This is a genomic window from uncultured Altererythrobacter sp., assembly GCF_913057185.1.
GTDB classification, from domain to species: domain Bacteria; phylum Pseudomonadota; class Alphaproteobacteria; order Sphingomonadales; family Sphingomonadaceae; genus Erythrobacter; species Erythrobacter rubellus.
Genome location: NZ_CAJXNK010000001.1, coordinates 1,357,800 through 1,470,129, shown reverse-complemented (window position 1 = coordinate 1,470,129; position 112,330 = coordinate 1,357,800). Strand labels below are relative to the sequence as shown.

The following is a 112,330-nucleotide window of genomic DNA, read 5'->3' as shown; positions in this document are numbered from 1 at the left end:
GGGGCCTACGCCGCGGCCTTCGCGCATTTCCAGCGCCATCGAACGGCTGACAACGTCGCGCGATGCAAGGTCCTTAGCACTTGGAGCGTAACGCTCCATGAAGCGCTCGCCTTCGCTGTTTGTGAGGTAACCACCCTCGCCGCGCGCGCCCTCTGTGATCAGCACGCCCGCGCCGTAAATACCGGTCGGGTGGAACTGTACAAACTCCATATCCTGCAGCGGCAAGCCGGCGCGGAGGACCATGCCGCCACCATCGCCAGTGCAGGTGTGCGCAGACGTCGCGGTGAAATAGCAGCGGCCATAACCACCGGTTGCCAGCACTACGGACTGCGCGCGGAAACGATGGATCGTGCCATCATCGAGGCGCATTGCGGTCACGCCGACGCATTTCCGATCAGCGCCCTCGCCCGCCATAATCAGGTCAAGCGCGAAATATTCGATGAAGAAGTCCGCATCATACTTCAGGCTCTGCTGATACAGCGCGTGAAGCATGGCGTGGCCGGTACGGTCAGCCGCAGCGCAAGTACGCTGCACCGGCGGGCCTTCACCCATATTCTGCATGTGGCCGCCAAACGGGCGCTGGTAAATCGTGCCATCTTCGTTGCGGCTGAAGGGCACGCCTGCATGCTCCAGCTCGTAAACCGCTGCTGGCGCTTCACGAGCGAGATATTCAATCGCGTCCTGATCACCCAGCCAGTCTGCCCCCTTCACTGTGTCATACATATGCCATGACCAGTGATCAGGCGTGTTGTTACCCAGCGAAGCGGCGATGCCGCCCTGGGCCGCCACAGTGTGACTACGGGTCGGGAACACCTTGGTGATGTTGGCGGTTCGCAAGCCCGCTTCGGCAGCGCCCATGGTCGCACGCAGGCCAGAGCCGCCTGCTCCCACAACAACAACGTCATAGGTGTGATCGATAATCTTGTAAGCTGAGGTGTCGGCCATCAGGCGGCTCCTCCAAAGGCAAGGCTGGCAACAGAGAAAATGGCGAAGGCACCGCCGCCAATGACGGTGAGGTTTAGCGCGGCGAGCGCAGCGAACTTGGTGCCGGAGTTGTGGAGATAATCTTCGATCAGAACTTGCAGGCCAAGGCGCGCGTGCCAGAACGTGCTGATAACGAGCAAGATCATGGCCGTCGCGGATACTGGCTGAGCCAGCCATTTGCTGACCGTTGCGTAGCTCAGATCAGGCAAACCGATAATGCTGGCGATCAGCCAGATGCTGAGCACCAGATTGCCGATGGCGGTAAAGCGTTGTACCAGCCAGTGATGCGCGCCGTGATGCGCCGAGCCCAGCCCGCGCACGCGCTTGATAGGAGTATCGTGAGCCATTTCTAGCTGCCTTACTTGTTTAGGATGAGGGCCCAAAAGCCCGCTGTCAGGAGGATGGCGATCAGCGGCGAGGCAATCGACCACACCTTGTTCGTGTTGAGCTCATAGCCCGCGCCGATATCGAGCACAAAGTGGCGAAGCCCGCTCATCAAATGTGTGAAAAAGGCCCAGCTCAGGCCGACAAGAACGACGAAACCTGGAATGCTCGCCATCAACCCGCTGAAAGTCTCGTAATAGGCAGGCCCACTTGCCAGCGCGCCAAGCCACCAAACCAGCACAAACAACCCGACCAGCGCCATTCCATCTCCACTAACCCGGTGAAGGATGGAAACCAGCATATGCGGGCCCCATTTCCAGATCTGGAGGTGCGGTGAGAGCGGTCTGTTGTTCGACATATTCAATTCGTCCGGTAAACACTGTTGCAACTCCACTTAGCGTCCACAGCGCGTGTGACAACCCGCCTTTCAACCAGTTCCGCTCGACTTGGGCTGCAAAGTTTCAGATAGGTGTTCGAATGAGTGCAATTCTCCTTACCGGATCAAGCCGCGGAATCGGTGCTGCAGCGCGTGAAGCGTTGGAAAAGCGCGGGGCAAAGGTGATCGGCCACGCGACCAGCGCGGCTGACGAAAACACAATTCCAGCAGACTTCTCTCAACCTTCTGCCCCACAAATATTGTGGGAAGAAGCTTTAGACCGGGCGAACGGACATATCGATGTGCTGGTCAACAATGCCGGGCTGTTCAAGGCGACCGCTCTCGATTCTTCCGATATTGAATGGCTGGATGGGTGGGAAGAGACGCTGCGGATCAACTTGACCGCTGCGGCACAGCTAAGTCGCTTTGCCGTAAATCACTGGCTGGATCGCGGAGTTCCTGGCCGGATCGTGCATGTCGCAAGCCGCGCGGGATATCGCGGCGATTCGCCGGCACATTGGCACTATGCAGCGGCGAAAGGCGGGATGCTGGCCATGCACAAGACGATTGCGCGCGGTTACGCGGCGCAGCGGATTGTGAGTTTTGCAATCACACCGGGATTTACCGACACCGCAATGGCGGGCGATTATCTGGAGAGCCGCGGGGGCGAACAGCTGTTGCGCGATATCCCGCTGGGACGTGTGGCAGAACCCGCTGAAATTGCACGTATTATCGAATTCTGCTCGCTTGATGCCCCGGAAAGCATGACTGGCGCGGTGATCGACGCCAATGGAGCCAGTTATGTACGTTAAATCACTTCCCTTATGTCTTCTCGCAGCGAGTTGTCTGGCTTTGCCCACCCAAGCGGAAGAGACTGCCACGCTTCAACCGGCAGAGGGGGTCGGTAAGAACGCATTCCTTCAAAGCTGCGAGACATGGGACGAGTGGGACAAGACAGCGCCTCCATTCCAGATACATGGCAACACATATTACGTGGGAACCTGCGGAATCTATGCCATTCTGGTCACCGGAGACGACGGTTATATCCTTTTGGACAGCGGTGTAGAGGGTGCCGCGCCATCGGTCCTGGAAAACATCCGCAAGCTTGGCTTTGACCCGACCGACATCGGCTATATCCTGATGAGCCACGAACATTTTGACCATGTCGCGGGCAACGCAGAGTGAGCGAGAGCTGGAAACTCTCTGCCTTTGCAGCAAAGCCTGTCATACAGGCGGCTCTGCTTTATCATGAAGAGATCGACGATTGGGACCCGGAAGTTGTCATTTCAGGCAGCGAAGTGGTGGAGGATCGCCCGCAAGAATGGGTGTTGGAGGCATGGTATTCGCACGAGCCGAGCGAAGCGCAACAGGCAGACATAGCCGGTCTATTTGACGGGGACGTGCCGGTTTTCACTGTCGAGAAATTGCCTGAACAGGACTGGATCACTTTGAGCCAGCAAGGGGCCGAACCGATCCGCGCAGGCCGCTTTTACGTCCATACATCCGATTATCCACCGGCTGATGGCGCAATGAACATAGAGATCCCAGCCAGCCAGGCGTTCGGCACCGGCCACCACGAGACGACCGCCGGTTGCCTGGAGATGCTGGACGCAATGAAGGAACGCGGCGTAGTCAGCCGCAATATCGCCGATATTGGCACGGGCACAGGCCTGCTTGCGATCGCTGCCATGCGCTTGTGGCCGAGAGCGCTCTGTACCGCATCCGACATCGATGATGTGTGTGTAGGCGTGGTGGCCGACAACGCGGAGCTGAACAGCCTGCCAATCGGCGCAGATCGCGGTCAGCTGACCATGGTGATCGCTGACGGGATGGCGGACCCGCTCCTCGAAGCGCGCGGGCCATACGATCTCCTGATCGCGAACATACTGGCTGCGCCTTTGGTGGAACTCGCACCAGATTTTGAAGCCGCTGTAACGCCTGGCGCCAGTATCCTGCTGGCCGGTTTGCTGGAACGACAGGAACCCGCGGTTCGCAGAGCCTATCGCCAAGCGGGCTTCCGTCTCGCCGAGCGCCGCGTCAATGGAAACTGGTCCATTCTATGGCTGCGCAAACGACGCTAAAGCGCTTGCTCCTCTGGCCGCTCGCTGTGTTGGCGGCGTTTGCACTTGTTTTCCTGCTGACCGCGTGGATCGGTTCCTCCATTGCCCGCAATGATGATTGGGAACAACCCGCAGCCGGGGTCCAGATCATGATCGAAACCAATGGCGTGCACACCGCTATCGTTATGCCTGCAGTCTCTGCTCAAAAGGATTGGCGCGCGGATTTTCCCGCGGATGATGTGCTCGCGCCGAACCGTCCCTACACGCATGTCTCGGTGAGTTGGGGTGAACGCGAAGTGTTCCTTAACACGCCAACCTGGTGGGACCTGTCTCTGCCAACAGTTTTTGGCGCAGCAACGGGCGGTGAAGGCTTGCTGCATGTCAGCCACTACATCCGCCCTGCCCCCTCGCCCGATCATCGTCAGCTGACGATCAGCCATGCAGAATATGCGCGTCTGATCGCGATTATCGAGCGCGAGATTTTGCATGCGTCTGAACGCACGGTCTATCGTGGCTATTCAGATTATGACGTGTTTTATGATGCGCCCGGCACCTATCACCTTGGCAATACCTGCAACCAATGGGTCAGCAACGCGCTCGCCGCTGCCGGAATCAAAACCGGATGGTGGACCCCGATGGTAGGCGGCGTCATGAAATGGGTGCCTGAGTCCAAAGGCGATTAGCGAACCCGCGCTGGCGCAACGATCACCGCATTGGCCAGCAACAGATCCAGCCCGTCCAGGTAAGCGCGTTCAGCCGGATCATGGGCAAAACCTATCGCCATGCCGCGGCCAGTCGGTTGCGCCATCAGATAGGGTTTGAAAGCCATTTGGCGGCGGTTTTCTTCCCACACATATCCGCTGGCCACCAAATCATCTGCGGCTGCGAAGCGCAGCACATTCACCCCGTCCGCTCGGTCAAGCGGAGTGTATATGCGTGAACCCGTTGCCAGCACGATTGCGCCGCCATCATATCCAGCCGACAGGAAGTGATTGCAGTCTGCGACAGTGTTCACCAACGCGCCGGGCATCGTGTCTGGCAATGCATTCTCGTCACGAATGGCGGTGCGATATTCGGCTTCGCTAGTGATCTCGACCGCTTCAGCCAGACTGCTGCCTGCATCTGCATCTTCGCCCGGCTCCAGCCCTAGCGCTGCTTCGCGTTTGACCGCCAGCATAGGACTGTCACCACTTGCCAGCATGTCCAGACTATCGCCAATCACGACCACTACGCCGCCTTCGCCCGCGAATTCGCGGATGGTGCTTGCGCCGCTTTCGCCCAGCGCACCTGCCGGCGAGCCGTCGGGGATCAGCAGAACATCATAGTCAGATAGATCCGCATTCCTCAGCTGCGCTGTGCGGATCGGAGTCACCGGCACGCCCAAGCGTTGCTCCAATACATAACGCAGCGCGCCTGCGCTCAGCGGTGAGACGCCATCATCCCAGGCGATGGCAACCTTGGGCGGGTCCAGCCGCACAAAGGCGTCGCTGCCGAAATTGGGGCCATCCTCGACCCAGCTCGATTCAAGCGCTACAGTATGCGCGCCGACTTCCTGCGCGAGTTCCGCAAAACGCGCCATCTTGTCCGCGCCATTTGCGGCATTGCTAAATACCACGGTGCCGCGCGGGAAGGTGCGCGAACCCATGGTGAAAGCTTCATCGGTTGCGCGCCCGACAACTCCTTCGCGCAGCGCCAGCGCTACCAGGCGGGCCTGCCCGCTATCGCTCCAGGGCACAGCAACGCCAAAGCTGCCGCTGCCTTCTGCCACTGGCGCAATCGAAGACGTTGCCGACAACGGATCACCGCCAACCGCAGAGCCGCAAAGTTGCACTTGCGTTCCAGCCATCATGCCAACCGACCAAGCGGTGACGTCATAAAATTCATGCGGCAAATCATCGCTGCGGCGGCGTTCCTGCTCGATCACGAATTCACGCGGCAATGGCGTGTCTGCATCCAGCAGGCTGCGCACGAGACGCGCAGCGGGTTGAGAACGCGGCACAGCCAGATAGCCCTGCGGATAGCTCTTGCCGCATACCGTCGCTGCACCATCGCGGCGCAGCACATTGATCCCTTGCGCGGCCAGCCTGCGGCCCAGCGCCTCTGCATTCCACCGGCGCTCGGCAAGATCGATCAGGTACGCACCGCGCCCTGCCGCACCATTCGCATTTTCCGCACGGTAAGCCGCATAATCACTCATGAAACGATCAGCATTGCTGGCCACTGCTTCAGCAGTGGATAGGCTGGCCACGAAGTGATTACGAACACCGTCTGCATATGTCAGTTCCGTGCCATCGCGTCGTTCCCATACCAGCCCGCGCGGCGATCCTTGCTCGTATGTACTCCCAATTGCGCCCTGATGCGCATTCCATGTGTCCCCATAGCCGGGGTAGAACAGATCAAAGACCTCGCGCGTGAAGTAGGGTTCACCCATGCGGTCAAACCAGGCGGCATTGTTGCGGCCAATCAGCTCGTACAGGCGGATCTGCGCGGGTGTGAGATTAGGGTTCAACGGATCAGCTGCGGGGCTGAAGAAATAGCTGTCATCGCCGCTCATTTCGTGGATGTCCTTGACCACCACTGGACTCCACTCGAGCATGGCCGCGATCTTGCCACGCGTTTCCGGTTGGCTCAGCGTGAACCAGTCACGGTTCAGATCGAACAGATAGTGGTTGAAACGGCCGCTCGGCCATGGTTCATCATGCTCGGCCGCCTGCCGATCGCCAAAAGGCGTCAGGCCCAGCGCGGCGCGAAAGTTGTGCACGAAGCGCGCGCGGCCATCGGGGTTTTGCGATGGGTCGATGATCACAATGCTTTCGCGCATGATCTGGTCCACCCGCGCATCGCCCTGTGAAGCGAGCAAATGATAAGCCATCATCAGCGCCGCATCGGTGGAAGTCACTTCGTTGCCATGCACACCATAGGCAAGCCACGTGACCGGCAATGCGTCGCCATTGCTTGGGCGGCCGGCCGCGACATTGGCCAAATCCGCTTTGATTGCGTTGATCCGCGCCATGTTTTCAGCAGCGGTGATCACAACGTATACCAGCGGGCGCCCTTCCCAACTGGTCGCATATTGCACCAGCCGGGCGCGATCAGGCGCGGCTTCCACCAGGGCTTCAAGATAGGTCAGGCTTTCGCTGGGGGAGGTAATCCGTGTGCCCGGCGCATGGCCAACCTTTTCAGACAATGTCGGAACAGACGCATCGAAATCGCCATCGAGATAGGACTGCGCCATGGCAGGCGGGGCCGTGAAAGCGAAGGCGGCCAACACAATTGCGATCCGACTTAAAAATCGACCTGTCATTGGAGTGTCCCTGTTGGTATCTGAAAGCATTGGTTTTGGTAACACGCAGATCAAGACGAAGTGCCTGGCAAGGTCAATGTTGCTTGTCGAATTGAACACTCTAAGAAAGATGAAGCTGTCATGCCAGGCAATCTTCCAAAGCGCCCAGAGCGGCGCGCGTAAAAGCCTCCATATTGGCGATCCGCGCGTCGCTTTGCGTTTCAGTGATACGCGTAACTTCGAACCCGTCCGGCCCTACAATGGCAACACAGCTTCGCCCCCCCGGTGCGCCGCTGGGGTGTGATGAACCGCCAACCGATCCGCTTTCGGCAATGCCCCATTCCGCACCGAAATTATCACGGATAGAGCGGGCCTGAAGCAACGCGTAATCCTCGCTCGCGCCGCGCATCCCCTTGTAGGCTTCACGCGGTTGATTAAACAGCACATCGCGCGCGCGCAGCGAATAGACCACCCCGCCCCCTACGAAGAAGTCCAGCGCACCCGGCACGGTAAGCAAGCTCGCCGCGATCAGGCCGCCTGTCGCGCCATCAGCGACGGCGATCTTTTCGCCGCGTACCTTGAGTAGTTCGGCAATCCGTGCAGCTTGCGGGTAGAGTTCATTCAGCAGACTCATCCAGCCGCCGCCACGATTTCGGCCCAACCCGCCTCATCAATCACTTCGATGCCAAGCTCTGCCGCTTTCTTCAGTTTGCTCCCCGCGCCCGGTCCCGCGACCAGCAGGTCGGTCTTTGCGCTTACACTGCCGGCTGCCTTTGCACCAAGCCTTTCAGCCTGCGCCTTGGCCTCGTCGCGGCTCATGGTTTCCAGCTTGCCAGTAAAGACCACGGTCTTGCCCGCCACCGGGCTATCGAGCGTCTCTACGATGTAAGGTGGCGGGCTGACCAGGCTCAGCAGGTCTTCCCACACCTCAACATTGTGCGGCTCGTGAAAGAAGTCACCCAAGGCTTCGACCACCGCGCCGCCTACACCATCAATCGAGGTGATTTCGGACAGTGCATCTTCATCGCCTGCGCGCGCTTGCTCGGCTGCCTGGCGAAGCGCCGGAAGTTCGTGGAAATTCTTCATCAGATCGCGCGCGGTGACTTCGCCAACATGACGAATGCCCAGTCCGAACAGCAGCCGCGCCGCATCGGGCTCGCGCTTGTTCTCCACAGAAGCCAACAGATTATCCACAGACTTATCCTGCCACCCTTCGAGCGCCAAAATCGCGTCCTTTCGATCCTTTAGGCGGAAAATATCTGCCGGACTCTCGAGCCAGCCCAACGCAAAGAATTGATCGATGGTCTTCTCGCCAAGCCCGTCAATATCGAGCGCCTTGCGACTGACGAAGTGCTTTAGGCGTTCGGTGCGTTGTGCCGGGCAAATCAGCCCCCCGGTGCAGCGCACATCGACTTCGCTCTCTTCGGCCACCGCTTCGCTGCCACATTCGGGGCACGCATCGGGGAAGAGATAAGCTTCGCGTTCAACCTCTGGCGTCAGATTGCGGACAACCTGCGGGATCACGTCGCCCGCCCGCTGCACGACCACGCGATCCCCTGGCCGCACGCCGAGGCGCGCGATCTCGTCACGATTGTGCAGCGTGACATTGGTGACCGTGACCCCGCCAACCATGACCGGAGCGAGCCGCCCAACCGGCGTCAGCTTGCCAGTGCGGCCAACCTGAATGTCGATGGCCTCAAGTGTCGTCTCGGCTTGTTCGGCTGGAAACTTGTGCGCCAGCGCCCAGCGCGGAGCCTTTGCCACAAAACCCAATCGTTGCTGCCAGTCGAGCCGATCCACCTTGTAGACGACCCCGTCAATCTCATAGGGCAGATCAGGACGCTGGCGGCCAATCTCTGCATAGTGGGCCAGCATGTCCTCAACGCTATTAGTGACAGTCAGAAAAGGCGAAACGGGGAAACCCCATGCCTCGATCTGCAACATCACAGCATGCTGGGTATCCCCCGGAACCTCGCTCGCCGCGCCCCAGCCATAGGCCCAGAAGCGCAAGGGCCGCCGCGCGGTCACGCTCGCATCCTTCTGCCGCAAGGATCCCGCCGCGGCATTGCGCGGGTTCGCGAACAGCTTGCCGCCCGCTTCATGCTGCGCAGCATTGAGCGCAGCAAAGTCCTGCTTCGACATGTAAACTTCGCCGCGAACTTCGAAAAGGTCTGGCACATTATCGCCGCTCAGTTCCTGCGGAATGTCAGCGATATATGCGACGTTCGCGGTGACATCTTCGCCAACCTGCCCGTCTCCGCGCGTCGCCGCACGCACCAGCTTTCCGCTCTCGTAACGGAGTGAGCAGGACAGCCCGTCAATCTTGTCTTCAGCCGTTATCGCAACCGGCTCGTCGTCAGGCAGCGACAGGAAACGCCGCACCCGTGCAACCCATTCATGGATCTCCTCGTCGGAAAATCCGTTGTCGAGGCTCATCATGCGGACTTCATGCGTCACTTTGCCTAGAGGAGACGACGAGACCGCATGCCCCACTTTCTTCGACGGGCTGTCATCGCGAACGAGATGCGGGAATTGCGTTTCCAACTCGGCATTGCGCCGCACCAGCGCGTCATATTCCTGATCGCTGATCTCCGGATCGTCCTCGGCATGATACAGCCGATCATGCTTAGCGATCTGCCGCGCCAACCGCATCAGCTCATTGGCGGCATCTGCTTCGGAAATACCCATTACAGCCAAGCGGTCCAAATTACCGGGCTAACAACCAAAATTGCTAATGATAACGCTGTAACCTTGCCAATCGCTCTCCAATTTGGATCTCGAAACGCAGTCAACGACCAAACAAAGTTAGCCGCAGCAGCTGTTACCCCGCAAAATATCCAGATGAAAGTCCATACGCCGACGAACGTTACTGGCTCTGGATTGAACAGAAAATCACCCAAACTCACAATCGCAATAAGCGTGACAATTGTGAGCAGAAACAGCGCGAGGCCCGCTGCTAGTTTATGTATTCCCGCAAGCAGCCTAATCAGACTGTTCTCAAGCGTCCACGGCTCCATCACGCACCCTCCAGCAAACGATCCGCTTGTGCACGCGCTTCAGGCGTAACTTCAGTGCCGCTAAGCATCCGCGCGATCTCTTCCTGCCGCCCAGCCTCATTGAGCAGCGCGACGCTGGTCTTGGTAACCGTGCCGGATGAAGATTTGGCGATCAGATAGTGCGTGCCTCCACGCGCCGCGACTTGTGGTGAGTGTGTCACAGCGAGCAGTTGTCCGCCATCCGCCAGCCGTGCCAGCCGCTCGCCAATCGCGCTCGCGACTGCACCACCCACGCCGCGGTCAATCTCGTCAAAAATCACCGTTGCGGCCCCGCCCTGCTCTGCCAACGCGACTTTTAGCGCTAGGATAAAGCGCGACAGCTCGCCGCCAGAGGCGATCTTGTTCAACGGTGCAAAGTCCGCCCCCGGATTGGTCGCGATCAGGAATTCGGCGCTGTCGATCCCACCTGCTCCCCATTTCTCTTCCGGCAATTTGCCCACCGCGGTCAGGAAACGCGCGGCATCCAGTTTCAATGGCGCAAGTTCAGCCGCGACTGCCTTGTCCAGCTTCTTCGCGGCTGCCAATCGCGCCTTGTGAACGGCCTCTGCCTTCGTGGCATAAGCTTCGCTCGCTTTACGCGCGGCATCTTCCAGCGCGTCCAGCTCAGCCTCGCCGCCTTCGATCGCATTCAGGAAGCTGCGCATTTCGCCCATCTTTTCAGGTAATTCGTCAACCTCGCAGCGATGCTTGCGGGCCAGCGCGCGCAATTCGAACAGCCGGGTTTCGGCCTCATCCAAAGCTTGCGGATCGTGAACCAGTGCTTCAGCTGCCGCAGCCAATTTGTCTTCCGCCTCGCCGGCCTCGATTACAGCGCGATCGAGTGCCGCCAAGGCTTCGGCCAGCAAGGGATGCTCTCCGCCAATCCGGTCAAGCTTGCGCGCCGCAACCCGCAAACTTGCAAGCGGCGAATCCGATCCTTCCAAGATGTGCCGCAGCTCCTCCAGATCGCCGGAAAGCTTCTCACCCTTTTGCATGGTTGCGCGTGTTTCCGCGAGCCGCGCCTCTTCGCCAGCCTGCGGCTCTAGCGACGTGAGCTCGGCCAGATGCGCGATCAACAGATCCTGATCGAGCTTCGCCTGCTCAACCTGGCCGCGTGCAGCCTCCAACCGCTCTTCAGCTGCGCGCCACTCTCGCCATTTGGTAGCAAGGCCATCGACGTCGGTCCCGGCATAGCGATCGAGCAAAGCCCGATGACCGCGCGGATTGACCAATCCGCGATCGTCATGCTGGCCGTGCAATTCCACCAATGCCCCCGCAATCTCACGCAGCAGCGCCACACCAACCGACTGGTCATTGACGAACGCCTTGCTCCCGCCATCTGCTTTCAACTGACGACGAATGATCAACGGCTCGCCCGGTTCCAATTCGATATCCGCATCGTCGAGCGTTTCGGCAATAGAAGCCGGCAATTTGGCGAATTCAAAGCTGGCGGTCGCGCTGGCCTTGTCTGCCCCTGCGCGCACGAGGCCACTATCTGCGCGGTCGCCCAGAACCAGGCCCAACGCATCAAGCAGGATTGACTTGCCCGCGCCTGTCTCTCCGGTCAGCACGCCCAGCCCGCTCCCGAAATCCAGATCGAGCGCTTCGATAAGAACAATGTTTCTGATGGATAATCGCGTGAGCATTGCGCCTATCTCTAGCGCAGCAAAAGGGGCGCGTCACCGCTTGGCGCGCGCCCCTCTTGTGGATTTTTCCTTGTTGACTAGAGACCGGCCTTATTCGGCGGGTTCCGCCTTGGCTTCCGGGTCTGCCATGGCTTGCGCTTCTTCCGCTGTCGGCAGCGCCGAACGTAACAGGAAGAAACCGGCAATCCGATGCGGTCCGACATCACAAGATCAATTGGGTGATCTTGCCAGAGCGGCCCGGCCCGCACCCGTATAATGCAGAACGCAGCGCAGGGTTTCCAAAAATCGGATGAAATCGGTCAGATTTCTTGAAGCGGCCTTTTCGGCCTAGCTCGCGGTGGCGTGCGGCGCATATTCCTGCACCAGATCAAATGCCTTTTCATACCACTTGCTACCCGGATAGTTCGTGCCCAGCACCGCGGCATATTTCACCGCTTCGCTCGGCACACCCAACGCCAGGCTGCTTTCAGTCAGACGATAGAGCGCTTCGGGCGTGTGGCTGGTCGTCTCATATTCGTTGACCACGTTCTGGAAACGCAATGTCGCCGCCAGCCATTGCCCGTTGCGCTGGTAATGGCGGCCGATCTCCATATCCTTGCCCGCAAGGTGATCGTTGACGAGGTCCAGCTTCAACCGCGCATCGGCGGCATATTCGCTGGTCGGGAAACGGCGGTCCACTTCGCGCAGCGCAACCCGCGCCTGCTCTGTGATTGACTGGTCACGCGACACGTCACTGATCTGCTCGTAATAGGACAGCGCGATCAGGTAATAGGCGTAAGGCGCATCCTTGTTGCCCGGGTGGATCGAGAGGAACCGCTGCGCGCTGGAGATTGCCGCGTTGTAATCCTGCGCCACGTAATAGCTGAACGCACTCATCAACTGCGCGCGGCGCGCCCAGGGCGAATAGGGGTGCTGACGCTCGGTTTCGTCAAACAGCGCCGCTGCAAGCCGCGTGTTGCCGTTATCCAGCCGCGACTTCGCCTCTGAATAAAGCGTTTCCACATCGCGCGCGACATAGGCCACGTCTTCATTGGTCGATCCGCCAGAGCCCGCGCAAGCAGCGGTCAGCAAGGTTGCGCCAGCCATCGCGGCAGCAAGAACGGGTTTGAATGTCACGCGTTTCTCTCTTTTCATAAGAGATGGCCTATAACCAGCGCGCCCCTGAACGCCAAGTGAAGTTGAGAGGGTTTGTGTAGATAGGTGTGACGAATTCTCCTCTTGGTCACGGCAGTCAAAGCCCGACTGGGCGCCCGCAGCGCTTGCGCGAGGATATTGCGCGCCGGATGGCGCGCGGAACACAAAGCCTCCCCTCCCCAAATCCAACAGGATGGAACACATGGAGCACTGTCCAAGCGCCAAAATCCAATTGATCACAGATGCACTGTTTGATCGAGCAAGGCGCACAAGGCGCTCGATCAGGCGGTGGACCGGCTCTACCGCCGCGCGCCCTTCGACAGCGACCGTGACCGGGTCGAGCACCTCTTCGGCCTCTACGAAAAGCTGTTGAACCCGCTTTCCGATGCCGAAAAGCAGAACAAGCGCACCGCCCGGAACCGGAAGCGGAAGGGCGAGTAGCTACTCTTCACCCATCCGCAACGCTGCAATAAAGGCCTCCTGCGGAATACTAACATTTCCGTACTCGCGCATGCGGGCCTTGCCCTTCTTCTGCTTCTCGAGCAGTTTCTTCTTACGCGTAATGTCGCCGCCATAGCATTTCGCGGTCACATCCTTGCGCAGCGCGGCGATCGTCTCGCGCGCGATGATCTTGCCCCCTATGGCTGCCTGGATCGGGATCTTGAACAGGTGGCGCGGGATCAGGTCTTTCAACCGTTCACACATGCCGCGCCCGCGCTCTTCCGCTACGTTGCGGTGCACGATCAGCGATAGAGCATCGACCGGCTCTGCATTCACCAGAATGTTCATCTTCACCAGATCGCCTTCGCGCAGGCCAATCTGTTCATAGTCAAAGCTGGCATACCCTCTAGAGATGCTTTTCAGCCGGTCATAGAAATCGAACACCACTTCATTCAGCGGCAGCTCGTAAGTCACCTGCGCACGGCCGCCCACGTAGGTTAGGTCAGTCTGGATGCCGCGCCGGTCCTGACACAGTTTCAGGATCGCGCCGAGATATTCATCGGGCGTGTAGATCACCGCCTTGATCCACGGCTCCTCGATCATGTCGATCCGGTTGACGTCGGGCCAGTCGGCGGGGTTGTGAATGTCGATCACCTTGGCGTCTTCATTCTTCGATTTTGACAGGTGCACGCGGTACACCACCGAAGGCGCGGTGGTGATGAGATCGAGGTCGTATTCGCGGCTCAGGCGCTCCTGAATGATCTCAAGGTGCAACAGGCCAAGGAAACCCGCGCGGAAGCCGAAGCCGAGCGCCGCGCTGCTTTCCATCTCATAGCTGAAGCTGGCGTCGTTGAGGCGCAGCTTGCCGATGCTCTCGCGCAGTTTCTCGAACTCGGCCGCATCCACCGGGAACAGGCCGCAGAACACCACCGGCTGCACTTCCTTGTATCCGGGCAGCGCTTCGTTCGCCCCGCCCTTCACCGTGGTGATGGTGTCACCCACGCGGGCTTGCTCCACCTCTTTGATTTGCGCGGTGATAAAGCCGATTTCGCCGGGGCCGATTTCGGGCAGGTCTGTGCGCTTGGGGGTGAAGCAGCCGACCCGGTCGATCAGGTGCTGTGTGCCGCCCTGCATGAATTTGACGTTCAGCCCCTTGGTGATGACACCGTCGATCACGCGGACCAGGATCACCACGCCGAGGTAAGGGTCATACCAGCTGTCGACGAGGCTGGCCTTGAGCGGCGCATTGCGATCGCCCGATGGTGCGGGGATCTTGGCGACGACCGCTTCCAGCACGTCCTCGATGCCGATGCCCGATTTGGCGCTGGTGAGCACGGCTTCTGACGCGTCGAGGCCGATGATATCCTCGATCTCGGCGCGGACTTTCTCCGGCTCGGCCGCGGGCAGGTCAATCTTGTTGATCACAGGCACGATTTCATGGTCATGCTCGATCGATTGATAGACGTTGGCGAGCGTTTGCGCTTCCACGCCTTGCGCCGCGTCCACGATCAGCAGCGCGCCCTCGCAAGCGGCCAAGCTACGCGAAACCTCATAGGCAAAGTCGACGTGGCCCGGCGTGTCCATCAAGTTGAGCTCATACGTCTCGCCATCCTTGGCGGTGTAATTGAGCCGCACGGTCTGCGCCTTGATCGTGATGCCGCGCTCTTTCTCGATGTCCATATTATCAAGCACTTGCTCGGACATTTCACGTTCGGTCAAACCGCCGCAATGCTGAATCATGCGGTCCGCCAGCGTGGATTTGCCATGATCGATGTGAGCAATGATCGAGAAATTGCGTATTTTGGAGAGGTCAGTCATTTTTGTCGCTAATTGTTCGCGCGAAATAGCGCTTTGCGACGCCTTTAGCCGCCCTTGTCCGGCATGTCAGCCCGCCGAATGCATGCAATGCGGTAAATCAGGCTGCTTCGTAGGAACCGACAGGGGCATAAGAGAACTTCGGCACGCTCGCCCCATTGCCCAATCCGCCGCCTGGCCCAGTGTTTCGTTGACCTGCTTGAAACGATCGAGATTGATCATCAGCACAGCACAGGATTACTTTGTGTTTCGAAATACACGCAAGTTGTGGGAGAGAGAGCGCTTGATCTGGGTCTTGTTTGCAAGGCCCGTCAACGTATCAACCTGTGTGCGACGGTCATTCGCAGCCGCCTCCGTGCGGCTATGCCTGATATCTTTGGCGCTACCGCGATAGCCCGTGAATTCGCCAAACGAATTGAATTGCGGCTTGCCGACGATTGGCGATTATTTCTCTCAAAGCTGAAAGCGGCCTCGCCAACTTAACTTTGCTCTTGCCTGATCATTTGGTGGATGACCGTGTTTCTGGTTATCGCAGGTAAAGGAAATTTCTTGCCAAACCGATAACTATGGCGGTCGCGACAAGTTGATCCGGTTTCCCTGCTATTTTGAGAACTTGCCAATTTGCTTCCGTAGCGTCATCTAGGACGCTCAAATTTGACGTCTTTTTGCATTTGCCGGGATACAGCATGTCGCAGAGTAGCAAACTCGAAAAGGAAGCCGCACAGTCAACCAATGCTTTGGGGCCGCTCATCGGCGTTGCAAGAGAAGATTTTGTAGGTGCCGTCGCGGTATTGCTGCGCGAAAGTGCGTCTGACCCCAAGCGCCTGATGAAACACGCCCAAACCATGGGCGAAGACATGGTCAAGATCATGACCGGCAAATCCGATCTCGCACCCGATCCCAAAGACAAGCGCTTCATGGACCCGGCCTGGCAGTACAACCCGTTTTTCCGGGCCGGCGCGCAATATTATCTTGCCGTGCAAAAGGGTATGTCGAACTGGCTTCAGGAACTGGAGCTGGATGATCTCGAGCGAGACCGCGCGAACTTCATCTCCAACATCATCATCGATAGCCTGGCCCCCACCAACACACTGGTTGGCAACCCGGTTGCACAAAAGCAGGTGATCAACAGTGGTGGCCTTTCGCTGATCAAGGGTTTGCAAAACGCATACAAGGACATCACCGAAAACAAGGGAATGGTCAGCCAGGTCGACAAGCGGCCATTCAAGCTGGGCGAGAATATAGCGACATCAAAGGGCTCTGTCGTACACCGCACCGAGATGTTCGAGCTGGTGCATTACGCGCCGACCACGGATGAAGTGCACGAGATCCCTCAGCTGACAATCCCGCCGCAGATCAACAAGATGTATATCAATGACCTTTCTCCGGAGAAGTCAGTAATCAAATATCAGGTCGATCACGGTATTCAGACCTTCGTTATCTCCTGGCGCAACCCGTCCAAGGAACAGGGCTTCTGGGGCATGGATGATTACATCCGCTCTTGCGAAGAAGCGATACAAGCGGTCAGCGACATTACAGGCTCGAAGAAGGTCAATGTATCCGCGGGCTGTTCTGGCGGCCAAACCGCCAGCGTGCTCGCGTCCAAACTGGCCGCCCAAAAGAATGACATCCTCGGCTCGCTGACGCTGATGGTTTGCGTGCTCCACCCGAAAGAGCGCGATATCGAAGCCGGTTCTCTGGTATCTGAGAATGGCATGAAGCTAGCTAAACAGCGCGCAGCGAAAAAAGGCATCATAAAAGCCGATGATCTGGCGCGCGGTTTCGCATGGCTGCGGCCCAATGATCTGATCTGGAACTATGTTATCAACAACTATCTGCTGGGGCAAGATCCACCCGCGTTTGACGTTCTGTACTGGAATTCTGACGCGACAAATCTGTCCGCCAGCCTGATGGGCGATTTCCTGACCCTGTTCGAAACGCTCGCCTTCACGAAGAAGGGCGAGGTCGAGATGGCCGGCCACAAGATTGATCTCAGCAAGGCCACCTCTGACATGTTCATTCTGGGCGGCGTGACGGATCACATCACCCCATGGAAGGCGACCTATCGCTCGACCAATCTGTTTGGCTCCAAGGACGTCACCTATGTGCTTTCGCAGTCAGGTCACATGCAGGCGATCCTGAACCCTCCGGGCAATCCCAAGGCCAAATACTTCGTTCAGAAGAAGAAAGGCAAGCTGCCTGAAACCGCTGACGAATGGCTGCAAGGCACGGAGGAAGTGGCCGGTAGCTGGTGGCCGTACTGGATGGAATGGATGAAAAAGCGCTCCGGCAAAATGAAATCCGCTCCAACAGAACTGGGGAACGAAGAGTATAAACCTCTGGATCCGGCCCCCGGTCTCTACGTAGTGGAAGAAAGATAACCAAAAGTCCCCTGTAGGGGTCGCAGGACAGGACGGAAATTTGGCGGACAAACGCGAAAAAGTGCTGGATGAGGCGCTCGACGAAGCGATGCGCGATGCAACCATCACGATGGAAAGCGTTGGCGGGCGAACGCTGCGTGTTGCGACTTGGCGACTGGATCAGCCAAGCGAGCACTTGCCGATCCTGTTCTTCAACGGCATTGGCGCCAATATCGAAGCGGTCGCACCATTGGCTGAGGCGCTGCCTGATCGCGCTTTCATCATGTTCGATATGCCGGGCATTGGTGGCTCACCCGAGCCGGTTGTCCCTTACAACACCGTCACTATGGCTTGGACGACCACGCAGCTTCTCGACAAGCTGGGCCTCAACAAGGTCGATGTGATGGGTGTCAGCTGGGGCGGCGCCATGGCACAGCATTTCGCCATCCAGCACCCCGGCCGCACGCGCCGCCTTATCCTGGCCGCCACAACAGCGGGCATGATCATGATGCCAGGAAATCCCGCTTCGCTCAGCAAGATGGCGGATCCGCGCCGCTATATCGATTCTGCTTTTATGGAAGAGCACTTCCAGACGCTGTACGGCGGGGCATTGGGCAAGGCGATGAACAAGATGGAGCACATCCATCGGCTAAAGCCCCCTTCCCCGCGCGGATATTTCTACCAATTGATGGCAATGCTTGGTTGGACCAGCGTGCCCGCTTTACCGTTCATGCGCAAGAAGACGTTGATTATGATGGGCGACGAAGACCACATCGTGCCGCTCACTAATGGCTGGTTCCTCGACAAACTCATTCCGAACAGTGAATTGCTGGTTCTGCGTGGTGGCGGGCATCTGTTCCTGCTCAGCCACAGTGATGAATGCGTCGAAGCTATTCACCGCTTCCTTGACGAGCCGGAGCAGCAAGAGAAAGCAAAAGCGGCCTAAGTCATTGAGCCGCATGGGGGGAGAGAGTTCATCATGCGGCACATTGCGATAATCGGTTCAGGTCCGGCAGGTTATTACACCGCAGAAGCGGCGCAGAAGCTTTGGGGTGATGACGTGCAAGTCGACATTTTCGACATGCTGCCCGTACCTTATGGCCTGATCCGCTTTGGCGTTGCACCGGATCACCAATCGATCAAAGGCGTCTCGCGCCGTTACGAGAAGACTGCACTCAACGAGAATGTGCGTTTCATCGGTAACGTCAAAGTCGGCGAGCATGTTACCGTGCCCGAATTGATGCAGTTGTATGATGCCGTCATTCTCGCAACAGGTGCGCCCAATGATCGCGAACTGGATCTACCCGGCAAGGATCTGAGCAACATTTTCGACAGCGCTGCTTTTGTCGGCTGGTATAACGGCCATCCGCAATTTAACGACCTCAACCCGGATCTCTCCGGCCAGCATGCGGTCGTGATCGGAATGGGCAATGTGGCGCTCGACGTCGCACGGATATTGTCCAAGACCGAAGCGGAATTTGAAGGCGCAGACATCGTTACGTACGCATTGCAAAGCCTTATAGCCTCAAACGTCAAGGCCATTACAATCCTGGGCCGCCGCGGCCCGCATCAGATCATGATGACGCCTAAGGAGTTGGGTGAGCTGGCGGCGCTCGAACGTGCCTCGCCGCGGGTTGATCGCGATGACTTGCCCGAAGAAGAGGAAGACATGCTCCTGGAACCGGGCCTGCGAAAATCGGTCAATCATTTGCGCAGCTTCGCAGCCATTCCTGAAAGTGTGCATGCCGAAAAACCGATCGAAATCCATTTCGATATGTTCGCCAGCCCGCAAGGCTTTGAAGGTGATGGCAAGGTTCAGCGGGTAAAGGTTGAACGAACCGAAGTGCATCAAGGCCGCGCGACAGGAACGGGCGAAATGTACACCGTGCCGGCCGATATCGTGGTCAGCTGCATCGGCTATCGCTCCTCCCCCATTCCCGACGTGCCGTTTGACGAACGCGCGGGCAAGTTTGCCAATGACGAAGGGCGCATCCTGCGCGGAATCTATTGCGTTGGCTGGGCCAGGCGCGGTCCATCCGGCACCATCGGCACCAATCGCCCCGACGGCTACAGCGTCGTCGAGAAGATCGCAGAGGATATCGATGCGGGCACGCTTGGGCGGGCGGACAAGAAGGGGCGCGAGGGGTTTGATGCCATCGCTGCAGAGCGCGGATTGGATGTGGTTACATTCCGCGACTGGAAAAAGATCGAAGAGGCCGAAGAACGCGCCGCGCGCGAAGGCGCCCCGCGCGAGAAATTCGTCGATGTCGAAGCGATGATCCGCGCAAAGAACTAGGCCGGCGGCAACCAGTCTTTCAGCGCCGCATTCACCTCATCCGGAATGTCCTGCTGCACCCAGTGTGATGCATGCGGATAGCGGCGCACGGTCAGATCATCGACATAGTCCCCCGTGCCATCGAGGCAGGCAATGTCGATCGCCACGTCCTGTTCGCCCCAGATGACCAGCGTCGGCACATGCACCTTGCCATCGCCGATCTGGCGCGCGTCGGGCGTCTGCAGCAGCGCGCGGTAATAATTGAACATGGCAGTCAACGCACCGGGCTTGGCCGCCGCCTTGCGATAGGGCTCGCTTTCCTCTCGGGTAAAGCGCTCCCTGTTGACCGAAGTCTCACGAAAAAGTCGGCCGATCGCCGCGGCTTCGTTCTGGCCCAGCCGTATCTCGGGCAGCTTGGGCAACTGGAAAAAGAATATGTACCAGCTCTTCTTCAGCTGCTTCCAGGTCTTGAGTTCGCGCCGCGCACACAGCGGATGCGGCACGTTCATGATCACAAGCCGGGTCAGCGGGCGAAGCTTCTGTATCGCAAACTGCCAAGCAACGATCGCGCCCCAGTCATGCGCTATCAGCGTCACTTCCTTCGCGCCGCTGGCATCGATCAGCGCTGCAACGTCAGCAGTCAGGTTGTCGAGCCGATAGTCCTTCTTGTTCGGCGGGCGTGTCGTCTCGCCATAACCGCGCATATTGGGTGCCCACACGCAGTACCCCATCTCCGCCAGCAAAGGCATCTGGTGTCGCCAGCTAAAGTGCAGCTCAGGGAAGCCATGCAGGCACAGCGCGAGCTTGTCGCCCTGCCCTGCCTCAGCGACCTCAAAGGTCAGCCCGTTCGCCTCGAGCCACTTGATCGCAATCCCGCTATCCGGCGCGGGCTCCCAGCTTGTTTGCCTGTCCATTGTGCGAGCTTAGCATCAGGCGTTTCGCTGTGCTATGTAAGTTTCAAACAGAAATTGGAGAGAGTTTCGATGGCCATGTTCGATCTGATTATTCGCGGCGGCACCATTGTCGATGGTACGGGCGAGGAGCGCTTTACAGGCGATGTCGCCGTCAAAGATGGCTTGATCGCGCAAGTCGGCGATGTGACTGGCAATGCAGCAGAAGAAATCGACGCGACCGGCATGGTTGTGACCCCGGGCTTCGTCGATATCCATACCCACTATGACGGCCAAGCCACCTGGGACCCGGAAATGGCCCCTTCCAGCTGGCATGGAGTGACAACCGTCGTGATGGGCAATTGCGGCGTAGGCTTCGCGCCTGCCAAGCCAGACCGGCACGAATGGCTGATCAGCCTGATGGAAGGGGTGGAGGACATTCCCGGAACCGCGCTTGCCGAAGGCATTACATGGGACTGGGAAACCTTCCCTGAGTATCTCGACGCTCTGGAGAAAATGCCGCGCGCGGTCGATGTGGGCACGCATGTGCCGCATGGTGCCGTGCGTGCTTACGTGTTGGGTGACCGCGAACAACCCGGCGCCGTTCCGACAAATGAAGACATCGCAGAGATGAGCCGGATCGTAGAGGAAGGGGTTCGCGCGGGCGCGCTTGGCTTCTCCACCAGCCGTACAGTGCTGCACAAATCGGTCGATGGAGAACTCGTACCCGGTACGACTGCGACGAAGGAAGAACTGATCGAGATCGGCCGTGCTATGGGCCGCGCAGGCCATGGCGTGTTCGAAATGGCGAGCGATCTCAACCGCGATTGGAACGAGTTCGAATGGATGGGCAATCTCAGCCGCGAGACCGGCCTGCCCGTCACCTTCGCTGCGCTGGAATCCATCGCCAAGGAAATGCCGCTCAAAGAGCAGATCGAAACCATGCGTGCAGAAAATGACAATGGCGCCAACATCGTCGCGCAGATTGCGCTGCGCGGCAACGGCATCATCATGGCATGGCAAGGTACTGTGAACCCCTTCGTGTATCGCCCCAGCTGGCAAGCGATCAGCGAACTTCCGTGGGAGGAACAAAAAGCTAGGCTGCTCGACCCGGCGTTCAAAGCGCGATTGCTGAGCGAGTCCAATGATTATTCCGAAGCGCCAATGGACATTATCGGCGTGGTTATGGTGATCACCCAAGGTTGGGCGCTCCAGTACGAAATGGACCCCGATTTTGATTACGAACCGGATGCGTCAGCCAGCGTGAATGCCCGCGCTCAAGCGGCCGGGATCGACCCTCAGGAATATGCCTATGACATGCTGTGCGCGGACGATGGCAAGGGTTTCATCTACCTGCCGATCCTGAACTATGCGGATGGCAATCTCGATTTCCTCCACCCGCTGCAACACGCCGATGACACAGTGAATTCGCTGTCCGATGGCGGCGCGCATTGCGGCACGATTTGCGATGCCGCTTCACCCACATTCATGCTTGAGCACTGGGTCCGCGATCGCAAGCGCGGGGATAAGATCAGCCTGGAGAATGCGATCAAGCGCCAGTGCTGGGACACCGCCCGGCTCTATGGGCTGGAAGATCGCGGGATCATCGCGCCGGGCTATCTGGCGGATCTCAACGTAATTGATATGAATCGGCTGAAGCTGGGCAAACCGTGGCTGGCATTTGACCTACCCGCCGGCGGCAAGCGCTTGCTGCAAAAGGCGGATGGCTATGTCTGCACGATCAAGAACGGCCACGTAACCTTCCGCGACGGCAAATGGACCGGCGAGACACCCGGCGGCCTTATCCGCGGACCACAACGAGCGGAAATGGCTGAAGCGGCTGAATAGATTGAAAAGGGGGACGAAAGCGGACAGACCGCTAACGACCCAATTGCGGACATTTCTGGCCAGCAGCCAACTAACTTTGGCTAGTTTGGCCTTGATCCTCCAGGTGGTCTTGGAAGACTAACATCGTGCCGATGGTTCCAGATTTCGGTGATCTTGCCGAAACTATGAAAGCGATCTGCTATCTCTTTCTGAGTAACAGCGGGCTCGGTCGGCATCGCACCTTTGGTATCCCCGATGTCATGGATAACATATTCATCGGCTACATAGTCTGCGAAGACTTCGGTGTTTTGCTCAAACCATAGGTTCTCGTAGAACTCCCGCGCTAGGCGTTTGTTACGTTCTGTGTTGTCTTCAACTGCCCCTGAGCTTTCTGTTTCTGATGCAACATCAGTGCAGCCAGTCAATTAAATGCATGCCGCTGCAGCGACAATCAATAGCGTCCGCATTCGCTCCTCCTTAGTCGACAAAGCCTAAGACTAGGATTGGAACATGGCAATGTCCGCTTTCCACCCCAAAAGCAGACATTCACGAGCCAACGAAACTGGCCAACGGGAGACGCGGCACGCGCACCTAAGGTTCGATCACGATCCCTTGTGAGGGATCGACCTTGCCGCCGACCATCTCCAGATAGGTCTGACGCGCGGCTTCCAGCCCTGAGTGCTTCTCGATCGTTACACTGTCACCAACATCGGCAAGGAAGCCTTTCCACGCCTTGGCCATCATAGCGCCGGCATCCTGCGGACTGTGCTCCTTGAACAGGGCAACCGCATGGTCAGGTGCAAAGAACAGCGTAGGTGTCGGTCCAGGAAGTCCACCCGCTTCACCCGCTGGCCCGCGGCGCTGCTCGATATGCGTAACACCCACAAGACATGAGTATTTCAGATTCTTTCCGAAGTGTTCGTGAATGTTCGCCAGCACTTTGCCATTCCCGGCGAAATCGACCGACACCGCTGGGCCAAGCGACATCCGCCCGACCTCTTTATAAGCGAACACCTGATCATAGAGACCCGTCGCCTCGACAAAATCGACATTGCCTTCCGATGTCAGTCCAATGCGCTTTATATGCGGCGAATTCTGCTTGGCGACGCTGGCGAGGCCCATCGCGGTCTTGGAAGAGGCGCTGGTCATGATAACCCGGTCTGCCTCGAACCAACCTTCGCTGCGCATGAAATAGTCGATCAGGAAACCGGTTTTGAACAGCGGCCCGAAGATCATACGTTCGCCTTCGCGGGCCAGATCATGTTCGGGATCGGCATTGAGGCGCGAATACTGGTTGTAAATCGGCGGCAGCGGCTGACGATAGTCAGTCATATCCACGAAGCCACTGGCCGAGACTTTGCCGGGCACCACGTCGAGATGCGACGCCATTGGCAGATAGCCATAGACACGCTCACCCACGGCAATTTCATCCGAGTTGCTCTCGATCACTTTGGCGTGACCCCACATGGGTACGATGCCGAAGCCATCCGGCGCAGGGAAAAACTTCCAATAGCCGATTTGCTCGCCCACCACTGCGTAAGTGATATTGTTGGATGTGACCGAGAAGCTTTCGACCTCCAGCCGCACCGCGCCATCTGCAAGCTTGGTCGAGGGCCCTTCGACCAGTGTGGCGGAGTTCAGATCATCGCGGCCTACATGGACTTGAGTCGGCATATTCGGGTCTCCTCTTGAACCCTGCCTAACCTATTCCGGCTCGGTTTCCCAGCGTGTTGGACGGATTGATTCGCGTTGCTGAGTCACGGCCATCCACGCTGACAAATGCGGGCATTGCGCGATCCCGACCTTGCCCTGCGGGGTCAGCTGGACGCCGCGCTAAACGCAGTAGAGGAAGAAATCTGCCAGGTCGAAACTGCCTGTTGCCCAGGCGCCATCCTTTGCGATTTCGGCATCCAGAAATGCCAATGCGCGGGACATATAGGGCAGCGCTTGTTCAATCTTTTCGCGATCCAGCGATCCATCACCGCGCGTGCCGCAGGGTCGCGTGGCTGCAATGCGCCGGAGCTATGAGCGTTGTCGAGATACTGGGTGATGCTGACGCTTTCGATCAGTTCGAGCCCGTCAAATTCCACCACCGGAACCTTGCCGAATGGATGGCGGTTTTGCGGCGAATGCGCGGGAGTGGGGACCGTCTCGTGGCTAAGGCCCGCCTCTTCGCAGGTGATCTGAACGATGCGGGTATAGGTCGAAATGACGGTGCCAAAGATACGGACTTCGGCGGTCACCATTTATTCGCCCGAAGAATCTGCGTTATCGAGTTCGCTCTGCAAGCCCTTAAAGGCATCGCCGAACTCATTCAGTCTTACCGAGAACGCTTCCATCCGGGAAATGCAGTCATCGCTCTCAGCAATGATCTCTGCCAGGCTCGCAAGCTCCAGATGTTCAGCAGCGGCGGTACTGAAATCGATCTCCGACACTACTTCAAAGCGTCCGATAAAATAAGACATAGCCGCAATGACTCCAGCTTGCCGGCTTCCCTCTGACTTACCACCGACCAACGCGAAAAATATTGCGCAGTCGAGGTCCTGTTCGGGGCTGGCATCCTGAATGGGATCTTGAGCGGTGGAAGCTTCCTCAGCATGAAGTGAAGCGGGCAATAGGCCCAAGGCGATCGCAAGAATGATATGTTTCATGCAAGCGCCCTAAAGCCCTTGGCCTTAATAAATCACTTTATTCCAATGCTATACCCGCATTGGCATCAGAACATAGAGCGCCGGGCTCTTGTCATCCTTGCGGATCAGCGTTGGCGCGCCGGCATCGGCAAGGTGTAACTCCACCGTGTCGCTGTCGATCTGGCTCAGAATATCCTTCAGGTAATTGGCGTTGAAGCCAATCTCGATCGGGTCCGCGCTGTAATCCGCCGCCAGCTCTTCCGCTGCAGTGCCATTGTCAGGCGAAGTGACGGAAAGAGTGACCTTGTCTGCATCCAGGCTCATCTTGACCGCGCGGGTTTTCTCCGTGGCAATTGTTGCCACACGATCGACGCCTTGGAAAAAGCTTTTTGGATCGACTTTCAGCAGCTTATCATTGCCTGTCGGAATAACACGGCTGTAATCAGGGAAAGTCCCGTCGATCAGTTTGCTGGTCAGAACAACACCGCCTTCACCGCCCAGCGTGAAGCGGATCTTGCTGGCAGACAGATCGATCTGGACGTTACCGTCCATGGATTCTTCCAGCAGTTTGCGCAATTCGGCCACGGCTTTACGAGGCACGATAACGTCAGGCATGCCTTCCGCGCCATCGGGACGAGCAAGCGTGAAGCGCGCAAGACGATGGCCGTCGGTCGCTGCAGCTTTCAGCACAGGTTGATCATCGTCCGTAACATGCAGGAAGATACCGTTGAGATAGTACCGTGTTTCCTCGGTCGAGATGGCAAACCGCGTGCGGTCAATCAACTCGGCCAATAGTTTGGCTGGTAGTTCAAAACTTGTCGGAAGGTCGCCCTCAACAATGACCGGGAAATCATCGCGCGGCAAAGTGGGCAGCTTGAAGCGGCTGCGCCCTGCTCTAACTTCCATGCGATTGTCGGCTGTCTCCAGACTTACCTGGCTGCCCTCGGGCAGTTTGCGTGCGATGTCGAACAGCAAGTGTGCAGATACAGTGATCGCACCGGGCGTTTCCACTGAGGCCGCGGCCATGTTCTCGACCACTTGCAGATCAAGGTCAGTCGCCATCACTTTCAGCGTGCCGCCGTCGCTCGCGTCGATCAGAACATTTGACAGAATGGGGATAGTGTTGCGGCGCTCTACCACCGACTGAACGTGAGAGAGACAACGCAGCAGCGTCGCGCGTTCGATTGTGGCCTTCATCGGTCCTACTCAATCCTTCTAGTGCGCACTGAGGGCCGGAATCGCTCCCCAGCGCCGGAAAACCGTGACTGACCTTAGCGCAAGCAGCAAAGGCGGCAAGTTCATGCGGCTTTGAGCGGCGATTCCTTGGGGAAAAAGGGGAAATTCTGCCCCAATCCCGGACAAATCAACCCAACATCGCCATGCCGCCGTTTACGTGCATGGTCTCGCCGGTGATGTAGCCGGCCTCGCGGCTGGCCAGAAACGCCACTGCAGCGCCGATATCGTCGCCCTCGCCCATGCGTCCCATAGGGATGCGGGCGTTAAGCGCTTCTTTCTGCGCGTCGGGCAATTGATCGGTCATGGCGGTACGGATGAAGCCCGGCGCGATGCAATTGGCGGTAATGCCGCGGCTCGCAACTTCTTGCGCAAAGCTCTTGGTCATACCGACGATGCCCGCCTTGGCAGCGGCATAGTTCATCTGACCCGGGTTACCCGTAACGCCGACCACACTGGTGATCGAGATGATCCGGCCAAAGCGGTTCTTCATCATCGGTCGGGCAGAGGCACGCATCAGGCGGAAGGTCGATTCGAGGTTGATGCGGATCACATCGTCCCATTCCTCATCCTTCATCCGCAATGCGAGATTATCGCGCGTGATACCCGCATTGTTGACGAGAATATCGATCCCACCCAGCGTATCGAGCGTGGCCGGAATCAGTTCTTCGACCTGTGTGGTGTCAGACAGGTTGCAGGTAATCTCCACATGCTCACCATTGTCGTGCTCATATTCGTCGTTGAGTTGATCGCGAAACGCGCGAAGCTTGGCTGCATTTGATCCTGAGATGGCCAGCCGTGCACCTTGGCCAGCCAGCGCCTTGCAAATCGCCGAGCCAATCCCGCCACTTGCGCCGGTAACCAGCGCATTCATGCCATTCAATGAGAACATCAGGCGATCTCCTTCGCAAAATTCTCTATATCTTCCATTGTGATAAGGCTGGAAGTTGAAGCTACCTTGTCTATCCGGCCAACCATCGGCCCAAGCACCTTACCACCCAATTCAACGAAGTGCTCCACCCCGTCATCGCGCATTGCCAGCACGCTTTCACGCCAGCGAACCCGGCCGGTAACCTGTTCCACCAGCAAGAGCTGTTCCTCTGCCGGATCGGTGACCTTCGCCGCCGTCACATTGGCAAAAACCGGTAAGCTGAATGCGCCCGGTGGTGTCGCTGCCAAGGCTTCGGCCATACGGTCAGCTGCAGGCTGCATCAGCGAACAATGGAAGGGTGCGGACACCGGCAACGCAATCCCGCGCTTGATGCCGTGCTCTTTGGTAAGCGCAATCGCGCGGTCAATCGCGCCTCTATGGCCACTGATCACGACCTGAGTTGGGTCGTTGTCATTGGCAACCTCGCAGAATTCCCCGTCAGCGGCAGCTTCAGCCAAGGCAGTAGCTTTATCGATGTCAGCACCAAGCAAGGCCGCCATCGCGCCCACACCAACCGGAACAGCTGCTTGCATCGCCTGCCCGCGCAGTTTCAGCAGCCGCGCAGTGTCAGCCAGCGAGAATGCGCCAACCGCACACAGCGCCGAATATTCGCCCAGCGAATGGCCTGCCACGCAAGAGCCCTTCTCTGCCAGCGACACGCCGAATTCGCGCTCAAGCACACGCAAGGTCGCAATCGCATTGGCCATGATCGCGGGCTGAGCGTTTTCAGTAAGTGTCAGCTGATCTTCGGGGCCGTCGCGCATGATCGCGGAAAGCTTTTGCGACAGCGCTTCATCTACCTCTTCGAAAACCTCACGCGCGGCAACGCTGGCTTCAGTAAGTTCGGCACCCATGCCAACCTTCTGGCTGCCCTGCCCTGGAAAAATGAAAGCTCTCATCAACGTCTCCTCTTGGGGAGCCGGTTAGTCGCCGGTCGGCGGACTCGCAAGGCCAAAGGGCACAATCCGGTTCTCTGCCGTATGGCCAATCTGTGCCCGTCCAAGATAGGGTATTCCGGCTCGCGCGCACCAGAATTTGGTAATATCTTCAGCTTCTTGCCCGAATTCGCGATCATTCTCAGGAACAGCGGTAACGCTGCCCAACCTCAAGCCCGCAATCCGGGGCAGCGCATTGGCGATGTGGAAAAACAGCCGGTCAACCGAATAGAGATGTTCGCTCACTTCCTCGACCATCACGACATGCCCGTCCAGCTTGGGCATCAGTGGTGTCCCGACGATCATCGCAAGCGTGATGAGGTTAAATGCAACTGCGGGAGTTTGCCCATCAAGGCTCGGCTCCAGCCCGCTGCCATCACCCGAGAACCAGCGCAACACGCGCCGCACTGCTTCGCGGCCAGTCTGGCTTCGCGCGCTGACCGGCATCGAGCCGTGGACCGGTTGGCCGATGCCGTGCCGATAGAAGGCTGCGAGCAAATAACCCATGTCGGAAAAGCCGACATAAGTCTTCGCGCGTGCAGCCGCGTTCATTCGGGCAACAGCGGCTTCTGCAATCCGGTTGGAACCATAACCGCCCTTGGCGAACCAGATAGCGTCATATTGCGGGTCATTGGCCAATTCGACCAAGGCTTCGAGCCGCTCGATATCCGTTCCCGCGAAATGCCCGGCGCCCAGAAAGCACTGCTCGTGAAAATGGATCGAATGCTGCGGAAATTCGTCAGCCACCAGCGCTTCGGCCGCTTCGGCATGCTCGCGGGTGATCGCAGTGGCAGGTGCGCAGACAGCAATTCTGGTCATCTTGCTACTGTGCCCGCTTGTCTTGCTGCGCACAACTCAATACCGCACCGCGTATGAGTGAATTCCCCACCTATGACGAATTATTGCAGCGTCCCTTTTTCTTTTGCGGGATTGGCGGTTCAGGCATGCTGCCGCTGGCGCAAATCCTGGCCGGGCAAGGCGCGAAAGTGGCAGGCTCTGACCGTTCGCGTGATCAGGGCCGCACGTCTGAGAAATTTGCTGCGCTCGAAGCTCAGGGTTTCAAGCTGTTCTCGCAAGATGGCAGCGGGATCACCTCCAAGGATCAAATCCTCGTCGCTTCCGCCGCAGTGGAAGACACCGTGCCCGAAATGGTGCGGGCGAAAGAGCTTGGCTGCTTGAAGCTGACCCGCGCAGAATTGAACTCTATCCTGTTCAACACCAGCGGTGCGGGGATCGCGATTGCCGGCACCAGCGGCAAATCGACCGTTACCGGCATGCTAGGCTGGATCATGCATGCCGCGGGCCGCGGGCCAACGATCATGAACGGCGCGGTGATGAAGAACTTCGTCACTGAAGATCACCCGATTGCCAGCGCGGTTGTGGGCGGACACAGCATTTACGTCAGCGAAGTAGATGAAAGCGACGGTTCGATCGCGCTCTATCGCCCTGCTGTCGGCGTGTTGCTAAACGTCAGCCTCGACCACAAGAGCATGGACGAACTGCGCGTGCTTTTCGCGGAATATCTTCACCGCAGCCGGATCGCCGCAATCAATGCCGACGATGCAGAGGCGCTCGCACTGCTACCGCATGCAAAGGAAGTGATCACCTTCGGAATCGAACAGGAAAAAGCGCAAATCGGCATCGTGCCGGGGAGCATTGCCGATGGCCCGATCCGGCAAGCCGCAGTGGTGGTGGACCGCCACGATGGCAGTGAACACCCTCTGGTCCTGCATATGCCTGGGCGGCACAATCTCTCGAATGCACTCGCCGCGATTGCAGGCGCAGCCTGTGCAGGCGTGCCGGTTGGCGTGGCGGTAGAAGCGCTGGCGAGCTTTGCGGGATTGGCCCGCCGTTTCGATATCATCGGCACTTCGCGCAGTGGCGTGACCGTGATCGACGATTTCGGCCACAATCCGGAGAAATGCGCCGCGACATTGCGCACGCTCAAGTCATCTCCCGGCCGCGTGATCGCATTTTTCCAGCCGCATGGATACGGTCCGCTTCGCCAGATGGGCGCGGAACTGGCCGAGACTTTCGCCCGTGAACTGGACGCCGACGACATCGCGATCATGTGCGATCCGGTCTATTTCGGCGGCACGGTCGACCGCAACGAAGGCACCGAGCGGATCATCGCGATGATCACAGACGCGGGCGGAACAGCAGAGCACATCGCATCGCGTGAGGAATGCGGCACAAGGATTGCCCAAATCGCTCAACCGGGCGACCGGATCGTGGTGATGGGCGCGCGGGACGACACGCTGACAAGCTTTGCCCGCTCCATCCTGAGCAAAATCGATGATGGAGCAGATTGACGCAGGCGGCTAACCCGCCTGAATGACACCACGCGATTTCTCCCTCGACACGCTGTTCCGCGCCAATGCGCTGCGGCTCGCGAACCGCGAAGTGACAGTGGATGGCTTGCAACGATTGACCTGGGCCGAACTCGACCAGCGGGTAGAGAACCTTGCGCATTGGCTGCTCGCAAAAGGTATTGGAGCGGGCGATCGTGTCGCGCTTCTCCTCACCGATGGTACGCCATTTGTCACCTCTCTGCTCGCTTGCGGGCGGATCGGCGCGATTGCGGTGCTGCTCAACTGGCGGCTCGCCCCGGGCGAGATCGGCTGGATCATGGGCAATGCCGAGCCGAGCCTGACGTTCGCCAATGCGCGCTTCAAGCACCTCCTTGGTGAGAGCGAAGCCGGCGAAGTGGTGCTGGTCGATGAGCAACACTATCCACAAAGCGCGTTCGAAAGCATCGTCGCCAGTGATCAGCCACGCCAGACGCTGCCTCAACTAACGCCCGATCGCCCTCTATACATGATGTATACCAGTGGCACGACGGGGCGGCCCAAGGGGTGCCTGCAAGCCTCCAGCGCGGTCGCAACGTCCGCGCTCGGCATGTGCACCCGCCGCGGCTGGATGCATCGCGAGCGCTTGCTCTCGGTTAACCCACTGTTCCATGTCGTGGGCATGCAACAGATAGCGGCGATGATTGCTTGCGGCGGAGCGATGGTGTTTGCCGGGCGCGATGATGACGCGGCGGCTATGCTCGACCTGCTCCACCGTGAGGATTGCACCACCACCAGCGCCTTCCCGCAAATTCTGTTGCCATGGCGCGCGATGGAGCCGCTGCGCGATGGCGCGATCCCGCTGACGAATTACACCGGCGGCGCTGGCCCGGGCTTTGTCCCGCTCTACGAATTCCTCGGCCAGGAATGGGATTGCGAGGTGGTTGGCGGATATGGCCAGACCGAGATTTGCGGTTTTGCCACCGCCATCGACTATCCCGACATGTGTAATCACCCGCGCTCGATCGGCTGGGCCATGCCGCATGTCGAATTCACAATGCTTGATCCGGATGGCAACCAGCTGCCGCCCGGCGAAGAAGGCGAAATCTGCATGCGCGGGCCAACTGTGATGCTGGGATATTGGCGAAATCCTGATGCGACCGAAGCCGCGCTCGGCCATGGCTGGCTGCGCAGCGGCGATCTGGGCACGATGGACGAGCACGGGCTTGTCTATCTGCTTGGCCGGTCAAAGGAGCTGATCAAGACCGGCGGCGAAAATGTCTATCCGGCCGAAGTCGATGCGGTGTTCCAAGGGATGAATGAAGTCGCCGATGCGGGATGCTGCGGCGTGCCGGACCAACAATGGGGCGAAGCGGTAAAAGCCTTCGTTGTGCTGAAACCCGGAATGGAGCTAACCCGGGAGGAAATTACCACGCGATTCAAGTCACAGATCGCAGGATACAAGCGCCCGCGCTACATCGAGTTTGTTGACCAGTTACCTCGCGACATGTTGGGCAAATTGCAGCGGCTGGAGCTAAGCCAGCGCCCGGTCACGCCCGATCAGGCGGCCTAGGATCGTTGTTGTAAACTAGGACCAGAATTAGCCCTCGCCAGCGAAAAGCAGACATTCAGTTCCCACTGCTTTCCAGTGCCTTCCGCCCTTCCTCTTCGCGGGCAAAGGCGCGTTGGTAGGCGTCGCGCGAGGTTAGCCGGTCACGATAGGCCTTAAGACTATCCGGCACGCCCTCATCCAGCCCGACGCTCTTCGCCAGGATCAGCGCATAGCCACAGCAGATATCCGCCACGGTGAACCGGTCAGCGCACAAATACTCACGCCCATCCAGCCGCTGCTCCAGCTTCACCAATCGTTTCCAGAACCATTTGGCATAGGCCTCGCCCGCTTCGGCCCAGCCCTTGCCCTTTTCGAAGATCGCGAACCGCATATAGACCGTTTGCGGAAAAGTGATCGTGGCATCCGCGTGATAAGTGAAATCGCAATATTGCGCGTAATCGACCTCGCCCGGCGCGATGACCAGGTCACTCGGCCCGTCCTTGCTCGCCAGATAATGCGCGATGGCGCAGCTTTCGGTCATCTGCGCATCACCATCAACCAGCATGGGTACAGTGCCCAACGGATTTATCTCCAGATATTCAGGCGCGAGGTAGCGCGGCGGGAACGGCAAAATTTTCAGGTCGATATCGACGCCTGCTTCTTCCGCAGCCCATGTCGCGCGCAGCCCGCGTGAACGCGCGCATGTGTAAAGTGTTGGCTTGGCGCTCATCAATGGGCCTCCGCATTCTTGCCAAATCCATGACCCATATGCGCGACATTGTGCAGCGCAAAGGCGATGACCGCGCCCAGGATCAACCCGAAAATCGCCGAGACCCCGGCATATGTCAGCCAGCCAAACACTCCGCCCATGGCCCCTGTCATACCGGCAACCGCATGTTCGGCGCCATGCGCCAGATCCGAAAACAAATGGAACCCGATTTCATGCGTGCCATGCAGGATTATTCCCCCGCCAACCCACAGCATGGCGATGGTCCCGACGAAGGACAGCGCGACCAACAACTTGGGCATCGCCTGCAACAAGAAATAACCGAAAGTCAGCGCAAAACCGCTCTTGCGCTGAACCAGTTGCAGCCCGACATCGTCCATCTTCACGATCAACGCGACTGCGCCGTAGACCGCAATCGTGATCGCAATACCCACCAGCGCAAGCGCCGCCGCGCGCACCCAGAAACTTTCACTGATGGTCGCTATCTCGTTCAGTGAAATCGCCATGATTTCAGCTGACAGGATAAGGTCGGTTCGGATTGCGCCGTTGATCCGCTCCTGCTCGAACTTCGCAGGGTCTTTGATCTCATCATCCACGGTCTTCCCGTGTTTTGCTCCGCCCAGCTTCTCCATAACCTTTTCCGCGCCTTCGAAGCACAGATAGCCACCGCCAAGCATCAGCAGAAAGATGATCGCTTGCGGCAAAAACCAGCTCAACGCCAGCGCGCCCGGCAACAAGATCAGGAGCTTGTTCTTCAAGCTACCCTTGGTGATGCTCCAAATGATAGGCAGTTCGCGCTTCGGGCTTAGCCCGGTCACATAACCGGGCGTTACCGCCGCATCATCGATCACAACACCTGCGGCCTTGGTCCCCGCCTTGCTCGCGGCAATGCTTACATCATCGATAGAAGCCGCTGCCGCCCGCGCAATTACCGCGACATCGTCCAGCAAAGCCATTAAACCACCCGGCAAAGCGTATCTCCCTCTTGAATTGCTGCGCCTGCCCTGCCCTTGCTTTGCGCGCATCGCAAGGCTTGCATTCGCGGTCAAAACCGTTATGTGCGCGCATCCCTTGCGTCGGAGTGCCGATATGGGGGTGTTTGTGAAGAAAGCCGGAGGGGCCCTGCGATCCGCGCGGGATTAGCCAACGATCGGCATAAATTGAAAGGAAGCAAGATGGCTCTCTATGAGCATGTCTTTCTCGCGCGTCAGGACCTGAGCCAGGCTCAAGTCGATTCGCTGGCGGCTTCGGCGACCGAAATCGTCGAGCAGAACGAAGGCAAGGTTACCAAAACCGAGACCTGGGGCCTTAAATCCCTCGCCTACAAGATTGACCGCAACCGCAAGGCACACTTTGTGCTGTTGAACATCGATGCCCCGGGCAGCGTTGTTGAAGAGCTGGAGCGCCAAACCCGTATCAACGAAGACGTGATCCGTTATATGACGATCCGCGTTGACGAGCACGAAGAAGGCCCGTCTGTCATGATGCGCAAGAATGACCGCGACCGTAAGCGTCGCTCTGACCGTGAGGAGCGCGACTAATGGCACGTCCTTTCTTCCGTCGCCGCAAATCCTGCCCGTTCGCGGGTGAAGGTGCGCCGAAAATCGATTACAAAGACACTCGCTTGCTGCAGGGCTTCATGTCCGAGCGTGGCAAGATTGTCCCAAGCCGCATCACCGCCGTCAGCGCGAAAAAGCAACGCGAACTCGCCAAGGCGATCAAGCGCGCGCGCCACATCGGCCTGCTGCCGTACATTGTTAAGTAAGAGGAGAAGACGACATGGATATCATTCTCCTCGAACGTATCGAGAAGCTGGGCACGATCGGTGACGTTGTTACGGTGAAAGACGGTTATGCGCGCAACTTCCTGTTGCCGCAGAACAAAGCGCTGCGCGCGAACGAAGCCAATAAGAAGGTCTTCGAAGCGAACCGCGAACGTCTGGAAAAAGAAAACGCTGAAAAGCGCGGCGAAGCTGAAAAGCTGGGCGAAAAAGTTGCAGGCGCAGAAGTTGTTCTGCTGCGTGCATCGTCCAACGCTGGCCAGCTCTACGGTTCAGTCAACGTGCGTGACATGGTCGCTGGCCTGACCGCTCAAGGCCATGAGATAGACAAGAAGCAGGTTATCATGGGCGCACCGATCAAGACGATCGGTATGCACGATGTAACCGTTGCCCTGCACCCAGAGGTTCACGTCATTGTGAAAGCCAATGTGGCGCGCAGTGAAGACGAAGCCGAACTGCAAAGCCAAGGCGTCGATGTTCTCGCACAGATCTTCGAAGAAGAGCAAAAAGAGATCGAAGAAGCTGCAGCAGATACCCGTATCGACAACGCAGGTCTTGAGCCGGGCGAAATCCCTGCTGACATGCTGGAAGATGCCGCTGTCGAGAATATCGAAGCGGCCGCCGATGCAGAAACCGAAGAGGCAGCGCCTGCTGAAGAAACAAAGGAAGATGAAGCCTGATTGGCTCTAACTTCTTGGCTCAAGGGGGCGCGGCCGAGAGGTCGCGCCTTTTTTGTAAGAAGGACCTGTCCGGCTATGCTGGCCCGTCTTTCCAACGTAAAATAACAACAATATGGATTAACGTATGACCCCAATCCCGCAAATTCTCGAACAATTGCAACACACCTATGACGAAGCCGTTTCGACGCTTCGTGAAGACGTGATCGCTTTCGGACGTGACGGCACAGTGCCACCACAGCGCAAGCGAGAGGATGGCAGCTATGCCTATCCGCAGCTCACATTGCATTATTCGGGAGTTAGCGAGATCAATGATCGCAGCCGCGCATTCGGACGGCTCGAGACGACGGGAACATATACCACCACAGTCACGCGTCCTGACCTGTTCGCTCCGTTTCTGGCAGAGCAGCTCGAGCTAATCGCCGATGAATATGAGATCGAGGTGGAAGTCGGGAAATCACGGCAGGAGATACCCTTCCCCTATGTGCTGGACGGCGAAGCTGGCGCGGCGATGGTGGGCTTCGCGCCGCAGGATATCGCGCAGCATTTTCCTTCAACCGATCTGTCGCTAATCGGAGACGAGCTGGCGGACGGGATCGAGTTTCACGAAGACGAGGCGATGCCGCTGTCCCTGTTTGACGGGCTGCGGACCGATTACTCGCTTGCGCGGTTGGCACATTACACTGGCACGCGCGTGGAGGATTTCCAGGACTTCATCCTGTTCACTAACTATCACCGCTACGTCGATGAGTTCGTAAACTGGGGCGCGCAGCAAATCTGCACCAAGGATGATGGCAGCGGTTATACCAGTCTGACAGGCGCGGGCGGCCTCAATATCAGCGAGTGCATCGACAATGCGCAGGAGCAACTGAACGACACTGCCTGGCGCAGACACCAGATGCCCGCCTATCACCTCATTCGTGAAGACGGCAAAGGCATTACGCTGGTCAATATCGGCGTGGGACCGTCCAACGCCAAGACAATCTGCGATCACCTGGCTGTGCTGCGCCCTCATGCCTGGATGATGATTGGCCACTGCGGCGGGGTTCGCTCAAGCCAGAAGATCGGCGATTTCGTGCTGGCGCACGCCTATCTGCGTGATGATCACGTGCTGGATAATGTCCTACCTCCCGAAATTCCGATCCCGCCGATTGCCGAAGTACAGCAAGCGCTGGCAGCCGCGGCGGAACAAGTTTCCGGCGTACAAGGTGCCAACATCAAACAACGCATGCGCACCGGCACAGTCGTGACCACAGACGACCGCAATTGGGAGCTGCACTATTCCAGCTCTGCCAAGCGTTTCTCGCAAAGCCGCGCTATTGCGGTAGAGATGGAAAGCGCCACTATTGCCGCCCAGGGCTATCGTTTCCGAGTGCCTTACGGCACGCTGCTATGCGTTTCGGACAAGCCGCTGCATGGTGAAATAAAGCTGCCGGGCCAGGCGAACAAGTTCTACGAGGAAGCGATCGCTGCACACCTCCAGATCGGCTTGGAGGCCTGCAATCACCTGCGCGATGAAGGCGACCGTTTGCATAGCCGCAAGTTGCGCGCGTTCAACGAGCCGCCGTTTAGGTAATTTGGATCAAGCGACAGCGGTTCCTTCGATCTCGATCATGATGTCAGGATCGAAAAGGCGCTCTACACCAAGCAGGGTTGCTGAAATTTGTGCCCCGGCTGCGCCGTGAAGCGCCATGGTCTGTTCGGCCGAGGCCACGAACGCGTCCACATCAGTGGTGTAGAAGTTGAGGCGCACCAGATTCTGAGGTGTCATCCCGGCCGAATCGAGCGCATCGACCAGATTTTGCCAGGCGAGCTTGTATTGCGCGACGATGTCTCCGGCATGCATCGCATGACCATCTGCATCTGTCGCGGTCTGGCCGCTCAGGTAAAGCGTTCCCGTGGCACCTTGCACTTCGACCGCATGGTTGAGGCCAAAGCCTTGAAGCCATGGTGTTGGATTGTGAACTTTGGACTGCATCTGTTTACCCCTTGCCCTTCGCCAAAAAGCCGCATGTCTGCGCGCCAATCGGGCAAATTGAAAGGGGGTAATCATCAAACACCAGAACCGGTGCCCGGGCCCGGACATTTGCCGGGCAAGCGATTATCGCGCTTTACGGCAGGCGGAAAAGGGTGAAGATGGTTGCAGGAGAAGACAGCCCCGCAGGATGCATTCGGGAAGACCGGACTTCGCTATCCGTGCAGGTGAGGGAGAATGATCATCGCAGAATTGAGCGCAGCCGCGCCCGCTGAAATGCCGGCACAGGGCCTTCCTGCCTCTGAAGGCTTTGGCACGCCAGGCTATCGGGCTTACGTCTTGAGCGCACTGCTGATCGTCTACATCTTCAATTTCATCGATCGAACGATCGTCAACATACTGACCGAGCCGATCAAGCTGAGTTTCGGTCTGGAAGATTGGCAGATGGGGCTGCTGGGCGGCCCGGCATTCGCGGTGCTTTATACATTCCTGGGATTGCCGATTGCCCGCGTGGCAGAGCGCAAGAACCGGGTGGTTATCATTGCGCTGGCAGTGGCCGTCTGGAGCCTGTTTACGGCGTTGTGCGGGTTTGCCATGTCATTTCTGATGCTGTTTCTGTTTCGCGTAGGAGTGAGCATTGGCGAGGCTGGCTGCACACCACCGGCACAATCGCTGATCGCCGACTATTTCAAACCCTCAAAACGAGCGACCGCGGTCTCGATTTACGCTTTGGGCGTCCCGCTAGGCGGCATGCTCGCATCGGTATTCGGCGGACAAATCGCGGGGATGCAAGGCGCGGACTTTGGCGCATGGATCGCCTCGATCGGCCTAGGCGGTCTGTTCGGCGACCTTGACTGGTCACAGGTCGAAGGCTGGCGGATCGCCTTTGTTGTTGTTGGCATCCCGGGCCTGCTGCTGTCATTGATCGTCTGGCGCAGTATAAAGGAACCTCCGCGCGGCTACACTGATCCGGCTGCCCTGCAGGGACTGGAAAAGGCGAGCTTCAAGGAAGCGCTTGGCGTGCTGATGAAAAAGCCTGCCTATCGCCATGTGGTGATCGGCGCGACGCTCGCGTCTTTCGTGGGCTATGGCGTAGGGCAGTTTACGACCTCGTTCCTTATCCGGACCCACGAGCTTTCAATCCAGACCGCGTCATTGCTGTTCGGCATCATCTTGGGCTTGATGGCTGCAATCGGTGTTTTCAGCTCTGGTTGGCTCTCGGACAAACTGGCCAAGCGCTATCCCAAGGCATTGTCGTGGATTCCGGCTTTGGGAATGGCCACTTCGGTACCGCTTTATGCGTTTGGTTTCCTGACAGACAACCTGTGGCTCGCGATGCCGCCGCTGATGATCGCGGCAATGATCCATTATTTCTACCTCGGCCCGATGTATGCTGTCTCAGGCGGGGTCGCCGACAGCCGGATGCGCGCGACATCGGTTGCGATCACGCTTTTCGTAGTCAATCTGCTGGGGTATGGCTTGGGACCACCACTAATCGGAGCATTGTCGACGCTACTAAAGACAGCGTTTCTGGATGCGCGGGGTCTGGGCCTGACTCTGGAGGCGTGCAAACCATTGCTTGCCATTGCTTCCGACGTGAGCGTTACAGCAACTGCAGCTCAAGCGAGCGAGATCGCCGCCTGCGCCAGCGCGGATGCGCGCGGGCTACAATGGTCAATCGTGATCTTTATCTGCGGCTATGCCTGGGCGGCTTTGCATTATTTACTGGCTGGACGGACCCTGCAGCAGGATATGGTTGCGAATTCAGCCGAGTGAGACCAAGCGCATCTTCCGCTTTTCAGCGCAGCCTGCAAACGCTAGGCCAAGCCTATGACTGACATGACCAACACCATCTACGTCCTAAACGGGCCGAACCTGAACCTGCTCGGTCTGCGCGAGCCGGATATTTACGGCTCGGATACGCTTGATGACATTGCGGGCATGCTGGAGGATCGCGGGCGCGAACTCGGTTTTGAAATCGACATGCGGCAGACCAATCACGAAGGCATGCTGGTCGATTGGCTGCATGAGGCGCAGGCCGAGGATGCGCGCGCCGTGCTGCTGAATGCAGCGGCCTATACCCATACCTCGATCGCGCTGCTCGATGCGATCAAGGCCATCCGCACGCCAGTTATTGAGGTGCATTTGTCCGATCCCACCATTCGCGAAGAATTCCGGCATATTTCATATGTCGGCAAAGCCGCCGCGAAATGCGTGCAAGGTCACGGGGCAAAGAGCTATCTTATCGCCTTGGAAGCGGTCGCAAACGGAGAAGTTTGACCTGCCAATCGTAGAGGCCAGTTTGCGAAAAGTCGTACAGTGCCTCTTGCCAGCCACAATTTGCAAGAATAGTCACGCCTGCAACCAAATATTGAGGGGCAATAATGGCCGAACGTAAATCTGCCGGTGGTCGCAATTCCGGCATGAATATCGATAGCAAGCTTGTTCGCGAGCTTGCCGAACTGCTCAATGAAACCGGGCTTACCGAAATCGAAGTCGAAGATAACGACCGCAAGATCCGCGTTGCACGCGGCGGTGTTGTGGCATCGGCTGCGCCTGCTCAGATGGTCGCAGCGCCAGATCCGACACCCGCAGCGGCGCCTTCGGCGGCGGCTCCTGCGGCGGCTCCTGCGGCGGCAGCTGAAGCAGCACCCGCGGACGATCATGGCGATGCGGTCAAGTCGCCCATGGTCGGCACGGCCTATCTCGCGCCCGAGCCGGAAGCGTCAAACTTTGTCGCCGTCGGTGACAGCGTGAAAGAAGGCGACACCCTTCTGATCGTTGAGGCGATGAAAGTGATGAACCCGATCACAGCCGACAAGGCCGGCACTATCAAAGCTATCCTGATCGATAACGGGCAGCCGGTCGAATTTGACCAGCCGCTCGTTGTAATCGGCTGAGGCAGCGCGATGTCAATCAAACGCATACTGATCGCCAATCGCGGCGAAATTGCGCTGCGCATCCACCGCGCGGCGCACGAGATGGGGATAGAAACAGTCGCAGTGCACTCCACTGCCGATGCGGACGCGATGCATGTAAGGCTGGCGGATCACGCCGTGTGTATCGGTCCACCGGCCGCGACGGACAGCTACCTTAATGTTGCAAACATCATTTCGGCGGCCGAAGTGTCGCAATGTGACGCTATCCATCCAGGCTATGGTTTTCTCTCGGAGAATGAGAAATTCGCCGAGATCGTCGAAGCGCATGACATCAAGTGGATCGGCCCCAAGCCTGAACATATCCGCACAATGGGTGACAAGGTCGCGGCCAAGCAAACCGCCGGTGCTCTGGGCTTGCCATTGGTGCCGGGCAGCGATGGCGCGGTTTCCGACTATGATGAAGCCAAGAAGATCGCCAAGGAAATTGGCTATCCGGTGATCATCAAGGCAGCGTCTGGCGGCGGTGGCCGGGGCATGAAGGTCTGCGAAAGCGAAGACACCATCGAAACGCTGATGAAGCAGGCGGGCAGCGAAGCGAAAGCCGCTTTCGGCGATGCGACGGTCTATATTGAAAAGTATCTCGGCAATCCGCGCCACATCGAATTTCAGGTGTTCGGCGATGGCAAAGGCAATGCGATCCACCTGGGTGAGCGCGACTGCTCGCTCCAGCGCCGCCACCAGAAAGTGCTGGAGGAGGCCCCCTCCCCCGTAATCAGCCGTGAAGAGCGGATGCGCATGGGCGAGGTCTGTTCCAAGGCCATGCGCGACATGGGTTATCGCGGCGCAGGCACAATCGAATTCCTATGGGAAGACGGCGAGTTCTACTTCATCGAAATGAACACGCGGCTTCAGGTCGAACATCCGGTGACCGAGGCGATTACCGGCGTTGATCTTGTGCGCGAACAAATCCGCATTGCAGAGGGCAAGCCGCTATCGGTCGCGCAGGAAAACCTCGAGTTCAACGGCCACGCGATCGAATGCCGCATCAATGCCGAAGACCCGTTCACCTTCGCTCCATCACCAGGCAGGGTGACATACTATCATCCGGCTGGCGGCATGCATGTGCGGGTCGATTCTGGGCTCTATGCCGGTTATTCAATCCCGCCTTACTATGACAGCATGATTGCCAAGCTGATCGTCTATGGCCGCAATCGCGAAGGCTGCATCATGCGCCTTCGCCGCGCGCTGGAGGAAATGGTTGTCGAAGGCGTAAAGACCAATATCCCGCTACATCAGGAATTGCTGCATCAGGATGATGTGCTCAGCGGTGACTATTCGATCAAATGGCTCGAAGACTGGCTGGCAAAGCGCGAAGATTGAGCGGCATTATTCGACAGGTAGATCAGATTACCTTCAGCGTTGGTGGCCCAAAACGATCCTATTCCGGTTGCTTCAACTTGAACCAACACTTCGGAAGGCCTCGCGTGCGACGCAGGGCTTCCGGATACGTTTTTGCTCTTCTTTGACTGGCGCACTCGCTCGTTGAGGCTGAATGCCATACCCTTGCGACCCCTGTTATAGCCCGGGCTTTTACCCTTAGTTCCTCAACTGGCTTTGTTTATGACAGTTGGGTTACAACGAAGGCATGTAGAATTCGTTACTGTTGAGCGGGGCCTGAGTCGCTCCGAGGGCTGTGAGAACTGGGCCTGGAAACTATCTTGTTTCAATGCCTTGAGAAGGCTTACCGCTACAGCGGTACGCCCGGTTCATGCTTCGCGGTTCGGATAGTTAGCGAGGTCTTCACACTTTCCACATTCGGTGCCGGTGTGAGCTTGCTGGTCAGGAATTCCTGAAAGCTCTGCAAATCGCGGCTGACAACCTTCAGGATAAAGTCGATCTCGCCGTTGAGCATATGGACTTCACGAACTTCGGGCAGCTCGCGCATCGCGTCTTCAAACTCCCGCAATGCGCTTTCCGCCTGGCTCTTGAGACTGACCATCGCGAAGACTGTAATCGCAAAGCCTAGCTTGGAGGCGTCCAGATCGGCGTGATAGCCGCGAATGACGCCTTCTTCTTCAAGCCCGCGCACGCGGCGCAGACATGGAGGGGCAGTCAGACCGACACGTTGTGCCAATTCGACGTTTGTTACACGGCCTTCATTCTGCAATTCAGCCAGCAAGCGGCGGTCAATTTCGTCCAGACTGGCCATAAATTACCCTCATATCCCCAGATCGGCTCCGAATCGGACCCAAATGAAACACATGTGCCCTTTAAGCAGGCTCAAAACTAATATTATTGTTCTTGCCAGCAATTGTCCCGCTTTGCAACGCATCGAGAATGGCGCTCCGCAAGAGATAATTATTGCTGTTATGGAAGACTTGGCGCGGAATATCTGCGCCTGATGCCATGCGCGATTCGCGCGATTTGGAGCTGTGATGTTCTTTGATGACCGCCTTGCTACTGTGTTGCGCCACCGCGCCACCAGTGAGCGTGGCGCGCGCACACAGTTCCGCCAGTTGCTCGATCTGTTAGGCAACAGAAAGCATGGCCGTGATGACAGCCTGCTTGCCGCAGCATGGTTAAGACTGGGTGCATTAGGGGAGCAAATTCCCGCTGACGAACGGGCGCGTATCATTCACGAGCCCAGCTGGCGCTTTCGCAATGCGCAATTGGCGGCGCATCTGGCGGAAGACGAACCACAGGTAGCATCAGCCGCGCTTCAGCGAGCCGAGCTGACGGAAGTGGAATGGACCGCGCTGATCCCGCGCATGCCGATCCGTGCCCGTGGCCTGCTGCGTAATCGGCGCGATTTGCCAAATGATGCCCAGCGATTGCTCGATCAGCTGGGTATTCATGATCGCGGATTGCCACAGCCCGTTGTCGAAGCGGATACGGTCGAAGACGATCAGATCATAGAGCTTGAGGTAGAGGCCCCGCCCCTGCCCGACGCCGGGCCCAAGCCTGGTGCCGAACCGCCAGCCGCGCCAATGCGGCACCGCCCATCGGTTGCGACGGGCAGCGATGAAAAAAGCGTGATCGCTGCGACGATCGAACGCATCGCGCAATTCCGCCGGGATCACGCTGCTCCATCCACAGATGACCTGTCGCCCCGCCTGCCGCTTGGCGAAAAAACGTCAGAGCCACACCACGATGTGACAGGCTTCGCCTTCGAAAGCGATGCACAAGGCCGCATCATCTGGGCTGATGCATCGGTTGCCCCGATGACCATAGGTCAGCGGCTGACAGATCCCAGATATCTGGACAAAGGCAGTCCGGCAGACCCGATAGCGACCGCATTCGGCCAGCAGCAGCCAATCGAGCGCGCAGCGCGCGTGCTAGAAGGTGCAGAGGCCATTCGAGGCGAATGGATCGTCGATGCCCATCCGCGCTTCTCGCGCAGCGGTGGGCGCTTCCATGGCTACGTCGGGCGGTTTCGCAGACCGTTTGATCCTTCAAGGGCTAGCGGTGCGCAGACCGAAGCGGATCGGTTGCGGCAATTGCTTCACGAGCTTCGCACACCGGTCAACGCGGTTCAGGGTTTTGCGGAACTGATCCATCAGCAACTGTATGGCCCGGTGCCAAACGCTTACCGTGCGTTGGCCGCGACAATCGCAGGCGACGCGGCGAGCATTCTGGCAGGCCTTGACGAGTTGGAACGACTGGCCAAGCTTGAAGGCGGCGTCCAGTCACTTGGCGGCGGAAATACCGATCTGATCTCGCTCACCAAGCGGATGACCGATCAACTTAGCCATGTTCTGGCGCCGCGCATGGCCGGTATCGAAATCACGGCGACCAAGGCCCGCAGTGCTTGGGTGGAAATTGATCCGGACGAAGCCGAGGCGCTGATCTGGCGAATGCTTGCCACATTGGCCGGATCAACCAACACCGGAGAGCTGCTCCTTGCGCAAATTGAAACCGATGCAGACCAAGCGACCTTCTGGTGCCAGATTCCGGCGCAGCTGATCGCAGAAGACGACGTCTTCGCAGCCGAGGTTAAACCAACCACTCATGACATCAGCGCAGGATTGTTTGGAGCCGGTTTCAGCCTGAGACTGGCCGGCGCAGAGGCCGCTGGCGCTGGCGGCAGCTTGGTTCAGGATGAAGAACGGCTGGTGCTCTCGCTGCCGTTGACAGCAGTGGCATCAGGCGAAACGGAACTGCCGGACGGCGATGTGCGCGAAGCCACTGACTTGCTCTGAACCTGCTTGGTGCGCAACAATCGCCAATAAATGCATATCTGCGCTTGTTTCATTGCGATGACCATTGTAGGGGGCTCGCCGCATCGCACGCATGCTGCCTGATGGGCCTGTAGCTCAGTTGGTTAGAGCTGGCCGCTCATAACGGCTAGGTCGCGGGTTCGAGTCCTGCCGGGCCCACCAGCGGCAGCGGGACTTTGTGGTTCGCATGTGATGCGCGAAATCGGTCGGGGAGTGGCGCAGCCAGGTAGCGCACTTGTTTTGGGTACAAGGGGTCGGAGGTTCGAATCCTCTCTCCCCGACCAGTTTTCGCCAGGCACCAGGGGAGAAACCCACACGTGTCACATTCGTCATCCACCACATTACCCAGCGTCGATACGCGCGCCATTTGGGCGATTGCAATCCCTGCGATGCTGACCAATGTCGCGACCGCTTTAATCGGTATCGGCGACATGTGGATCGTTGGTCGGCTCGAGGATGCAGCAACCCAAGGGGCCGTAGATGTCGGAGCACGGCTGTTTGCCGTGCTGTTCACTATCATGTCTTTCCTGAAAACCGGTACAACCGGTCTGGTCGCGCAAGCGGGAACTCGAGACGGAACCACAGAGCAAGTTCGTTTGCTGGCCCGCGGTCTAGTGATCGGCACAATGATCGCGGCGCTGCTGGTGCTGCTAAAGCCCCTTTTGATGCCGCTGTTTCTTTCGGCATTGGGCGCACAAGGTGACGTCTTGGAGGCGGCGAGTATTTATGCTGGCATCCGCTATTGGACCGCGCCGGGCGTTATGCTGAATTTGGCCCTGATCGGGTTTCTGGTCGGCCGCCGCCAGATGACCGCTGTCTTGATCATCGAAGTCATCTACAACGCTCTGAACGTCGCCTTGGGATTGTTTCTGGCGCTAGAGCTTGAATGGGGTATCGCTGGGATCGGCTGGTCCAGCTTCATCGCTGAATATGCCAAGCTCACAATCCTGATCGCGCTCGTATTGTATCCTTCGTCCGGTCGCCGTGTGATAGGGATTTTGTTTGAAAAGGCCACAATCAGCTGGTCCAGACTTAGACCATTTCTTTCCACCAATCGCGATCTGTTCCTTCGCACGCTAGTGCTCACAGTAGCGCTGGCTGCAATTACGCGCCTATCCGCAGAGCGCGGGCCAGAAGTGCTCGCGGCCAATGGGGTCATCTATCAGTTGTTTGTCTTCACTGCGCTGCTGCTGGATGGATTTGAGAATGCAGCGCAAGTGCTCAATGGAGAGCGCAAGGGCGACAGGGACCGAGCGGGTTTTTCTGCATATACAAAGGCAATCCTTTGGCGCGGCGTCGCTGCCGCTGCGCTCCTCTCCTTTGCATTCATCCTGTTCGCGAACCCCATCGTGACCAGCTTTGCAGCTACACCCGAAGTCGCACGCATCGCGCAGGATCAAGCGATGTGGCTAATCGTCATCCCCTTCGCCGGAGTTGCAAGTTTTGTGTTCGACGGTGTGTTTGTTGGCGCAAGCTGGACACGGGCCATGCTACTTTCCATGGTCGGCGCAAGCATGCTGTTCGCGCTTTCCCTTTGGCTGACATGGCCGCTAGGATTGTGGGCCAGCTTCGTGCTGTTTCTGGCTGTCAGGGCCGGCCTTCAGGCCGCTATGATGCCGAGCCTGATACGCCGCAGCTTCAGCAATTAGGCAGCGGCACGGTTAGCCGCCACTTGCGACAGTTGATAGATAGCGGCAGAAACGCATGAACATGATACCCTTTTTAGCTGGATCGTGCAGTCAACTGATTAAAAGAGGTGGGACGCAAACCGAGTGATTGCACCTGTAGCATTAAGAAACTGGTGCTTCTCTTGCGTCGAACAACCGAAAGGTCAATTTCGACGAACAATTCAGGCCGATTCTGTTTCTGTGCAGTTGCGAAATCGTCAATTGCCTTGCTCAGATCAATCCTCGGCTTGCCCTTGTCCGCCCCACCCTCTATTTGGCCCGCAAATCTCACATACAAATTTCGAATTCGAAGGATCCGCCCGATGGCCGCGCAATATGCCTATGTCATGAAGAACATGACCAAGACTTTCCCCGGTGCTCAAAAACCGGTGCTGAGCAATATCAACCTACAGTTCTACCAAGGCGCGAAGATCGGCATCGTGGGCCCCAACGGCGCGGGTAAATCCACCCTGATGAAGATCATGGCCGGGATCGATAACGACATCACCGGTGAAGCATGGCCGGGCGAGAACATCACGGTGGGCTATCTGCCCCAAGAGCCAGAGCTCGACACAAGCAAAACAGTGCTCGAAAACGTCAAGGATGGCGCGCGCGAGACCGCCGATCTGGTTGATCGGTACAACGCTGTTGCCGCTGAAATGGCTGAGCCTGACGCCGACTACGAGAAACTGGGCGACGAAATGGCCGAGCTTCAGGCAAAGATCGACGCAGTCGACGGCTGGACGCTCGACAACCAGCTCGAAATCGCGATGGAAGCATTGCGCTGTCCGCCATCGGATATGGGCGTGGAAACCCTCTCAGGCGGTGAAAAGCGCCGCGTCGCCCTCACCCGCTTGCTGATCCAGAAGCCGTCAATTCTGCTGCTGGACGAACCGACCAACCACCTTGACGCAGAATCGGTCGAATGGCTTGAGAACCACCTCAAGGAATACGCCGGCGCTGTCCTGATGATCACCCACGATCGCTACTTCCTGGACAATGTTGTGGAGTGGATCCTCGAACTCGATCGCGGCACGTACTACCCCTACGAAGGCAATTATTCGACCTATCTGGAGAAGAAGGCCAAGCGTCTGGAGCAGGAAAGCCGCGAGGAATCGGGCAAGCAGAAGGCGCTGCAGCGCGAGCTGGAATGGATTCGCCAGACCCCGGCTGCACGTCAGACCAAATCGAAAGCGCGTATCCGCAAGTTCGACCAGCTGCAGGAAGCGCAAGCCGACCGCAAGCCAGGCAAGGCCCAGATCGTAATCCAGGTGCCGGAACGGCTGGGCGGCAAGGTGATCGAAGCCAAGAACATTTCCAAGGCTTACGGCGACAAGCTGTTGTTCGAAAACCTGTCCTTCATGCTGCCGCCGGGCGGGATTGTTGGCGTGATCGGCCCGAATGGTGCGGGTAAATCCACACTGTTCCGAATGATCACCGGCCAAGAAACGCCCGATAGCGGCACAATCGAAATTGGTGACACCGTGCATCTGGGCTATGTTGACCAGAGCCGCGATGACCTAAACCCGAAGAACAACGTTTGGGAGGAAATCTCAGACGGGCTCGATTACATGAAGGTCAACGGCCACGACATGAGCACGCGTGCCTATGTCGGCGCATTCAACTTCAAAGGTGCAGACCAACAAAAGAACGTCGGCAAGCTGTCGGGCGGTGAACGCAACCGCGTGCACATGGCCAAAATGCTCAAGCAGGGCGGCAATGTGCTGCTGCTGGACGAGCCGACCAACGATCTCGACGTCGAGACTCTGGGTGCGCTGGAAGAAGCGATCGAGAACTTCGCCGGTTGCGCCGTGGTGATCTCGCACGACCGCTTCTTTCTTGACCGTCTGGCGACGCACATCCTCGCCTTCGAAGGCAACAGCCACGTCGAATGGTTCGAAGGAAACTTCGAAGCCTACGAGGAAGACAAACGCCGCCGCCTTGGCGATGCGGCGGATCGCCCGACACGTTTGGCATACAAAAAGCTGACCAGGTGATACCGAATTGCGGGTCGAATGCGGACTATCCGCATTCGACCCAATTTCTGACCCTCGGTTCTCAACTTAACTGCCCGAGGGAACCCAAGGCGCTTCATTAGAAACGCCCTGTGATCCGCGCCCATACACCACGGCCCGGACCGGGCAGCCGGTCGAAGAGTGGGACGTCAGACGCGCCGAACCGGCTGCGCCCGGCGAGGTGGGGCTGGTAGAACTCGTCAAGGAGGTTCTCGACACCCGTTTCAATGGCCAACGCCTCAGTCAGCCCATAGCGCGCGAACAGACCAACAACGGCAAAGGATTCGGCCGCCTGCTCACCGTTAAAAGCCGACACATCGTTCTGATCTGCGGCCGCAAAGAGCTCTGCACCAAACGAGAAGGCGTCGCCTTGATAGGCTGCCGACAAGCGTAGGTTTGCTGGTGGAATACGATAAAGATTGTCGTTCACATCGCGCCGTTTACCTCTGACAAAGCTCGCCGTTCCGCTCAGCTCAATCCGGTCCACGGGCCTCACAGCGAAGTCGAGATCAACCCCGAACAACTCGGCATCCACATTGCCAAAACGAAGCGGCGTTGGATCCCCGTTCATCGAAGCGATCATTTCGACCGGACTGTCGATCACGCCGATTGTATCGTCGAAGGGAACACCCTGAATGAAATCATCAACGCGGCGGTAAAAGGCTGTGGGACGCAGGGAGAAGGCGTCGGTCTCAAGGTCGAAGCCAAGTTCCGCAATCCAGCCAGTCTCTGGGTCCAGGTCCAGATTTCCCACATAGATGTTGCCATCAGCAAGACCAAAGCTGGCTTCGGTCGGCAGCCAGCCAAACCGTTCCAGCAAACTGGCAACCCGTTCCTTTCGCGCAAGTGTCGCTCGCGGAGTTATTGCTCCCAGCGGCATCCAAGCACGAAGCACGGTGTCCACAGTTGTCTGGCGGGTTTCGCGATCCGCGGCAGCAAAGGCGGTAGCTAGCATCCTAGGCCCCATGGGAACCGTTGCCCCAATCTGGGGCGCGCCGGCAGTCTGTTTTGTACTGTCGATCCGAGCGCCCAGCTCAAACTGAGCACGTCCAAGCCCGCCTCGCCACTGCACAAACGCGCCTGCGCGTTCAGCTTGAACGTTGGGTTGCGATTCCAAAAAGAACGCGTCGTTGAAGAGATTGGTTATTGTTACAAACTTGTCGGTCAGTTCAATGTCCGCACCGATCTGAATATACGAATTCGCCTGGCCAAACCGCACGACCAGTTCAGCGGTACTCGTATCCGCATCGGCAAAGGTTGCGCGCGCCCGGTCCGGCGGAGCCACCGGTTTGCGGGTGGTCTGATTGTCCATCAGGTGAGCGATCGAGACATGGCCCAATCTGAGTGTGAGCTGCACATCATCCGCGATCTGGCCGCGAAATCCGCCCTGCACGAAATCGGTGTCGAAAAACACGATATCTAGGAAGAAGGGCGGGTTGCCGGTTGGATCGGTTGCGCTCCGCCGGTACTCGATATACAGCTCACCCGCCCCGGTCTGGAAACCGGCATGCATGCCATAAAGGTTACGCTCAAATGAGGTTCCGACCGCCGTGCCTCCGGGAAAATCGTAATCGTCGCCTTCTTCGCGGCTGGCAATGACCCCGAAGCGCCAGTGCTCGTTCGATACACCGGCCATTGAGCCGACAGCGTAGCTGTTGTCGACGCTGCGATATTGACTGGTGAAGCGGAGATCAGGGGACCAATTCGCGCTATCGCCAAAGTCCGTTTCAAACAATTGTGCGTTGACGGCGCCAGCGAGCGAAGGCCCTTGCGAGACAGGAGCGACGCCACGCGCCACGTCAATACTCTCGACCAAAACCGAAGGCGCGTAGTGAAACGGCGGGTCCATCGCGTTTGGGCCGCCGGTTGCAAAGCGCTGGCCATTGACGCGGCCCAGAACGCGCTGTCCGGCAAGACCACGATAGGACAATTGCCCCGACAGCGCCCCGTTTCCGAAGAACGCACCGCCCGGCACGCGCGCCGCGATGGTGGTCGCATCAGCAGGAAGCGCGATCTGCTCGGGCATAGCCAAATTGTCCTGGCTTAGTCGCGTTGCGGAATCGGTGCGAACCGCGCTGACGACAATGGTGTCGGTCAGAACCGGATCATCGGGTCCCGGATCAGAACCGTCGGCGGTTGAGCTTTCGTTAGCCAGTACGGCTTGGAATGGAATGAGCGAAAGAGAGGCAAGCGCAAGCGCTCTGCCAAATGGGTGGAATGCCATTGTATTATATCCGAAATTTGCATGAGCCATCGCGCTCTAGCCCAGAGGCGAGCGCACGTATCTGAACGGGAGTGAGTCAGACGCGGTTCGGAGGCCCTCGCAAGGGCGGGCGCAGTCGCAAAGCGCGCGCTTCGGTTCGGTCCTCGATGAAAGGAGGTGCCAAGGCCACGTAGGCTTCAAATGGAGCATCCCAGGCGTACCCTGCCTGCGCGATACCTTGGACTGAAAACCCTGCGAATGCACAATCACCGCTGGCCTGGCTGGCGGATGGAGCCTCCTCGTCAGAGTGGTCCATATCGTGCCCCATGGCCGCGTGAGCGAGGCGCTGCTCCTCACTCTGGCGCTGCACCATCATGCGCGCGAGCGGATTGGTCTCTCGGCAGGCTGTGACGTGCAAGCCACCCGCCTCGGACGGCGCAATCATGTATCCGCGAGGAATTATGGCGCTGGCGAGCAGCACTAAAGAAATAAGCCCGAAGGTCACAAAGCGTCTTAATAAGGCAAGATTTGACGCAGCTTCCATCTCAGCGCGCCTAGCCACAAACTCAGGATTTGTCACGCGGCATTGGTGGACCTCTGCTTTCCACCCCAATAGCGGTAGGTAGACAGGTGTTTTCCTACTCAGCCAGCCTCCGATAGACCGGATGCATGGGTATCGAGAGCAATCCTGAGTCCATGCAATTTCATGCTGTGACCGCGCCGAGAAGCTTTCGTACACTCCATAAAGGTTTTTCACGCCCAAGACAGTGTTCCATGTGTTCCATCCTGTTGGATTTGAAGTTTAGAAAACTTTTGAATTCATGGGCTTACCCAACGCCCTTCCCAACCCTCACTCTCGCGCGAAAACTGCGCGCGAATGTGGCCGGAATTGGCGAGGTGGAACCAATCCAGTTCATGCAGTTCGATCAAAAGAATGGCAAAGTTATCGCGAGCTGGCGCGACTTGTTCGTCGGTCGGCTGGATACCCTTTGCCCATTCAGGCAAGCCGGATGTCGTATCAACCGAAGCCACACCAGGACCATCACCCAGATAGCAACGCTTGGCGAAATTAGTGCTTTCTTCCCAAGCAGCATCAGCAAGCGGCGTATCATGCTCGATCCGCCCCACCCCGTGCACGCGGATCTGTACCTTCTCAGGCTTGTCGTAGAACAGCACGCCTACTGGTGCGCCAGTCCCGATGACACCGCATTTCGGAGAGCGCAAATCGGTGTGAAACCTCAGCGTCCACGCCCCAGCATCAAACGCGCGCAACACCATCACTCGCGCATCCGCGTCCGCCGTGGCCACAACCGGAGAATGCATCGGCAGGTTGCGGTTCTTGACCGCAGCACCAAGACGCTCGGCAATGTCAGTCTGAATCTCGGTAAAGCTCTTAAACATCGGCAGCGCTCTCTCTTCCTGTCGCATCCAAGTCAATGCTTGCTCCCCCCTGTTCAGTAAAATGCACACCAACATGAACGTAGGCCTTACCAAGCGGTTAAGATTGCGGTCAGTGAAGGATCTGTATCGAATCGTATCAGAGCAGGATCAAGCCCTGTTCGAAAAGAGGCCGCAGGTGGTGGAGCGGCAATTTTAGGAGCCCGATATGACCATCACTGAACTGTTTAAGGGAAGCGCCCATGCCGCGATTGCGGCCAGCCTCTCCTTTGTTGTAGTGCCCGAAACGGCCGAAGCGACCTCAGTCGCTTCAGCCACAGAAATGCAGCAAGCGCGAGACCGCCGTGAAGCGCGTCAAGAGCGCCGCGCCCAGCGTAGTGAACGCCAGCGGTCGGAGCGCAGGGAGCAGCGCAGCGAGCGCCGCACGGCACGCCCTGCCCCAGCCCATGTTGACCGCCGCGATATGCGTCAGACGCAACGATCGATCCGCTCGCAGCGACAGGAGAGCGTGGGTCGTCAAGAACGCCGGGTTGAACGCCCGCGTGAGGAGCGCCGCACGGAACGCCGGGTTGAACGCCCGCGTGAGGAGCGCCGCACGGAACGCCAGGCCGAGCGCAGACAGGAGACCCGTCAGAGCGAACGTCAGACAGAACGCCGTCAGGTGCGTCGCGCGGAGAACCGGCAAATGCGCCGTGGCGGCGAGTACAGCCAGACACAGCGGCGCGAGCAGCGTGAAGTGAGTCAGACCCGCAATAGCTCTTACGTAGATCGTGATCGCAACCGGTCATACCGTGACGGCCGCAGAGACGGCCGCCGTGCGGAACGTAACCGTGATCGGTATGAGGATCGCCAGATACGCCGCAACGCCTATCGGGACGGTCGGCGGGACGGCTATCGTGATGGTCGCCGCCACACCTATCGTGAGCGCCGCTACTATGATCGCGGACATTATAGCGGACGTTACAATCGCTGGGATCGCAAGCGGTGGAGGAACCACAACCGCTATAACTGGCGCCACCATCGCTATTCACACCAGAACATCTTCCGTCTGGGTCGCTACTATGCGCCGTACCGGAGCCACTACTACAGCCGGATAAGCATCGGGTTTTACCTTGATCACCTGTTCTTCGGTTCACGCTATTGGATCAATGATCCGTGGCAGTATCGCCTGCCGGACGTTTACGGCCCATATCGCTGGGTGCGCTATTACGACGATGTGCTGCTGGTCGATATCTACACCGGCGAAGTGGTTGACGTGATCTACGACTTCTTCTGGTAAACCCTCCCCTTGCCCGTCGTCGCGCACGCCAGTCACAAAAAACCCCCGTCAGTTGATCCGACTGGCGGGGGTTCCTCTTTTGCAAGAGTGTTTTGGAATTCAGCCTTTGGCATCCCCAAACGGCAACATACGAAACAGATTGCCATCCTTGTCAAGCACAGTGTGCTTGAGCGTACCCAGAACATGTATCACCAATAGGGATAGCAATATCATACCAGCCTGGCCGTGTTGCTCAAAGGCAGCCTTTGCCGCTTCCGGATTCACTTCCATCGGCAATGGCGGGACAGCGAACAGTCCGAACACGCTTATCGGTGCGCCATATTGCGACATGGCCGACCATGCGCCGAATGGCATCACTAGCAGAAGGATGAAAAACAGCGTGTGGACGATCCGTGCCAGCCAACGTTCCCAAGTCGCGAGATGGGTAGCCAATGGTGCTTTGCCCCCAGTGAAGTGAACGCCCAGCAATGCAATCGCGAGGAACCAGAGTGTCACCCCGATCGAGAAGTGGTTCGACATGATCGCCCGCGCGGCTTCTTCACTTTCCGTGGCCTTCGCGGTTCTCCTGATCAGCCAGTTGGCAATCACACCTGCGGCGATCAGCCAATGCAGCACCATGGCCGCTCCTGAGTATTTAGTGCGTGTTCCCTCAGTCATATCATCGCTCTCCCAAAGCTCTGTTTCAGCGGCAATACCAGATCGAAGATCAGCGGCCAAACCACACAATTGATGAGCGCGCAGCGCACTTCAACTTGCCTCACCCAATCGCTTTGCTAACACCCGCGCATGGCGAAGACGAACATCATCCCTGACAAAGACGCTTTGAAGCGCGTTGGCGCGCAAGTTCGCGAGCGCATCGGCAATGACCCGCGCGCGTACAAGGTCGAGACGGACAAGGCAGAAATCTATGCCTTTGGTGATTTCCTGACGGGTGCCGAATGCGAGCGGTTATGCCTCATGATCGACTTAACGGCGAAACCCAGCACTCTGCATGAGGAAGACTACGCCAGCGGGTTCCGCACTTCTTATTCTGGCGATCTGGACCCCTACGATCCCTTCGTCATGGGAATCTCTCGCCGTATCGATGATTTGCTAGGCATGAACCCTGTGTGCGGCGAAGCGATCCAGGGGCAACGCTACCTTCCTGGTCAGCAATTCAAGCCGCATAATGACTGGTTCTACACCACGGAAAAGTATTGGGAGCTTGAGCGCAAGCGCGGAGGGCAACGTTGTTGGACCGCTATGGCGTTTCTCAACAAACTGGAGGAAGGCGGCGAAACGCACTTCACCGAAGTTGGCATAAAGATCGAGCCCAAGCCCGGCGTGCTGCTGGTCTGGAACAATGCCAAGCCTGACGGGACGCCTAACATGGATACCATGCACGCCGGAACGCCAGTTTTGAAAGGCAGCAAATACGTCATCACCAAATGGTATCGCACCCGGAAATGGACTTAATCGTTCAGGCTTTTGCGAGCGCTTCGGCAATCAGTTTGCGCGAGTTCGTCACCCCATAGAGCGCGATAAAGCTGCCCATGCGCGGCCCTTGGTCGGAACCAAGCAGCGTCTGATACAGCGTCTGGAACCAGTCACGCAGATTCTCGAAGCCATGGGCTTCGTCCTTGCCGATCTCGTAAACCGTGGTCTGCAGATCTTCGGCTGGCGTATCTTCAGATGCATTCGCCAGTGCCGCGTCCAGCGCCTTAAGGGCCTCGACTTCCCCGCCGACCGGTGCGCGCTTGTTGAGCGTCGGCACGATGTAGTCACGAGTGTAATTGATCGCACTTTCGATCAGCGCCGCCAGTTCAGGCCGAATCTCGACATCACCCAGATAGGTGCGGAGATAGTCAGTCAAAGCTTCCCGTGTTGCCTCCGCGCCCAGGACACTCGCCAGATTGAGCAGCAAGCCATAGCTGACCGGCAACGTATCGCCCGCCCCCAGCGCTTCCTCGGCTTCATAGCCGCCGTTGGCGCGCAGCAAGTGCCACACCGGATTGCCGAGCTGCTTGTCAAGGTCCTGTGTCGGGATACGCTCGCGGAATTGCCAATAATCATCGACCGCGCGCGGGATCACGCCGACATGCAGCTGCTTCGCGCTCTTGGGGTTGTTGAAGATGTAAAAGCCAAGGCTCTCTTCGCTGCCATAGGTCAGCCATTCCTCGATCGTAAGTCCGTTGCCCTTGGACTTCGATATCTTCTCACCCTTTTCATCGAGGAACATCTCGTAAATCAGGCCTTCGGGCTTACGGCCACCCAGCACCTTCACAATCTTTCCCGATTGCACACCGCTATCGGTAAGATCCTTGCCGTACATCTCATAGTCGACGTCAAGCGCGTACCAACGCATCGCCCAGTCGACTTTCCATTGCAGCTTGGACATGCCACCAAGTGCAGACTGCTCAACAACACTGCCATCTTCGTCAGTGAAGCGGATTATCCCTGCCTCCACGTCTACGACCTCGACCGGTACCTGCAGCACCTTGCCTGTGTTAGGAGAGATCGGCAGGACAGGCGAATAGGTCAGGCGCCGCTCTTCGCGCAAAGTTGGCAGCATGATGTCGAGAATGTCTTGGTTTTTGCGCAGCACCTGGCGCAGCGCAGCATCGAAACGACCGGAATTGTACATGTCGTTCGCGGCAACAAATTCATAGTCGAAGCCGAACCGGTCAAGAAATTCGCGCAGTTTCGTGTTGTTATGATCTGCGAAGCTTTCGTGCCCTTTCTCGAATGGATCGGGAATACGGGAAAGCGGCTTGTGCAGATTCTCTTCCAGCACATGCGCATTCGGAATGTTGTCCGGCACCTTGCGAAGGCCGTCCATATCATCGCTGAACGCCACAAGGCGCGTCTTGCCGTCTTCGGGCTTCGCGCCGATCATCGCTTCGAATGCGCGCCGGACCAGCGTGGTCCGCAATACCTCCTGGAAGGTACCGATATGCGGCAGACCTGATGGACCATAACCGGTTTCGAACAGGATCGGCGAGCCGTCCGGCTTTGCGCCATCTGGATAGCGTTTGAGCAAGCGCTGCGCCTCTTGAAAAGGCCATGCCTTGTTCACCCGTGCAGCTTCCATAAGATCGTTCATGCTCATTGGACAAGCCTCTTGCCCATCGGCCGCCGTGTTGCAAGCAAGATGTTGCGAGTGCGAAGAGAACGCTTCACAAACTCCACTACTCTGGCCTTAACCCCGCTTGCGCTTCGTTCGCTCTGTGTTCTAACGACAATGGAGTGAGTTCAGCGCTTCCCTCTTCTCCTTTGGCCCTTCCCGCGTTGCATGCCAGCCATTCAGGCACTTGGCTTGCCCGCACGAATTGTGCGGCTGAGGGAGTCTCCAAAGGCGACGCAATAATGGCTGCGGCCGATACGCCGCTGTTGATACTGAATGCGCCGCTTGTCGCTAACCGGCTCGGCTACCCCGATCTTTCGGGGCTTGATCTGCTTGAACTCTATGCTTTTGTACACCCAGCCCGGTTTTGCGTGCCGACGCCGCGCGGACTGGCAGAGACGCTGGGGCTGGAAGAGCCAGCAGCCGATTCCGTCGTGCCCGCGTTCCTGCAAAAGGCGGCGGGCGCATTGATCGCGGTTTGCGAGAGCGAGAACTGGCCCGAACGCGAAGGTGCGTGGAGCGCCCTGCAAAACCTTGTGAAGCTGCGCTGGCCATGGGCCCAGGTCCTGGCGCCGCATATTGCGCGGCCTGAACGCGCAGAGAAGTGGCTTTTCTCTCGCCTGCCCGAATGGGAGGAAGCGCCCGAGCGCCCCGCCCCTAAACAAATTGAGCTGTCATCAGAGGCCGTGCTTGCCCGGCTCGATCAACTGACCGGAGAAGGCGCAGAGAAACGCGAAGGCCAGCAGATGTATTCGCGGTATGCCGCGCAAGTGTTTGCGCCGCGAGACAAACGCGACAATCCGCATTTGATGCTGGCACAAGCGGGTACAGGCATCGGCAAAACGCTCGGCTATCTCGCGCCTGCCTCGCTCTGGTCGGACGCGTCCGGCGGGACCGTTTGGGTTTCCACCTATACCAAGAATTTGCAGCGCCAATTGCGCCAGGAAAGCCGCCGCGCCTGGCCCGCCGAGCGCCAGGACGGGTCGCGCCCTGTGGTCGTACGCAAAGGCCGCGAGAATTACCTGTGTCTACTCAATCTCGAAGACGCCTTGCAAGGCGGCTTTGCGGGGAAACCGGCCATTCTTGCTCAGCTGGTTGCGCGATGGGTCGCCTATTCGCAGGACGGCGATATGATTGGCGGCGATCTGCCCGGCTGGCTCGGCACTCTATTCCGCAAGCGCGGGATTGCAGCGCTGACCGATCAGCGCGGCGAATGCGTTTATGCCGGATGCCCGCATTACCGGAAATGCTTTATCGAACATGCCGCGCGCAGCTCTGCTCAGGCTGATCTGGTTATCGCCAATCACGCATTGGTTATGGTCAATGCGGCGCGCGGTCGCGATCATGCGCAGCGCCCGACCCGCATCGTGTTCGACGAGGGGCACCATGTGTTCGACGCCGCCGATTCAACCTTTGCTGCAGCACTAACGGGCCAGGAAGCGATCGAGCTGCGTCGCTGGATCATCGGGCCGGAACGCAAGAATCATGGCCGCCGTCGCGGGCTGGCCGCGCGGCTGGCAGACGTCGCAAGCTATGATGACGCAGGGGGGCAGGCGGTCGAGGCTGCGGTCCATGCGGCCGAGGCATTACCGTCCGATGGCTGGCTGCAGCGGCTTAACGAGAACGAACCATCTGGGCCCGTCGAGGCGCTTCTCGCCGCAGTTCGTGCGACGACTTACGCGCGCGACGAATCTGGCGGACAGGAAGCGGGCTACGGGATCGAAACCGAAGCCGCATCTTTACCTGGTGAACTGATCCAGGCGGCAGGCGAGGCCGAAGCAGCATTGGCGGCAATCCGTGCTCCACTGATCAAGCTCGCCACGCGGCTGGAAGCTGTGTTGGAGGACGCGCCCGATTGGCTAGATGCACAAGGCCGCGCGCGGATTGATGGCGCGCGCTACTCGCTTAGCTGGCGGATCGACACGTTGGCGGCGTGGGAGGCGCTGTTGGAGCGATTGGGCGGTCCAGCTGACCCTGAATTTGTCGATTGGCTGGCGGTGGACCGGAGCGACGCGCGCGAATTTGACATCGGAATCCACCGGCATTGGCTTGATCCGATGAAACCCTTTGCCAAGGTCGTGCTTGAGCCATCACATGGCGTTATGCTGACCAGCGCGACCTTGACTGATCGCAGCGAAACCGGCGCGGACTGGCAAAGCGCGGTCGAGCGATCGGGCGCGGCGCACCTGAAGCTTGAACCGAAGACAACCGCAGCTGAAAGCCCGTTTGACTACGCCACGCGCGCTGAAGTGCTGATCGTAACCGATATCAAGAAAGGCGATCTGCCTTCACTCGCGGGTGCCTATGCGCGGCTGATCGAAGCATCGGACGGCGGCTTGCTTGGCCTATTCACAGCGATACGCCGGATGCGCGCGGTACACGGGCGCATTGCAGACCGGTTGGCGCGCGGCGGACTGCCGCTTTACGCGCAGCATGTCGATCCGATCGATACAGGTACATTGGTGGATATCTTTCGTGACGATCCGCGCGCGTCGCTGCTGGGTACAGATGCCTTGCGTGACGGAGTTGACGTTCCCGGCCATTCGCTGCGCTGCGTCGTGATGGAGCAAGTGCCGTGGCCACGCCCCGATATTCTGCATAAGGCGCGGCGCCTGGCCGGCGGCGGCAGCGCTTATGATGACAAGATCATCCGCGCGCGGCTGGCGCAGGCATTCGGCCGTCTGATCCGAAGCAAAGAGGATGCGGGGCATTTCATCGTGCTATCGCCAGCTTTCCCAAGTCGCCTGCTCAGCGCCTTCCCCGAGGGCACTCCTGTCATCAGATTGACGCTGGAGGAGGCTTTACAACGGGTCGCCGCTGGTGTTTCGAGTATTGGCAACGCCGTTGACATGCCCATTGGAGAGGAACCCGCCTGACGTGAAGATCCTTGGTCTATTCAGACATGCCAAGTCCGATTGGGACGATATGGCCAAACGTGATTTCGATCGCGGCCTGAACGATCGTGGTCGGCGCGGTGCGAAGTTGATGGGCGATCATATCCGCACGCACGGCACTAAATGGGGTACGGTGATCGCTAGCCCGGCCGAGCGCAACCGGCTGACCATGGAAGCCGCGATGCCCGACGCAGACGTGCAGTATGACAAGCGGATCTACATCGCGAGTTCGGATACAATTCTGGAAACGGTTGCCGATCTGGCCGGCGACAGCAAATCTGTGCTAGTGTCGGGCCACAATCCGGGCATGCAGGAAGTGCTGCTGGAGCTCGTTTCGGAAGAGCATGAGAACAAATTGTTCTTCGAAGCTGCGCGCAAGTTCCCAACGGCTGCTTTCGCTGTACTCGAGCTCGATATTGATGACTGGTCGGAGCTGAAGCCGCGCTGCGGCAAGCTAGTGCATTTTGCCCGCCCGCGCGATCTGGACGCAGAATTGGGACCGGAAACCTAGGCCAAAACCTGGCGCGGCCCCGGCCCTTGCGCAGCCAGGTAATCATCCTTGTTGTAGAGCTGGCAGTGCGACAGGCTGAGGCATCCACAGCCGATACAGCCGTCAAGCTTGTCGCGCGTACGTTCAAGCTGCGTGATCTTTGCATCCAATTGCCCGCGAATTGACTGGCTGATCGCATTCCAGTCGCTCGCCTTGGGCGTGCGCCCGTGCGGCAGCTTGGCGAGCTCGCTTTCGATTTCTGACAGTGCCAGCCCCAGCTGCTGCGCAATCAGGATGAAACTCAATCGCCGGATATCACTGCGCAGAAAGCGCCGCTGATTTCCTGCCGTACGGATCGGCTCTACCAGCCCTTTCCCTTCGTAAAAGCGGATCGCGGACACTGACAACCCAGTCCGCCGGGCCAGATCGCCAATGGGGAGCAGATCACTCGATTTGGGCCGCGAATGCATCGTGTAAGCCTTTTATTCATTTCACCCTTGACCTCAACTTAGGTTGAGATTGCACAATGGGCAAGTGAGGTGATTCGGGAACGCAATTCTTGCTCTGCCCGGCACCACTGATGAAAGGATAATCTGATGCCCAAAGGGAAACTCGAACACGTCAATATCTCTGTAACCGACCCGGAGCGCAGCGCAGCATTGCTCCAAGATCTTCTCGGCTGGAAAGAACGTTGGCGCGGCGATAGCCAGAAGTATGGCTGGACCATCCACGTGGGTGACGATCACGATTACCTGGCACTCTACACCGGTGATCATGTCACGGGCGAATACAGCAAGGGAGCGCCACTCAATCACGTCGCCTTCACGGTCGATGATTTGGATGGCGCCGAAGCCATCGTCGCAGAGGCCGGCCTCAAACCGTTTGGGCATGACGACTATGACCCCGGTAAGCGCTTCTACTTCTTCGATTGGGACGGGATCGAATTCGAAGTCGTCAGCTATGCAGGGGGCGCACAATGAATGAGCCGATCCTACGCGAACCGATGTTCGGTCCTCCCCCTGCCCGTCAAAACAAAGTGCGCTGCGAGGCCACACCGCCTGCCCACGGCTGGTCGGTCCGATCCAGGCTGATTTCATTGCTCCAAGGCACGCAAAAATCGCGCGCTTCATCAGGCGATCCCTCGGTCCATGCGGCGTAATTTTCGCGTCTCAGGATAACCGGCATGCGGGTGTGGACTTCGCCGGCCGCAACCGCAGCATCGGTCATCACCATTGAATAGCAATCGCCCCACTCGTCCGAGGTTCGCCATATCCCAGCGCACGCGAACAGCTCGTTGTCAGGCAGTGATAGCCAGGTGCGTGTTTTGCCACCCTTTGGCCCTTCTGCCTCCGCCCATGCAGTGACGGGGATCAGACAGCGCCGCTCTTCAAAACTGTGCCGCCAGAAGAAACTGTCGAGCTTGTCAGTGCGGGTGTTGTTGACCGGCTTGGGCTTCAATAGCTGGCCCTGTTTGCCTTTCATCACCAGCGGGAAGCCCCAATTCATGCGCTTGAGCTGCCCTCCGGCAACTACCATACCCGGATAGCCGGGGAATACTTCGCCGCTGGAATTCGCGCCACCAAGCGCGTCGATCGCATCAAACCATTGGGCGACTTCATCTTGCGTCTTGGTCATGCGGTAGAGATTGCACACGGTGCGTCAGGCCCCTGCATTTCCGACGATGAAGCACGCCAGCGCCATCAATGCCCCGGCCCAACGGTTGGAACGGAACCGTGCAAGCGGATTGTCGGGATCTGCAGGATTGAGCGTCGCCACTTGCCAAAGCAAATGCCCCGCTACCGGCACCAAAGTCAGCAGCGCAATCCAGTCAGGCCGATAAAGCCACAAGCCGAGTCCCCACAGCACGACCGCACCAAGATAGAACGCAGTCACGCCGCCCTTCACAGCCTCTCCCATGCGCAACGCAGACGATTTAATGCCGACCAGCGCGTCATCTTCCCGGTCTTGCAGCGCATAAATCGTGTCATACCCGATCACCCAGCAGATGCAGCCCGCATAAAGGCACGCCAGCGCGTCCCAGTTATCAAACCGCAGTTGCGTCCACCCAACCAGCAAGCCCCAGTTGAATACCAGCCCGAGCCACGCCTGCGGCCACCATGTGATCCGCTTCATGAAGGGATAGGCTGCCACCAAAACAAGGCTGGCCAGCGCAACCAGCTGCGCCAGAAGCCGCAATTGCAGCAGCACCACCAGTCCGATAAGGCACAGCGTAATGAGCCAACCCCACGCCAATCGCTTACTGACACGGCCGCTCGCAACAGGGCGCGCCGCCGTGCGCGCTACGCTGGCGTCCAGCTTTGCATCGACGATGTCATTATAGACACAGCCTGCCCCGCGCATCGCAATGGCGCCCAGCAGCAGCCAGCCAAGCAAACTTAACTGCCATCCTGCCCCGGCCAGCCATACCCCGAATACGCAGGGCCAGAAAAGCAGCCACCATCCTATCGGTCGGTCAAACCGCGCCAATTGTGCCAGATCACGCGGCAATGGCGGCAGCCGCGCGATGAGGCCACGATGCTCGCTATCGGGGACGATGTGATCGTTCATGCTTGCTCACTAGCGTCAGCCACGCTTAGTTGGAAGCCATGCCTGCTAAACCCGCCTGGCCGCCACGAAGCGCACCGCGATTGTTCGTCAGCGACGAACTGGCTGCGGGGCGTATTCTCGCGATTGTAGGCCAACAAGCCCATTATCTGGGTAAGGTCATGCGCATGCGAGAAGGCGATGCGGTAATCCTGTGCGACAATATAACTGGCGAATGGGCCACGCGCGTTGGGCAGGTCGACAAACGGCGCGTCGATTTGACCGTGGTCGAGAAGCTTCGCGCTAGAGAAGAAGTACCAGACTTCTGGCTCTGCCCAGCTCTTCTAAAGAAGGACCGATTTGATCTGGTGCTGGAGAAAGCTACCGAGTTGGGTGTCGCCGAAATCCATCCGGTGCTCATGCGGCGGTGTGTAGCGGACAAGCTCAATCTGGAGCGCGCCAACACCATCACAACCGAAGCTGCCGAACAATGCGCGCGAACAGCACTGCCAGAAATACATGAGCCAGTGAAACTGGAGGCGCTGCTGCGCGATTGGCCCGAAGATCGCATACTCTACTTCGCAGATGAGCTGGGAGGGCAGCCTGCCGGTGAGGCCTTTGTCACCAATAGCGGACCCGCCGCAATGCTGATCGGTCCTGAGGGCGGCTTCGACGATGCGGAGCGCGAAATGCTGCGGTCACACCCACGGGCGAAACCAATCTCTCTTGGCCCACGAATACTCAGAGGCGAAACCGCGGCCATCGCCGCAACTGCACTTTGGATGGGAAACAAGGGCGACTGGAATAATTAGCGCTTCCCCAATGGCGATCAGTTTTCTAGAGCAACTGGCATGAGCACGCGTGAAGCATCAGGGGCGGAAGACCCGATCATCGAATCGCGCGACCAGTTGGTCGCACCGATGCAACAGGGCGAGAAGCCACGCGAGCAATGGCGGATCGGAACAGAGCACGAGAAGCTGGTCTATTGTCGCAAGAAATTCTCTGCGGTGTCTTATGATGAACCCTGCGGTATCCGTGATATCCTACTGAATTTACATGAATTTGGTTGGGAGCCTGTCGAAGAGAATGGCAAGATTATTGCTATGCGCGGCAGCGACGGCACTGTCAGCCTCGAGCCCGCCGGGCAGCTTGAATTGTCGGGTGCGCCGCTTGAAAACCTGCATCAGACTTGCGCGGAAACCGGCCGTCACCTGGCTCAGGTCAAGGAAATCGGCGAAAAATGCGGCGCGGGCTTCCTCGGCCTTGGCATGTGGCCGGACAAGACGCGCGAAGAGCTGCCGATCATGCCCAAGGGCCGCTACGAGATCATGATGCGACACATGCCCAAGGTGGGCAATCTGGGCCTCGACATGATGCTGCGCACTTGCACGATCCAGGTGAACCTCGACTATTCATCCGAAGCCGACATGGCGAAGAAGTTCCGCACCGGCCTCGCGTTGCAACCTCTGGCGACCGCTTTGTTCGCCAACTCGCCATTCACCGAAGGAAAGCCCAACGGCTTCCTGAGCTATCGCAGTCATATCTGGTCTGACACGGACCCACACCGCACCGGCATGCTCCCGTTCGTTTTCGAGGATGGTTTCGGCTATGAACGCTGGGTCGATTACATGCTCGATGTGCCAATGTATTTTGTCTACCGCGACGGCAAGTATATCGATGCGGCAGGCCTGAGTTTCCGCGATTTTCTCGATGGCAACCTCTCGGTTCTGCCCGGCGAAAAGCCTACGCAATCTGACTGGTGGGATCACCTTTCAACCGCATTTCCTGAAGTGCGCCTAAAAAGCTTCCTTGAGATGCGTGGCGCGGACGGTGGGCCGTGGAGCCGCATTTGTGCCCTGCCCGCGTTCTGGGTCGGCTTGCTGTATGACGATGCCGCGCTTGATGCAGCGTGGGACCTGGTCAAAGACTGGACCATGGAAGAGCGCGAGAAGTTGCGAAATGACGTGCCCCGATTAGCGCTGGATGCAGAGATACCCGGCGGCGGCCGTTTGCAAGATCTCGCACGTGACGTGATGAAGATCTCGCGACAGGGCCTCAGCGCCCGCGCGCGCCTCAACAGCTCCGGCGACAATGAAACAGGTTTCCTCGAAACCCTCGACGAGATTGTCGAAAGCGGCAAAGTGCCCGCGCAGCGACTGCTCGACATGTATCATGGCGAGTGGAACGGTGATGTCAGCCGGGTGTATAAATACAGCTTCTAAGGGAGATTACGCATGATCCAGATCAATGGCACTATCAAGTTGGCCCCGGGGACCATCGCGAACAATCCCGACACTGTAGAAGCGATCAAGACAATGGTAGCGGCCAGCCGCGCGGAAGACGGCTGCCTGACCTACATTTTCGCGCAGGATCTATCCGATCCGGACAGCATCATTATCTACGAACGCTGGGAAAGCCAGGAAGCGCTCGCTGCGCATGGCAAGAGCGCGCATATGGCCGAATTCCAGAAGGTTATGGCCGCAAACCCGCCAGTCGGGCGCGATCTGCGCATCTATAACACTGACGAAGGCAACCCGCTTTAAGCGGGCTTCAATCGATCAGCGGAACGCGGAAATCCGCCCGCTGTCATCCAGAATATAAAGCGTATTTCCGGCTACGATAGGCGGCACGGTAATCGGCTGTTTCAAATCCGCATATTGCTGCGCTGACCCCTCGCCAGTACTCACTTTGTACAGCAGCCCTTCCGAGCTTGCGACCCACAGATTGCCGCCCGCAAGTACCGGACCAGTCCAGAATATCGGACCAGTGCGGTTCTTCTCTTTACGATACTGTTGCAGCTGGGTCATCCAACGCACACGCCCGCTAGAACGCGCAATTGCCAGCAATCGCGCATCATCGGTCAGCGTAAAGATCCATTCGCCTGCAATCGCAGGGGTAGAGATACCCGCAAGGCTCAATTCCCAGATGCGCTGACCTGTGAGCAATTCGTAAGCCGCCATCCGGCCGCCCTGCCCCAAGGCGTATACGCGGCCGTCGGAAATGATCGGATCGGCATCGATATCGCTGATCGCGCCCACTTCGGTAGAGATCGATGTCCGTGCCAGGGCATCCGCCCACAGCACGCGGCCGTTCTCATAACGATAGGCGCTGAGTTCACCTGACGAATAACCAGCAATCACCGAACCTTGGCCTGCAGCCGGTGCAGCCACGCCAAACACGCCCGCCTGTGTGGCGGAGCCCGACTCTTGCCAAATCTGCTCGCCATCGCTCGCGTTAAGCGCGAAAATCTGGTTGTCCTGCGTCATCACGAAGATCTGACCAAAGGCAACCGTTGGTGATCCGCGCAGGGGACCTGCCGGTTGCACTTTCCAGATTTCCGCCCCGGTATTGGCGTCAAGGACGATCACTTCGCCAACGCCATTGGTAGCGAAAACGCGGTCTCCTTCGATGCTGGCGCCGCCTCCGAAGGCAGAGCCCGACAACTCGCTCGGGATGTCCATCCGGTGCATCCAGACCGATGCACCTGTGGCGGCATCCATGGCATGCACCACGCCGGATGTATCAACCGCGATCAGCTTGCCACCACCGACGACAGGTGCAGCGGCAAGGCGAACGCGATTGGATGAACCGGCGATGGTTGAGGTCCAGATGCGGGTAGGGTTCTCGGCCAGGCTCAAATGGCCATAAGCTTTGCTGGCCGTGTTGCTGACCTGCGCCCAATCGGCATTGGTTTGCGCAGCTGGCAAAACGACATCAACGGCGGCCAGGCTTGGATCGACCTTTGCCCCGCTTTCGATCCGCGTCAGCACCGGCACGCGTTCACCGACTGTCGGTGTTGTGCGCTTGCTGCCGCCGTCACCCGCGCAGCCCGACAAGACCGTGCCAATCAGTGCGACTGCGAGTGCTGAACGTGTAATTTTGCGTGTCATAAGTGTGTTCGATCCCGGTCGAAATTGTATTCGATTTACTGCGCCGCAGCAGCGCCACCGTTTGGCAGCTCCCGCTCGGCCATGAATTCATCTGCGTCCTCGATGGCATCAACCCCCATCAGACCCGCCATTTGCCGCGCACGCGCACGAAGTGTTTCAGGCACATCTTCATTGCGAGCGATCTCGCCAAACAAAGTCCCGGCCTGCTCGCTGTTACCCTGTTCTGCATGCGCCATTGCAACCAGTTCGCCTGCACTGCCGAACCAGGGATTGCCCGGCACCGCCAGTGGGGTGAGCTTCGCGACCACTTCTGCCGGATCACGCGTATCGAAGCTGGCTGCCATTTCACGGATCAATGCCAGATCGCGCAAGACTGGTGGGGCACTTTCATCGGCTGCAACTTGCGCATATAGCGCGACTGCGTCCGAAACCCGTTCTTGATCCATCGCGATACCTGCTTGCGTCAGCATCGCCGCAGCTTTCGCCGCGCCTTCGCTTTGGCCGGCAAGCGCCGCTGCGCTTGAGTTGGCGCTGTCAAAATTTCCTGCTTCGGCTTGATCGAGAACAGCTGTCAACGCTTCGCTATCAGCTTCCATATCGGCTTCGCGCTGGCCATCCCAATACAGATAGCCACCGAAACCAGCCAGCCCGAGAACCACCGCCGCAATCAGCGGCTTGCCGTACTTTTCGCCGAACTCCCGATACTGGTCTTCACGCACAGCATCGTCGATCTCGCGCATCAGGACATCGTCCTGAGCCGCTTTCTCTTCTTCGGGGTTTTTCTTTTTTCCGGGTACTAGCGCCACAATCTGGCTCTTCCTCAAACTGATTAACGTCTTGGGGCGGGCTTCTAGTGGGGCGAAGCGCCAACCGCAATGGCGCTTTACATGTGTCCCCGACGAGTTGAACGCTAGGTTAAGCGTATTGCGCCGGATTATCCGGCAATTGCCGCTTGATAGAGCGACCCAAGCGCCCTGGCAGATACCGCCTTGTCAAATTGTGCCAATGCTTGCTGGCGATTGCTTGCAGCCAATGCCCTGCGGGCCGCCTTATCTTCGATCAGATCATCAAGTGCAGAAGTCAGGTCAGCCTTCCCGCGCCGGATAACCGCGGTCGCCGCGGCCATGGCTTGCAGGGTTCTGGGCGCTGCCTCGAAGGGACCGGCAAGCTCGACATAGATGTCAAACAGCGCCATCGCCTTTGCTTCATCGGCCAAACGATCCAGCACATGGACACGGTGGCTAACTTCCAGACCTTCGGCCAAGCTTCGGATCTCTTCTGTTGATGTTTGCTCTGTTGTGAGGACCAGATGCCAATCGCGTGGCAGATCCTGCAAGGATTGCACGAGCTTGCTTGCGGATGCAGCTGTATCGACCGACAGATTCGCGCCGATCCAATGTTCGGCCGAACGCTTGACCAGGCCGGGCAGTGCGTCAGGCTTTGCGCTTGGCCGGAAGCGCTTCAGATCGATGCCCGGTTGAATATGCGCGATCCGGGGCGCTGCAACGCTCCAATGCCTTCGCGCGAAATCGCCGATCGCGGGAGCACCCGTGACCAGCGAATGTGCTGAACTTAACGCTATTCGCCGCAGAAGCTTGCGTTTGAAGCCCTTCTCTTTGCCAAGAAAGCCGGCGGAACCTTGCTCGTGATGCACCAGTGGCGGAAGCTTCAGATGTTGCCCGAAAACCTTATGCGCCATCGCGACATTGATCGCATCCCAGCCATAGGTGACGACAAGATCATAACTCGCCAGAGCATTGCCAATCGCGATCAGCTTGCCCGGCCCCGCGCTGCCCCCAAAAACGGGAAAGTCCCGGGCCACAGTCAGATTATTCGCGCGGAGAACCGATTTGTCATAGCTCACATCGGGACTGGCAAGCGCGATAGTGTGCGCGGCTTCAAAGCCAAACGCACCGAATCCTGCTGCGACCTCCGCGATCAAGGCCCCATCGCGCAAGCAATGCAGAATTCGGAGATTGTCGGCGGCCACAGTTGGTCGCCTAGACTATATCCGCGAGCAGTGCCTGGATCGCTGCAAGCGATTCAGGCTCATCAAGCATCGGTGCATGGCCGACCCGTGGCACAGTGACAGTGCGTAGATTACCATGCACCCGCGCCATTCGCGATTGAGTCTGCTCGGTCAAAAGATTGGACAACTCGCCGCGAACCAACAGTGTCGGTGTATCGCTCAAAGCCTTGAATGCTGGCCACAAATCAGGCTGGGGCGCATCATTGGCGGATTTAAAGGGATCAGCGATCCCCATATCATAGTCGAGTACGAGACGCCCATTCTGGCCCAGCACCATGGTGCGCTTTGCCATCTCAAGCCAGGTATCAATCAAGTAATCAGGAAAGCTTGCGCCATGCGTTTCGCGCAGTGAGTTTGCAGCGTGCATCCATGTGTCAAAACTGCGCCCTTGCCCGACATAGCCAGCAATATGCGCGAGGCCCGTGGGATCGATTTCCGGCCCGATATCGTTGAGCACGGCGGCGACAATGCGCGAGGCATCCTTGGCCGCCATCAGCATCGTCATAAGCCCGCCCATCGAAGTGCCGATGGCTACAAACTTCTCGATGCCAAGCTCGGCCAGCAGAGCCTCGACATCCTTGATATAGGTCGGTGGGGTGTAGGTGCTGGTGTCTTTCGCATACTCGCTGTTTCCGCGCCCGCGCATTTCCGGCACGATCACGCGCCAGTCACCTGCCAGCGTCTCTGCAAGCGGTGCGAAATCCCGCGAATTACGGGTCAGGCCATGCAAGCAAAGCACCGGTGGCTTGTCGTTCGGCCCCGCGTAATCGCAGTAATAGAGTTTCAGCCCGTCCGGGCTGGTCCAGTATTCGTCTTTGTAGGATGCGCTCATGGGACGGATGCCTTGGCGAAATCGCGGCGGAAATCAAGAGATGATACGTATGCCCGCAGCGCGCCTAGCTTGCAGTCCCCGGCACTAGACCCCACTAAGGGTGTATGCCCAGCGCCCCGAATGCCTCGCCCTATACGCCCGATGTTGCGCTCACAGATACCCTCGATTGGCTCGGATCGCCTGTTGAAGCGGCAAACTTTCCCGAAACACTCGTGCGCTTTCGCAATGATCGCTGGGCCAATGCCGTCGGCTTGGCAGGGTTGAGCGACGATCAATGGGCGCAGCATTTCGGCCGGTTTGAACCACTGCCAGACAATCTGCCACAGCCTTTGGCGCTCGCCTATCACGGGCATCAGTTCCGTGTGTACAATCCAGAGATCGGCGATGGGCGCGGGTTCCTGTTTGCGCAATTGCGCGATGGTACCAAGGAAAATGGGGGCCGGTTGCTCGATCTGGGAACCAAGGGTTCCGGCCAGACCCCCTTTAGCCGAGCTGGAGACGGACGGCTGACCCTGAAGGGCGGCGTGCGCGAGATCCTGGCAACCGAAATGCTCGAAGCGCTGGGCGTAGACACATCCAAAACTTTCTCGATCATCGAGACCGGTGAAGAGCTGATGCGCAATGATGAGCCCTCGCCGACCCGCTCGGCTGTGATGGTGCGGCTGAGCCATGGTCACATCCGGATCGGCTCATTTCAGCGTCTCTTGGCGTATGAAGAGCGCGATCATATGGAAGCGCTGGTTGCCTATTGCCTGAAGCATTTTCCCGGTCCGCCTCCACCCGAGGACACGCCGGGCCGCGATGAACCATCTGTGCGACTGCTTCACAATGTGGTCGAGCGGCTCGCAGATCTTGCCGCCAGCTGGATGGTCGCGGGCTTTGTCCACGGCGTCCTCAACACCGACAATATGAATATTTCGGGCGAAAGCTTCGACTATGGCCCATGGCGCTGGCTGCCCAAGTGGGATCCCGGCTTCACCGCCGCCTATTTCGACCAGCAGGGGCTCTATGCCTTCGGCCGCCAGCCAGAGGCGCTGCATTGGAATTGCGGGCAACTCGCGGTCGCATTGCGGCTGCTGAGCGATGCGGAGCCGCTGATTGCTGCAATGAACCGGTTCGGGCCGCTCTATATGGACGCGGTCGCGCGGCGCTGGTGCTGGCGTTTGGGCATCAATCGGCGCGGCGCAGAAGAGGATGGCGCCCTTGTCGCTGCCTGCGAAAAGGCGCTGCGGGAAACCGGCAAGCAGCCGGACGCTTTCTTCCACGCGCATCGTGGTGGGCGCGGCGCGTCAGGCGAGCTGGCGGACATTCTAGAGCCATATGAGCCCGTCGACGATAGCCATGATTATTGGAGCGATGATCAGCCGCAATCGATGCTGATCGACGAGGTTGAAGCCATCTGGTCGGCCATTGATGCACGCGATGACTGGCAACCACTGCGTGACAAGGTCGAGGCAATCCGCAGGATGGGCGATGCCCACGGCGCCGCACCGGTGCCAGCTGGTCATGTTCGGGCCTGAGCAGAACTCGTAAAAGCTTGTGATCTTGCGCAATATCCCTTTCCCATTTTTGCCTGTCCCGACTAACCGGATTGAAGGAGGGAGGCCGCGGGCTACAACGTGAGCGACAACACATTCATTTCCTATGAGCCGGCCACTGGTGAAGAACTGTGGCGCGGCGAAGCGACTGACGTTGACGCAGCGGTTGCCGCCGCGCGCGGCGCCTGGCCTGCATGGGCTGGCCAATCGCTAACCAAACGTATCGAGCTGGTACGCCGGTTTGCCAATCAGGTGCGCAAGCGTGCCGACGAGTTTGCCGAACTGATCGCGCGCGAAACGGGCAAGCCCTTGTGGGAAGCCCGGACAGAAGTCGATGCGGTGATCAACAAGGTCGAAATCTCCGTCAACGCCTATGCTGAGCGGACGGGCAAGAAAAAGCTCGATAGCGCACTTCAGGGCACCGCTGCCGTGCGCCACAAGCCGCACGGGGTGATGGTTGTTCTCGGCCCCTACAATTTCCCGGCGCACCTGCCGAACGGACATATTGTGCCAGCTTTGATCGCGGGCAACACGATCGTGTTCAAGCCAAGCGAGCAAACCCCCGCTGTGGGCGTATTTCTGGTCGATTGCTTCCACCAAGCCGGTATTCCCGAAGATGCCATCCAAATCGTGATCGGTGGGGTCGAAGAAGGCAAAGCCATGGTCAGCCACCCTGGCGTCGACGGCGTGCTGTTCACCGGGTCTGTGCAAGCCGGGATCGCGATCAACCGGACCCTCGCGACAAATCCCGGCAAGATAGTTGCGCTGGAAATGGGCGGGAATAATCCGATTGTGGCAATCGATACGCCGCTGCTCGAGGACGCAGCCGTTCTGATTGCACAATCCGCGTTTACAACCGCCGGCCAACGCTGCACGGCCGCGCGGCGCCTGGTCGTGCTGGAAAGCATGTACGAGCCGCTGATGGAAGATCTGCTCAAGCTGACCAAACGGCTGATTGTCGATGAGCCTTTCGCTGAGCCGTCGCCTTATTTCGGCCCGGTGATCGACAATGACACCGCTGACAAGCTGATGCAAAGCTATGTCCATCTGATTGGCCTGGGCGGAAAACCTATCCAGCATTTGCGTCGTCCGGACGAAACCAAGCCGTTCCTGACGCCAAGCATTATCGACACAACAGAGATCGAAGATCGGCCCGATGTCGAACTGTTCGGTCCGATTTTGCAAGTTATCCGGGTGAAGGATTTCGATGCGGCCATTGCAGAGGCGAACAACACGCGCTTTGGCCTGTCTGCTTCGCTGGTCGGCGGTAGGCCGCAAGATTATGACCGTTTCTGGGCAAACGTCCGGGCTGGCATCATCAACTGGAACCGCCCGACCAATGGCGCTTCATCGGCTGCTCCCTTTGGCGGAATCGGCCTGTCGGGTAATCACCGCCCCGCTGCCTATTACGCAGCAGATTATTGCGCATATCCGGTTGCTAGCACTGAAATGAAGCAACCGCGTGCAACCATCAGCGTTGGTCTGATCGAGAAATAACTCGTTGTTACAAATATAGAAAACGCCCCCATGCCGAAGCGAGAGAGCGTTTTCCGCGGCATGGTGGTTGCCGCGCCGGAGCCACTTGGTGGAAGCGGCCCAAGCTTATGATTACGTCATCGAATTAGCGACAACGCGAATTGCTGCGATCGATTTCACGGCCAAGCAACGCGCCGCCTACCGCACCAAGCAACGTCCCAAAAGTCCGGTCACCGCGGCCCGCCAGCTCGTTGACAGCCAGTGCGCCAACGCCGGCACCGATCAGCAGTCCTGTCGTGCCATTTTCCTTGCGGCAGTAGTAACTGCCGTCACGGCCACGCCAGATGCGCGTATCGCGATAGACAAGCTCGCCATAATAGCCGCGATCATCGTAGTGATTGCGATGGCCATAGGCATGGCCGCGCGCATGATGCGGGTGGCGCTTGCGCTTATGCTCGGCCGTCGTCTCACCCAGCACTTCGACATGGGCGTATTGCGATGACGCGAGTGGGGCAGCAGAAGGAACATCAGCCGCTTGCGTTGGTGCCGAGACAGCAAACGCCATTCCGTCCGCGGCGATAGGGGTGAATTTCTTTCCAGTCTTAACAGTCATTCTTCCAACTCCTGCTCTCATCGAGTGCTTGCTGTTGCGGGGGCTGATGAAAACACCGCGATTCGATGTGTTCAGGTTTAGGTCTCTTAACCTGAACAATTTGCAACAGAGGTGTCAGAATTGGAAAACAGCGACAGGCCGTGCGAAATCATCGGATAAATCGTTGCTTGCAGGTGTGGCACGGCAGGCCTAGGGGCCGCTGGTGCGCACTCCAGTACCTCAAGCAGACAGTCAGGCTGGCAGCAAGCCATCGGGCCTTCCTGCGGCGCTGGGCGCCTATCTGATCTGGGGCTTCTTGCCGCTGTATCTTATTTTGGTTCAAAGCGTGCCGCCAATCGAATTCGTTGGATGGCGGATAATCTGGACCCTGCCCTTCTGTTTGCTGATTGTATTGTTTCGCAAACAGATTCCGGAGCTGAAGGCCGCGCTGTTTAACCGGCGCGCCATGTTGATATTGCTTGCCAGCTCTATCCTGATTGCCACTAATTGGTTCGTCTATGTGTGGGCGGTCCAGACCGGAGAAATCTTTGCAGCGAGCCTTGGATATTACATCAACCCGCTGGTTAATGTGCTGTTGGGAACGATGCTGTTGGGAGAAAAGCTCTCCAGGCGACAATGGATCGCAGTGGCGCTGGCCGGCGCCGGCGTTGCAGTCTTGCTGGCAGGTGCGCTCACTACCCTTTGGATCAGCTTAACGCTGGCCCTGAGCTTTGGCACCTATGGCTTGCTGCGCAAACAGGTTGCCGTGGGGTCGCTGCCGGGGCTGACAATCGAAAGCGCCCTGTTACTGCCCCTATCTGCCGGAATTGCCATGTGGTATGCCGCTGGACCGGGTGGATCATCATTCGGGCAAGACATTTATCTGAGCCTTGCGATTGTGCTGGGCGGCGTATTTACCGCAGTTCCGTTGTTGATGTTCGCGGTGGCGGCAAAGCGGATGGATTATTCCACGCTCGGCTTCATCCAGTTTCTGGCGCCATCAATCGTGTTCATCCTGGGGCTGACGGTATTCGACCGTCCCCTGCTGCCGGCACAGCTGGCGAGCTTTGCCTTTATCTGGACCGCAATCGCAATCTTTGTGTGGGACCTTGTCCAGCGCGGCCGCAAAGCCAAACCTGCTTAATCGACAATCCGCCAGCCAAGCCTTTGTCCGGCGTGAAACGGCACGATCACGCTGCCACCCGCCTTCAATTCATCAGGAACGGACACGTCCACGCGTTCCAGCGTTATGGTATCTTCATTCGCTGGCAGGCCGTAAAACGCCGGTCCATTGAGCGAGGCAAAGGCTTCGAATTTGTCGAGTGCGCCTTCCTCTTCAAACACCTGAAGATAACTTTCCAGCGCAAACGGTGCATTGAAAATGCCCGCACAGCCACAGGCAGATTCCTTGGTATGGCGTTCGTGCGGGGCGCTATCGGTGCCAAGGAAGAACTTCGCATTCCCGCTGGTTGCCGCTTTGCGCAGCGCCAGCCGGTGTGTTTCACGCTTGGCCACCGGCAGACAGTAATTATGTGGCTGAATCCCGCCCACCAGCATGGCATTGCGGTTGATGTGCAAATGCTGCGGCGTAATCGTGGCGCCTACATTGGGGCCGCAATCAAGCACAAAGTTCACTGCATCGCTGGTGGTGATGTGCTCGAACACTATCTTCAACTTGGGAAACTCGCTCGTGATCCGGCGCAAATGCCGCTCGATGAATTCCGCTTCGCGATCGAAAACGTCGATATCGTGATCGGTCACTTCGCCATGCACGCACAGGACAATGCCATGGGCTTCCATCCGGGCAAGCACGGGATCGAGCTTGCGCACGTCCGTCACGCCATTGTCCGAATTGGTGGTTGCGCCGGCCGGGTAAAGCTTGGCCGCCGTGAACACCCCTTCTGCGTGCCCGCGTGCCAGGTCATCAGGATTGGTATTGTCGGTGAGGTAACACGTCATCAACGGTGTGAAAGTTACTCCGTCCGGCACAGCGGACATAATCCGCTCACGATAGGCCGCGCCCAGTTCAGCGGTCGTCACAGGCGGCGTGAGATTCGGCATCACGATCGCGCGCGCAAACTGGCGCGCAGTATAGGGCACGACATCACGCATCATATCGCCATCGCGGAAATGCAGGTGCCAGTCATCGGGGCGGCGGATCGTCAGCGTGTCAGTCATCGACTGCAGCCTCTAATGCTGTGCGCGGTATCTTTCCAGCCGCTATCTTCATCCCTAAGTGAGCCAGTATGAAAATCGGATTTCTTGTTTGCCCCGGCACAATGCCCGGATCGCCCCGCCGTCGCGAAGACGCCTATGAGCACGATCTGCAGGTCGACGCTATCCGTCCGGAGATCGAGAAATTGGGCGGGACACTGACAGAGGTGGACTGGAGAGACCCGATCGAGGCCTTTGACAGCTATGATCTGGTGCTCGTCGGAACGCCGTGGGACTATCAGGATGACGAGGCGGCATTCCTTGCCAAGCTGGACGCGCTTGAAGCGGCCGGCATCATAGTCTGCAATTCAGCCGCGACCGTGCGCTGGAACGCGCGCAAGACCTATCTGCGCGATCTGGAAGCGCGCGGGATTGCGACAATCCCTACCCTCTGGATAGAAAAAACCAGCGCTGCCGACATTGATGCGGCGATGCGCGCTTTCCACTGCAAGACGGTTGTCGCCAAACGGCAGGTGGGCGCAGGCGCAGAAGGACAAACGATCCACCATACGGGTCAGATCCAGCCAGATTGGCATATGCTTCACCCTGCGATGCTGCAGCCGTACCTGCCGCAAATCGCCAGTGAAGGCGAGTACAGCTTCCTGTTCGTCGACGGGCAATTCAGCCACGCCTTGTGCAAGCGCCCGGCGGAAGGCGATTACCGCGTACAGTCGCTTTATGGCGGAACGGAGGAGGCGGTTTCACCTGACGGGGCCGATCTCGCGGCGGCGCAGGCTGTGGTCGATGCGATCCCGTTCGAAACCCCGCTTTATGCCCGGATCGACATGGTGCGCGGCAACGGAAATGAACTGCTGCTTATGGAAGCGGAGCTGATCGAACCCTATCTCTATCCCGAACAGGGGCCCGAGCTGGGTCCGCGCCTCGCGAAAGCGATTTGCAAAAGGATAGAGATCAAGTGACCGCAACCCGCCTTTCAAGCCGCGCCGTGATTCGCTTGACTGCACAGGATGAGAGCGAGAATGTGCGCGCATTCCTGCAAGGGCTCGTCACCAATGATGTTAGCGCGGATTTGCCCGTATATGCTGCGCTGCTGTCCGCGCAAGGCAAGGCGATGTTCGACTTTCTGGTCTGGGCGGACGGCGACAACATCCTGCTCGATTGTGAAGCGGCTGTGGCTGAAGATCTCGCCAAACGCCTCTCGCTCTACCGCTTGCGCCGCAAGATCGACATTGCCTGCGATCACAGTCTTGCGGTCCATTGGGGCAAAGAAGCACACGAAGGAGCGGTACCAGACCCCCGCCTGCCAGAGCTAGGGTATCGCTGGCTCGCAACTGCAACCGATGGCGAGGCGCCAGCTGACACGGCATGGCTCGCACATCGCCTTTCGCTAGGCGTGGCCGAGGGTCGGGCTGAACTTGGCGATGTCCTGTGGCTGGAAACCAATGCGGTCGAACTGAATGGTGTTAGCTTCGACAAGGGCTGTTACATCGGTCAGGAAAACACCGCCCGCATGAACTGGCGACAGAAGGTCAACCGGCGGCTGATTGTAGTCCCGCTCGACACATCAGATGAAAAGCGCCGGAAGGTGGCCTATCCCGACCTCGGCTTGGCCATCGACCATCTACGCGTCAGCGATATCAACCCCGCGAAGACGCCCGACTGGATGCGGGAGGCCATCAAGCCTGTTGGTTGATCGGTCCGAGTGAGCGTTCAAGCATTAATTGAGCGCGATCACGCGCCGCTGTTTCGGGAAGGCCCAGCGATTTCGCGAGGGCCGACCCGATCAGTGCATCCCCCATTGCCATCAGGACCAATGCAAGCGTTTCGACATGAAAACTGGTCGCATTGCCGTCATGATCCGCCTCTTCTGGCGCGATCTCGTCCACCAGCTGGTGGATTGTCTCAACAATCGGGCTCAATGCATCCTCATTACCGGTCAGGATCATCCAACTGGCCAGCGCCCCGGCACCCTCTTTGTCGAAAGCATCGAAAGCCAGGTCAACCACCTCGCGCGGGCTACCAAGCCCAGCCCGATGCGCAGTGACCGCTTCCTTGATGGTCTCGCAAACGGTCTCTGCCAGGTGCCGCGCAAGCTCCTTTTGTAGTCCCGAAGCTGACCCAAAATGGTGCAGCAAGTTTGCATGCGTGCGCCCGATACGTGCCGAAACCGCCTTCAGAGTGACGGACTGAGGCCCTGTTTCAATAAGTAAAGCCCGCGCTGCCTCGAGGGCGGAACTTCTTGATTCTTCGGGTGTTAACCGTTTGCGACTTGTCATTATTTGTTAAGCCTAATAGATTCTTAAAACCATGACCGACCAAATCAACGATTTAGAGCGCTCTGATGTAACCAGCAAGAGCAGCGATGAACCCATCACCGCCCGCGGCAGCGCGACCCCGGCTGAGCATGAGTTGATCGTGCGTGACCGGCGGTTTGACCGCAAGGCAATGGTCCCGCGCCATTGGCACTCCAATGATCCGGTGGCGACGGCCTGGTACAATTCTGTTTCAGCCAGCCTGCCGCGCGGCGAGGCCTTCTTCATCGAAACCTTGCGAGATTTCCGAGAAGATTTGCCGCCGAAGCTGGCGCGCGAGATCAAGGCGTTTACTACACAGGAAATCAACCACACCCGCGAACATGTCGCATTCAACCGGTTGGTTTCCGATCACGGCTATAATGTCGAAAGTATCGATCAGGGCATCCGTGCGATGCTGGAGCTGACCGAGGGTCGCCCCAAGGAATTCAACCTCGCGATCACTATCGCGCTGGAACATTTCGCGGCGATCATCAGCCGGCATCTGCTTTCCGATCCGCGCTATCTTGAGGGCGCCAACCCGGTCGCTGCCGATATCTGGCGCTGGCACGCAACCGAAGAGATTGAGCACAAGGGCCTGGTCTATGACGTGTGGTTGCACGCGACCAGCGATTGGAGCGCGTGGAAACGCTACAAGACCCGCGCACTGGTTGCCGCATTGATCACGAAGAAGTACTTCGGCAACCGCATCCACGATGCCATTGGCCTGCTGGAGGAGGACGGCTTCACCCACAAACAGGCGAAGCGCAAGCTCTATGCCTTCCTGTGGTGGAAGCCGGGCATGATGCGCCGGATGTTCTTCGAATGGGCAGCAATCCTGACGCCGCGCTTCCACCCATGGGACCACGATGACCGCGCGTTGATCGGCAAAACGGAAAGCCCCTATGCCGATGCGGTTATGCCGGCGGAGTAATTGGTAGCAGACATTCCGCTAACGCCCAATCTGCGGGCATTTGCATTTTCAACCTCGCTGCTCGCTCAGCTACCGACCGTTTGACGAGCAGATTCAGTGCTATAGAACCAGCCCAAAAGGGGCTGCACTTCCGCAATGCGCAAGGTGCAGCCTCCTAACAGAATCTTTCGATCAGAATTACATTGTCAGCGGCTGATACTCGACTCGCGTGACAGTGAGTTCATCGCCCTGGTCGCTTGTAATGTCGATGCTTTCGCCAATTGCAATCTCAGCAGGTGTGGCCCAGCAAACCTGACCCTCATCGTTCATGGCGCTGGTAAAGCACTGCTTCCCATCCACCAATTCGTAGGTGCCGTGGTCATAGTGCTCCTCGCCCGCGTTAGCGATATAATTTCCGCTTGCGTCTATGGTCTCAAGGATTTCCATGCCGTCCTGAGTGAATGTCCAGGTTGTCTCATTCAGCGACATGATCTCTGCTGCATCTTCCGTTTCGGCAACCGCAACTGGCTCTTCAGCGACTTCCGGACTTCCGCAAGAAGCAAGAGCCACGACGCAGGAAATGGTAAGAAATTTCTTCATCAATCTATCCTCCTTTTTGGAAAGTGAGAGGCTAGCACCTTCGGATGAAGGCCCCAAATTGAATTTAAGTCAGCTATTTTGCTGGTGTGATGTATAAACGGACTTTCCGCTAGCGACCCAATTGCGGATGCCTATGCCTCGACGTTGCTTCGCTCGTGGCCACACTTTGCCCACGCATAGACTACTCTCATCGTGAAGAAGGCATATAGCCCAGGCAGGAAAAACACAGCCGTTGACAACGCGCCAGCATACTCTGTGCTGAGATCCTCGAACCAGCTCTTTGTGCTAATAGCCGCGACCACCGCTAACAAAAACGTGATTAGGCGGGTGATTGTGTACTCAATCCCGAGGCGTCGTTCACTGTAATGCATGCGAGAGCCTTAGACCAATCCGACCTTTTTGTATGTAGATGAAGCTAGGAAATGCAGATATCCGCTTTCCGCCCCAATTCATGCCCTTGGCGAGGCTGAAAGCGCTTTCCAGTAGCGGACATAAAACTCCCTTTCCTACTCGCTGAAAATCTGGCTCAAAAGCGCGCATGATCTTGGCTCAATCCATCTTGCAAGCCGCTCGCAATAGCGCCCTTCTCCCCAAGGAGAGTTTCTCTCTTAGGACAGTGTTCCAAGTGTTCCATCCTGTTGGATTGGAACGTGCTTTCTCCTCAGTCGTCGCTCGCTCGTGTCGTGTTGCCGCGGGCAGATTGCGCCTGCTCCGAACGACGCCTTTCCAGATCGACTTGTTGTCGGTCATGCGCCCGATTTCCCGCAATCGCGACGACCAAGAAAAACAGCATGAGTGCAGCAGAAGCAATGACAATGGCAACAAGCACGATTCTATACCTTCCAATTGGTCGCGTTGCCGGGACTGTAAAGCGTAACACTTCACGAGGCAGCATTGTTTCGACAAGACACAAACGCACCCTGCTCGCTATTGACACTGATGTCAGTACCAGCTACTTACAATCATGTCAGTAACCCGAATCATGGAGTGCCCAGTGAACGCCCCTGCCAAGATCGATCTTGAAACCGCAGCAGCCGCAAACCGCCGCAGCACAAAAGATCCAACACCGGCCGATCTCGAAATCACCGTTCGTGACGAGCGCTTTAACCGCAACACCACACCCAATCGGTGGTGGGCGGGCGAACCGTTCGGCACCGCTTGGCATAATGCCCTGTCAGCCACTTTCCCGCGCGGTGAGGCTTTCTTCATTGAAGCGGTCAAGGCGCATCGCGACGGCGCCCCGCCTAAGCTCGCGGCAGAGATCCGCGCTTTCGTGAAGCAGGAAATCAACCACACCCGCGAACACATTGCGTTCAACCGCCTTGCCGAAGATCACGGTTACGACATCAAAGCAATCGACAAGCGCGTCGAGGAAATGCTCAATCTGACCAAGGGCCGTCCGGAGATCCTCAATCTCGCCGCAACAATGGCGCTCGAGCACTACACCGCTATGATGGCGAGCGAATTCCTGAAGAATCTAAAGCATTTCGACAAGGCTGACCCCGAAGTTCGCAATATGTGGCGCTGGCATGCGGCCGAGGAAATCGAGCACAAGGGCGTCGCCTATGACACCTGGAACCACGCCACTCGCGACTGGACGCCGTTCCGCCGCTGGAAAGTGCGCAGCCTGATGATGCTGATCGTCACGGGCCGCTTCTTCAAGAACCGCTGGGAAGACACGATGAACCTGCTGGCGCAGGACGGCATTACCGGCTGGAAGGCACGCTGGGGCCTGTTCAAGTATCTGGCATGGTCACCAGGCGTTGTGCGCCGCATTTTCCCGGCCTGGCTGGCTTACTTCAAGCCGGGCTTCCACCCGTGGGATCACGATGATCGCGAACTGATTGGCCTGTACGAAGGTGACTTTGAAGACGCTCTTCTTCAACCTGCAGAATAGTCTTTGCGTCTTCCCCAAGTATCAAAAAGCCCCGGCTCCGCAATGGAACCGGGGCTTCTTTTTGTGCCGCCTGAATGAGGAGAGGAGAGACGATCAGGCGGCAGTTTCCCAATCTGCCGATTGCTCAGACAGATCGAGCGAATATTCAGCGATCGGCGCCTCTGCTCCACGGCCACAGCTATGGCGATTTACGATCCGACCGGTGGGCTTGAAGCCAAGTTTTGACAACACCTTGCCCGAAGCAGGGTTGTCTAGAAAATGGCTTGCAACCAATGTCTTATAGCCAAGAGCTGAAGCAATCTCGATTACACCGCGCCCAGCCTCGGTGGCATAGCCCCGCCCCCAGTGCTGGCGCGCAATCCAATAGCCCAGTTCAACCTGACCGGCCGTCATATCGATCCCGATGCAACCGATCAGGGCGGCATCTCGCGAACGTGTGATGAGAAAGCGCGGAAACCTGGGATCAACCGGCAGCTCCACAAAACTGCGCGCATCATCCTGGCCGTATGGCCATGGCGCCCGCGCAAGGTTCCGCACCACGCCTTCATCGGCGATTCCGGAATAGACGGCTTGCCAATCTTCTGGCCATGCCGGTCTCAAGAGCAACCTTTCGGTGCAGTGGAACATCTTCCTTCTCCTCAATGCCCCGCTGCCGCCCGTTTAGGAGCAATGCGTGACACATTCATTGCGGCGAAGTGGATTTCGCCAGTCTGAGAGGGAGAAACGACAAGAGGGAGACGGGTCGGCCCCATCTCCCTCTTCGAGTGCCGGTGGTTAAATCCGGCTGGGACCGTCCCGGTGGACGATCCCTTTATCGGAACGTCCGGTTATTCGGCTGCTTCCATAATCGCGTCCACTGACACGTATTTGCGGCCAAGTTTGCCTTTGTGGAATCGCACCACGCCGTTCTCGAGCGCAAATAGGGTATGGTCTTTGCCCATACCTACATTGCTGCCTGGATAGAATTTGGTGCCGCGCTGACGCACGATGATGTTGCCTGCAACAACGCCTTCGCTGCCGAACTTCTTCACACCAAGGCGACGGCCGACTGAATCGCGACCGTTACGTGATGAACCACCTGCTTTTTTATGTGCCATGGGTCCTGATCCTTACTTCTTCGCGGCCGGCTTCTTGGCTGCAGCCTTCTTGGCTGGAGCCTTTTTAGCCGGTGCCTTCTTCTCAGCTGCTTCCTTCTTAGGAGCGGCCTTCTTGGCTGGAGCCTTCTTCGGTACGTCTTCAGTCTTGGCGGCGGCCTTCTTGGCCGGTGCCTTCTTCGCGCCTTCGCCTACATCGGTGATACGCAGCAGAGTCATCTGCTGGCGGTGACCGGCCTTGCGGCGATAGTTATGGCGACGACGCTTCTTGAAAACGACAACCTTCTCGCTCTTCGCTTGAGCGATGATCTCTGCCGAAACAGAAACCTTCGAAGCATCAGCAAGCTTGTCACCCTCACCTGCGAGCAGGACATCGCCCAGCGTCACGGTGTCGCCGGCGTCGCCAGCGAGTTTTTCGACTGCAATTTTGTCTCCGGCGGCAACCCGGTATTGTTTGCCGCCTGTGCGCACGACTGCGAACATGGTGGTAATCTCTCAATCTAAAGCTGTGCCCTTTCACTCTTCGAAAGGGCGCACCCGACTCTCCACCAGAAGGTGGCGCCGGAAAGAAGCGTGCCGTTAAGGGATAGGCGGGCTCAAGTCAACGCCGGATCATCGCATTTTTGCGCACCGCACAAGAAAATGCGCGAATGTGGACACGGCGCGCCACGAGTGGGTGGCAAGGAGCGGTGTTCGTGCTATTCACTGGCTCAAATGGACTATCCTATCCTTCCTCGAACTCTTGCAGTGGTTTTTGCTGTCGCATCACTCAGTGGCTGCGCCGGCGGCGGAAGCCGTTACCCCGACTTGAATCTACGCAATTTTGAACGTGTGCAAGGTACGTTCACAAGCGCTGCTGCCCCGACGCAAGCAACTGCACCGGCCTCCCTGGGCGCTAAGGAAATGGCCGAAGTCGAAAATGCTTTGCTAGCTGCGGGTGATCAGCACGCGCGCTTCCTTTCAGAAGCAAACAGGGCAAGGCCACTTATCGCTTCGGCTTCCGGCACCGGCATTGAAGACAATCGCTGGCCAATCGCGCAAATCGCGATCGGTTCGCTCGAATCGCACAATGGTCAGACTGTGTCGCTGTTGGCTGACCTTGATTCGCTTTATGCAGACGCTTCCCTTTCCTTCGCGGAGCGAACGCAAATCGACTTGGCTAGACAGCAAGTTTCCGATTATCATACCGTTGAACGCCAATTGATTACAGAGTTGATTACCTTACTAGATTCAACCCCCGACGGCAGCAACCCATGAACCTCGCCTGTGCTACATGCCCAGTCCGTGACAGCGCTGCGTGCTCAGTTCTAGACGAGGCAGAGCGTGCAGTCACGGCCGCTGCCGGGCGAACACGCACGCTCAAACGCGGGGAAACCTTGTTTGCGGCCGGAGACGACAATGCCGCGTGTGCCACGTTGGTAAGCGGTGCCTTGAAAGTTTCTGCAACCGATATCGATGGCAATGAACAAATCCTGGCATTGGTTCACCCAGCCGGCTTCATCGGCGAGTTATTTGCTCCGTTTGCCCAGCATGATGTCGTCGCATTGACCGAAAGCCAGCTTTGCACCTTTGCCAAGGCCGATCTCCACCGCGCCGTGGATGCCTATCCTGCGCTCACCAAAGCACTCCTGCGGCGCAGTCAGGAAGATTTGCATGCGACACGCAGCCTTTTGGAACTGACTGGCAATGCCAATGCGGAAACGCGCCTCGCGGCCTTGATCTATGATTTCGCGCGTGCGGCCAGCCAGTCGCCTTGCCACCCAGTGGCGCAGTTCGATTTGCCGCTATCGCGCGGCGAGATCGCCAATATGCTCGGACTAACGATTGAAACAGTAAGCCGGAAACTGGGCGATTTGGAAGCTACCGGCGCAATTCGCCGCATAGGCAAGCGCGGGATCGAATTGATCGACCCCGCGCACCTGCAAGCCCTCTCGGGAAGGTCTCGGGAATAGGCGGGCCCCTCTCAGCCCGCCAGCGCGGCTATCGTCACCACCGCGACGCCCCAGAGCAGTACGAGAACTGGCAGGATTAAAACTTGTGTGGCGGCATCTCTGGCCTTGAGCGGGCCGGTGTTGGTCATGATGCCTTTGCCTGCGAAGTGATCAAGGCCCATGGAGCGTTTCTTTTTGGTTTCCGGTTTGAGCTGCGTCCAGATACCTGGAACCACGAAACCTGCGGTAACGATAAACGCAATGATCACCATAGGAATGATCAAGACAGGATTGCCGAATGCCATCGCTGTGATGGCTACAAATCCTAGGTAGCAAGCAAGCGTCGCACCATAGAGTGCCTTGGGGAGCTCAAAATTACGGTCGACATTGGTCTGCACTTGCGCTTCGGCTTCGGGCGCATCAACGATCCGCGCCTTCTGCTGGACGATTTCTGGTGTAAGCAATTTTGACATGACAATGTCTCCTTCCATTGAGACATCTCTTGCCACCCCCGTGAAGTTAGCTCCTTGATCAAGATCAAATCGTGCGAATTATCTCACTTCCAACGCGCAAGATCGGCGTAGTCATCGCTACGCGGCTCGATCCAACTCCATTCGCCATCGCGTTTTTCGCGTTTCCAGAACCAGGCCGCGGCTTTCAGATGATCCATGCAGTAATCGACGGCATCAATTGCCGCCCGGCGATGTTTGGCTGCTGCAGAAACGCAAACGATGGGCTCGCCGGGAAGCATTTGCCCAACCCGGTGAACCATCAATAGTCCCATCAGATCAAACCGCGCGAAGGCTTTGTCAGCAAGCTCTTCCATGCTTGGTAGCGTCAGCGGTTCGTAGTGAGATAGCTCCAAAGCTTCGACACCCGTATCGTTTCGCACTTCGCCAACGAAGGTGCATATCCCGCCCAATCCCGGGTTTGCCGCTGTGAATTGTTCTACTAGCGCGCCCGGATCAAATGCGTCTGCTAACAGGCGAACATCGCGCATTGTCAGCCACCACTTACGGGCGGAAGCAACGCAACTTCATCACCCTCTTGCGCATTAAGCGACGTCTTGTCCGCCAGAACTTTTCCGGCGCAGGCAACATTCACGCGCTCCTGCCGCAGCTGTTCGGCAACTTCAGGCGCGACAGATGATATCAGCCCCTCCCAGTCGAGTGGCGCGGAAAATTCGCGGCTTTCTGCACCCGCCAGATCGCGCAAGGGGCCAAGAAAGAGCACCGTCACCGCCATGTTAGCCACCCGTCATGGACATATGGCGCGGCTGCGCCGGTTCAGCGCCGCGTTCAGAGATATCGAAATGATGCCGTTCAGGCTTGATCCGCATGGCTTCATTCAGCGCAGCTTGCAGATTTGCCTCCGGATCATCCGAACGCAGCGCCGCGCGCAAATCCACTCGCTCTCCGCCACCCAGGCAGGGATAGAGCTGCCCTGTCGCCGTCACACGCAAGCGGTTGCAGCCTGCGCAGAAATTGTTGGTCAGCGGCGTAATCATGCCCAGCTTGCCGCCGGTCTCTTCAATCCGGTCGTAGCGCGCAGGACCGCCAGAGCTTTCACTTAGCGGAGTGAGCGTCCAGCGCTGCTCCAGCTGTTCGCGCACAGCCGATAGCGGCAAAAAATGATCGACCCGGTCCTCATTGACATCACCCAGCGGCATGACTTCGATCAATGTGTGATCGAAGCCTTCACCATGCGCCCATGCGATTAGGTCGGGAAGTTCATGCTCGTTCACGCCTTTGAGCGCGACAGTGTTGATCTTGAGCCTGAGCCCGGCTTCCTTTGCCGCAGCGATCCCTTCCAGAACACGTGGCAGTGCATCGCGCCGTGACAGCCTGGCAAACTGCTCGCGGTCACGTGTGTCGAGCGAGACATTCACCCGCTTTACTCCCGCGCTCGCCAAATCGTCAGCATGCTGGGCAAGCTGAGTTGCATTGGTTGTCAGTGTAAGCTCTTCGAGCCCGTCACCAAGCTTGCGCCCCAACGCGCGAAACAGGTCGATGATGTCGCGACGGACCAGCGGTTCCCCGCCAGTAACGCGGATCTTGGTAACCCCGCGTGCAATAAAGCCGAGCGATAGTTGATAGAGTTCCTCAAGGCTCAAGACTTCCTTGCGCGGCAGGAACGTCATCCGCTCCGGCATGCAATAGGTGCAGCGCAAATCGCAGCGATCAGTAACGGACAGGCGCAGATACTTGATCTGGCGCTGGAAGCCATCGATCAATGGCGCAGGCTTGGCGCTGGGAAGCAAATCGTCTCGGACCCTAGTCATGCAATGGAAGGTACTGCCCAGTGACGCCGGGCGCGCCCCTCAAATATGCGAGCATTGATTGGACAGCCGCTTCACTGCCCCCACCCAGCACATTCACCCTTTTGGGCGCGAATTTTCGGGCCAGATCGCGCGCAACTGTCCGCCGCCAGTCATCGTGATTGCTTGGGGCAAGCGGCAAGATAATGGTTAGATCAGCTGCCGCCCCCTCTAGAGCCGCTATGGCTGAATTCAGATGCGCGCGGTGGAATGCGGCAGCCGCATCGAGTGGTTCAGCCGGCAGGTGTTCCACCTTCAACTGGGCCTGCTCCATCCTACTTCCGCTCGCGGTGGAGGGTTATGCCGATCTTTTCATTAGCCTCGGCAATCGCCAGTTTCACGATCTTGACAGTTACCGCTTCCACCCGCGCATCCTGCACGAACAATGTTTCACAGATGTGGTCTGCCACAGCCTCGATCAGCTTGAAATGGACCCCTTCAGGCAGCGCATCGGAAGCTGCGAATTTCAGGTCCATGTAGTTCTTGCTGCCCTCAAGGGGGGTGTCGGCTTCATATTTTTCAGCGACCGCCATGCGCACCTGAATCGTGAAACGCAGCGGCTGAGGTTTGCCGGTCTCCTCCGAATAGATGCCAGTCAGGACATCGTGTTCGAAATCAGCCACTTCGAGGATCAGCGAATCGTTCATGCGCGCCCTTTAGCCGGAATTACCCCAACGTGCGAAGATCGCTGTAGGCAGCAGCCTGCCGCTCTCGCCGGTCTCCAGCACCGCGAGATCGCCGTGCTCGATTGTGCCGGGCATATCTGCGAACAATTCGTCGACCAAACCCGCAAGCGCCAGACTGCTCATTCGCACCGCGTAAACTGTAAGGAACAGGAACTTGCTATCGCGATCCAGCAGCTTGCGGCAATCGGCAAGCAGCGCGGGCAGGTTCTCTTCCAAACGCCATGTTTCATTCTTGGGCCCGCGCCCGAACTTGGGTGGATCGAGGATAATCCCGTCATAGCGATTACCGCGGCGAACCTCTCGCGCAGTGAACTTGGCCGCATCATCGACCAGCCAGCGGATGGGGCGGCCTTCCATCCCTGACAGCGCCGCATTTTCGCGAGCCTGCGCAACCGATTTCTTGCTCGCATCGACATGTGTCACGCGGCCATGTTGGCTCAACGCCAGCGATCCAACACCGGTATAGCCGAACAGGTTCATCGTCTCGGCCTCAGTCGCCTCGCTCAACTGTTCCCGCATCCAATCCCACACCGGGGCCATATCCGGGAAAAACTGCAGATGCCGGAACGGCGTTGGCTGCGCAGAGAAGGTCACTTCGTTCCAGCTCACCGGCCAGCCATCCTCTGGCAATGACTGGTCAAGCTGCCAGCGCCCGCCGCCATCCTCATCGGATCCAGGGATAAATTCGCCAGCCGCTTGCCAATCCGCCATGCGCGGGCTCCACATCGCCTGCGGCTCGGGGCGGATGAAGGCGTGCGGACCGAATTGTTCAAGCTTGCGAGCATTGCCGCTGTCGAGCAGGCGATAGCCGCCTTCCCAGCCCTCGCCCACCATCAGCACAGGATCGCGGCGAAGCTCAGCCATCAGGCAGCAGGGCTCGCGTGCTGCGTCACAAAGTCGCACACAGCGTCATATTCGCCGGGCAGCTCGCTATAGGCTTCCTCGCGCGCGAACAGATCACCCACGCGTGAAGGCAGGTTCGGACGCAATCCCGTTGCGCGCTCGACCGCATCGGGGAACTTTGCCGGGTGGGCAGTCGCCAGCGTTACCATCGGGATTGAAGGATCGAGTTCGCTTGCAAGCGCTGCATGCAGGCCGACGGCAGTATGCGGATCGATCACTTCGCCAGCATTTTCGTGCGCCCAACGCAGCGCTTGCAACACTTGCTGCTGATCCGCGCGAACGCTGGTGAACAGGGCCGACGCGCCTTCGCGCTGACTATTGGTCAGCTGCATTGCCTTATCCGCTTCGAAGCTGCGCATTTGTTCCGCCATCGGGGCACCGTCGCGCCCGCCGCAATCGAATAGCAGCCGCTCGAAGTTTGAGCTGACCTGAATATCCATCGAGGGTGTGTCGGTCGGCGTGACTGTGCCAGTCGAATAGTCCCCATCTGACAGCGCGCGATGCAATATGTCATTGACGTTGGTCGCCACCACCAATTGTGCAATTGGCAGGCCCATTTGCGCGGCAACATAGCCTGCAAACACGTCACCGAAATTACCCGTCGGCACAGAGTAAGCGACCGGACGATGGAGTGCACCCAACTGCAGTGCACTGGCGAAATAATAGACCACTTGCGCCATTAGCCGCGCCCAGTTGATCGAATTGACCGCGCCAATGTTGAAGCGGCTCGTCATATCGGCATCGCCGAACATACGCTTCACCATCGCTTGCGCATCATCAAAACTGCCATCGATCGCGATGTTGTGAACGTTGGGCGCACGCACTGTCGTCATCTGGCGGCGCTGCACATCGCTGACGCGGCCCTTAGGGTGAAGCATGAAGATATCTACGCCTTCGCGCCCGGCCACCGCATCGATCGCGGCTGATCCTGTATCGCCGCTGGTCGCGCCAATGATGGTGAGGTTCGATTGGCGGCGACTGAGGAAGGTCTCAAACAGCAGGCCAAGCAGCTGTAGCGCGACATCCTTGAATGCCAGCGTCGGTCCATGAAACAGCTCGAGCAGCCATTGCCGCTGATCCAGCTGCACCAGCGGCGTCACCGCCTTGTGCGCAAAGCGGCCATAGGCCTGCTGGCAAAGGCTGCGCAATTCCTCTTCGGTCAGGCTGCCTTCGACAAAGGGCCACATCACCCGCGTAGCCAGCTCTGCATAGGGCAGCCCAACCATGTCCGCGATCTGCGCTTCGCTGAAGCGCGGCCATTCAGTCGGCAGGTACAGCCCGCCATCGCTGGCGAGCCCCGCCAGCGTGACACCTTCGAAATCGAGCGCGGATGCGCCACCTCTGGTCGAGATATATTCCATTACTTGGGGCGGTTAGACGCGGGCGGCCCCAAGGGCAAGAAAGAGACGCTTCTTGCGCGTCAATCCTCACCTTCCCGACGCCCAGCCAACTTGTTGCGGATTGCAAGGAAGTAGATGATTAGAGCCGTTAGCGCGAAGAAGAACCATTGCCCGGCATAGGCCATGTGGTCGATGACCTTCTTTTTAGGCGGAGCACTCGCAGCCAATCCTTCTAGGGGTGGATCAGCAACAAGCTTTGCAAAACCAGTCCGCAGGGGTTCTATCGAGCCGGTTACCTCGCCACCTTCCCAGCTGACAGCAGATAGTCCCCTCGCCCAGCCCAACTGGACATCTGCCTGTCCACCGTTGCCAAGCCTGCACGTTGCGACCTGCACATACCCCGATTGATCATTGGCGTTTCGGCCTGCAACAACCCGTGGTTCACCCACAATCTCCACGCACAAGACAGAAGATCGTCGATAGGCATAGCGATCCACCTCTTCAGCGGTCAGCGGAAACGGCACCAATTCGGGATTGCCTGCGTTTGCTTCATATTGTTGCAGGCGCGCTTCCTGCTCCCCGATTTTACCCCATTGCCAGAATCCAAGCCACACCATGATGCTTGCGGCCACGAACACAATGATAGTCGGAACAATCGGAAGCTGGCGGAGGTTCATTGATCCATGTCTTTCGTTTCCAGGCTGCGCTGATAGCGTGCCATCAGCAGCACTGTCTTGAAGAAACGCAGCGCGGCTAAAGTGGTTGCAATGGTCATCGGAACCACAATCAGCCCCATCAGCCACATTGGAAAGCGCAACCACTCGTCGATTAGCAGCACTGCGCCCATCAGCATCGCCGCAACCGCAAATGTCACAATGCTTGCCGCGCGGCTACCCCGCTCGAATTGGCCGAACTCCAGCCCGCAAGCTTTGCAGCGATAGGCAACGCTTGCAGGCGTGTCGAACAACGTGCGCTTATGACAGCGGGGGCACAAACCGAAAAGGGCTGCCTGAGTTACCCCCGGCAGCCCCTTCATTTCTTCAGAGCTTACGCTCTTCGCCATTAGTGAACCGGCGCGCCCCAACCACCCCAGATGTAGATGGCTACAAACAGGAACAGCCACACTACGTCAACGAAGTGCCAGTACCATGCTGCCGCTTCGAAGCCGAAATGCTGACGCGGGGTGAAGTGACCCGCATAGGCGCGCACCAAACAGACGATCAGGAAGATCGTGCCAACCAGAACGTGGAAACCGTGGAAACCGGTCGCCATGAAGAAGGCCGAGCTGTAGGTGTTCTGACCGAAGTTGAACGGAGCGATCGAATACTCATACGCCTGAATAGCGGTGAAGACTGCACCCAGGGCGATCGTCGCCCAAAGGCCCTGCTTCAAACCATCGCGATCACCGTGGATCAACGCATGGTGCGCCCAGGTAACCGTAGTGCCCGAACACAACAGGATGAGGGTGTTCAAAAGGGGAAGCTGGAATGCGTTGAGCACTTCCATCCCAGCAGGCACGAGCGTGCCATCCGTTACGCCCTGCGTGACGAACAGATTCTCGGTTGCTTGCTCAGCAGTGCCCGCCGCAGTGACTTGCAATGCGTCCGGGAACAGAGCGAAATCGAAAAACGCCCAGAACCAGCCGACAAAGAACATCACTTCGGATGCGATGAACAAGATCATGCCATAGCGCATGTGCAGCTGCACAACCGGTGTGTGATCGCCGCCTTCGGCTTCCTTAACAACATTGCTGAACCAGCTGAAGAAAGTCGCGATCAGCCCCGCGATGCCGAGACCGAGGATGATCTGCCAGCCATTCATCTCATGCATGAAGAAAACCATGCCAGTGGTGAATGTCAGCGCAGCAAACGCACCGATCAGCGGCCAGATGTCTGGCTCGAGGATGTGATAGTCGTGATTCTTTGTTCCAGCCATGGAAAGTTCCCGTCTTTTGGCCCGTATCTTAGATTCAACCCGTCCTTAGATGCCCTCGCGGGACGGGTCCAGAGTGTTACGAACTTGGTTCGCTGTTAGTATTGAGTGACTTGTGGAAGGTGTAGCTCAAGGTGATCTGCTCCACCCCCTCCATTGCTTCGTCTTCCAGCATCGCCGGATCGACAAAATACAGCACCGGCATGCTCACTTCCTGCCCAGGCTGCAAAGTCTGCTCGGTGAAGCAGAAGCATTGAATCTTGTTAAAGTAAGCGCCCGCATGTTCCGGTTCGACATTGAAAGTCGCTGTACCGGTGATCGGAACGTTTGAGTTGTTCTTGGTGGTATAGATCGCCATGTCGCGCACGCCGATTTGAACTGTGTCAGTCGGTTGCGTTGGTCGAAATGTCCACGGCACATCACGCGCGGTTGATGCATCGAATCGGATCGACATCGTTTTGCCGGCAGCAAGGCCAATACGCTCCGCATTGGCCGCCTCAGACTCACTCGCCACCTGCGTCGTACCGCCAAAACCGGTCACGCGGCAGAACAGGTCGTACAAAGGCACCGCTGCGTAGCCCAAACCCAGCATCGCGAGCGCGCCCATGAATGCGTAAATGCCGGTCTTTAGGTTCTTCTGCTCAAGCGATGTTGCAGCAACAGCGGTCACTTTACTGACCTCCGATACGAACGATGGTGATGAAATAGAACAACACAACCATGAACAGCAACAATCCGCCGAGCACGAGATTGCGGCTTCTCTGGCGGCGCTTGATTTCGGATTCTTCTTCAGGCGTCATCAGATTATCCACCCTTGCCCACGCGCCAGAGCATCAACTACCAGCGCTGCGAACAGCGCGAACAGGTACAGGATGCTGTAGGCAAACAGGCTTTTCTCCGGCTTCATTGTGTCGCCCTCTACAGAGGTACGGAATGCCACCGGCAGCGACATGCCCAGAAACGCCAGAGTGAGCGCAAGCGCTGTAAATCCGTAAATCGCGCCGGTCCCGCCAATTAACCACGGCGCGATCGCCACCGGCACCAGCAGAATTGAATAAGCCAGAATCTGCCGGCGCGTCGCTTTCTCTCCGGCAACCACGGGCAGCATCGGAATACCGACCTTGGCGTAGTCCGACTTCACAAACAGAGCGAGCGCCCAGAAATGCGGCGGGGTCCAGAAGAAGATAATCGCAAACAGCAGGATCGGCATGGCGGTAACCTCGCCGGTCACAGCAACCCAGCCTATCATCGGCGGGAACGCTCCGGCACCGCCGCCAATCACGATATTCTGCGGCGTGCGAGGCTTCAGCCACATGGTGTAGATTGCTGCATAATAGACAATTGCAACCGCAAGGATCGCAGCTGCGAGCCATCCTACCGCAACACCCATGATGATCAGCGAGGCCGCAGATAGCATAATGCCGAAGTCGCGCGCATCATCGGGGCGCATACGACCTGCGGGAAGCGGACGGTTGGCCGTCCGTTTCATGCCGGCATCGATCTCTGCTTCCCACCACTGGTTTAGCACCGCTGAACCGCCTGCGGCCATCGCAATGCACAGGATCGCGGTGAAGCCGATCACAGGATGAATGCTGCCCGGCGCGGCCAGCAAGCCGCAAATTCCGGTGAAGATCACCAGCGACATCACGCGCGGCTTGGTTAGCGCGAAGAAATCGCGCCAATCGGCCGGCATTGCTGTAGCGGTGGTCGCAGTCATTACCTGTCTACTCGTTCAATATATGCGCCTGTTGTGCGCTTCTTTTGCGAGGCGGGGCGCACTTCTCAGCACGCCCCTCCCCCTTGTCTGTAATCGCTCGATCTAACGCCGCAGCAATTTAAGCCCCTGCGGGACGGTGATCGTGGTAATCGTGGTAATCCTCGATCACTGGCAGCGTTTCGAACTGGTGGAACGGCGGTGGGCTCGAAAGCGTCCACTCAAGCGTAGTTGCACCTTCGCCCCATGGGTTTGTTTCTGCTTTCTTGCCGGCAAGGAATGCATAGGCAAGGTTGGCAAAGAACAGCAACATCGAACCGGCCATAATCCAGTAGCCGTAGGACGAGATTTCATTCCAGTAACTGTAAGCAGCGGTGAAGTCAGGATAGCGACGCGCCATCCCCTGCATGCCCAGGAAATGCTGCGGGAAGAAAATCACGTTCACACCGATGAAGAAGCCCCAGAAGTGAAGGTGGCTCAGCAGCTCTGAATGCATGCGGCCGCTCATCTTCGGGAACCAGTAGTAGAAGCCCGCGAAGAGCGAGAATACCGCACCCATCGACAGCACGTAGTGGAAGTGGGCCACAACGTAATAGGTGTCATGCAGGTTGTCGTCGATCCCGCCATTGGCGAGAACAACGCCGGTTACACCGCCGACGGTAAACAGGAAGATGAAGCCCATCGCCCAAACCATCGGCGATTTGAACTCAAGGCTGCCGCCCCACATCGTGGCGACCCAGCTGAAGATTTTCACACCGGTCGGGACCGCGATAACCATGGTCGCTGCTGTGAAGTACATCTTCGTGTTCACGTCGAGGCCAACGGTATACATGTGGTGCGCCCAAACAATGAAGCCAACCACGCCAATCGCAACCATTGCATACGCCATGCCGAGATAGCCGAAAACGGGCTTGCGGCTGAAGGTAGCAACGATCTGCGAGATCATACCAAAGCCCGGCAGGATCATGATGTAGACTTCAGGGTGACCGAAGAACCAGAACAGGTGCTGGTAAAGGATAGGGTCACCACCGCCGGCCGGATCAAAGAATGTCGTGCCGAAGTTGCGGTCTGTCAGCAGCATCGTAATCGCAGCCGCCAGCACAGGAAGTGCGAGCAGCAGCAGGAATGCCGTGACAAGTACTGACCATACAAACAGCGGCATTTTATGCAGGGTCATACCCGGCGCACGCATATTGAAGATGGTCGTGATGAAGTTGGTTGCCCCCAGGATCGAGCCAGCGCCCGCCAAGTGGAGCGAGAAGATCGCGAAATCGACTGCCGGCCCTTGCGAACCCGTTGTCGAAAGTGGTGCATAGACTGTCCAGCCCACGCCAGCGCCCATTCCGGTACCGCCCGGGACGAACATGGAGAACAGCAGGCTGAAGAAACCGACAACGGTCAGCCAGAAGCTGATATTGTTCATGCGCGGGAACGCCATGTCTGGCGCGCCGATCATCAGTGGAACGAACCAGTTACCGAAGCCACCGATCATCGCCGGCATGACCATGAAAAAGACCATGATCAGGCCGTGCGCAGTGATGAACACGTTCCACATGTGGTAGTTCGCATCCATCGAGGTGCCGTCACCACCCAGCATATCAACCCACATGCCCAGATGCTGGATGCCCGGCTCTGCCAGTTCCATCCGCATGATGCCGGAAATCGCACCACCGATGATGCCCGCACAAATTGCGAAGATCAGGTAGAGTGTGCCGATATCCTTGTGGTTGGTCGACATGAACCAGCGGGCGAAAAAGCCCGGCTTGTGGTCCGCATCATGCCCATGATCTGTATGGGGAGCGGTGATGCCTTCTGCGGTAGTTGCCATCGTTCAGATACTCTCTGCTCTAAATCTATTCGTTATGCGGCAGGCGCTGCTTCAGCTTTCACTTCGGCCTCAACCACTTCTGGTTCGCCAACAGTGCCGCCTTGCTCAAGCACCCAAGCTTCCCACTCTTCGCGCGGAAGCGCTTCGACCACCACCGGCATAAAGCCGTGGCGTGCACCACAAAGTTCGTAGCACTGGCCGTAATAGACGCCTGGCTCTTCGATCGTGAGCAGGCGCTCGTTCAAACGGCCCGGAACCGCGTCCTGCTTGAACCACAGCGATGCCACACCGAATGAGTGGATCACGTCCGCTGCTGTTGTCTGGAGGCGTAATGGTGTGTTCGCTGGCACAACCATACGGTTGTCGACAGCAAGCTGATTGGGCTCACCGCGATCCAGCGCTTCTTCCGGCGGAAGCATATTCGAAATGACTTCAAAGCCACCATTGTCGGGATAGGTATAACCCCAATACCACTGGTACCCGGTCGCTTTGATTGTGATCGCCTCTTCAGGCGGGGTTTCGTATTGGCTCAGCAACAGATTGATCGAAGGAACCGCGATTACAACCAGGATCAGCGCTGGCACCACAGTCCAGATCACTTCGATCAAAGTGTTGTGCGTTGTTTTCGATGGAACCGGGTTCGCCCGGCGGTTGTAGCGAACAATCACCCACAGAAGCAGGCCAAGCACAAACAGACTGATCACTGTAATGATCGGCATGAGGATTGCGTCATGCATCCACAGCGCGTCGCGGCCGTCCTGCGTAAATTGGTCCTGGAAGCTCAGCCGACCGTCAACCGGCATTCCCTTGCCTTCGGTTGGTGCCATTGGCGTGTAACCGGCGGTGGTTTCTGTTGCCGCTGCGTCTGCAGGAGCTGCATCGACCTGAGCATGAGCGCTCGATGCAAACAATAGCATCAGGGCCACCATGGCAGTGACGATAAGTGAATAGGCGTAGCGGCCTGTTTGACCCAAAACCATCTTTGTGACGTTTCCCGATTCAATCGTATGTATAAGCTGCGCGGCCTCTAATCACAGAAACCGCATTAGCCAACCCAAAGTCCCGGAACTACCCCCGAGATTGATGCGCCTATAGGCGCGCTTGCCCAGCGCCTCAAGCGCTTCTAGGGAGAAATTTATGCAAGTCGGGATGAGTCCGACGCAATTTGATCTTTTTAGTAGGTGTTTCACGAATGACTGAAGAAGAAGTGCTGTCCGAATTCCGTAGCTGCGGCGCGCTATTGGAAGGGCACTTTCTGCTCTCGTCCGGGCGGCACAGCGCATATTATCTGCAATGTGCACGAGTCCTCATGAATCCTGACCGAGCATCGCGCATTGCGGTTGCTATGGCAAAAAACCTCCCGCGAGAGATTCGTTCCAGCGTTGATGTGGTAGTCTCCCCAGCGATGGGTGGACTAATCATTGGTCACGAAATGGGCCGCGCGCTCGGGAAAGACGCTATGTTTCTCGAACGGCCAGAAGGGACATTCCATCTGCGGCGCGGATTCGCGATCAAGCCGGGGGCCAAGGTCCTGATGGTGGAAGATGTCGTCACCACCGGCCTTTCCAGCCGCGAAGCGATTGCAGCCGTCGGCGAAGAGGGCGGCGAGGTCATAGCCGAAGTGTCTGTGGTCGACCGCTCTGGCGGCACAGCAGATCTTGGCGTGCCGTTCTTCCCGCTGGTCGCACTCAATTTCCCGACCTATGCAGACGAGGAAGTTCCCGCCGAACTGGCTGCCGTGCCGATCACGAAGCCGGGTAGCCGTGCCTGATGGTCAATGTTCACAATCCTGAGCGGTTGCGGCTGGGCGTCAACATTGATCACGTCGCGACAATCCGCAATGCCCGCGGGGGCAACCACCCCGACCCGGTTCGCGCAGCAGAGATTGTCGCCAGCGTAGGGGGTGACGGCATTACCGCTCACCTGCGCGAAGACCGCCGCCACATCCGCGATGCCGACATCGCACGGATTCAGGCAGCAACCGACCTGCCACTCAATCTGGAAATGGCTGCGACCGAGGAAATGCTGGAAATTGCGTTGCGTCATAAACCGCATGCCGCCTGCATTGTCCCGGAAAAGCGCGAAGAGCGTACGACTGAAGGCGGGCTGGATGCGGCCGGCATGGACAACCAGCTCGCACCGATTGTCACGCGCCTTACCGATGCAGGAATTCGAGTAAGCTTGTTCATCGAAGCGCAGGAACGCCAACTGGACGCAGCACTGCGGCTGGGCGCGCCCGTCGTCGAATTTCACACTGGTGAATATGCGCACGCTTTTCTGGATGGGGACAATGAACGTCTTGCAGCGGAGCTGAAGCGTATCTCAGATATGTCGGCACTCGCGGCAAAGAACGGGATCGAGCCACACGCTGGCCACGGTCTGACCTATGAGAATGTCCAGCCCATTGCAGCCATCCCGCAATTGGCCGAACTCAATATAGGCCACTACCTGATTGGCGAAGCGGTGTTTTTAGGATTGGAGCCTGCCGTGCGTCGCATGCGCAATCTGATGGACGAGGCGCGGTGAGCAGCGAACAGGCTCAGGTTACCAGCGCTCAGTTCGGCTGGTTTTTGGCCGGAGCCCTGTCGTTCGTCCTGAGCATTGCATTGCTCGGCTATTCCCTGTGGACCGGAATCGCTCTTTCATTTGCGATTTTATGGCCGCTCCTTCAAATCTTTGGCTACGGCATGACCCTGAAGATGGCGAAAGGTGACCCCGCGCATTATCTCGTGAAGACTCAGGTCATTTTGCACTGGATGATCGTGTTCCTGCTGGCAGCTATGATTTTACGAGGTGGATCATGATCATCGGGCTCGGCTCTGACCTATGCAGTATCGAGCGGATCCAAAATTCGCTCGAGCGTTATGGCGAGCGGTTTGAATACCGGGTCTTCACAGAGATAGAGCGCGCCAAAGCACGCCGTCGGCCATTCACTATCGCGGGAACCTACGCCAAGCGCTTCGCTGCAAAGGAAGCTTTCAGCAAAGCTGTAGGCACTGGTTTCAAACGCGGTGTCTATATGAAAGATATCGGCGTTGTTAATGCGCCATCGGGTGCGCCAACCCTAGCGCTCGCGGGTGGCGCTGCGAAACGGCTTGCGGAATTGACGCCGGATGGCCATGAGGCCTTCATTCATCTCACTCTCACCGACGATCATCCATGGGCGCAGGCATTCGTGATCATCGAATCGCACCCAATCCTAGGCTGAACGCGACACAAAGATATGGCTACCGGCTCTGACACTGTGACAAACGACAAGATCAAATCCAAGGACACCGAAGAAAAGGTAAACTGGCTCGCGGAATTGCGCGGGCTCAGCCTGATGCTTCTCGCCGTGCTCGTTTTTCACAGCCTGGTGGCAAAACCATTCTACATCCCGTCGACGTCAATGATGCCGAGCCTTTGGGTGGGCGATCGCCTGGTGGTCAGCAAGTATCCCTATGGCTGGAGCTGGGCTTCGGCGAGCTTCCACCTTCTACCGCGCGGCGATTGGCGGATTATAGGCGATACGCCGGAATATGGTGACGTTGTCATCCCGGTTCATCCGGTTCGCGACGAGGATTATATCAAGCGCGTTGTTGGCCTTCCCGGCGATACGATTGCAGTCGAAAATGGCATCATTATCCTGAACGGTGAGCCAGTGAAGCGCGAGATAGTGCCCAACGTCAAAATCCCGTTCGAGCCGGAGCTGCTATGCGAGGGATCGCCCTGCCTTAGTGCCTTTTCAGCCTACCTCGTGCGGGATGCCGACGGCACACAATATTACGAAGTGCCCGCCTATCGCGAGACAATGCCCAACGGCGCTTCGTTTCTGGTGATTGACCATCTTGAAGACCAATTGCTCGACAATTTCGAACAAATCACCATTCCGGAAGGCGAAGTCTTCGTGATGGGCGACAACCGGGACCACTCTGCCGATAGCCGCGAGCTAAATAGCGATCGCGGACTGATGGGCGCCGTGCCGCTCGAAAACATCGGTGGGCGCGCAGAGTTCATAACCTTTTCGCTAAACGGCTCAGCCAGCTGGAACCCGTTTACCTGGTGGTCTGCGCTGCGTGATAACCGTTCTTGGTCGACACTGCGCGCGCCCAAGGCCGAATATTCCAGCGCGGAATAGCGCGCGCAGGCAATGGCTAAGAAGTTCCTTTATCTCGTAGCCGTGATCATCGTCTTGGTGATTGCGGGCCTCATCGTCCTGCGCGTTTGGGCGGCGGAATTGACCGCGCTTGCCTTTGTTCCGACCGAGCAATTCGTTGAGCAAGAGGCGCTTGCCGAAAATGCCTATGCAGAAACGGATATGTGGTTTGTTCGTCCGGGAAAGGGCGACGAGTTGGTTCGCTGGCAGCCAGATTACGCCAATAATCGTGGCTTGCTGCCTACTCCGGCTGCCCCCTCACCACCCGATTTTGCAGTCTTTTTCGTCCATCCGACCAGTTACCTCAGTCGGTCGAGCTGGAATGCCGAACTGGGTGATGAAGATGCGGAACGCGTCGCACGCATATATTTGCGCGGAATGGCCAGCCCTTTTAGCAAAGCGAGCGAGATCTGGGCGCCGCGCTATCGCCAAGCGACAATCGGTGCGTTCATGACCGACAAGCCCGAGGGTCAAATGGCTTTCGACACCGCTTACCGCGATGTTGCACAGGCATTTGCGTATTTTGTTGATACCATCGATCCTGACCTACCGATTGTGCTCGCCGGCCACAGTCAAGGCTCACTCCACATGATGAGCCTGCTCAGCGAGCGGGTCGCCGGGTCCCCACTCGCCGATCGGATCGCCGCCGCATATGTTGTCGGCTGGCCGATTTCTGAAACCCATGATTTGCCGCTTATGGGGCTGCCGGCTTGCACCGCGTCTGATCAGGCCGGCTGTATCCTTAGCTGGGCGAGCTATGCCGAGCCAGCCGATCCATCGCAGGTCAAAGCCTATTACAGCCGATCAGTCGGCTTCAATGGAGGGTCACGCGGGAGCAGCCCGGTGCTTTGCACGAATCCGCTGACGGGAACGCGCGGCGGAACTGCGCCAGCCAGCGCAAATCTGGGCACATTGGTACCTGAAACCGATCTGACCGACGGCGCACTTGTGGCTGACGCTGTCCCCGCTCGCTGCGATCCGCGCGGAATATTGCTGATTGGCGATCCTCCTGATCTGGGCCGCTATGTTCTGCCAGGCAATGACTATCACGTCTATGACATCCCGCTGTTCTGGGCGAATTTGCAGGCCGACGTCAAACGCCGGGTGGAAATATGGGCACAAAACCGCTGATCACCGACAGCGCGGCTGATTTGCGCGATGCGCTGCCTGACGGAGGCGCTTTGCTCGGGCTGGACCTAGGAACCAAGACCATCGGCATCGCAACCAGCGACGCGGGTTGGCGATTTGCAACAGCGGGCAAGACACTGGCGCGCGGCAAATTCGGGCGTGATCGCGAAGCTCTGGCTGCACTGATCAAGGAGCGCAGCATTAAGGGCATAGTGATCGGCCTGCCACGCAACATGGACGCCAGTGAAGGTCCGCGGGCGCAGTCAGCTCGCGCATATGCGCGCAATTTGAACGAGGCATTTGATTTGCCCGTGCTGCTATGGGACGAGCGCTGGTCGACGCAAAGTGCAGAGGCCGCGATGATCGGGCAGGACATGAGCCGTGCCAAACGCGCGGAAAAAATCGACAGTCATGCAGCGGCAATCATTCTGCAAGGTGCGATTGATGCGCTGGCCGGGAACGCATTTTAGGCTTCAGCCACCGCTGATCGCTTGCCTCTAGCAATAGCTGGGAGGATTAGGCTGCCGGACAGTTCCGCTTCACGCCACAACATATCGCGTGCAGCTTGATTGGCCAGCGGACCAGCAAAGGAATGGCGCTCAGAACGCGCTCTGAAAAATTAAAACATTGTAAGGACAGAGCCTTGCAGGCAATGGTTAGGACAATGGCTAAAGACTTGCCTCCTTTCGATCCCAAACAGGCGTTGCAGTTCTTCTGCCAGCATGGCCATTCGGGTTGGCTGGGCTTGCAATACTCAGACCATGGTGAAGACTGGGTGGAATTGGAACTGCCCTGGCGAGAAGATTTGCTGGGCGAGGAAGACCGTCATGTGCTTGCATCAGGGCCTATTGTCAGCCTGCTCGACATGGCGTCAGGCATGAGCATCTGGCACACAAAGAAAGTCTTCACGCCCATTGCAACGCTGGACCTGCGCGTGGACTATCAACGGCCCGCGAAAGAGCGCAGTTCAGTCCTGGGACGAGTTGAATGTTATCGCATTACCCGTTCTGCCGCCTTCGTGCGCGGCATTGCCCATGATGGGAACCGCAGCGATCCGGTCGCTACGATGGCAGGTGTATTCATGACCATTGATAAGGACCCGCGCAGTGACCGGTAACGCGGATCTTGACCGGTTCCTGACCGCTTACGCGCGCTCGCTTGGCATATCCGTCCACAGTCTGGGCGATGACGGCTTACCTGTTCTCACAGTCGAGTTCAGCTCGATCATCGAGGGCAGACCTGGTGCGTTCCACGGCGGGGCCACAAGCGGATTGCTTGAAACAGCCGGCTACGCTGCATTGCGCGCAATCTTGCAGCGCGAAGATCGCGACCCGCAACTCAAGCCGATCAACATCACTGTCCAGTTCTTAAGCGCTGGCAAGCGCAAGAAAACTTTCGCTCAGGGGCGGATCACGCGACTTGGGCGGCGCAATGCCAATATTACTGTGGAAGCATGGCAGGATGATCGCAATCGGCCAATCGCAACAGCAGTGATGAATATACTGATGGCAGACCGCTAACGCCTGCCAGATTCAATTTCGAGTCCGTCTTCGGTCAGTCGAAACTCCACAGGCAGACCGTCAATCTCAGTCACCACCGTCAGCCCTTCCTGTTCGACTGACAGGGTTGGACCGTTGTCATCAATCGGGATGTCTCGCAGTTCCTCGATGTCGAGCGGGCGGATCGGCCCTTCCGGATCGGGTCGCTCTGCCGGTTCTACGATGTCACTTCCGGCCCGCGCACCGCGCATGAAATTGCGCCAGATACGCGCGGGCAATCCGCCGCCGGTCACACCATTGAGCGAGGTGTTGTCATCATTGCCAACCCAAACGCCGACCACAAGATCGCCAGCATAACCTACGAACACAGCATCCCGATAATCCTGTGTTGTCCCTGTCTTGCCGAAATTCGGCCCAGCGAGCATCGCAGCTTTGCCTGTACCATCATTGATTGCCGCGCGCAGCAAACGTTCCATGTCGCTTTGCACACGCCCCGGGAAATGTGACTGTCCATCAAAGAGCCATTCAATCCACCCTTCTTCCTCTTGCAGGAAAGCATGAGGTTCAACCGGATAGGCATCGGCAGCGACCGCCGCATAGGCACTGGTGAGTTCCAGCAGGCTCATCGTCGAAGTGCCTAGCGCCAGGCTGGGATCACCCTCTGGCAGAGGGGACGTGATGCCCAGATTCCGCGCGGTTTCGATCACCCGTTTGCTCCCAAGCTGATTAAAAAGCCGAACCGCTGCAACGTTGCTGGACGAAGCAAATGCCTGTTCAAGCGTCAGGCTGTCTGAATAGCGTTCTGCGGCATTCTTTGGACGGTAGGAACCTGTCTCAATCGGCGTATTATCGATGCGGTCCGTTGGTCGCATTCCCGATCCAAGCGCGGCCAGATAGACGAACAGCTTGAAGGTCGATCCCGGCTGCCGCTTTGCCTGTGTTGCACGGTTGAATGGCGAATTCGCATAATCCTTGCCGCCGATCATCGCGACCACTTCGCCGCTCGGCCGCATTGCGACCAAAGCAACCTGAGCATTCCCCAATGCAGCATTCGCGACTGCCCGGCTCGCCACCCCTTGGAGGCGCGCATCAAGGGTGGTTGTCAGCGTTTGCTTGGCATAGCTCGCTTCGGCACTCTGGCGGGCGATAGGAAGTGCCCAATCCGCGAAGTAGGTGCCCGTCGGCAACCGATTGCGATTGCGCACATCAAGCCTGGGTGACGGCAGATTTCTCGCGCGGGCATCGGTCAAATAGCGTTCTTCCGCCATCGCGCCGATCACCAATCGCATGCGCTCTTCAGCCAGATCGTAGTTGCGAGTGGGCGCAAGCCGCGAAGGTGCCTTCAGTAGTCCGGCAAGCATTGCTGCCTGCTCCGGCCTCAGGTTTTCCGGTTGACGGTAGAAATAGTGGAGGCTGGCAGCGCGCAGCCCGTATTGATTATCTCCGAAATAGGCATTGGAAAGATAGCGCGACAGGATTTCATCCTTGGTCAGCCAGGTTTCCAACCAGAACGCGATCAATGCCTCACGGGCCTTGCGCGAAAGTGTCTGTTCCGGGGTGAGAAATGTGAATTTGGCCAGCTGCTGGGTGATTGTGCTGCCACCGCCCACACCTGTCCAAGCTGCCCGTGCGATCCCGCGTGGATCGATGCCCCAATGCGAATAGAAACGCCGGTCCTCAATCGCAAGGAATGCACCAACAACATGATCAGGCAATTCGCTCGCCACAACCGGCGCATCCACCGACGCCCCACTTCGAGCGATCGGCGTTCCGTCGCTTGCGAGCAAAGTTATCTGCGGAGGTGCAATCGGTTCTAGCGATTTTCCAAGCGGAGCAGTTATCGCAAGCCAAGCAACAATAGCGATGAAGATCGCCAGCAATGCCGCGATCAACCTGACCAGCCACCAGCGTTTACGCCGGCCGCGATAATGGCTCGGTTGATACCAGCGGGTTTCAGGCTCTTTCCATTGCTCGCCAAAACGGGGCTGCTCGATGCCGGAATTCAGCTTGGGCTTACGGTGCCAGAAGCGGCGCTTCCGGCGCGGTGCATCCGGCCGAAAATCGAATGCGTCGTCGAAATCCTCAAGCGCACTGCCGTAGGGATCTTGGAGCGCATAATAGCCAGCCTTCGGCCGACCATCTTCATAGCGATCCGTTGAGCGATTCCTCCGTCGGGATGATCGAAGCCAGGCAAACATCGGACTGTGTTATCCAATTAACACAGTGATTGCCAGTCCCTTAGGACATTTTTCCGGCACCGCTCGGCAGATCTTCGTCAAACACGCGTTGGTAGTATTCGCTCACGATCACCCGTTCGGATTCGTCGCATTTGTTCAGGAACGAAAGCCGGAATGCGAAGCCAATCGATTTGAATATCTCCGCATTCTGCGCCCAGGTCATAACGGTACGCGGGCTCATGACGGTCGAGATGTCACCATTCATGAAACCCTGACGCGTCAGATCAGCCACCTTGACCATGTCGGCAATCGTCTTGTCATCCGTTTCCGGGCTCTTTGACTTGACGATCTTCTGTTCCACCTCCGGCTTGAGATAGTTGAGCGCAACAACGACATTCCAGCGGTCCATCTGCGCCTGGTTAATCGCTTGCGTGCCGTGATACAGCCCGCTGGTGTCGCCCAGCCCGACCGTGTTTGTCGTCGCGAACAGACGGAAGAATTTGTTCGGCGTGATCACCTTGTTCTGATCGAGCAGCGTCAATGCACCTGACGCTTCCAACACGCGCTGGATAACGAACATCACATCTGGGCGACCGGCATCATACTCGTCAAAGGTCAATGCGACGGCATGCTGCAATGCCCACGGAAGAATGCCTTCCTTGAATTCAGTTACCTGCAGGCCGTCTTTCAGAACAATGGCGTCGCGGCCAACAAGATCGATTCGGCTGATATGCGCATCCAGGTTCACGCGAACGCTGGGCCACTTCAGGCGCGCTGCAACCTGCTCGATGTGGGTCGATTTACCCGTACCGTGATAGCCCTGCACCATCACCCGGCGGTTATGTGCAAAGCCCGCAAGGATCGCTAGCGTTGTGTCCGGATCGAACACATAGCTGTCGTCTTTCTCCGGCACACGCTCATCGGCTAGGCTGAAGGCGGGGACTTGCCAATCAACATCGATCCCGAACGCGTCACGCACGTCGAGTACTGTGTCAGGCTCTGGAAACAGGGTCTTGCCTGTTCCATCGTAATCGGTTTCCATCAAGCTAGCCATGCATCGAACGCCTATACACGTGCACGCGCCGCTGCAAGCGTTGCGAAGTCAACATTTTCATTAGTCCGCAACAAGCTGTATTGTTCGCCAATGGCAGGAACCGATCCGATAGAACAGTTACGCCTAGGCTTGGTCGAGCGCGTGCGCGGTGTGTTCAATGACACAGCGCAAGGCGAGCAGCCAACGCCACCATCGGACGAAGCCTTGTTTGAAAGGGATTCGCCGATTCGCATGGTGCACGCCGATCTGGTGGGCATGATGGTGGGCGGGATTCGCGCGCTGCTGCTGCAAATGTTGCATCCTGACGCATTGCAAGGCGTGATAGACCATTCGAATTTCCGCGAGGACATGCACGGGCGACTGCGCCGCACAGCGAAGTTTATCGCAGTGACCACCTTTGCTCATCGCGACGAAGCGATGAAAGCTATCGAACGGGTCAACCGCATCCATTCCAAGGTTTCAGGCACACTGCCGGATGGAACACCGTATTCGGCGACCAATCCGCGTACGCTGGCCTGGGTGCATGTGACCGAAGCCTCGAGCTTTCTCGCTGGATATCTGCGCCATGTGCGCCCCGATATGCCTGGCTATGAGCAAGACGAGTACTATCGCCAGTTTGCAGTGATTGCGAAAGCATTGGGCGCAGATCCTGTCCCGATCAATCGCAATGAGGCCGAAGAGGTGCTCCGCGAGCTTCGCGATGAATTGCGGACATCACCTGAGGCACGCGAAATTGCACAGTTGGTGCTGACGCAGCGTCCGCCCGGTACCCCGCCAGGAATGCAGAGCGTTCTCGGCGGCGACGCAGTCGAAATGCTGCCGCCGTTTGCCCGCACCATGCTGGGCCTGCAACGCCCTGGCATCGCCGCCCTGCCTGCGCGCGCCGCAACATGGGGAATGGGCAAAACACTGCGCTGGGCGTTCAAGCAGAATTGAGTTAGCTTCAGCTGAGGGAGAGAGCCTATGGCCGAGTTCACATTTTACACTGTCGCGATGAGCCGAGGCCAGATTGCGCGCTGGGCGCTACATGAGGCGGGCGCGGACTACGAGCACGTGGTGTTTGACTGGGCGACGCGACCAGAGAACTTCAAAGGCATAAATCCGATGAACAAAGTGCCCACTTTGGTTCACCATCATGGCGGGCATGATCACATTGTGACCGAAGCGGCGGCAATCTGTCATTATCTCGCCGAAACGCACCCGCAAGCCGGATTGCTTCCTGACGAGCATGAGCGCGCCGCCTATTTTCGCTGGCTGTTCTTTGCTGCTGGCCCGCTTGAACAAGCGGTAATCGCAAAGGCAATGAACTGGGAGGTGCCCCCCGAGCGCAGCGGCATGGCTGGGTTCGGCTCGCTCGACCTTACATTGGGTGCGTGCCACGATTGGCTAAGCCAAAACGATTTCGCAGCAGGCAGTCGTTTCACAATGGCAGACGTCTATTTCGGCAGCCAGTTCATCTGGGGCTTGCGGTTTGGTTCGATTGAAGAACGGCCGGCGTTCAAAGCCTATGTCGAGCGGATCACATCACGACCGAAATGTGTCGAAGCGGTCGCAGTCGACCAGAAATTGATCAATGATGCGGCAGAGAGCAGCTAAACGAAAGCGCGGCTTTTCCTAAGTAATTGATAGGCTTCCACTACGTTATTGAGCCGGTCTTCAAACTTCCGATCGCCGCCATTTCGATCAGGGTGATAGCGCCGTACCAGCTCTGAATAGCGTCGCCGCAATCGCCGCTGATCGGTGTCCAGCCCCAGCCCCATAGTGTCGAGCGCACGCGCCTCATCGGGTGAGAACCTGCCATCCATCGCCATCCTGGCTGCCCGCTCTGCGCGGCTCTTTATTCCTGCCATGCGCGCGCTGATCGCGTCCAGCGGATCGTCGAAATCGGCCCAGCGTGGCATACCATCGACGCCAGCCGTTGGCCTGAAACTGGGGTTCTCCGTCTTCCATCCCGACGCGGGCGATTGCGCTTCCAGAATTTCTTCTGCGCTCATCCCCTCAAACCAGTCATATCCGGCATTGAACTCGCGAACGTGATCCAAGCAGAACCAGCGATATTCGCCCGGCCCATCAAAACCGTTTGCGCGATAGCCCGGAGCGCGGAACTCGCCATCCTGCTGGCACGTAGGGTGCTGGCACACCTGCCCGGTGTCTTCGAAACGTCCATGAAACCTAGTCTGAGCCACGCACGGCAAGATGGTCATGGACAAGCGCGATGGGAACCCCCAAATTCACTTTCATGACAGGTTCTATAGCTCAAGAAATGGAAGAACTGCTGCGCGCAGCGCTTCATCCCACCCACCTCGATATTATCAATGACAGCACATTGCACCACGGGCATTCCGGTGACGATGGCAGCGGCGAATCGCACTTTACCATTGTGATCGAAAGCAAAGCTTTTGACGGTGTCTCACGACTTCAGAGGCAACGCATGGTCAACGCGGCGCTGCACAATATTCCCGGAGAACGGGTCCACGCATTGGCGATCAAGGCGCGCGCTCCAGGTGAACATAAGGGCGGATAGCACTATGATTGAGCAAACCGTCACACCAACTACGCATGATCTTGGCCAGTTCGAGGTCCGCCGCGTGTTGCCAAAGCGCGAGCGCACGATGGTTGGACCCTTTATCTTTGTTGACGAGTTTGGCCCCGCACAGCTTGACGTCGGCAGCGCGATGGATGTGCGCCCGCACCCGCATATCAATCTTGCGACTGTAACTTGGCTGTTTGAAGGCGCGATCGAACACCGCGACAGTCTCGGCACGTTTTCCACCATTCGCCCCGGAACAGTAAATTTGATGACGGCGGGAAAAGGGATCGTCCATTCGGAACGCTCACCTGCTGAAGAACGCGCTATCGGGCCGAAACTCTACGGTATACAAACCTGGCTCGCCCTGCCGGATGGACGCGAAGAAATCGATCCTGCGTTCGAAGCAGTTAATGACCTTCCGGTTATCGAGGACCAATGCGCCAAGGCCACGATCATCATGGGCGAGCTTTGGGGCAAGCGCGCAACTACAACCACCTATGCTGACACAATATACGCAGAGATTGTGCTCGCGCCCACGGGGTCCCTACCTATTGAGGTGAGCGCGGACGAACGCGCGGTCATGCTTGTGGGCGGCGAAGCCAGCGTCGATGGGCAAGCGCTTGGGCTCTATGAATTGAGCGTGCTCGCACCGGGCAGGAATATGATGCTTTCAAGCGAACGGGGCGGGCGAATTATGCTGGTAGGGGGTGAAGCCTTCTCGACTCCGCGCCACGCCTGGTGGAACTTCGTCAGCTCTGACAAAGAGCGTATTCGCCGAGCCAGCGAGGACTGGAAAGCAGGTCGCTTCCCAAAAGTGCCGGGAGACGCAGAGGAGTATATCCCGCTACCCGAAGGAAGGCCAAAAACCGTCACTGACTAAAACAGACGCGGGTGATCCGCGCAGGGATAGAGATAAATGGATTTCACCGGCAAGGTGGTTTGGATCACTGGCGCATCATCCGGGATTGGCGCTGCGCTGGCGCGCAAATGGGCCAGCCGCGGCGCTCATCTGGTGCTGTCTGGCCGCGATGAAGCGCGGCTTGCAAAGGTCGCTGCGGATTGCGGCGAAACATTGATCCTGCCGTTCGACGTGCGCGACGATGCCGCGCTTGCAGATGCCACGGCCAAAGCCATCGATTGGAAAGGTGGCGTAGACGCAGCCGTCGCCAATGCCGGCGTCTCCCAACGCAGCCAGGCACACAAGACCGAGATGAGCGTCTATCGCGACATTATCGATATCGACCTGACCGCGCAGATTGCCTTCACGCAAGGGTTGATCGGACACATGGCTGAACGCGGCTCTGGCAACCTGCTCTTCATTTCGTCAATCGCAGGCAAGGTCGGCGTGCCAATGCGCACTGCCTATTGCGCGGCGAAGTTCGGCCTTGCCGGCTATGCCGATGCGCTTCGAGCGGAATTGAGCCAGAAGGGTGTCTCCGTCCATGTCATTTATCCCGGTTCAATAGCCACCGATGTCAGCCGCAACGCGCTGACATCTGACGGCAGCAAGCGCGGGCGCAGCGACAAAGTGATCGACGAAGGGATTCGGCCCAATGACGCAGCCAAAACCATGATCGATGCAGTTGCCGCGGGCGAGCGCGAAATCATTGTGGCTGAAGGTATGGAACAGGCCATGGGCGAAATGCGGCGCACACCGGATCAGCTGTTCGATCAGGTCGCGGCCATGGTCGCCGCTGGATATATCGAGAAGATGGAATCGGAAGGCTGACAATGGAGCAAAAGCGCGTATCGCTCGCGAACGGTATCGAACTTGACGTGGTCGATGAAGGCCCGGTCGACGCCCCTGCCCTAATTTTCCTGCATGGTTTTCCCGAAAGCCATCGCACATGGCGACACCAAATCGCACATTTCAGTGACCGTTTTCGGTGCATTGCCCCCGATCAGCGCGGCTATCGCGGTTCTTCAAAACCGCAAGAAGTCGACGCCTATACGCCCGACAAGCTGATCGGTGATGTCTTTCTTCTCGCCGACGCACTGAGAATCGCCAAGTTCACTATCGTGGGACACGATTGGGGTGGCGCGATTGCCTGGGGTGTGGCACTGGGTGGACAGCATACCCGCGTGGAGAGTGCGATTATTGCCAATGCTCCGCATCCGGCCGTGTTTCAGAAGCTGCTCTACACCAATCGCGGCCAGCGTGAGGCGAGCCAATATATTCGCGCGTTTCGTGACCCTGCCAATGATGGCATGATCCGCGAGAAGGGGATCACCGGCATCCTGAAACAGGAAGTGAATTGGGACCGGCCCGACACAATGCCCGCTGAAGAACGCGCGCAATTGCTAAGGGATTGGGAAGATCGCGACGCGTGTTTCGGCATGCTCAATTACTATCGCGCCAGCCAGATGACTGTCCCAACGATGGACGAGCCGTTCGAAGTTCCCGCGGGTTACACGCCTCCGCCAATTCCCAAGCTGACGATCCCGACGCTGGTGATCTGGGCGCTGGATGATTTGGCATTGCCGCCGGAAAATCTCGAAGGGCTGGACGAAGTGATCGATCCACTAACCATCGTTCAAGTGCCCGATTGCGGGCATTTCGTTCCTTGGGAGGCGCCGGACAAGGTGATCGCCGCGATGGAATATTTCTTGGCAGCCAACGGCTAGCCCGCCAACCATTCGACCCGCGCCCGCGATCCGCAGCAGCATGGCGTCTTTCACCGCCAGCTCTTGCCAATTGGCCATGCTCCGGCCGGTCGCAGTGTCTCCATCAAGCAACTTCAGAGTAGCGCGAATAAAGCGCCCCGTGCCAGGCGCCCCACCCTTTTCAGCATGCTCAGCCTGCCATTCGATGCCCTCTCTGACACGGATGTCATGTCCATCAACGCACTATCCGCCACTGCGCCTCCTTTTCATTGCCCTTTCTGCCGCCAGTCACTAAGTGCCGCCACGCAATGACTGACATCGTGAACAAACTGCTGACTTTCGCCATTCCCAAAGGCCGCATTCTCGATGAATCGCTGCCCTTGATGGCGCATGCAGGCGTGGTGCCGGAAGATGCCTTTCACGACAAAGGCAACCGCGCGCTAAGTTTTGCAACAACGCGTCCAGATATGCGGCTGATCCGCGTGCGCGCTTTCGACGTAGCCACCTTCGTCGCGCATGGCGCAGCGCAGATCGGTATCGTCGGCTCTGACGTGATCGAGGAGTTCGATTACGCTGACCTTTATGCACCGGTTGATCTGGACATCGGCCACTGCCGACTGTCGGTTGCACGCGTAGCCGGGGACGAAGCACCAAGCAGCACAGTCAGCCATCTGCGCGTTGCAACCAAATACCCCAATCTCACGCGCCGACATTTCGAGGCGCAAGGCATTCAGGCTGAGTGCGTCAAGCTGAATGGGGCTATGGAATTGGCACCGTCGCTGGGTTTGGCGCGGCAGATCGTGGATCTGGTATCAACCGGCGCGACACTGAAGCAAAATGGTCTGGTCGAGACTGATCGTATCTTGGACATTTCTGCGCGGCTGATCGTCAATCGCGCGGCGCTGAAAACCGATCCACGCGTCGCTGAACTTGTGTCTGCCTTCCGCGAGTTTGCCAGCAAGAAAGCTGCGGCTTGATGCAAAGACTGGTTTCCTCTGATCCAGGCTTTGCTGCCGCATTCGATGCCTTGGTCAATGCTCGGCGCGAAAGCGATGCTGATGTCAGCGCAGACGTTGCCCGCATATTGGCTGACGTAAAGGCGCGCGGCGATGCGGCGCTGGCGGAATATTCGCAGCGTTTCGATAGTCACGAACTGGCCAGCGATTGCGACTGGATCATCACCGCGGATGAATGCAAAGAAGCATACGAGGCTCTGGACGGCGAATTACGCGACGCGCTGGAACTCGCAGCAGAGCGGATCCGCGCCTATCATGCCGACCAGCTTCCCGCGAACCGCGATTTCACCGATGATGCGGGCGTGCGCCAAGGTGCGATCTGGCGCGCGGTTGATGCGGCTGGTCTGTATGTTCCGGGCGGACGTGCAGCCTATCCATCCTCGCTGCTGATGAATGCCATTCCAGCTAAGGTAGCAGGGGTAGAGCGGTTGGTGGTGGTCACCCCTACCCCGCAAGGAAAGACCAACCCATTGGTTCTCGCGGCTGCGCACATGGCAGGCGTCGACGAGATCTGGCGTGTCGGCGGCGCACAAGCAGTCGCAGCGCTAGCCTATGGAACCGATCGCATCGCCAAAGTGGATGTCATTACTGGCCCGGGCAATGCCTGGGTGGCAGAGGCGAAACGCCAGTTGTTCGGCGTCGTCGGGATCGACATGGTCGCTGGCCCAAGCGAAATCCTAGTGATTGCGGACAAGCACAATCGCGCAGACTGGATCGCAGCAGACTTGCTCAGTCAGGCGGAACATGACCCGACTTCGCAATCAATCCTGATCACTGACGACGCCGGTTTTGCCGATGCGGTGTCGGCGCAGGTTGAAGCACAACTGGTCGAGCTTGCTACCTGTGAAACGGCCACTGCGAGCTGGAACGCAAATGGTGCTATCATCATCGTCGACAATGTGGCCGATGCAGCACCGCTCGCTGATCAGTTGGCCGCTGAGCATGTCGAACTTGCAGTAGCTGACCCGGAACCCTTACTCAAAGCGATCCGTCACGCTGGCAGCGTTTTCCTTGGCCGGATGACGCCGGAGGCCATCGGTGACTATGTGGCAGGGCCAAACCATGTTTTGCCCACCGGGCGACGTGCGCGTTTTGCCAGCGGGCTTTCCGTGCTCGATTTTATGAAACGCACCAGCTTTATTGCATTGGACGATGCTTCGCTCGGCAGGATCGGTCCTGCTGCGGTATCGCTGGCACATGCAGAGGGCTTGCCCGCGCACGCCAAATCGGTTGAATTGAGGCTCAAATGAATACCCCCGCTCGCTCTCAGGCCCGGTCTGCTGCACGTCTTGCTGCGGTTCAGGCGCTTTACCAGATGCAAATGGAAGGCACTGCCCTTGCCAGACTGCTCAACGAATTTCACCAGCACCGGCTGGGCTGCGAAGTCGATGACGAAGATCATGAAGGCGAGGTCTTTGCCGATGCCGAAGTCGATTTCTTTGACGATATCGTCAGCGGAGTGGATGCCCGCCGCGAGGAGATTGATGAACTGCTTGTCGGCAAGTTGGCCGACGGGTGGACAATAGCGCGGCTCGACAAGACCATGCTGCAAATCCTGCGCGCCGGGGCCTACGAATTGATGGCCCGCGCCGATGTGCCAACCGCAACTGCGATCAATGAGTATGTCGATGTCGCAAAAGCTTTCTTCGACGATCGCGAAGCCAAATTCGTCAACGGCATCCTTGATGCCATTGGCAAGGATGTGCGGTCATAGACGAACGCGGTTTCATCGAAGCCTTGCGCAAACTCCCGCTGCATCCGGGCGCGCGCGGGCTTGATGATGATTGCGCGATAATTGAGATCGGTAATGAAGCGCTGATCCTGACTCATGACATGATCGTCGAAGGCACGCATTTCCAGGAAGGCGGCGACTTGGCGGACGCCGCTTGGAAGCTGGTCGCGGTGAATCTGTCAGATCTCGCGTCCAAAGGTGCAGAACCGATAGGTGTGCTGTTAGGCCATAGCCTTGGCAGTGGCGACGAACGGTTTCTTGAAGGCTTGCATGAAGTGCTCTCCGCCCATGATGTTCCTTTGCTTGGCGGGGATACGATCAAGGCAACTGGTAAACGCACTTTCGGCTTAACCGCAATCGGTCGAGCCTCGCATACACCGGTTCCGTCGCGCTGCGGCGCGCAGATTGACGATCAGTTATACGTCACAGGGCAGCTGGGTTGCGCGATGTTGGGTTTTGAAGACGATCCAGAACATCTAGCCGCCTACAACCGCCCTACCCCCCGCCTTAGTGAAGGCCAAGCTCTCGCACCACATGTAAGCGCAATGAT

General features: G+C 58.1%; 117 protein-coding genes, 2 tRNA genes and 1 pseudogene (2 of these 120 only partly in view). 60 read left to right on the top strand and 60 right to left on the bottom strand.

Features of this window, described 5'->3' with window-relative positions; translation table 11 throughout:
- The 3 genes in view from sdhA to sdhC are tightly spaced (at most 11 nt apart) and all read right to left on the bottom strand, a layout consistent with a single transcriptional unit that may run on beyond the window.
- A protein-coding gene (sdhA, locus tag QZ487_RS07450) for a succinate dehydrogenase flavoprotein subunit (RefSeq protein ID WP_296023999.1) crosses the window boundary here: on the bottom strand, positions 1-945 show its 5' portion. The gene continues 879 nt to the left of window position 1, outside the view; the window shows 945 of its 1,824 coding nt (coding positions 1-945); its start codon is at positions 943-945; its stop codon lies beyond the left edge, outside the window.
- On the bottom strand, positions 945-1,331 hold the full coding sequence (gene sdhD, locus QZ487_RS07445; protein ID WP_296023997.1) for a succinate dehydrogenase, hydrophobic membrane anchor protein: 387 nt from the start codon (positions 1,329-1,331) through the stop codon (positions 945-947). The genes sdhA and sdhD overlap by 1 nt, the downstream gene beginning before the upstream one ends.
- 11 nt (positions 1,332-1,342) lie before the next feature.
- Positions 1,343-1,726: a succinate dehydrogenase, cytochrome b556 subunit gene (gene sdhC, locus QZ487_RS07440; protein WP_296023996.1), complete on the bottom strand. Its 384-nt coding sequence runs from the start codon at positions 1,724-1,726 to the stop codon at positions 1,343-1,345.
- A gap of 119 nt (positions 1,727-1,845) precedes the next feature.
- Here sdhC and QZ487_RS07435 point away from each other — a divergent pair, with 119 nt between their 5' ends.
- From QZ487_RS07435 to QZ487_RS07420, 4 genes are read left to right on the top strand one after another with little or no spacing between them, the layout of a single operon-like run.
- Complete coding sequence (locus QZ487_RS07435) at positions 1,846-2,556, top strand: SDR family NAD(P)-dependent oxidoreductase (RefSeq protein ID WP_296023995.1); 711 nt, start codon at positions 1,846-1,848, stop codon at positions 2,554-2,556.
- 40 nt (positions 2,557-2,596) lie between these two features.
- Positions 2,597-2,929 (top strand): MBL fold metallo-hydrolase, encoded by a 333-nt coding sequence (locus QZ487_RS11480; RefSeq protein ID WP_367114435.1) that lies wholly within the window; start codon positions 2,597-2,599, stop codon positions 2,927-2,929.
- A complete protein-coding gene (locus QZ487_RS07425; protein WP_296023994.1) occupies positions 2,926-3,825 on the top strand; it encodes a 50S ribosomal protein L11 methyltransferase in 900 nt (299 codons plus the stop codon). Before QZ487_RS11480 ends, QZ487_RS07425 begins: the two co-directional genes overlap by 4 nt.
- Positions 3,804-4,487: a DUF2459 domain-containing protein gene (locus QZ487_RS07420; protein WP_296023992.1), complete on the top strand. Its 684-nt coding sequence runs from the start codon at positions 3,804-3,806 to the stop codon at positions 4,485-4,487. The genes QZ487_RS07425 and QZ487_RS07420 overlap by 22 nt, the downstream gene beginning before the upstream one ends.
- Here the strand turns inward: QZ487_RS07420 and QZ487_RS07415 are convergent.
- The 6 genes from QZ487_RS07415 to QZ487_RS07390 all read right to left on the bottom strand — a co-directional run bounded on the left by QZ487_RS07415 (position 4,484) and on the right by QZ487_RS07390 (position 12,854).
- On the bottom strand, positions 4,484-7,108 hold the full coding sequence (locus QZ487_RS07415) for a M14 family zinc carboxypeptidase (protein WP_296023991.1): 2,625 nt from the start codon (positions 7,106-7,108) through the stop codon (positions 4,484-4,486). The genes QZ487_RS07420 and QZ487_RS07415 overlap by 4 nt on opposite strands.
- 118 nt (positions 7,109-7,226) lie before the next feature.
- Positions 7,227-7,721: a CinA family protein gene (locus QZ487_RS07410; protein WP_296023989.1), complete on the bottom strand. Its 495-nt coding sequence runs from the start codon at positions 7,719-7,721 to the stop codon at positions 7,227-7,229.
- The gene (ligA, locus tag QZ487_RS07405) at positions 7,718-9,775 is read right to left on the bottom strand and encodes an NAD-dependent DNA ligase LigA (protein WP_296023988.1); all 2,058 of its coding nucleotides are present in this window, start codon (positions 9,773-9,775) and stop codon (positions 7,718-7,720) included. Before ligA ends, QZ487_RS07410 begins: the two co-directional genes overlap by 4 nt.
- Positions 9,775-10,104 carry a hypothetical protein gene (locus QZ487_RS07400; protein WP_296023986.1) on the bottom strand — a complete coding sequence of 110 codons (330 nt, stop codon included), beginning with the start codon at positions 10,102-10,104 and terminating at the stop codon, positions 9,775-9,777. The genes ligA and QZ487_RS07400 overlap by 1 nt, the downstream gene beginning before the upstream one ends.
- Positions 10,104-11,768: a DNA repair protein RecN gene (gene recN / locus QZ487_RS07395; RefSeq protein ID WP_296023985.1), complete on the bottom strand. Its 1,665-nt coding sequence runs from the start codon at positions 11,766-11,768 to the stop codon at positions 10,104-10,106. The genes QZ487_RS07400 and recN overlap by 1 nt, the downstream gene beginning before the upstream one ends.
- 327 nt (positions 11,769-12,095) lie before the next feature.
- Entirely contained in the window at positions 12,096-12,854 is a 759-nt protein-coding gene (locus QZ487_RS07390; protein WP_296024125.1) for an outer membrane protein assembly factor BamD, read from the bottom strand.
- Positions 12,855-13,175: 321 nt separating this feature from the next.
- Here QZ487_RS07390 and QZ487_RS07385 point away from each other — a divergent pair.
- A pseudogene (locus tag QZ487_RS07385) lies at positions 13,176-13,343 on the top strand (type IIL restriction-modification enzyme MmeI); the annotation flags it as partial.
- Here QZ487_RS07385 and lepA read toward each other — a convergent pair.
- On the bottom strand, positions 13,344-15,161 hold the full coding sequence (gene lepA, locus QZ487_RS07380) for a translation elongation factor 4 (protein WP_285975014.1): 1,818 nt from the start codon (positions 15,159-15,161) through the stop codon (positions 13,344-13,346).
- Positions 15,162-15,844: 683 nt separating this feature from the next.
- Between lepA and QZ487_RS07375 the strand changes: the two genes are divergently transcribed.
- From QZ487_RS07375 to QZ487_RS07365, 3 genes are read left to right on the top strand one after another with little or no spacing between them, the layout of a single operon-like run.
- Entirely contained in the window at positions 15,845-17,539 is a 1,695-nt protein-coding gene (locus QZ487_RS07375) for an alpha/beta fold hydrolase (RefSeq protein ID WP_285975013.1), read from the top strand.
- 40 nt (positions 17,540-17,579) lie between these two features.
- Entirely contained in the window at positions 17,580-18,464 is an 885-nt protein-coding gene (locus tag QZ487_RS07370; protein ID WP_296023982.1) for an alpha/beta fold hydrolase, read from the top strand.
- 33 nt (positions 18,465-18,497) lie between these two features.
- Positions 18,498-19,814 (top strand): FAD-dependent oxidoreductase, encoded by a 1,317-nt coding sequence (locus QZ487_RS07365; protein WP_285975011.1) that lies wholly within the window; start codon positions 18,498-18,500, stop codon positions 19,812-19,814.
- On the opposite strand, the gene QZ487_RS07360 is transcribed toward QZ487_RS07365, so the two are convergent.
- On the bottom strand, positions 19,811-20,707 hold the full coding sequence (locus tag QZ487_RS07360) for an alpha/beta fold hydrolase (RefSeq protein WP_296023981.1): 897 nt from the start codon (positions 20,705-20,707) through the stop codon (positions 19,811-19,813). The two genes, QZ487_RS07365 and QZ487_RS07360, sit on opposite strands and share 4 nt — an antisense overlap.
- A gap of 69 nt (positions 20,708-20,776) precedes the next feature.
- Here QZ487_RS07360 and QZ487_RS07355 point away from each other — a divergent pair, with 69 nt between their 5' ends.
- Positions 20,777-22,531 (top strand): amidohydrolase family protein, encoded by a 1,755-nt coding sequence (locus QZ487_RS07355; RefSeq protein ID WP_285975009.1) that lies wholly within the window; start codon positions 20,777-20,779, stop codon positions 22,529-22,531.
- Positions 22,532-23,101: 570 nt separating this feature from the next.
- Here the strand turns inward: QZ487_RS07355 and QZ487_RS07350 are convergent.
- The 7 genes from QZ487_RS07350 to QZ487_RS07320 all read right to left on the bottom strand — a co-directional run bounded on the left by QZ487_RS07350 (position 23,102) and on the right by QZ487_RS07320 (position 29,058).
- The gene (locus tag QZ487_RS07350; protein WP_285975008.1) at positions 23,102-24,184 is read right to left on the bottom strand and encodes a DUF2855 family protein; all 1,083 of its coding nucleotides are present in this window, start codon (positions 24,182-24,184) and stop codon (positions 23,102-23,104) included.
- 143 nt (positions 24,185-24,327) lie between these two features.
- A complete protein-coding gene (locus tag QZ487_RS07345; protein ID WP_296023979.1) occupies positions 24,328-24,756 on the bottom strand; it encodes a glutathione S-transferase N-terminal domain-containing protein in 429 nt (142 codons plus the stop codon).
- Positions 24,757-25,161: a hypothetical protein gene (locus tag QZ487_RS07340; RefSeq protein ID WP_296023977.1), complete on the bottom strand. Its 405-nt coding sequence runs from the start codon at positions 25,159-25,161 to the stop codon at positions 24,757-24,759. It abuts the gene before it with no gap.
- A gap of 48 nt (positions 25,162-25,209) precedes the next feature.
- Positions 25,210-26,337, bottom strand: coding sequence for a DNA polymerase III subunit beta (dnaN, locus tag QZ487_RS07335; RefSeq protein WP_285975006.1), 1,128 nt, complete (start codon positions 26,335-26,337; stop codon positions 25,210-25,212).
- A gap of 166 nt (positions 26,338-26,503) precedes the next feature.
- Positions 26,504-27,265, bottom strand: a complete 762-nt coding sequence (gene fabG / locus QZ487_RS07330) for a 3-oxoacyl-[acyl-carrier-protein] reductase (protein WP_285975005.1) — start codon at positions 27,263-27,265, stop codon at positions 26,504-26,506.
- Positions 27,265-28,203, bottom strand: a complete 939-nt coding sequence (fabD, locus tag QZ487_RS07325) for an ACP S-malonyltransferase (RefSeq protein WP_296023975.1) — start codon at positions 28,201-28,203, stop codon at positions 27,265-27,267. Before fabD ends, fabG begins: the two co-directional genes overlap by 1 nt.
- Positions 28,204-28,227: 24 nt before the next feature.
- Positions 28,228-29,058, bottom strand: a complete 831-nt coding sequence (locus QZ487_RS07320; RefSeq protein ID WP_285975003.1) for an LD-carboxypeptidase — start codon at positions 29,056-29,058, stop codon at positions 28,228-28,230.
- Between the two features lie 53 nt (positions 29,059-29,111).
- On the opposite strand from QZ487_RS07320, the gene QZ487_RS07315 reads away from it, so the two are divergent.
- Positions 29,112-30,551 carry a Mur ligase family protein gene (locus QZ487_RS07315; RefSeq protein ID WP_296023973.1) on the top strand — a complete coding sequence of 480 codons (1,440 nt, stop codon included), beginning with the start codon at positions 29,112-29,114 and terminating at the stop codon, positions 30,549-30,551.
- Between the two features lie 22 nt (positions 30,552-30,573).
- On the top strand, positions 30,574-32,100 hold the full coding sequence (locus tag QZ487_RS07310; RefSeq protein WP_285975001.1) for a class I adenylate-forming enzyme family protein: 1,527 nt from the start codon (positions 30,574-30,576) through the stop codon (positions 32,098-32,100).
- A 55-nt stretch (positions 32,101-32,155) separates the two neighbouring features.
- Here the strand turns inward: QZ487_RS07310 and QZ487_RS07305 are convergent, their stop codons facing one another.
- Together QZ487_RS07305 and QZ487_RS07300 are read right to left on the bottom strand one after the other, a co-directional pair.
- Positions 32,156-32,809, bottom strand: a complete 654-nt coding sequence (locus tag QZ487_RS07305; RefSeq protein WP_285975000.1) for a glutathione S-transferase family protein — start codon at positions 32,807-32,809, stop codon at positions 32,156-32,158.
- On the bottom strand, positions 32,809-33,777 hold the full coding sequence (locus QZ487_RS07300) for a DUF808 domain-containing protein (protein ID WP_285974999.1): 969 nt from the start codon (positions 33,775-33,777) through the stop codon (positions 32,809-32,811). The genes QZ487_RS07305 and QZ487_RS07300 overlap by 1 nt, the downstream gene beginning before the upstream one ends.
- A 204-nt stretch (positions 33,778-33,981) precedes the next feature.
- Here QZ487_RS07300 and rpsF point away from each other — a divergent pair, with 204 nt between their 5' ends.
- The 4 genes from rpsF to QZ487_RS07280 all read left to right on the top strand — a co-directional run bounded on the left by rpsF (position 33,982) and on the right by QZ487_RS07280 (position 36,839).
- Positions 33,982-34,347: a 30S ribosomal protein S6 gene (rpsF, locus tag QZ487_RS07295; protein ID WP_296023971.1), complete on the top strand. Its 366-nt coding sequence runs from the start codon at positions 33,982-33,984 to the stop codon at positions 34,345-34,347.
- Positions 34,347-34,571: a 30S ribosomal protein S18 gene (rpsR, locus tag QZ487_RS07290; RefSeq protein WP_285974997.1), complete on the top strand. Its 225-nt coding sequence runs from the start codon at positions 34,347-34,349 to the stop codon at positions 34,569-34,571. The genes rpsF and rpsR overlap by 1 nt, the downstream gene beginning before the upstream one ends.
- 14 nt (positions 34,572-34,585) lie before the next feature.
- Positions 34,586-35,266: a 50S ribosomal protein L9 gene (gene rplI, locus QZ487_RS07285; protein WP_285974996.1), complete on the top strand. Its 681-nt coding sequence runs from the start codon at positions 34,586-34,588 to the stop codon at positions 35,264-35,266.
- 124 nt (positions 35,267-35,390) lie between these two features.
- A complete protein-coding gene (locus QZ487_RS07280; RefSeq protein WP_296023970.1) occupies positions 35,391-36,839 on the top strand; it encodes an AMP nucleosidase in 1,449 nt (482 codons plus the stop codon).
- A 6-nt stretch (positions 36,840-36,845) separates the two neighbouring features.
- Here QZ487_RS07280 and QZ487_RS07275 read toward each other — a convergent pair whose 3' ends face one another.
- Entirely contained in the window at positions 36,846-37,241 is a 396-nt protein-coding gene (locus QZ487_RS07275; protein WP_296023969.1) for a RidA family protein, read from the bottom strand.
- 234 nt (positions 37,242-37,475) lie between these two features.
- Between QZ487_RS07275 and QZ487_RS07270 the strand changes: the two genes are divergently transcribed.
- The 4 genes from QZ487_RS07270 (at position 37,476) to accC (ending at position 41,497) form a co-directional block, all read left to right on the top strand.
- On the top strand, positions 37,476-39,014 hold the full coding sequence (locus tag QZ487_RS07270; RefSeq protein WP_296023968.1) for an MFS transporter: 1,539 nt from the start codon (positions 37,476-37,478) through the stop codon (positions 39,012-39,014).
- 63 nt (positions 39,015-39,077) lie between these two features.
- Entirely contained in the window at positions 39,078-39,518 is a 441-nt protein-coding gene (locus QZ487_RS07265) for a type II 3-dehydroquinate dehydratase (protein ID WP_296024124.1), read from the top strand.
- 104 nt (positions 39,519-39,622) lie between these two features.
- Complete coding sequence (gene accB, locus QZ487_RS07260; protein WP_285974992.1) at positions 39,623-40,138, top strand: acetyl-CoA carboxylase biotin carboxyl carrier protein; 516 nt, start codon at positions 39,623-39,625, stop codon at positions 40,136-40,138.
- A gap of 9 nt (positions 40,139-40,147) precedes the next feature.
- Positions 40,148-41,497 (top strand): acetyl-CoA carboxylase biotin carboxylase subunit, encoded by a 1,350-nt coding sequence (accC, locus tag QZ487_RS07255; RefSeq protein ID WP_296023966.1) that lies wholly within the window; start codon positions 40,148-40,150, stop codon positions 41,495-41,497.
- A gap of 367 nt (positions 41,498-41,864) precedes the next feature.
- On the opposite strand, the gene QZ487_RS07250 is transcribed toward accC, so the two are convergent.
- Positions 41,865-42,326, bottom strand: coding sequence for an Lrp/AsnC family transcriptional regulator (locus QZ487_RS07250; RefSeq protein WP_285974990.1), 462 nt, complete (start codon positions 42,324-42,326; stop codon positions 41,865-41,867).
- A 226-nt stretch (positions 42,327-42,552) separates the two neighbouring features.
- Between QZ487_RS07250 and QZ487_RS07245 the strand changes: the two genes are divergently transcribed.
- The 5 genes from QZ487_RS07245 (at position 42,553) to ettA (ending at position 47,998) form a co-directional block, all read left to right on the top strand.
- Positions 42,553-44,316, top strand: coding sequence for a histidine kinase dimerization/phospho-acceptor domain-containing protein (locus QZ487_RS07245; RefSeq protein ID WP_296023965.1), 1,764 nt, complete (start codon positions 42,553-42,555; stop codon positions 44,314-44,316).
- Between the two features lie 103 nt (positions 44,317-44,419).
- A tRNA-Ile gene (locus tag QZ487_RS07240) sits at positions 44,420-44,496 on the top strand.
- Between the two features lie 45 nt (positions 44,497-44,541).
- Positions 44,542-44,618: transfer RNA gene (locus tag QZ487_RS07235), tRNA-Pro, on the top strand.
- Positions 44,619-44,651: 33 nt separating this feature from the next.
- Entirely contained in the window at positions 44,652-45,983 is a 1,332-nt protein-coding gene (locus QZ487_RS07230) for an MATE family efflux transporter (protein WP_296023964.1), read from the top strand.
- A 341-nt stretch (positions 45,984-46,324) separates the two neighbouring features.
- Positions 46,325-47,998 carry an energy-dependent translational throttle protein EttA gene (ettA, locus tag QZ487_RS07225; protein WP_285974987.1) on the top strand — a complete coding sequence of 558 codons (1,674 nt, stop codon included), beginning with the start codon at positions 46,325-46,327 and terminating at the stop codon, positions 47,996-47,998.
- 97 nt (positions 47,999-48,095) lie between these two features.
- Here the strand turns inward: ettA and QZ487_RS07220 are convergent, their stop codons facing one another.
- The 3 genes from QZ487_RS07220 to QZ487_RS07210 form a co-directional block, all read right to left on the bottom strand.
- Complete coding sequence (locus QZ487_RS07220; protein ID WP_296023963.1) at positions 48,096-50,240, bottom strand: TonB-dependent siderophore receptor; 2,145 nt, start codon at positions 50,238-50,240, stop codon at positions 48,096-48,098.
- A gap of 76 nt (positions 50,241-50,316) precedes the next feature.
- The gene (locus QZ487_RS07215) at positions 50,317-50,664 is read right to left on the bottom strand and encodes a hypothetical protein (RefSeq protein WP_296023962.1); all 348 of its coding nucleotides are present in this window, start codon (positions 50,662-50,664) and stop codon (positions 50,317-50,319) included.
- 374 nt (positions 50,665-51,038) lie between these two features.
- Positions 51,039-51,620 (bottom strand): pyridoxamine 5'-phosphate oxidase family protein, encoded by a 582-nt coding sequence (locus tag QZ487_RS07210; protein ID WP_296023961.1) that lies wholly within the window; start codon positions 51,618-51,620, stop codon positions 51,039-51,041.
- Between the two features lie 205 nt (positions 51,621-51,825).
- On the opposite strand from QZ487_RS07210, the gene QZ487_RS07205 reads away from it, so the two are divergent.
- Positions 51,826-52,896: an RcnB family protein gene (locus tag QZ487_RS07205; RefSeq protein ID WP_296023960.1), complete on the top strand. Its 1,071-nt coding sequence runs from the start codon at positions 51,826-51,828 to the stop codon at positions 52,894-52,896.
- Between the two features lie 99 nt (positions 52,897-52,995).
- Here the strand turns inward: QZ487_RS07205 and QZ487_RS07200 are convergent, their stop codons facing one another.
- Positions 52,996-53,553, bottom strand: coding sequence for a cytochrome b/b6 domain-containing protein (locus QZ487_RS07200; protein WP_296023959.1), 558 nt, complete (start codon positions 53,551-53,553; stop codon positions 52,996-52,998).
- Between the two features lie 129 nt (positions 53,554-53,682).
- Between QZ487_RS07200 and QZ487_RS07195 the strand changes: the two genes are divergently transcribed.
- Entirely contained in the window at positions 53,683-54,351 is a 669-nt protein-coding gene (locus QZ487_RS07195; protein ID WP_285974980.1) for a 2OG-Fe(II) oxygenase, read from the top strand.
- 4 nt (positions 54,352-54,355) lie between these two features.
- Here the strand turns inward: QZ487_RS07195 and QZ487_RS07190 are convergent, their stop codons facing one another.
- The gene (locus QZ487_RS07190; protein WP_296023958.1) at positions 54,356-55,984 is read right to left on the bottom strand and encodes a lysine--tRNA ligase; all 1,629 of its coding nucleotides are present in this window, start codon (positions 55,982-55,984) and stop codon (positions 54,356-54,358) included.
- 257 nt (positions 55,985-56,241) lie between these two features.
- Between QZ487_RS07190 and QZ487_RS07185 the strand changes: the two genes are divergently transcribed.
- Positions 56,242-58,875: an ATP-dependent DNA helicase gene (locus QZ487_RS07185; RefSeq protein ID WP_296023956.1), complete on the top strand. Its 2,634-nt coding sequence runs from the start codon at positions 56,242-56,244 to the stop codon at positions 58,873-58,875.
- Position 58,876: 1 nt separating this feature from the next.
- Positions 58,877-59,404, top strand: coding sequence for a histidine phosphatase family protein (locus tag QZ487_RS07180; RefSeq protein WP_296023955.1), 528 nt, complete (start codon positions 58,877-58,879; stop codon positions 59,402-59,404).
- On the opposite strand, the gene soxR is transcribed toward QZ487_RS07180, so the two are convergent.
- Positions 59,401-59,853 carry a redox-sensitive transcriptional activator SoxR gene (soxR, locus tag QZ487_RS07175; protein ID WP_296023954.1) on the bottom strand — a complete coding sequence of 151 codons (453 nt, stop codon included), beginning with the start codon at positions 59,851-59,853 and terminating at the stop codon, positions 59,401-59,403. The two genes, QZ487_RS07180 and soxR, sit on opposite strands and share 4 nt — an antisense overlap.
- A gap of 126 nt (positions 59,854-59,979) precedes the next feature.
- Here soxR and QZ487_RS07170 point away from each other — a divergent pair, with 126 nt between their 5' ends.
- Positions 59,980-60,363 carry a VOC family protein gene (locus QZ487_RS07170; protein WP_285974975.1) on the top strand — a complete coding sequence of 128 codons (384 nt, stop codon included), beginning with the start codon at positions 59,980-59,982 and terminating at the stop codon, positions 60,361-60,363.
- A gap of 46 nt (positions 60,364-60,409) precedes the next feature.
- Here the strand turns inward: QZ487_RS07170 and QZ487_RS07165 are convergent, their stop codons facing one another.
- Complete coding sequence (locus tag QZ487_RS07165; RefSeq protein ID WP_296023952.1) at positions 60,410-61,036, bottom strand: SOS response-associated peptidase; 627 nt, start codon at positions 61,034-61,036, stop codon at positions 60,410-60,412.
- A gap of 6 nt (positions 61,037-61,042) precedes the next feature.
- Positions 61,043-61,951, bottom strand: coding sequence for a 4-hydroxybenzoate octaprenyltransferase (gene ubiA, locus QZ487_RS07160; RefSeq protein WP_296023945.1), 909 nt, complete (start codon positions 61,949-61,951; stop codon positions 61,043-61,045).
- A 38-nt stretch (positions 61,952-61,989) separates the two neighbouring features.
- Between ubiA and QZ487_RS07155 the strand changes: the two genes are divergently transcribed.
- Genes QZ487_RS07155 through QZ487_RS07145 form a run of 3 tightly spaced genes read left to right on the top strand, consistent with a single transcriptional unit; the run spans position 61,990 to position 64,470 of the window.
- Entirely contained in the window at positions 61,990-62,739 is a 750-nt protein-coding gene (locus QZ487_RS07155) for a 16S rRNA (uracil(1498)-N(3))-methyltransferase (protein ID WP_296023944.1), read from the top strand.
- A 39-nt stretch (positions 62,740-62,778) separates the two neighbouring features.
- Positions 62,779-64,149: a glutamate--cysteine ligase gene (locus QZ487_RS07150; RefSeq protein WP_296023943.1), complete on the top strand. Its 1,371-nt coding sequence runs from the start codon at positions 62,779-62,781 to the stop codon at positions 64,147-64,149.
- A gap of 12 nt (positions 64,150-64,161) precedes the next feature.
- A complete protein-coding gene (locus tag QZ487_RS07145; RefSeq protein ID WP_296023941.1) occupies positions 64,162-64,470 on the top strand; it encodes a putative quinol monooxygenase in 309 nt (102 codons plus the stop codon).
- 15 nt (positions 64,471-64,485) lie between these two features.
- Here QZ487_RS07145 and QZ487_RS07140 read toward each other — a convergent pair whose 3' ends face one another.
- The 4 genes from QZ487_RS07140 to QZ487_RS07125 all read right to left on the bottom strand — a co-directional run bounded on the left by QZ487_RS07140 (position 64,486) and on the right by QZ487_RS07125 (position 68,678).
- On the bottom strand, positions 64,486-65,817 hold the full coding sequence (locus tag QZ487_RS07140) for a PQQ-binding-like beta-propeller repeat protein (RefSeq protein ID WP_285974969.1): 1,332 nt from the start codon (positions 65,815-65,817) through the stop codon (positions 64,486-64,488).
- Between the two features lie 35 nt (positions 65,818-65,852).
- Positions 65,853-66,623, bottom strand: a complete 771-nt coding sequence (locus tag QZ487_RS07135; RefSeq protein ID WP_296023940.1) for a tetratricopeptide repeat protein — start codon at positions 66,621-66,623, stop codon at positions 65,853-65,855.
- Positions 66,624-66,751: 128 nt separating this feature from the next.
- Complete coding sequence (locus tag QZ487_RS07130; protein ID WP_296023939.1) at positions 66,752-67,807, bottom strand: hypothetical protein; 1,056 nt, start codon at positions 67,805-67,807, stop codon at positions 66,752-66,754.
- A gap of 10 nt (positions 67,808-67,817) precedes the next feature.
- On the bottom strand, positions 67,818-68,678 hold the full coding sequence (locus tag QZ487_RS07125) for an alpha/beta hydrolase (RefSeq protein ID WP_296023938.1): 861 nt from the start codon (positions 68,676-68,678) through the stop codon (positions 67,818-67,820).
- 104 nt (positions 68,679-68,782) lie between these two features.
- Here QZ487_RS07125 and QZ487_RS07120 point away from each other — a divergent pair, with 104 nt between their 5' ends.
- Together QZ487_RS07120 and astD are read left to right on the top strand one after the other, a co-directional pair.
- A complete protein-coding gene (locus QZ487_RS07120; protein ID WP_296023937.1) occupies positions 68,783-70,198 on the top strand; it encodes a protein adenylyltransferase SelO family protein in 1,416 nt (471 codons plus the stop codon).
- A gap of 99 nt (positions 70,199-70,297) precedes the next feature.
- On the top strand, positions 70,298-71,713 hold the full coding sequence (gene astD / locus QZ487_RS07115; protein ID WP_296023936.1) for a succinylglutamate-semialdehyde dehydrogenase: 1,416 nt from the start codon (positions 70,298-70,300) through the stop codon (positions 71,711-71,713).
- A 124-nt stretch (positions 71,714-71,837) separates the two neighbouring features.
- Here the strand turns inward: astD and QZ487_RS07110 are convergent, their stop codons facing one another.
- Entirely contained in the window at positions 71,838-72,305 is a 468-nt protein-coding gene (locus tag QZ487_RS07110; protein ID WP_296023935.1) for a glycine zipper 2TM domain-containing protein, read from the bottom strand.
- A gap of 202 nt (positions 72,306-72,507) precedes the next feature.
- Here QZ487_RS07110 and rarD point away from each other — a divergent pair, with 202 nt between their 5' ends.
- Complete coding sequence (gene rarD, locus QZ487_RS07105; protein WP_296023933.1) at positions 72,508-73,428, top strand: EamA family transporter RarD; 921 nt, start codon at positions 72,508-72,510, stop codon at positions 73,426-73,428.
- Here rarD and pyrC read toward each other — a convergent pair.
- Positions 73,425-74,462: a dihydroorotase gene (gene pyrC, locus QZ487_RS07100; protein WP_296023932.1), complete on the bottom strand. Its 1,038-nt coding sequence runs from the start codon at positions 74,460-74,462 to the stop codon at positions 73,425-73,427. The two genes, rarD and pyrC, sit on opposite strands and share 4 nt — an antisense overlap.
- A 68-nt stretch (positions 74,463-74,530) precedes the next feature.
- On the opposite strand from pyrC, the gene QZ487_RS07095 reads away from it, so the two are divergent.
- Both QZ487_RS07095 and QZ487_RS07090 read left to right on the top strand, forming a co-directional pair.
- Positions 74,531-75,418: a hypothetical protein gene (locus QZ487_RS07095; protein ID WP_296023931.1), complete on the top strand. Its 888-nt coding sequence runs from the start codon at positions 74,531-74,533 to the stop codon at positions 75,416-75,418.
- Entirely contained in the window at positions 75,415-76,152 is a 738-nt protein-coding gene (locus QZ487_RS07090) for a folate-binding protein (RefSeq protein ID WP_296023930.1), read from the top strand. Before QZ487_RS07095 ends, QZ487_RS07090 begins: the two co-directional genes overlap by 4 nt.
- Here the strand turns inward: QZ487_RS07090 and QZ487_RS07085 are convergent.
- On the bottom strand, positions 76,136-76,735 hold the full coding sequence (locus tag QZ487_RS07085) for a helix-turn-helix domain-containing protein (RefSeq protein ID WP_296023929.1): 600 nt from the start codon (positions 76,733-76,735) through the stop codon (positions 76,136-76,138). The genes QZ487_RS07090 and QZ487_RS07085 overlap by 17 nt on opposite strands.
- Positions 76,736-76,766: 31 nt before the next feature.
- Here QZ487_RS07085 and QZ487_RS07080 point away from each other — a divergent pair, with 31 nt between their 5' ends.
- Positions 76,767-77,684, top strand: a complete 918-nt coding sequence (locus QZ487_RS07080) for a metal-dependent hydrolase (protein WP_296023928.1) — start codon at positions 76,767-76,769, stop codon at positions 77,682-77,684.
- 177 nt (positions 77,685-77,861) lie between these two features.
- On the opposite strand, the gene QZ487_RS07075 is transcribed toward QZ487_RS07080, so the two are convergent.
- Positions 77,862-78,263 carry a hypothetical protein gene (locus QZ487_RS07075; RefSeq protein WP_296023926.1) on the bottom strand — a complete coding sequence of 134 codons (402 nt, stop codon included), beginning with the start codon at positions 78,261-78,263 and terminating at the stop codon, positions 77,862-77,864.
- A 964-nt stretch (positions 78,264-79,227) separates the two neighbouring features.
- On the opposite strand from QZ487_RS07075, the gene QZ487_RS07070 reads away from it, so the two are divergent.
- Positions 79,228-80,160 (top strand): metal-dependent hydrolase, encoded by a 933-nt coding sequence (locus QZ487_RS07070; protein ID WP_296023925.1) that lies wholly within the window; start codon positions 79,228-79,230, stop codon positions 80,158-80,160.
- 93 nt (positions 80,161-80,253) lie between these two features.
- On the opposite strand, the gene QZ487_RS07065 is transcribed toward QZ487_RS07070, so the two are convergent.
- The 3 genes from QZ487_RS07065 to rplU all read right to left on the bottom strand — a co-directional run bounded on the left by QZ487_RS07065 (position 80,254) and on the right by rplU (position 81,737).
- On the bottom strand, positions 80,254-80,787 hold the full coding sequence (locus tag QZ487_RS07065) for a GNAT family N-acetyltransferase (RefSeq protein WP_296023924.1): 534 nt from the start codon (positions 80,785-80,787) through the stop codon (positions 80,254-80,256).
- A 200-nt stretch (positions 80,788-80,987) separates the two neighbouring features.
- Positions 80,988-81,257 carry a 50S ribosomal protein L27 gene (gene rpmA, locus QZ487_RS07060; protein WP_285974950.1) on the bottom strand — a complete coding sequence of 90 codons (270 nt, stop codon included), beginning with the start codon at positions 81,255-81,257 and terminating at the stop codon, positions 80,988-80,990.
- Between the two features lie 12 nt (positions 81,258-81,269).
- A complete protein-coding gene (gene rplU / locus QZ487_RS07055; protein ID WP_296023923.1) occupies positions 81,270-81,737 on the bottom strand; it encodes a 50S ribosomal protein L21 in 468 nt (155 codons plus the stop codon).
- Between the two features lie 420 nt (positions 81,738-82,157).
- On the opposite strand from rplU, the gene QZ487_RS07050 reads away from it, so the two are divergent.
- Positions 82,158-82,511, top strand: a complete 354-nt coding sequence (locus tag QZ487_RS07050) for a hypothetical protein (RefSeq protein ID WP_296023922.1) — start codon at positions 82,158-82,160, stop codon at positions 82,509-82,511.
- Positions 82,508-83,206, top strand: a complete 699-nt coding sequence (locus tag QZ487_RS07045) for a Crp/Fnr family transcriptional regulator (protein WP_296023920.1) — start codon at positions 82,508-82,510, stop codon at positions 83,204-83,206. The genes QZ487_RS07050 and QZ487_RS07045 overlap by 4 nt, the downstream gene beginning before the upstream one ends.
- An 11-nt stretch (positions 83,207-83,217) precedes the next feature.
- Here the strand turns inward: QZ487_RS07045 and QZ487_RS07040 are convergent, their stop codons facing one another.
- The 16 genes from QZ487_RS07040 to coxB all read right to left on the bottom strand — a co-directional run bounded on the left by QZ487_RS07040 (position 83,218) and on the right by coxB (position 94,822).
- Positions 83,218-83,658 (bottom strand): hypothetical protein, encoded by a 441-nt coding sequence (locus QZ487_RS07040; RefSeq protein WP_296023919.1) that lies wholly within the window; start codon positions 83,656-83,658, stop codon positions 83,218-83,220.
- Positions 83,659-83,741: 83 nt separating this feature from the next.
- Positions 83,742-84,185 (bottom strand): molybdenum cofactor biosynthesis protein MoaE, encoded by a 444-nt coding sequence (locus tag QZ487_RS07035; RefSeq protein ID WP_296023918.1) that lies wholly within the window; start codon positions 84,183-84,185, stop codon positions 83,742-83,744.
- 2 nt (positions 84,186-84,187) lie between these two features.
- A complete protein-coding gene (locus QZ487_RS07030; protein WP_296023917.1) occupies positions 84,188-84,430 on the bottom strand; it encodes a MoaD/ThiS family protein in 243 nt (80 codons plus the stop codon).
- 1 nt (position 84,431) lies between these two features.
- Positions 84,432-85,466: a GTP 3',8-cyclase MoaA gene (gene moaA / locus QZ487_RS07025; protein WP_296023916.1), complete on the bottom strand. Its 1,035-nt coding sequence runs from the start codon at positions 85,464-85,466 to the stop codon at positions 84,432-84,434.
- On the bottom strand, positions 85,459-85,755 hold the full coding sequence (locus tag QZ487_RS07020) for a Rossmann fold domain-containing protein (protein WP_367114441.1): 297 nt from the start codon (positions 85,753-85,755) through the stop codon (positions 85,459-85,461). Before QZ487_RS07020 ends, moaA begins: the two co-directional genes overlap by 8 nt.
- A 22-nt stretch (positions 85,756-85,777) precedes the next feature.
- On the bottom strand, positions 85,778-86,149 hold the full coding sequence (locus tag QZ487_RS07015; RefSeq protein WP_296023913.1) for a dihydroneopterin aldolase: 372 nt from the start codon (positions 86,147-86,149) through the stop codon (positions 85,778-85,780).
- A 9-nt stretch (positions 86,150-86,158) separates the two neighbouring features.
- Positions 86,159-87,052, bottom strand: a complete 894-nt coding sequence (locus QZ487_RS07010) for a class I SAM-dependent methyltransferase (RefSeq protein WP_296023912.1) — start codon at positions 87,050-87,052, stop codon at positions 86,159-86,161.
- Entirely contained in the window at positions 87,052-88,452 is a 1,401-nt protein-coding gene (thrC, locus tag QZ487_RS07005; RefSeq protein ID WP_296023911.1) for a threonine synthase, read from the bottom strand. Before thrC ends, QZ487_RS07010 begins: the two co-directional genes overlap by 1 nt.
- A gap of 59 nt (positions 88,453-88,511) precedes the next feature.
- A complete protein-coding gene (locus tag QZ487_RS07000; protein WP_296023910.1) occupies positions 88,512-89,108 on the bottom strand; it encodes an SURF1 family cytochrome oxidase biogenesis protein in 597 nt (198 codons plus the stop codon).
- The gene (locus tag QZ487_RS06995; RefSeq protein ID WP_285974937.1) at positions 89,105-89,494 is read right to left on the bottom strand and encodes a DUF983 domain-containing protein; all 390 of its coding nucleotides are present in this window, start codon (positions 89,492-89,494) and stop codon (positions 89,105-89,107) included. The genes QZ487_RS07000 and QZ487_RS06995 overlap by 4 nt, the downstream gene beginning before the upstream one ends.
- Positions 89,494-90,366: a cytochrome c oxidase subunit 3 gene (locus QZ487_RS06990; RefSeq protein ID WP_285974936.1), complete on the bottom strand. Its 873-nt coding sequence runs from the start codon at positions 90,364-90,366 to the stop codon at positions 89,494-89,496. The genes QZ487_RS06995 and QZ487_RS06990 overlap by 1 nt, the downstream gene beginning before the upstream one ends.
- A gap of 76 nt (positions 90,367-90,442) precedes the next feature.
- The gene (locus QZ487_RS06985; protein WP_296023909.1) at positions 90,443-91,033 is read right to left on the bottom strand and encodes a cytochrome c oxidase assembly protein; all 591 of its coding nucleotides are present in this window, start codon (positions 91,031-91,033) and stop codon (positions 90,443-90,445) included.
- Between the two features lies 1 nt (position 91,034).
- Complete coding sequence (locus QZ487_RS06980; protein ID WP_296023908.1) at positions 91,035-91,163, bottom strand: hypothetical protein; 129 nt, start codon at positions 91,161-91,163, stop codon at positions 91,035-91,037.
- Positions 91,163-92,080, bottom strand: coding sequence for a heme o synthase (locus QZ487_RS06975; protein ID WP_296023907.1), 918 nt, complete (start codon positions 92,078-92,080; stop codon positions 91,163-91,165). Before QZ487_RS06975 ends, QZ487_RS06980 begins: the two co-directional genes overlap by 1 nt.
- A 118-nt stretch (positions 92,081-92,198) precedes the next feature.
- Entirely contained in the window at positions 92,199-93,905 is a 1,707-nt protein-coding gene (gene ctaD / locus QZ487_RS06970) for a cytochrome c oxidase subunit I (RefSeq protein WP_285974932.1), read from the bottom strand.
- Positions 93,906-93,937: 32 nt separating this feature from the next.
- Positions 93,938-94,822, bottom strand: a complete 885-nt coding sequence (coxB, locus tag QZ487_RS06965) for a cytochrome c oxidase subunit II (RefSeq protein ID WP_296024123.1) — start codon at positions 94,820-94,822, stop codon at positions 93,938-93,940.
- Positions 94,823-95,097: 275 nt separating this feature from the next.
- On the opposite strand from coxB, the gene pyrE reads away from it, so the two are divergent.
- The 9 genes from pyrE to QZ487_RS06920 all read left to right on the top strand — a co-directional run bounded on the left by pyrE (position 95,098) and on the right by QZ487_RS06920 (position 100,688).
- Positions 95,098-95,676, top strand: a complete 579-nt coding sequence (gene pyrE / locus QZ487_RS06960) for an orotate phosphoribosyltransferase (protein WP_296023906.1) — start codon at positions 95,098-95,100, stop codon at positions 95,674-95,676.
- Positions 95,676-96,431 carry a pyridoxine 5'-phosphate synthase gene (locus tag QZ487_RS06955; protein WP_285974930.1) on the top strand — a complete coding sequence of 252 codons (756 nt, stop codon included), beginning with the start codon at positions 95,676-95,678 and terminating at the stop codon, positions 96,429-96,431. The genes pyrE and QZ487_RS06955 overlap by 1 nt, the downstream gene beginning before the upstream one ends.
- Positions 96,428-96,709, top strand: coding sequence for a hypothetical protein (locus QZ487_RS06950; protein ID WP_285974929.1), 282 nt, complete (start codon positions 96,428-96,430; stop codon positions 96,707-96,709). Before QZ487_RS06955 ends, QZ487_RS06950 begins: the two co-directional genes overlap by 4 nt.
- Complete coding sequence (acpS, locus tag QZ487_RS06945) at positions 96,706-97,113, top strand: holo-ACP synthase (protein ID WP_285974928.1); 408 nt, start codon at positions 96,706-96,708, stop codon at positions 97,111-97,113. Before QZ487_RS06950 ends, acpS begins: the two co-directional genes overlap by 4 nt.
- Positions 97,114-97,128: 15 nt before the next feature.
- Positions 97,129-98,022: a signal peptidase I gene (gene lepB, locus QZ487_RS06940; RefSeq protein ID WP_296023905.1), complete on the top strand. Its 894-nt coding sequence runs from the start codon at positions 97,129-97,131 to the stop codon at positions 98,020-98,022.
- Between the two features lie 12 nt (positions 98,023-98,034).
- Positions 98,035-99,171, top strand: coding sequence for a DUF3089 domain-containing protein (locus QZ487_RS06935; RefSeq protein WP_296023904.1), 1,137 nt, complete (start codon positions 98,035-98,037; stop codon positions 99,169-99,171).
- A complete protein-coding gene (gene ruvX / locus QZ487_RS06930; protein WP_285974925.1) occupies positions 99,153-99,638 on the top strand; it encodes a Holliday junction resolvase RuvX in 486 nt (161 codons plus the stop codon). The genes QZ487_RS06935 and ruvX overlap by 19 nt, the downstream gene beginning before the upstream one ends.
- A gap of 194 nt (positions 99,639-99,832) precedes the next feature.
- Complete coding sequence (locus QZ487_RS06925) at positions 99,833-100,285, top strand: PaaI family thioesterase (RefSeq protein WP_285974924.1); 453 nt, start codon at positions 99,833-99,835, stop codon at positions 100,283-100,285.
- Complete coding sequence (locus tag QZ487_RS06920) at positions 100,275-100,688, top strand: PaaI family thioesterase (RefSeq protein WP_285974923.1); 414 nt, start codon at positions 100,275-100,277, stop codon at positions 100,686-100,688. The genes QZ487_RS06925 and QZ487_RS06920 overlap by 11 nt, the downstream gene beginning before the upstream one ends.
- Here the strand turns inward: QZ487_RS06920 and QZ487_RS06915 are convergent.
- Both QZ487_RS06915 and QZ487_RS06910 read right to left on the bottom strand, forming a co-directional pair.
- The gene (locus tag QZ487_RS06915; protein WP_296023903.1) at positions 100,685-102,865 is read right to left on the bottom strand and encodes a transglycosylase domain-containing protein; all 2,181 of its coding nucleotides are present in this window, start codon (positions 102,863-102,865) and stop codon (positions 100,685-100,687) included. The genes QZ487_RS06920 and QZ487_RS06915 overlap by 4 nt on opposite strands.
- Positions 102,866-102,905: 40 nt before the next feature.
- A complete protein-coding gene (locus tag QZ487_RS06910; RefSeq protein WP_285974921.1) occupies positions 102,906-103,898 on the bottom strand; it encodes an AAA family ATPase in 993 nt (330 codons plus the stop codon).
- A gap of 90 nt (positions 103,899-103,988) precedes the next feature.
- Here QZ487_RS06910 and QZ487_RS06905 point away from each other — a divergent pair, with 90 nt between their 5' ends.
- Positions 103,989-104,834: an oxygenase MpaB family protein gene (locus tag QZ487_RS06905; RefSeq protein WP_296023902.1), complete on the top strand. Its 846-nt coding sequence runs from the start codon at positions 103,989-103,991 to the stop codon at positions 104,832-104,834.
- A gap of 27 nt (positions 104,835-104,861) precedes the next feature.
- Positions 104,862-105,494 (top strand): glutathione S-transferase family protein, encoded by a 633-nt coding sequence (locus tag QZ487_RS06900; protein ID WP_285974919.1) that lies wholly within the window; start codon positions 104,862-104,864, stop codon positions 105,492-105,494.
- Here QZ487_RS06900 and QZ487_RS06895 read toward each other — a convergent pair.
- Positions 105,491-106,084, bottom strand: a complete 594-nt coding sequence (locus QZ487_RS06895; protein WP_296023900.1) for a J domain-containing protein — start codon at positions 106,082-106,084, stop codon at positions 105,491-105,493. The two genes, QZ487_RS06900 and QZ487_RS06895, sit on opposite strands and share 4 nt — an antisense overlap.
- Before the next feature lie 53 nt (positions 106,085-106,137).
- Between QZ487_RS06895 and QZ487_RS06890 the strand changes: the two genes are divergently transcribed.
- The 8 genes from QZ487_RS06890 to thiL form a co-directional block, all read left to right on the top strand.
- Positions 106,138-106,422, top strand: a complete 285-nt coding sequence (locus QZ487_RS06890) for a BolA family transcriptional regulator (RefSeq protein ID WP_285974917.1) — start codon at positions 106,138-106,140, stop codon at positions 106,420-106,422.
- Positions 106,423-106,426: 4 nt separating this feature from the next.
- Positions 106,427-107,308, top strand: a complete 882-nt coding sequence (locus QZ487_RS06885; RefSeq protein ID WP_296023899.1) for a pirin family protein — start codon at positions 106,427-106,429, stop codon at positions 107,306-107,308.
- Between the two features lie 36 nt (positions 107,309-107,344).
- A complete protein-coding gene (locus tag QZ487_RS06880) occupies positions 107,345-108,157 on the top strand; it encodes an SDR family NAD(P)-dependent oxidoreductase (RefSeq protein ID WP_296023898.1) in 813 nt (270 codons plus the stop codon).
- A 2-nt stretch (positions 108,158-108,159) separates the two neighbouring features.
- Complete coding sequence (locus QZ487_RS06875) at positions 108,160-109,053, top strand: alpha/beta hydrolase (protein ID WP_296023897.1); 894 nt, start codon at positions 108,160-108,162, stop codon at positions 109,051-109,053.
- A gap of 287 nt (positions 109,054-109,340) precedes the next feature.
- Positions 109,341-110,009 (top strand): ATP phosphoribosyltransferase, encoded by a 669-nt coding sequence (gene hisG, locus QZ487_RS06870; RefSeq protein ID WP_296023895.1) that lies wholly within the window; start codon positions 109,341-109,343, stop codon positions 110,007-110,009.
- Positions 110,009-111,298 carry a histidinol dehydrogenase gene (gene hisD, locus QZ487_RS06865; RefSeq protein ID WP_285976973.1) on the top strand — a complete coding sequence of 430 codons (1,290 nt, stop codon included), beginning with the start codon at positions 110,009-110,011 and terminating at the stop codon, positions 111,296-111,298. Before hisG ends, hisD begins: the two co-directional genes overlap by 1 nt.
- Positions 111,295-111,762 carry a transcription antitermination factor NusB gene (nusB, locus tag QZ487_RS06860; RefSeq protein WP_296023894.1) on the top strand — a complete coding sequence of 156 codons (468 nt, stop codon included), beginning with the start codon at positions 111,295-111,297 and terminating at the stop codon, positions 111,760-111,762. The genes hisD and nusB overlap by 4 nt, the downstream gene beginning before the upstream one ends.
- Before the next feature lie 23 nt (positions 111,763-111,785).
- Positions 111,786-112,330 carry the 5' portion of a thiamine-phosphate kinase gene (gene thiL / locus QZ487_RS06855; RefSeq protein WP_296023893.1) on the top strand. 283 nt of this gene lie beyond the right edge of the window, so the window shows 545 of its 828 coding nt (coding positions 1-545); the start codon lies at positions 111,786-111,788; the stop codon falls past the right edge of the window.

Excerpts from the sequence above, each read along its gene's own strand:
- sdhD (WP_296023997.1), bottom strand. The coding sequence starts at position 1,331 with ATGGCTCACGATACTCCTATCAAGCGCGTGCGCGGGCTGGGCTCGGCG.
- sdhC (WP_296023996.1), bottom strand. The coding sequence starts at position 1,726 with ATGTCGAACAACAGACCGCTCTCACCGCACCTCCAGATCTGGAAATGG.
- QZ487_RS07435 (WP_296023995.1), top strand. The coding sequence starts at position 1,846 with ATGAGTGCAATTCTCCTTACCGGATCAAGCCGCGGAATCGGTGCTGCA.
- QZ487_RS07420 (WP_296023992.1), top strand. The coding sequence starts at position 3,804 with ATGGCTGCGCAAACGACGCTAAAGCGCTTGCTCCTCTGGCCGCTCGCT.
- QZ487_RS07415 (WP_296023991.1), bottom strand. The coding sequence starts at position 7,108 with ATGACAGGTCGATTTTTAAGTCGGATCGCAATTGTGTTGGCCGCCTTC.
- QZ487_RS07410 (WP_296023989.1), bottom strand. The coding sequence starts at position 7,721 with ATGAGTCTGCTGAATGAACTCTACCCGCAAGCTGCACGGATTGCCGAA.
- ligA (WP_296023988.1), bottom strand. The coding sequence starts at position 9,775 with ATGGGTATTTCCGAAGCAGATGCCGCCAATGAGCTGATGCGGTTGGCG.
- QZ487_RS07400 (WP_296023986.1), bottom strand. The coding sequence starts at position 10,104 with ATGGAGCCGTGGACGCTTGAGAACAGTCTGATTAGGCTGCTTGCGGGA.
- recN (WP_296023985.1), bottom strand. The coding sequence starts at position 11,768 with ATGCTCACGCGATTATCCATCAGAAACATTGTTCTTATCGAAGCGCTC.
- QZ487_RS07390 (WP_296024125.1), bottom strand. The coding sequence starts at position 12,854 with ATGGCTGGCGCAACCTTGCTGACCGCTGCTTGCGCGGGCTCTGGCGGA.
- lepA (WP_285975014.1), bottom strand. The coding sequence starts at position 15,161 with ATGACTGACCTCTCCAAAATACGCAATTTCTCGATCATTGCTCACATC.
- QZ487_RS07375 (WP_285975013.1), top strand. The coding sequence starts at position 15,845 with ATGTCGCAGAGTAGCAAACTCGAAAAGGAAGCCGCACAGTCAACCAAT.
- QZ487_RS07365 (WP_285975011.1), top strand. The coding sequence starts at position 18,498 with ATGCGGCACATTGCGATAATCGGTTCAGGTCCGGCAGGTTATTACACC.
- QZ487_RS07360 (WP_296023981.1), bottom strand. The coding sequence starts at position 20,707 with ATGGACAGGCAAACAAGCTGGGAGCCCGCGCCGGATAGCGGGATTGCG.
- QZ487_RS07355 (WP_285975009.1), top strand. The coding sequence starts at position 20,777 with ATGGCCATGTTCGATCTGATTATTCGCGGCGGCACCATTGTCGATGGT.
- QZ487_RS07350 (WP_285975008.1), bottom strand. The coding sequence starts at position 24,184 with ATGCCGACTCAAGTCCATGTAGGCCGCGATGATCTGAACTCCGCCACA.
- QZ487_RS07345 (WP_296023979.1), bottom strand. The coding sequence starts at position 24,756 with ATGGTGACCGCCGAAGTCCGTATCTTTGGCACCGTCATTTCGACCTAT.
- QZ487_RS07340 (WP_296023977.1), bottom strand. The coding sequence starts at position 25,161 with ATGAAACATATCATTCTTGCGATCGCCTTGGGCCTATTGCCCGCTTCA.
- dnaN (WP_285975006.1), bottom strand. The coding sequence starts at position 26,337 with ATGAAGGCCACAATCGAACGCGCGACGCTGCTGCGTTGTCTCTCTCAC.
- fabG (WP_285975005.1), bottom strand. The coding sequence starts at position 27,265 with ATGTTCTCATTGAATGGCATGAATGCGCTGGTTACCGGCGCAAGTGGC.
- fabD (WP_296023975.1), bottom strand. The coding sequence starts at position 28,203 with ATGAGAGCTTTCATTTTTCCAGGGCAGGGCAGCCAGAAGGTTGGCATG.
- QZ487_RS07320 (WP_285975003.1), bottom strand. The coding sequence starts at position 29,058 with ATGACCAGAATTGCTGTCTGCGCACCTGCCACTGCGATCACCCGCGAG.
- QZ487_RS07315 (WP_296023973.1), top strand. The coding sequence starts at position 29,112 with ATGAGTGAATTCCCCACCTATGACGAATTATTGCAGCGTCCCTTTTTC.
- QZ487_RS07310 (WP_285975001.1), top strand. The coding sequence starts at position 30,574 with ATGACACCACGCGATTTCTCCCTCGACACGCTGTTCCGCGCCAATGCG.
- QZ487_RS07305 (WP_285975000.1), bottom strand. The coding sequence starts at position 32,809 with ATGAGCGCCAAGCCAACACTTTACACATGCGCGCGTTCACGCGGGCTG.
- rpsF (WP_296023971.1), top strand. The coding sequence starts at position 33,982 with ATGGCTCTCTATGAGCATGTCTTTCTCGCGCGTCAGGACCTGAGCCAG.
- rpsR (WP_285974997.1), top strand. The coding sequence starts at position 34,347 with ATGGCACGTCCTTTCTTCCGTCGCCGCAAATCCTGCCCGTTCGCGGGT.
- rplI (WP_285974996.1), top strand. The coding sequence starts at position 34,586 with ATGGATATCATTCTCCTCGAACGTATCGAGAAGCTGGGCACGATCGGT.
- QZ487_RS07280 (WP_296023970.1), top strand. The coding sequence starts at position 35,391 with ATGACCCCAATCCCGCAAATTCTCGAACAATTGCAACACACCTATGAC.
- QZ487_RS07275 (WP_296023969.1), bottom strand. The coding sequence starts at position 37,241 with ATGCAGTCCAAAGTTCACAATCCAACACCATGGCTTCAAGGCTTTGGC.
- QZ487_RS07270 (WP_296023968.1), top strand. The coding sequence starts at position 37,476 with ATGATCATCGCAGAATTGAGCGCAGCCGCGCCCGCTGAAATGCCGGCA.
- QZ487_RS07265 (WP_296024124.1), top strand. The coding sequence starts at position 39,078 with ATGACCAACACCATCTACGTCCTAAACGGGCCGAACCTGAACCTGCTC.
- accB (WP_285974992.1), top strand. The coding sequence starts at position 39,623 with ATGGCCGAACGTAAATCTGCCGGTGGTCGCAATTCCGGCATGAATATC.
- accC (WP_296023966.1), top strand. The coding sequence starts at position 40,148 with ATGTCAATCAAACGCATACTGATCGCCAATCGCGGCGAAATTGCGCTG.
- QZ487_RS07250 (WP_285974990.1), bottom strand. The coding sequence starts at position 42,326 with ATGGCCAGTCTGGACGAAATTGACCGCCGCTTGCTGGCTGAATTGCAG.
- QZ487_RS07245 (WP_296023965.1), top strand. The coding sequence starts at position 42,553 with ATGTTCTTTGATGACCGCCTTGCTACTGTGTTGCGCCACCGCGCCACC.
- ettA (WP_285974987.1), top strand. The coding sequence starts at position 46,325 with ATGGCCGCGCAATATGCCTATGTCATGAAGAACATGACCAAGACTTTC.
- QZ487_RS07220 (WP_296023963.1), bottom strand. The coding sequence starts at position 50,240 with ATGGCATTCCACCCATTTGGCAGAGCGCTTGCGCTTGCCTCTCTTTCG.
- QZ487_RS07215 (WP_296023962.1), bottom strand. The coding sequence starts at position 50,664 with ATGATTGCGCCGTCCGAGGCGGGTGGCTTGCACGTCACAGCCTGCCGA.
- QZ487_RS07210 (WP_296023961.1), bottom strand. The coding sequence starts at position 51,620 with ATGTTTAAGAGCTTTACCGAGATTCAGACTGACATTGCCGAGCGTCTT.
- QZ487_RS07205 (WP_296023960.1), top strand. The coding sequence starts at position 51,826 with ATGACCATCACTGAACTGTTTAAGGGAAGCGCCCATGCCGCGATTGCG.
- QZ487_RS07200 (WP_296023959.1), bottom strand. The coding sequence starts at position 53,553 with ATGACTGAGGGAACACGCACTAAATACTCAGGAGCGGCCATGGTGCTG.
- QZ487_RS07195 (WP_285974980.1), top strand. The coding sequence starts at position 53,683 with ATGGCGAAGACGAACATCATCCCTGACAAAGACGCTTTGAAGCGCGTT.
- QZ487_RS07190 (WP_296023958.1), bottom strand. The coding sequence starts at position 55,984 with ATGAGCATGAACGATCTTATGGAAGCTGCACGGGTGAACAAGGCATGG.
- QZ487_RS07185 (WP_296023956.1), top strand. The coding sequence starts at position 56,242 with ATGGCTGCGGCCGATACGCCGCTGTTGATACTGAATGCGCCGCTTGTC.
- soxR (WP_296023954.1), bottom strand. The coding sequence starts at position 59,853 with ATGCATTCGCGGCCCAAATCGAGTGATCTGCTCCCCATTGGCGATCTG.
- QZ487_RS07170 (WP_285974975.1), top strand. The coding sequence starts at position 59,980 with ATGCCCAAAGGGAAACTCGAACACGTCAATATCTCTGTAACCGACCCG.
- ubiA (WP_296023945.1), bottom strand. The coding sequence starts at position 61,951 with ATGAACGATCACATCGTCCCCGATAGCGAGCATCGTGGCCTCATCGCG.
- QZ487_RS07155 (WP_296023944.1), top strand. The coding sequence starts at position 61,990 with ATGCCTGCTAAACCCGCCTGGCCGCCACGAAGCGCACCGCGATTGTTC.
- QZ487_RS07150 (WP_296023943.1), top strand. The coding sequence starts at position 62,779 with ATGAGCACGCGTGAAGCATCAGGGGCGGAAGACCCGATCATCGAATCG.
- QZ487_RS07145 (WP_296023941.1), top strand. The coding sequence starts at position 64,162 with ATGATCCAGATCAATGGCACTATCAAGTTGGCCCCGGGGACCATCGCG.
- QZ487_RS07140 (WP_285974969.1), bottom strand. The coding sequence starts at position 65,817 with ATGACACGCAAAATTACACGTTCAGCACTCGCAGTCGCACTGATTGGC.
- QZ487_RS07125 (WP_296023938.1), bottom strand. The coding sequence starts at position 68,678 with ATGAGCGCATCCTACAAAGACGAATACTGGACCAGCCCGGACGGGCTG.
- QZ487_RS07120 (WP_296023937.1), top strand. The coding sequence starts at position 68,783 with ATGCCCAGCGCCCCGAATGCCTCGCCCTATACGCCCGATGTTGCGCTC.
- QZ487_RS07110 (WP_296023935.1), bottom strand. The coding sequence starts at position 72,305 with ATGACTGTTAAGACTGGAAAGAAATTCACCCCTATCGCCGCGGACGGA.
- pyrC (WP_296023932.1), bottom strand. The coding sequence starts at position 74,462 with ATGACTGACACGCTGACGATCCGCCGCCCCGATGACTGGCACCTGCAT.
- QZ487_RS07095 (WP_296023931.1), top strand. The coding sequence starts at position 74,531 with ATGAAAATCGGATTTCTTGTTTGCCCCGGCACAATGCCCGGATCGCCC.
- QZ487_RS07085 (WP_296023929.1), bottom strand. The coding sequence starts at position 76,735 with ATGACAAGTCGCAAACGGTTAACACCCGAAGAATCAAGAAGTTCCGCC.
- QZ487_RS07080 (WP_296023928.1), top strand. The coding sequence starts at position 76,767 with ATGACCGACCAAATCAACGATTTAGAGCGCTCTGATGTAACCAGCAAG.
- QZ487_RS07075 (WP_296023926.1), bottom strand. The coding sequence starts at position 78,263 with ATGAAGAAATTTCTTACCATTTCCTGCGTCGTGGCTCTTGCTTCTTGC.
- QZ487_RS07070 (WP_296023925.1), top strand. The coding sequence starts at position 79,228 with ATGTCAGTAACCCGAATCATGGAGTGCCCAGTGAACGCCCCTGCCAAG.
- QZ487_RS07065 (WP_296023924.1), bottom strand. The coding sequence starts at position 80,787 with ATGTTCCACTGCACCGAAAGGTTGCTCTTGAGACCGGCATGGCCAGAA.
- rpmA (WP_285974950.1), bottom strand. The coding sequence starts at position 81,257 with ATGGCACATAAAAAAGCAGGTGGTTCATCACGTAACGGTCGCGATTCA.
- rplU (WP_296023923.1), bottom strand. The coding sequence starts at position 81,737 with ATGTTCGCAGTCGTGCGCACAGGCGGCAAACAATACCGGGTTGCCGCC.
- QZ487_RS07050 (WP_296023922.1), top strand. The coding sequence starts at position 82,158 with ATGGCCGAAGTCGAAAATGCTTTGCTAGCTGCGGGTGATCAGCACGCG.
- QZ487_RS07045 (WP_296023920.1), top strand. The coding sequence starts at position 82,508 with ATGAACCTCGCCTGTGCTACATGCCCAGTCCGTGACAGCGCTGCGTGC.
- QZ487_RS07040 (WP_296023919.1), bottom strand. The coding sequence starts at position 83,658 with ATGTCAAAATTGCTTACACCAGAAATCGTCCAGCAGAAGGCGCGGATC.
- QZ487_RS07035 (WP_296023918.1), bottom strand. The coding sequence starts at position 84,185 with ATGCGCGATGTTCGCCTGTTAGCAGACGCATTTGATCCGGGCGCGCTA.
- QZ487_RS07030 (WP_296023917.1), bottom strand. The coding sequence starts at position 84,430 with ATGGCGGTGACGGTGCTCTTTCTTGGCCCCTTGCGCGATCTGGCGGGT.
- moaA (WP_296023916.1), bottom strand. The coding sequence starts at position 85,466 with ATGACTAGGGTCCGAGACGATTTGCTTCCCAGCGCCAAGCCTGCGCCA.
- QZ487_RS07015 (WP_296023913.1), bottom strand. The coding sequence starts at position 86,149 with ATGAACGATTCGCTGATCCTCGAAGTGGCTGATTTCGAACACGATGTC.
- QZ487_RS07010 (WP_296023912.1), bottom strand. The coding sequence starts at position 87,052 with ATGGCTGAGCTTCGCCGCGATCCTGTGCTGATGGTGGGCGAGGGCTGG.
- thrC (WP_296023911.1), bottom strand. The coding sequence starts at position 88,452 with ATGGAATATATCTCGACCAGAGGTGGCGCATCCGCGCTCGATTTCGAA.
- QZ487_RS07000 (WP_296023910.1), bottom strand. The coding sequence starts at position 89,108 with ATGAACCTCCGCCAGCTTCCGATTGTTCCGACTATCATTGTGTTCGTG.
- QZ487_RS06995 (WP_285974937.1), bottom strand. The coding sequence starts at position 89,494 with ATGGCGAAGAGCGTAAGCTCTGAAGAAATGAAGGGGCTGCCGGGGGTA.
- QZ487_RS06990 (WP_285974936.1), bottom strand. The coding sequence starts at position 90,366 with ATGGCTGGAACAAAGAATCACGACTATCACATCCTCGAGCCAGACATC.
- QZ487_RS06980 (WP_296023908.1), bottom strand. The coding sequence starts at position 91,163 with ATGACGCCTGAAGAAGAATCCGAAATCAAGCGCCGCCAGAGAAGCCGC.
- QZ487_RS06975 (WP_296023907.1), bottom strand. The coding sequence starts at position 92,080 with ATGACTGCGACCACCGCTACAGCAATGCCGGCCGATTGGCGCGATTTC.
- ctaD (WP_285974932.1), bottom strand. The coding sequence starts at position 93,905 with ATGGCAACTACCGCAGAAGGCATCACCGCTCCCCATACAGATCATGGG.
- coxB (WP_296024123.1), bottom strand. The coding sequence starts at position 94,822 with ATGCTATTGTTTGCATCGAGCGCTCATGCTCAGGTCGATGCAGCTCCT.
- pyrE (WP_296023906.1), top strand. The coding sequence starts at position 95,098 with ATGACTGAAGAAGAAGTGCTGTCCGAATTCCGTAGCTGCGGCGCGCTA.
- QZ487_RS06955 (WP_285974930.1), top strand. The coding sequence starts at position 95,676 with ATGGTCAATGTTCACAATCCTGAGCGGTTGCGGCTGGGCGTCAACATT.
- acpS (WP_285974928.1), top strand. The coding sequence starts at position 96,706 with ATGATCATCGGGCTCGGCTCTGACCTATGCAGTATCGAGCGGATCCAA.
- lepB (WP_296023905.1), top strand. The coding sequence starts at position 97,129 with ATGGCTACCGGCTCTGACACTGTGACAAACGACAAGATCAAATCCAAG.
- QZ487_RS06935 (WP_296023904.1), top strand. The coding sequence starts at position 98,035 with ATGGCTAAGAAGTTCCTTTATCTCGTAGCCGTGATCATCGTCTTGGTG.
- ruvX (WP_285974925.1), top strand. The coding sequence starts at position 99,153 with ATGGGCACAAAACCGCTGATCACCGACAGCGCGGCTGATTTGCGCGAT.
- QZ487_RS06925 (WP_285974924.1), top strand. The coding sequence starts at position 99,833 with ATGGCTAAAGACTTGCCTCCTTTCGATCCCAAACAGGCGTTGCAGTTC.
- QZ487_RS06915 (WP_296023903.1), bottom strand. The coding sequence starts at position 102,865 with ATGTTTGCCTGGCTTCGATCATCCCGACGGAGGAATCGCTCAACGGAT.
- QZ487_RS06910 (WP_285974921.1), bottom strand. The coding sequence starts at position 103,898 with ATGGCTAGCTTGATGGAAACCGATTACGATGGAACAGGCAAGACCCTG.
- QZ487_RS06905 (WP_296023902.1), top strand. The coding sequence starts at position 103,989 with ATGGCAGGAACCGATCCGATAGAACAGTTACGCCTAGGCTTGGTCGAG.
- QZ487_RS06900 (WP_285974919.1), top strand. The coding sequence starts at position 104,862 with ATGGCCGAGTTCACATTTTACACTGTCGCGATGAGCCGAGGCCAGATT.
- QZ487_RS06890 (WP_285974917.1), top strand. The coding sequence starts at position 106,138 with ATGACAGGTTCTATAGCTCAAGAAATGGAAGAACTGCTGCGCGCAGCG.
- QZ487_RS06885 (WP_296023899.1), top strand. The coding sequence starts at position 106,427 with ATGATTGAGCAAACCGTCACACCAACTACGCATGATCTTGGCCAGTTC.
- QZ487_RS06880 (WP_296023898.1), top strand. The coding sequence starts at position 107,345 with ATGGATTTCACCGGCAAGGTGGTTTGGATCACTGGCGCATCATCCGGG.
- QZ487_RS06875 (WP_296023897.1), top strand. The coding sequence starts at position 108,160 with ATGGAGCAAAAGCGCGTATCGCTCGCGAACGGTATCGAACTTGACGTG.
- hisG (WP_296023895.1), top strand. The coding sequence starts at position 109,341 with ATGACTGACATCGTGAACAAACTGCTGACTTTCGCCATTCCCAAAGGC.
- hisD (WP_285976973.1), top strand. The coding sequence starts at position 110,009 with ATGCAAAGACTGGTTTCCTCTGATCCAGGCTTTGCTGCCGCATTCGAT.
- nusB (WP_296023894.1), top strand. The coding sequence starts at position 111,295 with ATGAATACCCCCGCTCGCTCTCAGGCCCGGTCTGCTGCACGTCTTGCT.